At 63.4% G+C, this 99,579-nt stretch carries 103 protein-coding genes (1 of these 103 running past the window's edge); 80 read left to right on the top strand and 23 right to left on the bottom strand.

The features are described from left to right. Nucleotides 1–114: 114 nt before the first annotated feature. From B5G34_RS03625 to gltX, 4 genes are all read right to left on the bottom strand, one after another. Nucleotides 115–1,773 (bottom strand): dicarboxylate/amino acid:cation symporter, encoded by a 1,659-nt coding sequence (locus B5G34_RS03625; protein WP_087334309.1) that lies wholly within the window; start codon nt 1,771–1,773, stop codon nt 115–117. A 190-nt stretch (nt 1,774–1,963) separates the two neighbouring features. Continuing rightward, nucleotides 1,964–3,142, bottom strand: a complete 1,179-nt coding sequence (locus B5G34_RS03620) for an iron-containing alcohol dehydrogenase (RefSeq protein ID WP_087334307.1) — start codon at nt 3,140–3,142, stop codon at nt 1,964–1,966. Nucleotides 3,143–3,333: 191 nt separating this feature from the next. Continuing rightward, nucleotides 3,334–4,692 carry a PepSY1/2 domain-containing protein gene (locus B5G34_RS03615; protein WP_087334305.1) on the bottom strand — a complete coding sequence of 453 codons (1,359 nt, stop codon included), beginning with the start codon at nt 4,690–4,692 and terminating at the stop codon, nt 3,334–3,336. A gap of 57 nt (nt 4,693–4,749) precedes the next feature. Then, the gene (gltX, locus tag B5G34_RS03610) at nt 4,750–6,234 is read right to left on the bottom strand and encodes a glutamate--tRNA ligase (RefSeq protein WP_087334303.1); all 1,485 of its coding nucleotides are present in this window, start codon (nt 6,232–6,234) and stop codon (nt 4,750–4,752) included. A 177-nt stretch (nt 6,235–6,411) separates the two neighbouring features. On the opposite strand from gltX, the gene trpS reads away from it, so the two are divergent. Genes trpS through B5G34_RS03590 form a run of 4 tightly spaced genes read left to right on the top strand, consistent with a single transcriptional unit; the run spans nt 6,412 to nt 10,474 of the window. Next, a complete protein-coding gene (gene trpS / locus B5G34_RS03605; protein WP_087334301.1) occupies nt 6,412–7,413 on the top strand; it encodes a tryptophan--tRNA ligase in 1,002 nt (333 codons plus the stop codon). 21 nt (nt 7,414–7,434) lie between these two features. Next, on the top strand, nt 7,435–8,529 hold the full coding sequence (locus B5G34_RS03600; protein WP_087334298.1) for an MraY family glycosyltransferase: 1,095 nt from the start codon (nt 7,435–7,437) through the stop codon (nt 8,527–8,529). Next, entirely contained in the window at nt 8,526–9,674 is a 1,149-nt protein-coding gene (wecB, locus tag B5G34_RS03595) for a UDP-N-acetylglucosamine 2-epimerase (non-hydrolyzing) (RefSeq protein ID WP_087334297.1), read from the top strand. Before B5G34_RS03600 ends, wecB begins: the two co-directional genes overlap by 4 nt. A gap of 35 nt (nt 9,675–9,709) precedes the next feature. Then, entirely contained in the window at nt 9,710–10,474 is a 765-nt protein-coding gene (locus B5G34_RS03590) for a hypothetical protein (RefSeq protein ID WP_087334295.1), read from the top strand. On the opposite strand, the gene B5G34_RS03585 is transcribed toward B5G34_RS03590, so the two are convergent. Genes B5G34_RS03585 through B5G34_RS03575 form a run of 3 tightly spaced genes read right to left on the bottom strand, consistent with a single transcriptional unit; the run spans nt 10,471 to nt 11,440 of the window. Beyond that, nucleotides 10,471–10,746 carry a hypothetical protein gene (locus B5G34_RS03585; RefSeq protein ID WP_087334293.1) on the bottom strand — a complete coding sequence of 92 codons (276 nt, stop codon included), beginning with the start codon at nt 10,744–10,746 and terminating at the stop codon, nt 10,471–10,473. The two genes, B5G34_RS03590 and B5G34_RS03585, sit on opposite strands and share 4 nt — an antisense overlap. After that, nucleotides 10,739–11,155: a hypothetical protein gene (locus tag B5G34_RS03580; protein WP_087334291.1), complete on the bottom strand. Its 417-nt coding sequence runs from the start codon at nt 11,153–11,155 to the stop codon at nt 10,739–10,741. Before B5G34_RS03580 ends, B5G34_RS03585 begins: the two co-directional genes overlap by 8 nt. A gap of 21 nt (nt 11,156–11,176) precedes the next feature. Then, nucleotides 11,177–11,440 (bottom strand): hypothetical protein, encoded by a 264-nt coding sequence (locus tag B5G34_RS03575; protein WP_087334287.1) that lies wholly within the window; start codon nt 11,438–11,440, stop codon nt 11,177–11,179. 72 nt (nt 11,441–11,512) lie between these two features. Between B5G34_RS03575 and B5G34_RS03570 the strand changes: the two genes are divergently transcribed. Next, nucleotides 11,513–11,980 carry a YfcE family phosphodiesterase gene (locus B5G34_RS03570; RefSeq protein ID WP_087334284.1) on the top strand — a complete coding sequence of 156 codons (468 nt, stop codon included), beginning with the start codon at nt 11,513–11,515 and terminating at the stop codon, nt 11,978–11,980. A gap of 12 nt (nt 11,981–11,992) precedes the next feature. After that, a complete protein-coding gene (locus tag B5G34_RS03565; protein ID WP_242956787.1) occupies nt 11,993–12,784 on the top strand; it encodes a type III pantothenate kinase in 792 nt (263 codons plus the stop codon). A gap of 42 nt (nt 12,785–12,826) precedes the next feature. Here the strand turns inward: B5G34_RS03565 and B5G34_RS03560 are convergent, their stop codons facing one another. From B5G34_RS03560 to nth, 7 genes are all read right to left on the bottom strand, one after another. Beyond that, complete coding sequence (locus B5G34_RS03560; RefSeq protein WP_087334280.1) at nt 12,827–13,606, bottom strand: ABC transporter ATP-binding protein; 780 nt, start codon at nt 13,604–13,606, stop codon at nt 12,827–12,829. Beyond that, nucleotides 13,599–14,546 (bottom strand): ABC transporter permease, encoded by a 948-nt coding sequence (locus B5G34_RS03555; protein WP_087334278.1) that lies wholly within the window; start codon nt 14,544–14,546, stop codon nt 13,599–13,601. The genes B5G34_RS03560 and B5G34_RS03555 overlap by 8 nt, the downstream gene beginning before the upstream one ends. Nucleotides 14,547–14,668: 122 nt before the next feature. After that, a complete protein-coding gene (locus B5G34_RS03550) occupies nt 14,669–15,703 on the bottom strand; it encodes an ABC transporter substrate-binding protein (protein WP_087334276.1) in 1,035 nt (344 codons plus the stop codon). A 171-nt stretch (nt 15,704–15,874) separates the two neighbouring features. Further along, nucleotides 15,875–16,897 (bottom strand): rod shape-determining protein MreB, encoded by a 1,023-nt coding sequence (mreB, locus tag B5G34_RS03545; RefSeq protein ID WP_087334274.1) that lies wholly within the window; start codon nt 16,895–16,897, stop codon nt 15,875–15,877. Nucleotides 16,898–17,060: 163 nt separating this feature from the next. Further along, complete coding sequence (locus B5G34_RS03540) at nt 17,061–17,717, bottom strand: ComF family protein (protein ID WP_087334272.1); 657 nt, start codon at nt 17,715–17,717, stop codon at nt 17,061–17,063. Beyond that, entirely contained in the window at nt 17,714–17,890 is a 177-nt protein-coding gene (locus B5G34_RS18875) for a hypothetical protein (protein ID WP_204245898.1), read from the bottom strand. The genes B5G34_RS03540 and B5G34_RS18875 overlap by 4 nt, the downstream gene beginning before the upstream one ends. 142 nt (nt 17,891–18,032) lie before the next feature. After that, nucleotides 18,033–18,680, bottom strand: a complete 648-nt coding sequence (gene nth / locus B5G34_RS03535; protein ID WP_087334270.1) for an endonuclease III — start codon at nt 18,678–18,680, stop codon at nt 18,033–18,035. A 138-nt stretch (nt 18,681–18,818) separates the two neighbouring features. Here nth and glyA point away from each other — a divergent pair, with 138 nt between their 5' ends. The 68 genes from glyA (at nt 18,819) to B5G34_RS03205 (ending at nt 82,110) form a co-directional block, all read left to right on the top strand. Beyond that, on the top strand, nt 18,819–20,060 hold the full coding sequence (gene glyA / locus B5G34_RS03530) for a serine hydroxymethyltransferase (protein ID WP_087334268.1): 1,242 nt from the start codon (nt 18,819–18,821) through the stop codon (nt 20,058–20,060). Nucleotides 20,061–20,349: 289 nt separating this feature from the next. Continuing rightward, nucleotides 20,350–21,102, top strand: coding sequence for an S-layer homology domain-containing protein (locus B5G34_RS03525; RefSeq protein WP_087334266.1), 753 nt, complete (start codon nt 20,350–20,352; stop codon nt 21,100–21,102). An 81-nt stretch (nt 21,103–21,183) separates the two neighbouring features. Further along, nucleotides 21,184–22,455: a replication-associated recombination protein A gene (locus B5G34_RS03520; protein WP_087334264.1), complete on the top strand. Its 1,272-nt coding sequence runs from the start codon at nt 21,184–21,186 to the stop codon at nt 22,453–22,455. Between the two features lie 80 nt (nt 22,456–22,535). Next, entirely contained in the window at nt 22,536–23,519 is a 984-nt protein-coding gene (locus tag B5G34_RS03515) for a M23 family metallopeptidase (protein WP_087334375.1), read from the top strand. Further along, complete coding sequence (locus B5G34_RS03510) at nt 23,520–24,095, top strand: site-2 protease family protein (RefSeq protein ID WP_087334262.1); 576 nt, start codon at nt 23,520–23,522, stop codon at nt 24,093–24,095. It begins immediately after the preceding gene. Between the two features lie 136 nt (nt 24,096–24,231). Continuing rightward, nucleotides 24,232–24,573 carry a 50S ribosomal protein L19 gene (gene rplS, locus B5G34_RS03505; RefSeq protein ID WP_087187964.1) on the top strand — a complete coding sequence of 114 codons (342 nt, stop codon included), beginning with the start codon at nt 24,232–24,234 and terminating at the stop codon, nt 24,571–24,573. A gap of 151 nt (nt 24,574–24,724) precedes the next feature. After that, nucleotides 24,725–25,579 (top strand): ribosome biogenesis GTPase YlqF, encoded by an 855-nt coding sequence (gene ylqF, locus B5G34_RS03500; protein WP_087334260.1) that lies wholly within the window; start codon nt 24,725–24,727, stop codon nt 25,577–25,579. 14 nt (nt 25,580–25,593) lie between these two features. Further along, complete coding sequence (locus B5G34_RS03495; protein ID WP_087334258.1) at nt 25,594–26,211, top strand: ribonuclease HII; 618 nt, start codon at nt 25,594–25,596, stop codon at nt 26,209–26,211. Then, nucleotides 26,208–26,579, top strand: coding sequence for a YraN family protein (locus B5G34_RS03490; protein ID WP_087334256.1), 372 nt, complete (start codon nt 26,208–26,210; stop codon nt 26,577–26,579). The genes B5G34_RS03495 and B5G34_RS03490 overlap by 4 nt, the downstream gene beginning before the upstream one ends. A 15-nt stretch (nt 26,580–26,594) precedes the next feature. Then, entirely contained in the window at nt 26,595–27,539 is a 945-nt protein-coding gene (locus tag B5G34_RS03485) for a membrane dipeptidase (protein WP_242956785.1), read from the top strand. Next, the gene (gene thrC / locus B5G34_RS03480) at nt 27,527–29,014 is read left to right on the top strand and encodes a threonine synthase (protein ID WP_087334254.1); all 1,488 of its coding nucleotides are present in this window, start codon (nt 27,527–27,529) and stop codon (nt 29,012–29,014) included. The genes B5G34_RS03485 and thrC overlap by 13 nt, the downstream gene beginning before the upstream one ends. Then, entirely contained in the window at nt 29,015–29,695 is a 681-nt protein-coding gene (locus B5G34_RS03475; protein WP_087334252.1) for a metallophosphoesterase, read from the top strand. Between the two features lie 118 nt (nt 29,696–29,813). Continuing rightward, nucleotides 29,814–31,232 carry a trigger factor gene (tig, locus tag B5G34_RS03470; protein ID WP_087334251.1) on the top strand — a complete coding sequence of 473 codons (1,419 nt, stop codon included), beginning with the start codon at nt 29,814–29,816 and terminating at the stop codon, nt 31,230–31,232. Between the two features lie 122 nt (nt 31,233–31,354). Next, on the top strand, nt 31,355–31,936 hold the full coding sequence (locus B5G34_RS03465; RefSeq protein WP_087334249.1) for an ATP-dependent Clp protease proteolytic subunit: 582 nt from the start codon (nt 31,355–31,357) through the stop codon (nt 31,934–31,936). A gap of 73 nt (nt 31,937–32,009) precedes the next feature. After that, on the top strand, nt 32,010–33,323 hold the full coding sequence (gene clpX, locus B5G34_RS03460; RefSeq protein ID WP_087334247.1) for an ATP-dependent Clp protease ATP-binding subunit ClpX: 1,314 nt from the start codon (nt 32,010–32,012) through the stop codon (nt 33,321–33,323). 105 nt (nt 33,324–33,428) lie between these two features. Continuing rightward, nucleotides 33,429–35,831 carry an endopeptidase La gene (lon, locus tag B5G34_RS03455; protein WP_087334245.1) on the top strand — a complete coding sequence of 801 codons (2,403 nt, stop codon included), beginning with the start codon at nt 33,429–33,431 and terminating at the stop codon, nt 35,829–35,831. Between the two features lie 253 nt (nt 35,832–36,084). Beyond that, nucleotides 36,085–36,684, top strand: a complete 600-nt coding sequence (yihA, locus tag B5G34_RS03450) for a ribosome biogenesis GTP-binding protein YihA/YsxC (RefSeq protein ID WP_087334244.1) — start codon at nt 36,085–36,087, stop codon at nt 36,682–36,684. Further along, nucleotides 36,681–37,433, top strand: a complete 753-nt coding sequence (locus tag B5G34_RS03445; RefSeq protein ID WP_087334242.1) for a fumarylacetoacetate hydrolase family protein — start codon at nt 36,681–36,683, stop codon at nt 37,431–37,433. The genes yihA and B5G34_RS03445 overlap by 4 nt, the downstream gene beginning before the upstream one ends. Before the next feature lie 103 nt (nt 37,434–37,536). Then, entirely contained in the window at nt 37,537–38,232 is a 696-nt protein-coding gene (locus B5G34_RS03440; protein WP_162609411.1) for a tyrosine-protein phosphatase, read from the top strand. A 3-nt stretch (nt 38,233–38,235) separates the two neighbouring features. Beyond that, a complete protein-coding gene (locus B5G34_RS03435) occupies nt 38,236–38,946 on the top strand; it encodes a site-2 protease family protein (RefSeq protein WP_087334239.1) in 711 nt (236 codons plus the stop codon). A 1-nt stretch (nt 38,947) separates the two neighbouring features. Then, complete coding sequence (locus B5G34_RS03430) at nt 38,948–39,769, top strand: segregation/condensation protein A (protein ID WP_343286548.1); 822 nt, start codon at nt 38,948–38,950, stop codon at nt 39,767–39,769. Between the two features lie 4 nt (nt 39,770–39,773). Continuing rightward, a complete protein-coding gene (gene scpB / locus B5G34_RS03425) occupies nt 39,774–40,439 on the top strand; it encodes an SMC-Scp complex subunit ScpB (RefSeq protein WP_087334237.1) in 666 nt (221 codons plus the stop codon). After that, nucleotides 40,436–41,059, top strand: a complete 624-nt coding sequence (locus B5G34_RS03420; protein WP_087334235.1) for a DUF2953 domain-containing protein — start codon at nt 40,436–40,438, stop codon at nt 41,057–41,059. Before scpB ends, B5G34_RS03420 begins: the two co-directional genes overlap by 4 nt. 3 nt (nt 41,060–41,062) lie before the next feature. After that, on the top strand, nt 41,063–41,512 hold the full coding sequence (locus tag B5G34_RS03415; protein ID WP_087334232.1) for a spore germination protein GerW family protein: 450 nt from the start codon (nt 41,063–41,065) through the stop codon (nt 41,510–41,512). 26 nt (nt 41,513–41,538) lie between these two features. After that, nucleotides 41,539–42,615: a D-alanyl-D-alanine carboxypeptidase family protein gene (locus B5G34_RS03410; protein ID WP_087334230.1), complete on the top strand. Its 1,077-nt coding sequence runs from the start codon at nt 41,539–41,541 to the stop codon at nt 42,613–42,615. Between the two features lie 56 nt (nt 42,616–42,671). Next, a complete protein-coding gene (locus B5G34_RS03405) occupies nt 42,672–43,379 on the top strand; it encodes a pseudouridine synthase (RefSeq protein ID WP_087334228.1) in 708 nt (235 codons plus the stop codon). Nucleotides 43,380–43,606: 227 nt separating this feature from the next. Next, a complete protein-coding gene (locus B5G34_RS03400; RefSeq protein WP_087334226.1) occupies nt 43,607–44,476 on the top strand; it encodes a MurR/RpiR family transcriptional regulator in 870 nt (289 codons plus the stop codon). Further along, on the top strand, nt 44,473–45,726 hold the full coding sequence (locus tag B5G34_RS03395; RefSeq protein WP_087334224.1) for an NAD(P)/FAD-dependent oxidoreductase: 1,254 nt from the start codon (nt 44,473–44,475) through the stop codon (nt 45,724–45,726). The genes B5G34_RS03400 and B5G34_RS03395 overlap by 4 nt, the downstream gene beginning before the upstream one ends. A 1-nt stretch (nt 45,727) precedes the next feature. Beyond that, entirely contained in the window at nt 45,728–46,408 is a 681-nt protein-coding gene (cmk, locus tag B5G34_RS03390; RefSeq protein WP_087334222.1) for a (d)CMP kinase, read from the top strand. Beyond that, on the top strand, nt 46,405–47,001 hold the full coding sequence (locus tag B5G34_RS03385) for a lysophospholipid acyltransferase family protein (RefSeq protein ID WP_087334221.1): 597 nt from the start codon (nt 46,405–46,407) through the stop codon (nt 46,999–47,001). Before cmk ends, B5G34_RS03385 begins: the two co-directional genes overlap by 4 nt. Continuing rightward, nucleotides 46,998–48,941 (top strand): bifunctional 4-hydroxy-3-methylbut-2-enyl diphosphate reductase/30S ribosomal protein S1, encoded by a 1,944-nt coding sequence (locus B5G34_RS03380; protein WP_087334219.1) that lies wholly within the window; start codon nt 46,998–47,000, stop codon nt 48,939–48,941. Before B5G34_RS03385 ends, B5G34_RS03380 begins: the two co-directional genes overlap by 4 nt. A 185-nt stretch (nt 48,942–49,126) precedes the next feature. Continuing rightward, a complete protein-coding gene (locus B5G34_RS03375) occupies nt 49,127–49,603 on the top strand; it encodes a CarD family transcriptional regulator (RefSeq protein ID WP_087334217.1) in 477 nt (158 codons plus the stop codon). Nucleotides 49,604–49,778: 175 nt separating this feature from the next. Further along, nucleotides 49,779–50,510: a 2-C-methyl-D-erythritol 4-phosphate cytidylyltransferase gene (ispD, locus tag B5G34_RS03370; protein WP_087334215.1), complete on the top strand. Its 732-nt coding sequence runs from the start codon at nt 49,779–49,781 to the stop codon at nt 50,508–50,510. Then, nucleotides 50,507–50,980: a 2-C-methyl-D-erythritol 2,4-cyclodiphosphate synthase gene (gene ispF / locus B5G34_RS03365; protein WP_087334214.1), complete on the top strand. Its 474-nt coding sequence runs from the start codon at nt 50,507–50,509 to the stop codon at nt 50,978–50,980. The genes ispD and ispF overlap by 4 nt, the downstream gene beginning before the upstream one ends. 60 nt (nt 50,981–51,040) lie before the next feature. After that, nucleotides 51,041–51,295, top strand: coding sequence for a DUF3343 domain-containing protein (locus tag B5G34_RS03360; protein WP_087334212.1), 255 nt, complete (start codon nt 51,041–51,043; stop codon nt 51,293–51,295). Then, nucleotides 51,292–52,422 (top strand): aminotransferase class V-fold PLP-dependent enzyme, encoded by a 1,131-nt coding sequence (locus B5G34_RS03355; RefSeq protein WP_087334210.1) that lies wholly within the window; start codon nt 51,292–51,294, stop codon nt 52,420–52,422. The genes B5G34_RS03360 and B5G34_RS03355 overlap by 4 nt, the downstream gene beginning before the upstream one ends. A 219-nt stretch (nt 52,423–52,641) precedes the next feature. Further along, complete coding sequence (gene cdaA / locus B5G34_RS03350) at nt 52,642–53,526, top strand: diadenylate cyclase CdaA (RefSeq protein ID WP_087334208.1); 885 nt, start codon at nt 52,642–52,644, stop codon at nt 53,524–53,526. After that, complete coding sequence (locus B5G34_RS03345; protein WP_087334206.1) at nt 53,507–54,751, top strand: CdaR family protein; 1,245 nt, start codon at nt 53,507–53,509, stop codon at nt 54,749–54,751. Before cdaA ends, B5G34_RS03345 begins: the two co-directional genes overlap by 20 nt. A gap of 40 nt (nt 54,752–54,791) precedes the next feature. After that, nucleotides 54,792–55,220, top strand: a complete 429-nt coding sequence (locus B5G34_RS03340; protein ID WP_087334204.1) for a SoxR reducing system RseC family protein — start codon at nt 54,792–54,794, stop codon at nt 55,218–55,220. After that, nucleotides 55,220–56,089 carry a DUF5685 family protein gene (locus B5G34_RS03335; RefSeq protein WP_087334202.1) on the top strand — a complete coding sequence of 290 codons (870 nt, stop codon included), beginning with the start codon at nt 55,220–55,222 and terminating at the stop codon, nt 56,087–56,089. The genes B5G34_RS03340 and B5G34_RS03335 overlap by 1 nt, the downstream gene beginning before the upstream one ends. Further along, nucleotides 56,086–56,691, top strand: coding sequence for a J domain-containing protein (locus B5G34_RS03330; RefSeq protein WP_087334200.1), 606 nt, complete (start codon nt 56,086–56,088; stop codon nt 56,689–56,691). Before B5G34_RS03335 ends, B5G34_RS03330 begins: the two co-directional genes overlap by 4 nt. Before the next feature lie 3 nt (nt 56,692–56,694). Continuing rightward, complete coding sequence (locus B5G34_RS18675; protein ID WP_087334198.1) at nt 56,695–57,234, top strand: hypothetical protein; 540 nt, start codon at nt 56,695–56,697, stop codon at nt 57,232–57,234. 81 nt (nt 57,235–57,315) lie between these two features. Then, on the top strand, nt 57,316–58,194 hold the full coding sequence (locus B5G34_RS03320) for a YicC/YloC family endoribonuclease (RefSeq protein ID WP_087334196.1): 879 nt from the start codon (nt 57,316–57,318) through the stop codon (nt 58,192–58,194). Nucleotides 58,195–58,205: 11 nt separating this feature from the next. Further along, a complete protein-coding gene (locus B5G34_RS03315; RefSeq protein ID WP_087334194.1) occupies nt 58,206–58,478 on the top strand; it encodes a DUF370 domain-containing protein in 273 nt (90 codons plus the stop codon). Further along, entirely contained in the window at nt 58,478–59,086 is a 609-nt protein-coding gene (gene gmk, locus B5G34_RS03310; RefSeq protein ID WP_204245897.1) for a guanylate kinase, read from the top strand. Before B5G34_RS03315 ends, gmk begins: the two co-directional genes overlap by 1 nt. A 6-nt stretch (nt 59,087–59,092) precedes the next feature. After that, entirely contained in the window at nt 59,093–59,293 is a 201-nt protein-coding gene (gene rpoZ / locus B5G34_RS03305) for a DNA-directed RNA polymerase subunit omega (protein ID WP_087334190.1), read from the top strand. 87 nt (nt 59,294–59,380) lie between these two features. Next, on the top strand, nt 59,381–61,846 hold the full coding sequence (gene priA, locus B5G34_RS03300) for a primosomal protein N' (RefSeq protein WP_242956783.1): 2,466 nt from the start codon (nt 59,381–59,383) through the stop codon (nt 61,844–61,846). An 11-nt stretch (nt 61,847–61,857) separates the two neighbouring features. Continuing rightward, nucleotides 61,858–62,352, top strand: coding sequence for a peptide deformylase (gene def / locus B5G34_RS03295; RefSeq protein ID WP_087334186.1), 495 nt, complete (start codon nt 61,858–61,860; stop codon nt 62,350–62,352). Beyond that, nucleotides 62,349–63,299 (top strand): methionyl-tRNA formyltransferase, encoded by a 951-nt coding sequence (gene fmt / locus B5G34_RS03290; RefSeq protein ID WP_087334184.1) that lies wholly within the window; start codon nt 62,349–62,351, stop codon nt 63,297–63,299. Before def ends, fmt begins: the two co-directional genes overlap by 4 nt. Beyond that, nucleotides 63,296–64,543, top strand: a complete 1,248-nt coding sequence (locus tag B5G34_RS03285; protein WP_087334182.1) for a glycosyltransferase family 39 protein — start codon at nt 63,296–63,298, stop codon at nt 64,541–64,543. Before fmt ends, B5G34_RS03285 begins: the two co-directional genes overlap by 4 nt. Nucleotides 64,544–64,562: 19 nt before the next feature. After that, nucleotides 64,563–65,261, top strand: coding sequence for a zinc metallopeptidase (locus tag B5G34_RS03280; protein WP_087334180.1), 699 nt, complete (start codon nt 64,563–64,565; stop codon nt 65,259–65,261). 1 nt (nt 65,262) lies between these two features. After that, the gene (gene rsmB, locus B5G34_RS03275; protein WP_087334178.1) at nt 65,263–67,233 is read left to right on the top strand and encodes a 16S rRNA (cytosine(967)-C(5))-methyltransferase RsmB; all 1,971 of its coding nucleotides are present in this window, start codon (nt 65,263–65,265) and stop codon (nt 67,231–67,233) included. A gap of 1 nt (nt 67,234) precedes the next feature. Then, nucleotides 67,235–68,260, top strand: coding sequence for a 23S rRNA (adenine(2503)-C(2))-methyltransferase RlmN (gene rlmN / locus B5G34_RS03270; RefSeq protein ID WP_087334176.1), 1,026 nt, complete (start codon nt 67,235–67,237; stop codon nt 68,258–68,260). A 93-nt stretch (nt 68,261–68,353) separates the two neighbouring features. Beyond that, nucleotides 68,354–69,085 (top strand): Stp1/IreP family PP2C-type Ser/Thr phosphatase, encoded by a 732-nt coding sequence (locus tag B5G34_RS03265; protein ID WP_087334174.1) that lies wholly within the window; start codon nt 68,354–68,356, stop codon nt 69,083–69,085. Between the two features lie 17 nt (nt 69,086–69,102). Next, nucleotides 69,103–71,217 (top strand): Stk1 family PASTA domain-containing Ser/Thr kinase, encoded by a 2,115-nt coding sequence (gene pknB, locus B5G34_RS03260; RefSeq protein WP_087334172.1) that lies wholly within the window; start codon nt 69,103–69,105, stop codon nt 71,215–71,217. A 1-nt stretch (nt 71,218) separates the two neighbouring features. Next, the gene (gene rsgA, locus B5G34_RS03255) at nt 71,219–72,100 is read left to right on the top strand and encodes a ribosome small subunit-dependent GTPase A (RefSeq protein ID WP_087334170.1); all 882 of its coding nucleotides are present in this window, start codon (nt 71,219–71,221) and stop codon (nt 72,098–72,100) included. Further along, entirely contained in the window at nt 72,085–72,732 is a 648-nt protein-coding gene (locus B5G34_RS03250) for a thiamine diphosphokinase (protein ID WP_087334168.1), read from the top strand. Before rsgA ends, B5G34_RS03250 begins: the two co-directional genes overlap by 16 nt. A 119-nt stretch (nt 72,733–72,851) precedes the next feature. After that, nucleotides 72,852–73,016 carry a hypothetical protein gene (locus B5G34_RS18670; RefSeq protein ID WP_162609410.1) on the top strand — a complete coding sequence of 55 codons (165 nt, stop codon included), beginning with the start codon at nt 72,852–72,854 and terminating at the stop codon, nt 73,014–73,016. 3 nt (nt 73,017–73,019) lie between these two features. Beyond that, on the top strand, nt 73,020–73,109 hold the full coding sequence (spoVM, locus tag B5G34_RS18365) for a stage V sporulation protein SpoVM (protein ID WP_140397186.1): 90 nt from the start codon (nt 73,020–73,022) through the stop codon (nt 73,107–73,109). Between the two features lie 86 nt (nt 73,110–73,195). Next, nucleotides 73,196–74,722 carry an SPOCS domain-containing protein gene (locus B5G34_RS03245; protein WP_087334166.1) on the top strand — a complete coding sequence of 509 codons (1,527 nt, stop codon included), beginning with the start codon at nt 73,196–73,198 and terminating at the stop codon, nt 74,720–74,722. A gap of 113 nt (nt 74,723–74,835) precedes the next feature. Then, entirely contained in the window at nt 74,836–75,039 is a 204-nt protein-coding gene (locus tag B5G34_RS03240; RefSeq protein WP_087334164.1) for a 4Fe-4S binding protein, read from the top strand. Further along, the gene (locus B5G34_RS03235) at nt 75,036–75,656 is read left to right on the top strand and encodes a 4Fe-4S binding protein (protein ID WP_087334162.1); all 621 of its coding nucleotides are present in this window, start codon (nt 75,036–75,038) and stop codon (nt 75,654–75,656) included. The genes B5G34_RS03240 and B5G34_RS03235 overlap by 4 nt, the downstream gene beginning before the upstream one ends. A 4-nt stretch (nt 75,657–75,660) precedes the next feature. Continuing rightward, the gene (locus B5G34_RS03230; protein ID WP_242956781.1) at nt 75,661–75,957 is read left to right on the top strand and encodes a metalloregulator ArsR/SmtB family transcription factor; all 297 of its coding nucleotides are present in this window, start codon (nt 75,661–75,663) and stop codon (nt 75,955–75,957) included. A 188-nt stretch (nt 75,958–76,145) separates the two neighbouring features. Then, entirely contained in the window at nt 76,146–78,056 is a 1,911-nt protein-coding gene (locus B5G34_RS03225) for an acyl-CoA dehydrogenase family protein (RefSeq protein WP_087334160.1), read from the top strand. A 176-nt stretch (nt 78,057–78,232) separates the two neighbouring features. Next, nucleotides 78,233–79,444 (top strand): FprA family A-type flavoprotein, encoded by a 1,212-nt coding sequence (locus B5G34_RS03220; protein WP_087334158.1) that lies wholly within the window; start codon nt 78,233–78,235, stop codon nt 79,442–79,444. A 212-nt stretch (nt 79,445–79,656) separates the two neighbouring features. Further along, nucleotides 79,657–81,366, top strand: coding sequence for a C69 family dipeptidase (locus B5G34_RS03215; protein WP_087334156.1), 1,710 nt, complete (start codon nt 79,657–79,659; stop codon nt 81,364–81,366). 121 nt (nt 81,367–81,487) lie between these two features. Continuing rightward, complete coding sequence (locus B5G34_RS03210; RefSeq protein ID WP_140397185.1) at nt 81,488–81,853, top strand: hypothetical protein; 366 nt, start codon at nt 81,488–81,490, stop codon at nt 81,851–81,853. 44 nt (nt 81,854–81,897) lie between these two features. Further along, on the top strand, nt 81,898–82,110 hold the full coding sequence (locus B5G34_RS03205) for an S-layer homology domain-containing protein (protein WP_162609409.1): 213 nt from the start codon (nt 81,898–81,900) through the stop codon (nt 82,108–82,110). Between the two features lie 63 nt (nt 82,111–82,173). On the opposite strand, the gene spoIVA is transcribed toward B5G34_RS03205, so the two are convergent. From spoIVA to B5G34_RS03165, 9 genes are all read right to left on the bottom strand, one after another. Then, nucleotides 82,174–83,652, bottom strand: coding sequence for a stage IV sporulation protein A (gene spoIVA, locus B5G34_RS03200; protein ID WP_087334150.1), 1,479 nt, complete (start codon nt 83,650–83,652; stop codon nt 82,174–82,176). Nucleotides 83,653–83,755: 103 nt separating this feature from the next. Next, nucleotides 83,756–84,349 (bottom strand): S-layer homology domain-containing protein, encoded by a 594-nt coding sequence (locus B5G34_RS03195; RefSeq protein ID WP_140397184.1) that lies wholly within the window; start codon nt 84,347–84,349, stop codon nt 83,756–83,758. Further along, nucleotides 84,343–86,136 carry a hypothetical protein gene (locus tag B5G34_RS18870; RefSeq protein WP_204245896.1) on the bottom strand — a complete coding sequence of 598 codons (1,794 nt, stop codon included), beginning with the start codon at nt 86,134–86,136 and terminating at the stop codon, nt 84,343–84,345. Before B5G34_RS18870 ends, B5G34_RS03195 begins: the two co-directional genes overlap by 7 nt. Continuing rightward, nucleotides 86,136–86,609, bottom strand: coding sequence for a hypothetical protein (locus tag B5G34_RS03190; protein WP_087334146.1), 474 nt, complete (start codon nt 86,607–86,609; stop codon nt 86,136–86,138). The genes B5G34_RS18870 and B5G34_RS03190 overlap by 1 nt, the downstream gene beginning before the upstream one ends. A 98-nt stretch (nt 86,610–86,707) precedes the next feature. Further along, entirely contained in the window at nt 86,708–88,987 is a 2,280-nt protein-coding gene (locus tag B5G34_RS03185) for a molybdopterin cofactor-binding domain-containing protein (RefSeq protein ID WP_343286550.1), read from the bottom strand. A 2-nt stretch (nt 88,988–88,989) separates the two neighbouring features. Then, nucleotides 88,990–89,463 (bottom strand): 2Fe-2S iron-sulfur cluster-binding protein, encoded by a 474-nt coding sequence (locus tag B5G34_RS03180; RefSeq protein WP_087268644.1) that lies wholly within the window; start codon nt 89,461–89,463, stop codon nt 88,990–88,992. Continuing rightward, nucleotides 89,460–90,254: an FAD binding domain-containing protein gene (locus tag B5G34_RS03175; protein ID WP_242956779.1), complete on the bottom strand. Its 795-nt coding sequence runs from the start codon at nt 90,252–90,254 to the stop codon at nt 89,460–89,462. The genes B5G34_RS03180 and B5G34_RS03175 overlap by 4 nt, the downstream gene beginning before the upstream one ends. Nucleotides 90,255–90,617: 363 nt before the next feature. Continuing rightward, nucleotides 90,618–94,319: an S-layer homology domain-containing protein gene (locus B5G34_RS03170; RefSeq protein ID WP_087334142.1), complete on the bottom strand. Its 3,702-nt coding sequence runs from the start codon at nt 94,317–94,319 to the stop codon at nt 90,618–90,620. A 243-nt stretch (nt 94,320–94,562) separates the two neighbouring features. Next, nucleotides 94,563–95,177: a Crp/Fnr family transcriptional regulator gene (locus B5G34_RS03165; RefSeq protein WP_087334140.1), complete on the bottom strand. Its 615-nt coding sequence runs from the start codon at nt 95,175–95,177 to the stop codon at nt 94,563–94,565. A 139-nt stretch (nt 95,178–95,316) separates the two neighbouring features. Here B5G34_RS03165 and leuC point away from each other — a divergent pair, with 139 nt between their 5' ends. From leuC to B5G34_RS03135, 6 genes are all read left to right on the top strand, one after another. After that, entirely contained in the window at nt 95,317–96,576 is a 1,260-nt protein-coding gene (gene leuC / locus B5G34_RS03160) for a 3-isopropylmalate dehydratase large subunit (RefSeq protein WP_087334138.1), read from the top strand. A gap of 14 nt (nt 96,577–96,590) precedes the next feature. Then, nucleotides 96,591–97,076 carry a 3-isopropylmalate dehydratase small subunit gene (locus tag B5G34_RS03155; protein WP_087334136.1) on the top strand — a complete coding sequence of 162 codons (486 nt, stop codon included), beginning with the start codon at nt 96,591–96,593 and terminating at the stop codon, nt 97,074–97,076. Further along, nucleotides 97,073–98,149: a 3-isopropylmalate dehydrogenase gene (leuB, locus tag B5G34_RS03150; protein ID WP_087334135.1), complete on the top strand. Its 1,077-nt coding sequence runs from the start codon at nt 97,073–97,075 to the stop codon at nt 98,147–98,149. Before B5G34_RS03155 ends, leuB begins: the two co-directional genes overlap by 4 nt. 122 nt (nt 98,150–98,271) lie before the next feature. After that, nucleotides 98,272–98,802: a crossover junction endodeoxyribonuclease RuvC gene (gene ruvC / locus B5G34_RS03145; protein WP_087334133.1), complete on the top strand. Its 531-nt coding sequence runs from the start codon at nt 98,272–98,274 to the stop codon at nt 98,800–98,802. A gap of 12 nt (nt 98,803–98,814) precedes the next feature. Next, nucleotides 98,815–99,420, top strand: coding sequence for a Holliday junction branch migration protein RuvA (ruvA, locus tag B5G34_RS03140; protein ID WP_087334132.1), 606 nt, complete (start codon nt 98,815–98,817; stop codon nt 99,418–99,420). A 22-nt stretch (nt 99,421–99,442) separates the two neighbouring features. After that, nucleotides 99,443–99,579, top strand: the 5' end (the start) of a protein-coding gene (locus tag B5G34_RS03135) for a DUF6054 family protein (protein ID WP_087334130.1). 202 nt of this gene lie beyond the right edge of the window; only the first 137 of its 339 coding nucleotides appear in the window; it begins with the start codon at nt 99,443–99,445; the stop codon falls past the right edge of the window.

The raw sequence follows: 99,579 nt of genomic DNA, 5'->3' as shown, positions 1-99,579 counted from the left end.
GTCCTTACGCAGTTGGCAGATCGTATTACGCGTTGTACGCGTCCGCGAGGAACAAAGGGCTATGCCCGCATAGTGACAACCACCAGCTTCGCTGGTGGATGTGTTCATTATGATTTATACTACTTTTTTGTGATAGACGTCTAGATCCAGCAGATGTTCCAGCCGGGCCACCACCAGGGAGATGGCCACGTCGCCCGCCGTGTTGGAGGCGGCGCGGAACATACCCACGATGGAGTCGATGGCCATCATCAGGCCCGCCCCCTCTACCGGGACGCCGATCTGCACCAGCAGCACGGACAGGCACACCAGGCCTGCGCCAGGGACGCCGGGGGCGCCCACAGAGAGGACGAAGACCGAAAAGAACATGGCGGTCAGGTCGGAGCCGGTGAGATCCACGCCGTACAGACGGGCCAGGAACATGGCCGCCACCACCAGATAGACGCAGGTGCCGTCCATGTTGACGGTGGCTCCCAGGGGGATGGAGAAGGAGTACACCTTGGGAGAGATGCCCAGATCATTGCGGCAGATCTGCATGTTGTAGGGCATGGCGGCGTTGGAGGAGCCCAGGCTGAAGGTGGTCAGCATGCCGGGGGCATACTTTTTCAGAAAAATCAGGGGATTGAGCCGGGCCACCACCAGGATCAGCAGGGAGTAAACGGCCACCATGCCTACCATGCCCGCAAGGACAGTGAGGAGGAAGTAGATCAGGGAGATCAGGGTGTCCCCGCCGGTAAGCATCACCAGGGAACACACCGAGCAGAAGACCGCCAGGGGGATCACGCTGACGATGATGGTGGTCACCTTCAAAAAGAGGGTGTTGCAGCCCTCGAAGAACTCCTTCAGCGGCCGGGAGTAGTCGCCGATCATGCCCACGGCGATGCCGCACAGAATGGCGATGAAGATGATTTGCAGCATGTCGGCGTTTACAAAGGGCTGGACGATGTTGGAGGGCACGATATTGACGATGGTGTCAAGGATGGAGATGTTCACATCTTCCGCCCCAGCCACCACCTGACCGGCGGAGGTAAGGGCCTGGGCCCCCTCCTGGCCGGGCCGGAGAATCAGGAAAGCGGCTGTGCCCATGGCGATAGCCACCACCGTGGTAAACATATAAAAGCCCATGACCTTGCCGCCGGTCTTGCCGAAATCGGCCAGGTTGGAGAACTGGGAGACGCAGCTCAGGATGGAGAAGAAGACCACCGGGGCCACCACCATCTTCAGGGCGTTGAGGAACATGGTCTTGACCGGCGAGAGCAGATAGTCGTTCAGAGCCAGAGCCCCGGCCTCGGGCAGCACCTGACGCAGCAGCAGCCCCAGCAGGATGGAGGAGATCAGCGCCGCCACCGTCCAGTAGAGCAGCTGCTTCTCCGACTCCTTCACCGAGATGAGGACGATGTTGCACCTGTTGCGGTTCTTGTAGCGCAGCTTGTCCCGGAAGGCGTTGAGCAGCAGGTCCCGGATGGTGGCCTCGGCCTGGCTGTCGCCCTCGTCCATCTGCATGTCCATGCAGAAATCCACATCTTTTTCAAATTCAAATTCCGGGCCGGGCACGGACAGCTTCAGGGAGAGGCTGCCCATTCGGCTGACCACGGCCAGCTTGGCGGTGGCCTCAGGCGGGGCGTGCTGGAACAGCTTGACCATGGCCTCCTCCGCCATGAGAATGGCCCGGTTGGCCTCCTTGGAGCCGATGCGCTTGTTCTTCAGCGCCTGGGTGAGAAAGGAGATTCCCTCCGGGATGGCTTCATTCCTGGCAGGGATGCGGAGTATTTCCATATTGTATCCCTCTTTCTTCTTTTTGACAGCAATGCCGCCTTATCCTACCCCCTGAGGGTGAGGCTGTCAACCGCATGTGAGTATTTTGGGCATTGAACGGTAAAACTGGTGGGGGAACAATAAAAACCGGCATGTCACGGAAGTGACATGCCGATTTTTTAAGGGTCCCTCTATCAGGGTTCGGGGGAGCTTAGAAGTTGACCTCTTCACCGTAGTAGATGCAGGTGAAGAGCTTGGCCATGGTCTCGGGATCGATGGGACGGGGGTTGGAGCCGGTGCAGGCGTCGCCCACGGCATTCTCCGCGATGGCGGAGAGCTTCTCCTTGAACTCGTCCTCGATGATGCCGAAGTCCTTCAGGGTGTTGGGGATGCCCATGGCGTCGTTCATGGAGCGGATCTTGGACCGCAGGCCCTCGACGCACTCCTCCACGGTGCCGGTGATGCCCATGGTCTTCGCGATGTCGGCATAGCGCTCCGCCACGCCGGGCGCTTTCGCGTTGTAGGCGATGACGTAGGGCAGGTACATGGCGTTGGCCAGACCGTGGGTGATGTGGCCGGTGGAGAAGGCGGCGCCCGTCTTGTGGGCCATGGAGTGGACGATGCCCAGCAGAGCGTTGGAGAAGGCCATGCCGGCCAGGCACTGGCCGTAGTGCATCTCCTCGCGGCAGGACATATCGCCGTTGTAGGACTTGATGAGATCATTGTTCACGATGTCAATGGCCTTGAGAGCCAGAGGATCGGTAAACACAGTATGGAGGGTGGAAACATAGGCCTCGATGGCGTGGGTGAGGGCGTCCATGCCGGTGTGGGCCACCAGGCTGGGGGGCATGGTCTCGGCCAGGGCGGGATCAATGATGGCCACGTCGGGGGTGATGTTGAAGTCGGCCAGAGGATACTTGATGCCCTTCTGATAATCGGTGATGACGGAGAAGGCGGTGACCTCGGTGGCGGTGCCGGAGGTGGAGGGGATGGCGCAGAACTTGGCCTTCTGCCGCAGCTCGGGGAAGGAGAAGGGAGTGATCAGATCCTCAAAGGTGGTCTCGGGGTACTCATAGAAGGCCCACATGGCCTTGGCGGCGTCGATGGGGGAGCCGCCGCCCATGGAGATGATCCAGTCGGGCTGGAACTCACGCATCACCGCGGCGCCGTTCATGACGGTCTCCACAGAGGGATCGGGCTCCACGTTCTCGATGAGCTTGGTCTCGATGCCCGCCTCCTTCAGGTAGGCCACAGCCTTATCCACGAAGCCGAAGCGCTTCATGGAGCCGCCGCCCAGCACCAGCACAGCGCGGGTGCCCTTCAGGTTCTTCAGGTTTTCCAGGGCGTCGGGACCGTAATAAATATCTCTGGGCAGAGTAAAACGGGACATGATAAGTACCTCCGTATCATTCATAAATATTCAATCGTTAAATGTTTAACGATCTGACGGCCCCTATTATGGCATATTGTTAATTCTTTGTCAATCCTGAAAGAGAAAACTATGGATTCCAAACTTCACATTTTACCCGGCAGGCAGGACAATACTATGTAGGGCGCACAGATGTGCGCCTTGGGCAGTACTCAGAGCACCAGAGTGCCGGTTTCGTCCTCCACCAGCAGAAGAATATGCTGCTGCTTTCCGGTGAGGGCGTTGACGTAGATGAGCACATGGGTGCCGTTTTGGGCCTGGCATTTGAACTCGTGGCACAATACCTCGTCCTCGCCGCCGGTGGGGATGAGGGCCAGCTGATGGGAGAGAACGGTAAGGGAGTGGTCCACCAGAGCCTGGGCGGTCTGGGTGTCCACAGTGGGGGAGGGGAGGGACCGGCCTCCGTGGTGGGTCAGATAGCCCGCCGCCTCAAAGCCCACGATGTCCCCGGTGTCCAGGGCCACCGATACCTTGACCAGGTCGGGATAGCAGTAGACGCCGTCCTCCACCGGGGCGAAGTTCACCGACAGCACCCCGTCCTGCTCCATGAAGTAGCTGGGGGCCATGTTGGCATAGCCCTTCTCCGCCAGGAAGGCGGCGGCGATCTCACAGCCCTCCGCCCGGCTGAGCACCGCCTCCCCGGCGGTGCGGGAGGTGAAGAGCTCTAAAATCTGTCCCCCTTGACAGGTGACCTGGATATACATCTGGCCCCCGTCCACCAGGGCGGTAAAGCCGTAGGAGGGCAGGTTCCCCTCCGACTTGGCAGTGAGGGTGAATACCTCGGGCCGCAGGCCCAGGAAGGAAGCGGCCGCCTCCCGGGCCTGCTCCTCAGTGACCTGGGGCAGGCCCTCCAGCATTTTGGGAGTGCGGCCGTCCAGATGCTGGGAGAAGGGGCCGTCGTAGATCAGGGTGGGCACCTCGGGGAAGTCGGCTTCCACGCTCTGGAAGGCGGAGCCGCCCTCCACCTGTCCGCCGCCGTCCTCCGCCGCCAGCCGTTCCCGGGCCTCTGCCAGATCTTCCGGTCGGATGGCCCCGGCGGTCAGCTGGGCCTGGAGAGTCTCCAGGGTGAGAGACAATTCACCGGCGGCCTGGGAGAGCTGGGACAGGGTGTCCCGGTGGTCGTCGGTGCATACAAGCTCTGCCGTGGCGCCCTGGGCCAGGGCCATGGCGTAGTCACCCGCCCGGGCCAGGAAGGCGGCGGTCTGCTCCAACTCCACGTTGCCGTAGGGCAGCTCCCCCAGGGCGGCCTGGGCGGCCTGAGCCTTGGAGTAGGCCTGGGCGCACAATGAGGCGAACAGGGCGGGGGAGGTGGCGTGGCTCACCTTGGTGAGGGCCACCTCCAGCTCTCCGGCGGCGGTGGTCAGCTCCGCAAAGGCGTGAAGATAGCTGTTGTCCAGCAGACGGCGGTACTGTCTGGCCCGGGCATGGCCCTGGATGGCAAAGCCGGCGGTGACAGCGAAGGCCGCCGCCAGAAAGCTGGCGGTGAGCACCCGTATCTTCTGTTTTGACATAAAAAAACGCCCCCTTTTACCGCTAGTATGGGTAAAAGGGGGCATGCTATGTGACACTTATTTTGCCAGCTGAGCCATGCCCAGCTTGATACGGCGGAGGGTCTCCTCCTTGCCCAGAATGTGGCACAGCTCCACCGCGCCGCCGGGGGTGACCGCCTTGCCGGACAGGGCGGTGCGCACCGGCCACATGATGCGGCCGTTCTTCAGCTCCAGCTGCTGGGCCAGGCCGATGAGGGCGTCATGGATGGCGTCGTAGGTCCAGTCGGTCAGACCCTCCAGCACGGGCAGCACCTGCTCCAGGGCCTCCAGAGAGTTCTCCTCGTTGGTCTTCATCTTCTTGTGGCAGTACAGCTCGTTGGAGTACTCAGGCAACGCGTCGAAGAAGTCCACCTGGGGGGCGATGTCCAGCCAGGTGTCGCACCGGGGCTGCACCAGGGGGGCGATGAGTTTCAGGTCGATGCCCTCGGTCTTGACGGCCTCCTTCAGGTAGGGTTCGGCTCCCTCATAGAAGGCCTCGGGGGAGAGTGAGCGCAGGTAGTTGGCATTGAAGTACTTCAGCTTCTCAATGTCAAAGATGGCGGGGGACTTGGAGATGCCGCCGATGTCGAACACGTCGGCCAGCTCGGTGAGGGTAAAGAACTCCCGCTCCGCGTACTCGCCCTTGGGGGACCAGCCCAGCAGGGTGACATAATTCACCACCGCCTCGGACAGGTAGCCCATGGCGATCAGGTCCTCATAGGAGGGGTCGCCCTTGCGCTTGGACATCTTGTTGTGCTGGTCCCGCATGACGGGGGAGCAGTGGATGTAGGTGGGCACCTCCCAGCCGAAGCCCTCATACAGCAGGTTGTACTTGGGGGCGGAGGACAGGTACTCGGAGCCCCGGACCACGTGGGTGATCCCCATCAGGTGGTCGTCGATGACGTTGGCGAAGTTGTAGGTGGGCAGACCGTCCCGCTTCATGAGCACCTGGTCGTCCAGGGTCTTGTTCTCCACGGTGATGTCGCCGAACACGGCGTCGGAGAAGGTGGTGGTGCCCTCGTCGGGGATGCGCTGGCGGATGACATAGGGCTCGCCGGCGGCCACTCTGGCCTTGGCCTCCTCCAGACTCAAAAAGCGGCAGGGGTCGGCGGCCCGGTCAAAGTCGCCGGAGTCCTCCTCAGACTCGGTTTTTTCGCAGAAGCAGTAGTAGGCATGTCCTTTCTCCACCAGCAACTCGGCGAACTTGCCGTACAGGTCACGGCGCTGGGTCTGGATGTAGGGACCCACGGGGCCGCCCAGATCGGGACCCTCGTCCCAGGTCAGGCCGCACTTGCGCAGGGTGTTGTAGATGACCTCAGTGGCGCCCTCCACCAGGCGGCCCTGGTCGGTGTCCTCGATGCGCAGAATGAACTTGCCGCCGTTGTGGCGGGCAATGAGCCAGGTGTACAGGGCGGTGCGCAGGTTGCCCACGTGCATGTAGCCGGTGGGGGAGGGGGCAAAGCGGGTGCGTACCCCGTCGTGAGGAATGCGCGCCTCCAGCTCCTCAAACCAGTTCAGATCCATACAGATCCCTCCGTCAAACAAAATACCCGGTATCGGGTGTCAAATCGTAACCTTTATTTTACCGTTTCAGCCTTAGAATTGTCAATAGTGCGGCCCTCTTATTCTTGTCAACCGGCGGGAATTGTGGTATTATATCGTCAACTATACGGAAATCTCTTACAAGGGTGTGAACTTGTTATGGAAACCAATAAAAAAGTCATCTTCAGCGGCATCCAGCCCAGCGGCGCTCTCCATCTGGGCAACTATCTGGGTGCGCTGCGCAACTGGGTGGCCATGCAGGACGAGTACAACTGCGTCTACTGCGTGGTGGATGAGCATGCCATCACCGTCCGTCAGGACCCCGCCGCCCTCCGCCGCCAGACCATTGAGCTCTTTGCCCAGCTAGTGGCCTGCGGCATCGACCCGGAGAAGTCCATCCTCTTCATCCAGTCCCATGTGCCCGCCCATGCCGAGCTGGCCTGGGTGCTCAACTGCTACACCATGTTCGGCGAGCTGTCCCGCATGACCCAGTTCAAGGACAAGTCCGCCCGCCACGCCGACAACGTCAACGCCGGTCTGTTCACCTATCCCTCCCTGATGGCGGCGGATATCGTGCTCTACCAGGCCGACCTGGTGCCGGTGGGTGAGGACCAGAAGCAGCATGTGGAGCTCACCCGCAACATCGTGCAGCGCTTCAACGGCGTGTACGGCGACGTGTTCACCATGCCCGAGGCCTATATTCCCAAGGTGGGCGCCCGTGTCATGAGCCTGAACCAGCCGGAGAACAAGATGAGCAAATCCATCCCCGAGGGCTGCGTCTACCTGATGGACAGCCCTGATGAGATCATGCGCAAATTCAAGCGTGCCATCACCGACAGCGACACCGAGAACTGCGTCCGCTATGACCGGGCCAACAAGCCCGGCGTGGCCACCCTCATGGACATCTATGCCGCCGTCACCGGCAAGACCTATGAGCAGATCGAGGCGGAGTTTGAGGGCAAGGGCTACGGCGCCTTCAAGCCTACCGTGGGCGAGGCCGTGGTGGAGCTGCTGCGCCCCATCCGGGAGGAGACGGCCCGCCTGCTGAGCGACAAGGCCTATCTGGAGGGCCTCTACCGCGCCGGTGCCGAGAAGGCCCAGGCGGTGGCCCAGCGGACCCTGCGCAAGGTCCATAAAAAAGTGGGCTTCCTGCCTCGCTGATACAAAAGGAGCATCTTTCCTATGCCGATCAATTCCGAACTCCCCCTGATGGGGATCGTGGCGGCCGCGCTGGTGGTGGCCCTGCTGGTGGCCCTGGTGGCTACCCCTGTGGTCAAGAGCCTGGCCTTCAAAATGGGCGCGGTGGACGTGCCCAAGGACAACCGCCGCATGCACGACCATCCCATTCCCCGGATGGGCGGCCTTGCCATTTTCCTGGGCTTCCTGCTCAGCGTGCTTCTCTTCCTGGATCTGGATACCCAGATGCGGGGCATGCTGCTGGGAGCCACCATCATTGTGGTGCTGGGCATCTTTGACGATATTTACAGCCTGGGCGCCAAGCTGAAATTCCTCATCCAGATCGGAGCCGCCCTGGTGGCGGTATTTTCGGGCAACGTCATTGAGACCCTGTCCAACCCCAATGTCTTTTCCTCCGACCTGTACTGGGACTTGGGCTGGCTGTCCATCCCGGTGACCGTGCTGTGGATCGTGGCCATCACCAACGCCGTCAACCTCATCGACGGCCTGGACGGCCTGGCCTGCGGCGTGTCCACCATCAGCTCCATGACCCTGCTGGTCATTGCCCTGGTGGTGAGCGAGGGGGATGTGGCCATCCTCATGGCCGCCCTGGCCGGCGGCTGCATCGGCTTTCTGCCCTACAACATGAACCCGGCCAAGATCTTCATGGGGGACACGGGCTCCACCTTCCTGGGCTATATCCTGGCGGTGGTGTCGGTGCAGGGCCTGTTCAAGTTCTACACCATCATCTCCTTTGCGGTGCCCTTCCTCATGCTGGGTCTGCCCATCTTTGACACCGCCTTTGCCTTCATCCGCCGCATCGCCCACGGCCAGAGCCCCATGCACGCCGACCGCAGCCATGTGCACCATCGGCTCATCGACATGGGCTTCAACCAGAAGCAGGCGGTGGCGGTGCTCTATATCATCAGCGCCATCCTTGGCCTGTCCGCCGTGGTGCTTACCACCAGCGGCCCGGTGAAGGCCATGCTGCTGATGATGGCCCTGTGCTTCGCGGGGGCCATCGCCGGGCATATCTTCCTGAGCAACAACCGCAGGGAACAGGAAGAAGAACAGGAGAAGGGGCAGGAGGAAGAGAAATGAAACAGATCCGCGTTATGACCATTTTCGGCACCCGGCCGGAGGCCATCAAGATGGCCCCCCTGGTGCAGGAGCTTCAGAGCCGGCCCAACATTACCTCCATCTGCTGTGTTACCGCCCAGCACCGTCAGATGCTGGATTCGGTGCTGGATATCTTCGGACTCAAGCCGGAGTATGACCTGAACATCATGGAGCCCCGGCAGACCCTGTCCACCATTACCACCAAGTGCCTGCTGGGCATGGAGGGGGTGCTGGAGCAGGCCAAGCCCGACCTGGTGCTGGTCCACGGCGATACCTCCACCACCTTTGCCGGCGCCCTGGCCGCCTTCTATCATCAGATCAAGGTGGGCCATGTGGAGGCCGGCCTGCGGACCTGGGACAAGTACTCCCCCTTCCCGGAGGAGATGAACCGCAAGCTGGTGGGCGACATTGCCGACCTGCATTTCTGCCCCACCCGCTCCAACGTGGCCAATCTGGCCCGGGAGGATATCACCGACGGGGTGTTTATCACCGGCAATACCGTCATTGATGCTTTGAAGACAACGGTTGTAAAGGATTATCACTTTGCAACTGATCTGCTCAATAAGCTGGACTACGAACACAAAAAGATCATCCTGGTCACCTGCCACCGGCGGGAGAATTACGGCCAGCCCATGGCCAACATTATGACCGCCCTCCGCCGGGTGGCCGAGACCTTTGAGGACGTGGAGCTGGTGTACCCGGTCCACCTGTCTCCCGTGGTGCGGGAGGCGGCGGCCAAGTACCTGTCGGGCCACGACCGCATCCACCTCATCGATCCTCTGGACGTGGAGGAGATGCACAATCTCATGGCCCGGTCCTACCTGGTGATGACCGACTCCGGCGGTCTGCAGGAGGAGGCTCCCGCTCTGGGACGGCCCGTGCTTGTCCTGCGCCGGGAGACCGAGCGGCCTGAGGCCGTGGAGGCGGGTACCGTAAAGATCGCGGGTACCGAGGAGGAGACCATCTTCCAGATGGCCTCCCAGCTGCTCACCGACGAGCAGGCCTATCACGCCATGGCTCATGCGGTGAATCCCTACGGCGACGGCTTCGCCTGCCGCCGTATCGTGGATGCCATCGAATGGCAGTTCGGCCTGCGGGCGGACAAGCCGGACGAATTTGGGGCCTGAGCCTGTCTGAAAACCGAACATAAGGAGGGAAGGGCATGGAACGGCGCAATCGGAATATCCTTGTGGTGCTCATCGGTATCGTCATTGTGGTCGCCATGCTCTCCAGCTTCGGACTGGGGCTTTTTGCCCCTGATACCGCCAAGATCCAGCTGCCCACCCCCGGCGCCAGCCAGTCGCCGGAGCCGGCGGGGGATGAGGACTATGTGCGGGTGGAGATCACCCCGCAGACCGTCCAATATGTCATTGAACATACCCTTTCCCGGCCGGAGAGCTACGGCCGCACCGTCACCATTGAGGATTTCTGGGGGGACGGCCAGAGCGGCGTTACCCGGGCCACCGTGTGGGTAGACGGCGGCTGGACCCACACCACTGCCACCCAGCCCGGCGGCACCGTCCGCCACTCCATTGTGGGGGACGGCCGGTTCTGGCTGTGGTACGAGGGGAGCAGCAGGACGCTGACCGGCTCTGCGGATGAGGACTCCGCCGACCTGGAGGGACAGCGTATCCCCACCTATGAGGACGTCCTCAAGCTGAAGGAAAGCGACATCGCCGCCGCAAGCTACCAGGACAAGGAGGGGGTGGCCTGCATCTATGTGGAGACCGTCCCGGACAGCCAGGGCTATGTAGAGCGGTACTGGATCTCGGTGGACAGCGGCCTGCTGGCCTGCGCCGAGACCGCTCTGGAGGGCCAGCTGGTCTACCGAATGAGCGCCTTCACCGTGGAGCGTCCGGTGCCCTCCGGCGCCTCCTTTGAACTGCCCGACGGCACGGTACTCCACACCGTAGGGAGCGACGGCTAACTCAGGCCCAGCAGCAGTACCAGGGCCAGGGTGATGACCAACTCCATGTCGTCCCCCTCCAGAAAGAGGAAGAGCAGGATGAGCAGCAGCAGGACATCCCCGGTGTCCAGGCTGTCCAGCTTCAGATGTTTCAGCAGGTCGCCCAGCGGCCCGCTCTTGCCCTTGCCCCCCGCCTTCGGGGGGCGCTTCTCTTCCCGGGGCGGGGGAGAGGGGGCGTCCTCCTGGGGTATGCGGGTGTAGGAGGTGCCGTTGGGGATGTAGCGGTTATACATCGTCCTCCTCCTCTCCCCGGTCACGGAACATCTTCAGGGCCGTCCGGATCACCCGGGTGAGCCGGGCGATGCGGACGGCCTGATCCATTTTTTCCTGGCGCTCAGGCTTGAGAAAGGGCTTGAGGGCCGCCAGCAGGGCGGTCTTTTTGTCGTCCTGGGCGGAGTATTCCGACAGAAGCCCCATGCCCATCTGGAGCAGCTTGGGGTCCAGACCCGCCAGGGCGGACAGGGGAGAGGGCTCCTCCGTCTCAGGGGAAGCGGCGGTCTCCTCCTCCGCTTCCTCCCGGTCAGGGGACTCCTCCCGGTGCTCCTCCTGCTTGCCGGACAGCGACTGGGCCAGGGACATGATCTGCCCCATGGCCTGGGGATCGCCCAGGATCTGGTTGAGTTGTTCCTCCCACTGGGCCATGGGCCATCCCTCCTTGCTGAACTACTGGTTTTCCTTGGGCGCGGTCTGGCTGAGCCGCTCCACCAGCCTGGAGCCCTCCGGATTCTGCATCACCTGGCGTACCATGGCCAGCAGGTCCTTGGTGTCCCCCAGGGCGGCGGAGGCGGCGGCGCTCTTCAGCTTGCCGCCGGCATTCCGGTTGAGCAGCTCCATCAGCCGCTGGGCGTCCTCTGAGCGGATCACCTGCTCCAGTTTGGCCCGGTTGTGCTCCAGCAGGGCGGTGGGGTCGGCTTTCTTCTGATCCATACCATCAGCTCCATCCCTAATATATAGTGGCGTTCATTTCATTATATGTGCTGCCTCTGGAAAGGTGATGCTATGAAACTGCTGATTTTTTCCGATTCCCACGGCAATGTGGCCAATATGGAGGACGTGGTGCGGCTGGAGAGCCCCGACCGTATCCTCCACCTGGGGGATCTGGCCCGGGACGCAGAGGAACTGGCGAAAAAGTTCCCCCACATTCCGGTGACCTATGTGCCGGGCAACTGCGACGGGCGGCGGCCCGACCTGCCGGAGGAGCGGGTTTTCACTCTGGACGGCTGCAAGATCCTCATGACCCACGGCCACATCTACCATGTGAAGATGGGCATGGGCATGGCCATCCGGGCGGCCCGGGAGGCGGGCGCCCATCTGCTCTGCTTCGGCCACACCCATGAGGCCTTCTGTGAGTTTGAAAACGGGCTGTGGATCGTCAATCCCGGCTCGGTGGGTACCTTTGGGGCGCACACCTACGCGGTGGCCGTGCTGGAGGACGGCGGCGCGGTGTGCTACCTGAGTCATTTATAAGAAAGGGAAGGGATGGCTATGCTGCTTGCGGTGGACGTGGGCAACACCAATATGGTGTTCGGCATCTATGAAGGGGAGGAGCTGAAGGGCAGCTTCCGCACCATGACGGACGGGGACCGCACCTCGGACGAGCTGGGTCTGCTGGTGTGCCAGTACTTTCAGCGCTTCGGGCTGGAGCTGGACCAGATCGAGGACGTGGTCATCGGCTCGGTGGTGCCCCAGGTGATGCACACCCTGACCAACGCCATGAAAAAGTATGTGGGCAAGACCCCGCTGGTGCTGGACGACGGACTGGACCCCCGACTGCCCTATGTGCCCTGCGCCAGTGAGGAGCGGCTGGGCCCCGACCGGGCAGCGGCGGATATCGCCGCCATGGCCAAGTACGGCGCGCCTCTCATCGTGCTGGACTTCGGCACCGCCACCACTCTTGATGCGGTGAGCCGGGACGGGGTGTATCTGGGCGGCTGCATCACCGCCGGTGTGCGGGTATCCATTGACGGCCTGTTCCAGAAGACCGCCCTGCTGCCCCGGGTGGAGCTGGTGAAGCCGGGCACCGTACTCAGCACCACCGCCGTGGGCCAGATCCAGGCGGGGGCCGTCATGGGCTACATCGGGGCCATGGAGTACCTGATCCGCCAGGCCAAGGCGGAGATCGGGGAGCCAGACGTGAAGGTGATCGCCACCGGCGGTCTGGCCCGGATGGTGGCGGACAACACCGATCTTATCGACGTGGTGGACCCCCAGCTGGTGCTGGACGGCCTGCGCATCATCTATGAGCGGGAGAAGAAGGCCGGAAATGCGTAAAAAAACCGGGTACCTGTAAGGTACCCGGTTTTCTTTTTGTCGTTATTCACTGAGGAGCATCCGGTCGCTTTCCACGTTGAACTTGTCCAGCAGGTCACGGACGGTGAGGTTCTTCTTTTCCTCGCCCCGGATGTCCACCACCACCCGGCCGGCGTCCATCATAATGAGGCGGTTGCCGTACTGGATGGCGTTTTTCATGTTGTGGGTCACCATCAGGGTGGTCAGGTTGTCCCGGGCCACGATGCTCTCGGTGATCTGGAGCACCTTGTCGGCGGTCTTGGGGTCCAGGGCCGCAGTGTGCTCGTCCAGCAGCAGCAGGTCGGGCTTTTGCAGGGTGGCCATCAGCAGGGTGAGGGCCTGCCGCTGGCCGCCGGAGAGCAGGCCCACCTTGCTGGTCATGCGGTCCTCCAGACCCAGGCCCAGGATGGCCAGCTTCTCACGATACAGCTTGCGCTCCTCGTTGTTGATGCCGTAGCGCAGACCCCGGGTCTGTCCCCGGCGGTAGGCCAGGGCCAGATTCTCCTCGATGCCCATGGTGGCGGCGGTGCCCATCATGGGGTCCTGGAACACACGGCCCAGGTACTTGGCCCGCTTGTGCTCGGGCAGGTTGGTGATGTCCACGCCGTTGAGGGTGATGGTGCCGGCGTCCACAGGATACACACCGGCGATCAGGTTCAGGGTGGTGGACTTGCCGGCGCCGTTGCCGCCGATGACGGTGACGAAGTCGCCGTCCTCCAGCTTCAGGTCCAGGCCGTTGATGGCTACCTTCTCGTTGACGGTGCCCCGGTTAAAGGTCTTGTAGATCCCTTTCAGTTCAAGCATTGGGGTTGGCCTCCTTTCCGGCGGCGGCAGGAATCTTCATCTTGCCCCGGAAATATTTGCCCTTCCAGTAGGGAATGGCCAGGAAGATGGCCACCACCACGGCGGTGATGAGCTTCAGGTCGTTGGTGTTCAGACCGGCGGTCAGGACGATCTGGATGACCACATAGTAGATCACCGCGCCCAGGGCCACCGACAGCAGCTTCAGGGCGAAGTTGCGGAAGATGCGGCTGAAGAGCACCTCACCGATGATGACGGCGGCCAGGCCGATGACGATGGCGCCCCGGCCGGCGTTGACGTCGGCAAAGCCCTGGTACTGGCAGTAGAGGGCGCTGGCCAGCGCCACCAGACCGTTGGAAATCATCAGGCCCAGCACCTTGTTGAAGTTGACGTTGATGCCCTGGGCCCGGCTCATGTTGGGGTTGGCGCCGGTGGCACGGATGGAGCAGCCCAGAGAGGTGCCGAAGAACCAGTAGAGTACCGCAATGATGACGATGGTGAATACCGCCGCCACGAAGATGGGATTCTCCAGGGTCAGGCTGCGCACGTTGCGCAGGGAGACCAGCAGGTCGAAGTTATTCGGGTTGATGGCGGTGTTGGCCTTGCCGTCCATGATCCGCAGGTTGATGGAGTAGAGGGCCAGCTGGGTCAGGATACCGGCCAGGATGGCGGGGATGCCCATGAAGGTATGGAGCACGCCGGTGACCAGGCCCGCCAGCATACCGGCCAGGAAGGCGCACAGCATGGCTACCCACACGTTTACGCCGTTGGTCATCAGGATGATGCATACCGCGCCGCCGGTGGCCATGGTGCCGTCCACTGTCAGGTCGGCCAGGTCCAGTACTTTATAGGTAATGTACACGCCGATGGCCATCAGGCCCCAGATCAGCCCCTGCGCCACCGCGCCTGGCAGCGCGGAGAGCAGGCTTGTGAAAAATTCCACGTTTGATTCCTCCCGTACAGTTATCTGTGCTGCGTACACACGATGTATATGATACAGCAAAAAGCGGAAAAGGAAAAGCCTTTTCCGCTTTTTAGCTGAGTAGCCAGGAAGGGGACTCCGCCTTAGCTCTCGATGGCGGTGTAGCCGTCGGGAACGGTGATGCCCAGGGCCTCACAGTTGGCGGCGTTGTACATCTTGGTGAAGTTGGGAGCGGGCTGCACTTCCATCTCGCCGGGGTTGGCGCCGTTCACCAGGATCTCGTAGGCCATCTCACCGGTGACCTGGCCCAGTTCGTAGTAGTCGATGGACAGGGTGGCTACGCCGCAGCCGGCGCAGATGCCCTGCTCGCCGGCGATGACGGGCACCTTGGCGGGGAGGACCACGTTGGCAATGGCCTCGGTGCAGGAGGCGGCGGTGTTATCAGTGGGGATGTAGATCACGTCGCTGTTGGAGGCGGCGTTCTGAGCCACGGAAGCCACGTCATTGGAGTCGGTGAAGGCGTACTCGGTGCAGGTGTAGCCCATGTCCTCCAGGATCGGCTTGATGGTGTTGATCTGGTAGGCGGAGTTGGGCTCGGCGGAGCAGTAGAGCAGACCCACGGTGGTGGCGTCGGGGAAGAGCTCCTGGAGCATCTCAGCCTGACCGTCCAGAGGAGCCAGATCGGTGGTGCCGGAGATGTTGGTGCCGGTGGTACCGGTCCAGTCGCTGACGCCCAGAGCGGTGCCGTAGTCGGAAATGGAGGTGCCCAGGACGGGGATATCCACGGTGCCGGCCTGAGCCGCCTGGAGAGCGGCGGTGGCGTTGGCCATGATCAGATCCACGCCGGAGGACACGAAGCCGTTGACGATGGTGGTACAGTTGGCGGAATCGCCGGAGGCGTTTTGATACTCGATCTCAACAGAGCCGCCGTCGGCCTCGATCAGCTCCTTCAGTTTATCCTGGAAACCCTGGGTAGCGGCGTCCAGGGCCTCGTGCTGCGCCAGCTGGACAACGCCCACCTTGTAGCTGCCCGCGCTGCCGGAGCCGGTCTCACCGGAGCCGGAGGGGGAGGCGCCGCCGGAGGGGGTGTTGGCGTTGCCGCCGGAGGTGCCGCCGCAGGCGGTCAGGGACAGGGCCATAACGCCGGTGAGCAGGCCGGCAAGCATTCTCTTCTTCATCACATCAAACCTCTTTCCTGCGTAAGTCGGTGAGCGTTTTCCAAAAGCTCATCTTGCTTTTGCAGTTTAGCACTTAAAAGGCCAAAAGTCAAGTATGATATTTCTTTGTCAATCCGAAACAAAAAAAGGGGCGTGCCGCATTGTCAGCGGCACGCCCAATGAGGGTCATATTCAGTTCATCTGCTTGCGGCGGGACAGGTTGATGGTGCCGTCCTGCATGGAGTCCACGTCGTCCAGGCTCTTGCCGGTGCCGTAAGCCACACAGGAGATGGCGTCGTCGGCCACATGGGTCTCGATGCCGGTGTGGGACTCGATGAGCTTGTCGAAGCCCCAGACCAGGGAGCCGCCGCCGGTCATGACGATGCCGTTGGTGGAGATATCGGCCACCAGTTCGGGGGGAGTGCGCTCCAGCACGCCGTGGATGGCCTCCAGAATGCGGGTGGAGACCTCCTCAAAGGCCTCGATCATCTCGCTGGAGGACACGGAGAACACCCGGGGCAGGCCGGTCATCAGGCAGCGGCCCTTGATCTCCACGGTCTGCTCCTCGGGGCGGGGGAAGACGCAGCCGATCTGCATCTTCAGCTCCTCAGCGGTGCGCTCGCCGATGAGCACGTTGTGCTTGCGGCGGATATACTTGATGATGGCCTCGTCAAACTGGTCGCCGGCGATCTTGATGGAGGTGGACTCCACGATGCCGGACAGGGAGATGACGGCGATGTCGGTGGTGCCGCCGCCGATGTCCACGATCATGTGGCCGTCGGGCTTGGCGATGTCGATACCGGCGCCGATGGCGGCGGCCACGGGCTCCTCAATGAGGTACACACGGCGGGCGCCGGCCTGGATGCCGGCATCGATGACGGCGCGCTCCTCCACCTCGGTGATGCCGGAGGGGACGCAGATGACGATGCGGGGCTTGAAGAGCCGGAAGGAGGTCACCTTGCGGATGAACTCCTTGAGCATACGCTCGGTCATATCGTAGTCGGAGATGACGCCCTCCCGCAGGGGACGGATGGCAACGATGTTGCCGGGGGTACGGCCCAGCATCTGCTGCGCCTCGGTGCCCACCTTGAGCAGCTTGCCCGTATTCTTGTCAATGGCCACCACGGAGGGCTCCCGCAGCACCACGCCCTTACCCTTTACATAGACCAGGATAGAAGCTGTACCCAGGTCAATACCGATATCCTTACTGAACATACCTGCACCTCGAAGTTCTTTGATCTATCTTGTGAATGGAGTGGTTCTTCCAGAGTTCACATTTGCATGGAATCTATAATATTATACAGAAGTATGTCCGCTATTTCAACGTAAATTTCCGCTAATTTTCTGAAGATTACCAGTCGGCCCACGGTCAGACCGCCTATCTGGCCCGGGCGAGAGCGGCACACACGACATCCTCAGCCCCCATGGTACGCAGGACCCGGGCGCACTCCGACAGGGTGGAGCCGGTGGTCACCACGTCGTCGATGATGAGCACCCGTTTGCCCTCCACCAGGGAGGGGTCCACCGGGGAGTAGGCCCCCAGCACGTTGGCCCGGCGCTGGGCCTCTTCGGTAAGCCCCGACTGGGCCTCGGTGTTCCGGTCCTTCCGCAGGGTCTCCACCGCCACCTCTCCCAGCTCCAGGGCGGCGGCGCTGGCCAGCAGGAAGGCCTGGTCGTAGCCACGCTCCTTTTTTCGCTGGGGGGAGAGGGGGACCCAGGTGATGAGGTCGTACCGCCCTGCCAGATGGTCGTGGATGCACTGAGCCACCAGCCGGCCGTACAGCTTGTAGTAGCCCCGGCGGCCCTTGAATTTGTAGCGGCGGACCGAGTCCCGCACCTTGTCCTGGTAGCGCAGGGGGGCGGCGCACAGGCAGAAAAATTCCCCTGTCAGCTCCGCCTCGCCGTCGGTCAGCCAGGGCAGCTCCCGCTGACAGCGGGCACACAGCCCATCCTCGCCGGTGTCCAGCACCTTCCCGCAGAAGACGCACTTGGGCGGGAAGAGCAGGTCCAGCACAAAGCCCAGCGGCCCGTTCATTTTGATTCCTCCGCCGGAATCGGCCCGTGCTCCTTTTCAAATTCCCGGATGCAGCTTTGGATCAGATAGAGGATCTGCCCGCTCATGGAGCGGCCTTCATAGGCGGCAACATATTGGAGCTTGTCGTGAAGGATTTTATCGGTCCGTATGCTGAGGTGGTTGGTCTTTTCCATATGCTCTGCCTCCCTTCATCCGTGGTAAGCAAAGCATATCTTATGCACGAATAGTTAGTTAAATGTTAGTGCATTTTTACGGCATAAAATTTGAGAAAAATCCGCCCTCCCGGGCAGGGAGGGCGGAAGGTGCTGCGAGGGCTTACGCGCCGGTGCTCTTCTGGAAAAAGTCGCACCAGGGCCGCAGGGTACAGTTCTGGCAGTCGGGCCGCCGGGCCACGCACACCGCCCGGCCGTGGAGCACCATCCGGTGGCAGAAGTCGCTGGACTCCTCCGGAGGGAGCACCTTACGCAGCTGCATCTCGGTCTTCACCGGGTCCTTGGTACCGTCGGTGAGGCCCAGCAGGCCGGTGATGCGGATACAGTGGGTGTCGGCCACCACCACGCCGGGGGTCTTGTACACGTCGCCCAAAATCAGGTTGGCGGTCTTGCGGCCCACGCCGGGCAGCTTGAGCAGGTCCTCCATATTGTCGGGCACCACGCCGCCGTACACATCCACCAGCATCCGGGCGGCGGCCACGATGTCCCGGGCCTTGGCCCGGAAGAAGCCGGTGGAGTGGATGTAGGTCTCCACCTCGCTTACGTCGGCCTCCGCCAGGGACTCCAGGGTGGGGAAGCGGGCGTACAGGGCGGGCGTGACCATATTGACCCGCTCGTCGGTACACTGGGCGGCCAGACGGACGGCAAAGAGCAGCTCATAGGGCTTGGGATATTGCAGGGAACACAGGGCGTCGGGGTAGAGGCGCTTGAGCTCCTCCACGATGGCAATGACATCCTGATGGTCTTTCATAGGATCACCTCGTTAGACAATATAACACACAATGGGGCAAAAAACGAGTGGGTTTTTCTCATGGCGGCCATTGTAATTTTTCAGACCTTCCGGTATAATGAGTTAAATCGCTAAAAAATTGAAAGGTGGCGACAGACATTGGTCAAGGATATCATGGAGTTTCTCACCGCACAGGACCCGGAGGTGGGTCAGGCTGTTGAGGCGGAGTACGCCCGGCAGCAGCGCAACATCGAGCTCATCGCTTCGGAGAACTTTGTCAGTGAAGCGGTGCTGGCCGCGGCGGGCACGGTGCTTACCAATAAATACGCCGAGGGCTATCCCGGCAAGCGGTACTACGGCGGCTGCCAGTGTGTGGACGTGGTGGAGGAGATCGCCCGCAAGCGGGCCTGCCAGCTTTTCGGCGCCGATCACGCCAACGTGCAGCCACACTGCGGCGCCAATGCCAACTTTGCGGTCTATCAGGCCCTGTGTGAGCATGGGGACACCGTGCTGGGCATGGACCTTGCCAATGGCGGCCACCTGACCCACGGCTCTCCCGTCAACTTCTCCGGCAAGAACTACAACATGGTGGCCTACGGCGTCAATGAGCAGGGGTATATCGACTACGATCAGGTCCGGGATCTGGCCAAGAAGCATAAGCCCCGCATGATCCTGGCCGGCGCCTCCGCCTATCCCCGGATCATCGACTTCAAGACCTTTGCCGACATCGCCCACGAGGTGGGGGCTTACCTCTTTGTGGACATGGCCCACATCGCCGGTCTGGTGGCTGCCGGGCTCCATCCCAACCCGGTGCCCTACGCCGACGTGGTGTCCACCACCACCCACAAGACCCTCCGTGGTCCCCGCGGCGGCATGATCCTGTGCAAGGAGGAGCTGGCCAAGAAGATCGACTCCGCCATCTTCCCCGGCAGCCAGGGCGGCCCCCTGGAGCACATCATTGCTGCCAAGGCAGTGGCCCTGGGCGAGGCCCTCAAGCCCGAGTTCAAGACCTACCAGCAGCAGATCGTCAAAAATGCCGCCGCCCTGGCGGACGCCCTGCTGAAGGAGGGCTTTGATCTGGTGTCCGGCGGCACCGACAACCACCTGATGCTGGTGGACCTGCGGCCCGCCCACCTCACCGGCAAGGAGATGGAGCACCGCCTGGACGAGGTCAACATCACCGTCAACAAGAACGCCATCCCCAACGACCCCGAGAAGCCCTTCGTCACCTCCGGCATCCGGGTGGGCACCCCCGCCGCCACCAGCCGGGGCCTCCAGGAGGAGGACATGGCGGTCATTGCCCAGGTCATGTGGCAGACTGCCACCAACTTCGAGGGCAATCAGGACAAGCTGCGCGCCCAGGTGGCCCAGCTCACCGCCAAATATCCCCTGTACGAGTAATGCACCGGGCGTGCCGCAATTATGCGGTGCGCCCCAGCTTGTCGAAAAGACTTTTCGACAAGCTGGGGCACGTTTTGAACCTTTAAAAAGGTTCAAAACGTGTTTGACTGGACGCGAAAGACAACCCTGACGGTTTTCTTTCACACTATCTTTCCCTCCGAATCCTTCGGCAGGAAGTTTTTTGCAGCCTGCCGCCCAGTCTGCCTTGCTTGACGGACGGGGGCGGCCATGGTATGATGAATCAAAGCAGAAACGGAGAGGACTGAGGGATTTGAAGCGTTTTTTGGCAATGATACTGGCAATCTGTCTGATGGTGGGCGGCGTGTCGGGTGCGGCGGCGGTAGGCAGCCAGAGCAACGCCGACGGCGACGCGGTGATCCTGCCCGATGACGTTCCGTCCCCCTGGGCCTATGACGAGGTCAAGCAGGCCATCGTGCTGGGCATGGTGCCCCGCAGCCTTCAGACCCACTGGAGAAACCCGGTGACCCGCATCGAGTTTGCCCAGATGGTGGTCCATTTCCTGGCCTTCCAGTACGGCTACTCCAGCGACAGCTCCTTTGTCAGCCGGTTCTGCTCCGTCAGCACCGACCGCAACGGCAAGCCTTTCGGGGCGGCCCCCAGCTGGTGGAACACCTTCTGCGGCGCCTGGGGCAGCTTTTCTGATCTGGCTGTCCCTGAGGAGCGGGGCTACGGCAACACGGCCTATGCCCTGGGCATCATCAACGGCCGCAGCGATACCATCTTTGACCCGGACAGCCCCATTACCCGCCAGGAAGCGGCGGCCATGCTCATGCGCTGCTATCAGGTCTACGGCGGGACGTATACCGCCAGCACCACCTCCAAGCTCTCTGACATGAAGCTGGTGGCGGACTGGGCCAAGAAGGATGTGGCTTCGGTGGTGGAGCTGAAGGTAATGCAGGGTACCGGCGGAGCCTTTGATCCTCAGGGCACCTACACCCGGGAGCAGGCGGTGCTCACCCTGCTGCGGCTGTACGCCAACGCGCCGGTGAGCCGGGCCAATCAGAATGTAGCCGACCTGTGAGCCCTTTACGAACAATCGAACATGTGTTACAATGGAGCGGAAGAAATTCCGCTCCATTTTTTGCGACAGGGGGTTGATCCCATGACATACCGGCCTTTGGCGGACGAGATCCGGCCTCAGACTTTGGACGAGGTGGTGGGCCAGCAGCATATTTTAGGGCCCAACGGCCTGCTGCGGCGGATCATTGAGGGGGGTACCATCCCCAATCTGGTGTTTTACGGCCCTTCGGGCACCGGCAAGACCACCGTGGCCAACATCATCGCCAAGCGGACCAACCGGCCCCTCCACCGGCTCAACGCCACCACCGCCTCCATCTCCGACATCAAGGACATCATGGGTCAGATCGGCACCATGCTGGCCCCCGACGGGGTGCTGCTCTATCTGGACGAGATCCAGTACTTTAACAAGAAGCAGCAGCAGTCCCTGCTGGAGTTCATGGAGAACGGCAAGATCACCCTCATCGCCTCCACCACGGAGAATCCTTACTTCTATGTCTACAACGCGGTGCTCAGCCGCTCCAGCGTCTTTGAGTTCAAGCCTCTCACCGCCGCCGACGTGCTGCCCGCCGTGGAGCGGGGCATCCGCCTCATGGGGGAGCGGCTGGAAGGGGAGGTGGTGTGCGAGGCCGGCGTGAAGGAGCACATCGCCTCCGCCTGCGGAGGCGACGTGCGCAAGGCTATGAACGCCGTGGAGCTGCTCCTCAACTCCGCCAAGCGTGAGCAAGGGAAACTCCTTGTCAGCCTGGCCGACGCCCAGACGGTGGCCCAGCGCTCCGCCATGCGGTACGACCGGGAGGGGGACGACCACTACGACATCGCCTCCGCCCTGATGAAGTCCCTGCGGGGCTCCGACCCGGACGCCGCCTGTCACTATCTGGCCCGGCTGCTGGAGGCGGGGGACCTGATCACCGCCATCCGGCGGCTGCTGTGCTCGGCCAGCGAGGACGTGGGCATGGCCTATCCCCAGGCCGCCCTCATCGTCAAGGCCCTGGTGGACAACGCCCTCCAGCTGGGCCTGCCTGAGGCCCGGCTGCCCCTGGCCCAGGCGGCCATTCTGCTGGCCACCGCCCCCAAGTCCAACTCGGTGTACAAGGCCATTGCCGCCGCCCAGGCCGACGTCCGCAAGGGCAAGACAGGGGACTACCCCCGGCACCTCCAGAACGTCCACGCTGATTCGGCGGGGATGGAGCGGGACCAGGGGTATCTGTACCCTCACGATTTCCCCAACCACTGGGTGCGCCAGCAGTATCTGCCCGACGCCCTGGCGGGGACCCATTATTATCAGTACGGCGACAACAAGGTGGAACAGGCCGCCAAGCGGTACTGGGACGCTATTATGGGCCCGCAGGATTAAAAAGAACGGTTTGTCCGCATAAGCCGGCCCTCCCATGCATATAGATAGCCCACACTCATACAGAAGGGATGCGGGCCGGCATGGGAATGACGGAGCAGCGTAGCGCCCGGCGAAGCGCGGGCATCAACAGAGGAACACAGCGGCCTGGAAGGAAAAACGCCAAAACGGTGCTGGGGCCCCGGGAAAAGCGGCGGATCATTCAGCTTACGGTGTGTCTGGCCCTGTTTTTGGCAGTGTTTATCGGAAAGGGGGTCTTTCCGGAGCGGATCGCCGGTCTGCGGACCCAGGTTTTGACCCTGCTGCGGGGGGATACGGATTTTGAGGCGGTCTTTGCCGACCTGGGCCGGTCCATCTCCGACGGTAAGCCCATGGCAGAGACCCTGAACGGGCTGTGGACGGAGGTGTTCGGCGCCGGAGAGACGGGGGGAACGGCAGGGGAGAACGAGCTGTACACTGCTCAGGTCTCCTACCTCAGCGGCTTCCCCGGCCAGGGGAAGGCGGGGCTGCTGGGCTCCGCTCTGGAGGCTCTGGAAGTGCCGGAGACCACAACCGTTCCGGAGCCGGAGGTGACGCCGGAGCCCACCCCCACCCCGGAGCCGGAGGTGGAGCACGTGGACTATAACGGCCCCGCCCTGCCGGAAAACACCTCCATGGACAAGTACCGGCTGGACCTGGAGGAGACGGTAAGCCCGGTGATGGGGGTACTGACCTCCCCCTTCGGCTGGCGGGAGCACCCTGTGGACGGGGAGGAGAAGTTCCATAACGGGGTGGACCTGGCGGTGAACACCGGCACGGCGGTGGGCGCGTTTGCCGACGGCACCGTGGACTACATCGGGGACTCGCCGGAGTACGGTCTCTACCTCCAGCTCAGCCACGCCAACGGGGTGAAGAGCTTTTACGCCCATTGCAGCCAGCTTCTGGTCCACCAGGGCCAGGAAGTCAAGGCGGGGGAGACGGTGGCCCTGTCCGGGGATACCGGCAACACCACCGGGCCCCACCTGCACCTGGAGCTCAAGTACAACGGCGTGCGCATCAACCCCATCTATTATATTGAGACCAGCTGAATGAGATGGAGGCGTGGGGAGATCGCGGCGGGGGCCCTGCTGCTGTGGGCCCTGCTGTACTATCTGGACAGCAGCGGCATGGTACCTCAGGTGCTGGCGGCCTGTGCCCTTCACGAGCTGGGCCACTACGTCGCCATCCATCTGCTGGGCGGCCGGGTGTCCCGGCTGAACATCACCTGCGTGGGGGCCGAGATGGTCCTGTCCGCCCGGTTTCCCCTGGGCCCCGCCCGGGAGCTGGCCGCCGCCCTGGCCGGGCCGGCGGTCAATCTGCTGTGTGCCGGACTGTGTGCCGGGCTGGGGGAGAGGTGGTACTGCTTTGCCGGCATCCATCTGGCCCTGGGGCTCTTCAATCTGCTGCCGGTGGGACCGCTGGACGGGGGTCGGGCCCTGGGGTGCCTGCTGGAGCTGGCAGGACACGGAGACTGGGCGGAACCGGCGGTGAGGGTGCTCTCCGCCGGGCTGTCCATGGGGCTGGCAATGGGGGCTTTGCTGCTGTGGCGGGCGGGGGAGTACAACCTGACCCTGCCCCTGATGGCCCTGTGGCTGCTGGCCGCCCCCATTCGGAGGAAAAAATGAAAATTCTGCTTGCATTTCTCAACAGAGCATGATATACTATCTCGGACTCAATCAAAGGGCGGTCCTCTGCGGCTGCCGTCGGGAGAGACGGCGTAACAGGGCCGGAACGAACGCCTATTAACAGGAGGAAAATCAAATGGATCTTATGCAGGCTTTCAGCGCCAAGTATCAGAAGGCTGAGCCCCCCGTGGCCAACGTGGGCGACACCGTCCGTGTGCACGTGCACATCAAGGAAGGCAACCGTGAGCGTATCCAGGTCTTCGAGGGCACCGTCATCGCCAAGAAGCACGGCGGCATCGAGGAGACCATCACCGTTCGCCGCGTGTCCTACGGCGTCGGTGTGGAGAAGGTCTTCCCCATCCACGCTCCCGCTGTGGACAAGATCGAGATCGTCCGCAAGGGTAAGGTGCGCCGCGCCAAGCTGTATTACCTGCGCGACCGCGTGGGCAAGAGCGCCAAGGTCAAGGAGCGCATCTAAGCGTATTCATTTGTCCGAAAAAAGGAGAGAGGCAGTGTGCCTCTCTCCTTTTTTTATGCGGGTTGGCTCTTTTCAAACTACTATATCTTGTGTATAATGAAGGGTAAAATGCAGGCCCCTGCCATGGGGGCCGGATCGAGGAGGCGGGAGTATGAATATCCAATGGTATCCCGGCCATATGACAAAAACCCGGCGGCAGATCCAGGCGGATCTGAAGCTGGTAGACCTGGTAGCGGAGATCATTGACGCCCGCATCCCCATCTCCAGCCGCAACCCGGACATCGACGAGATCGTGGGGGATAAGCCCCGGCTGATCATCCTCAACCGGGCGGACCAGGCCGACCCCGCCATGAACAAGGTGTGGGGGGAGTGGTTCCGCCAGCGGGGCTGGTGGGTCATGGAGACCAACGCCCGGGACGGCAAGGGAGTCAATCAGTTCTCCGCTGCCATCAAGTCCGCCCTGAAGGACAAGATCGAGCAGTGGAAGGCCAAGGGCCTGGTGGGCCGCCCGGTGCGGGCCATGGTGGTGGGGGTGCCCAACGTGGGCAAGTCCACCTTTATCAACCAGGTGGCCAAGAAGAAGTCCGCCAAGGCGGGCAACAAGCCCGGCGTCACCCGGGGCAAGCAGTGGGTCAACGTGGACCCCGGCCTGGACCTGCTGGACACCCCCGGTATCCTGTGGCCCAAGTTTGAGGATGAGACCACCGGCATGCACCTGGCCTTTACCGGCGCAGTGAAGGACGAGATCATGGACCTGGAGACCCTGGCCTGCCACCTGATGGAGATTCTGGGGGCCCGCTATCCCCAGGCCATCACCGACCGTTACAAGGTGGAGCCTCAGGCCGGCCTGGCCGGCTGGGAGCTGCTGGAGGCCTGCGGCCGCAAGCGGGGCTTCCTCATCTCCGGCGGCGAGGTGGACACCGAGCGCATGGCCCGGGTGCTGCTGGAGGAGTATCGCAGCGGCAAGCTGGGTAACTTTACCTTGGAGACACCGGAAGAGGTGTAAAGGAGAATACCTGTATGGATCTGTGGGAGCTGGAGCGGGGCTGCTGGGCGGAGGGCTATAGCCTGGTGTGCGGCTGCGACGAGGCGGGGGCGGGGCCCCTGGCCGGTCCGGTGTACGCGGCAGCGGTGATCCTGCCCCGGGAGCTGGAGATTCCCGGCCTGAACGACTCCAAAAAGCTGACCCCCAAAAAGCGGAACGGGCTTTATGATATCATCATTGAACAGGCACAGGCCTGGAGCGTGGCCTGGGTGGACCATCAGGAGATCGACGATACCGATATCCTCAGCGCCCGGATGAACGCCATGCAGCGAGCCATTGACGGCCTGACAATCCAGCCCGACTTCGCCCTCATCGACGGCAACCGGGACCACGGCAAGCAGGGCGCCGTCACCACACCCCATGCAACGGTTGTAAAGGGAGACTCCCTGTCGGCTTCTATCGCCGCGGCCTCCATTTTGGCCAAGGTGAGCCGGGACCGGTACATGGAGGAGATGGCGGCGCAGTACCCCCAATATGCCTTTGAGAAGCACAAGGGCTATCCCACCAAGCTCCACTATGAGCGGCTGGACCAGTACGGTCCCTGTCCCATCCACCGGCTGACCTTTCTGAAAAAGCGGAGGAAGCAGGCGTGAGCGGGGGAGAGGCGAAGCTGCTGGGCCGGTGGGGAGAGGCCAAGGCGGCTGAGCTGCTGCGGCAGCGGGGCTACACCATCCTTGCTGCCGGCTACCACTGCCGGTTCGGTGAGATCGACCTGATTGCAAGAGATGACAAGTACTTATGCTTTATAGAAGTGAAGCTGAGGAAAAGCGATTCCTTCGCCCCCGGGCGGGCGGCGGTGGACCGCCGCAAGCAGCAGAAACTGCGCACCACGGCGGAGTTTTATCTGGCGGAGCACCCATGGGAGGGCCTTCAGCCCCGGTTCGATGTGGCGGAGCTGTACGCGCCCCAGGGGACGGCCACCCGGGAGCCGGAGTTTCACTACTGGGAAAACGCGTTTTAAAAGGAGGCGGGAGCATTGCCGGAGATCGACGTCTTTGATGGGCACTGCGATACGGTGCTCATGTGCCATTTGAAGGGAGGCGGCTTTGGCCGCAACGGCTACCATGTGGACCTGGAGCGGGCGGGGAAGTACCGGCGGTACGCCCAGTTCTTTGCCCTTTTCGGCCAGCCGGAGGACTTTCCGGGGCTGTCCTTTGAGGAGATCTTCCGGAAGGAGTACGCCCTCTTTGCCCGGGAGATGGAGCAAAACGCCGCCGTGATCACTCACTGCCGCACAGCGCAGGAGGCGGAGGACGCCTTTGCCGCCGGAAAGATGGCGGCCTTCCTGTCGGTGGAGGGGGCGGAGGTGCTGGACTGCTCCCTGGAGCGGCTGGAGGAGGCCCACGGCCTGGGGGTCCGGGCGGTGAATCCGGTGTGGAACCGGGCCAACGCCCTGGGCGGCACCAACGTGGAGGATATCGACAAGGGCCTGACGGCCCAGGGAAAGGACTTTGTCCGCAAGGCGGAGCAGTTGGGGGTACTGGTGGATGTGTCCCACCTGTCCGACCCGGGCTTCTGGGATGTGGCGGACACCTTGTCCGGTCCCTTTTTTGCCAGCCACTCCAACAGCAGAAGGGTCTTTTCTCATCCGCGGAACTTGACCGACGACCAATTTACTGCCATAATAGAGCACAACGGTGTGGCGGGGCTCAACCTGTTTACCGAATTTGTGGGCGGGAAGGCGGATCTGGACGCCGCCGCCGCCCATCTGGACCACTGGCTGGAGCTGGGGGGCGAGAGGAACATCGCCCTGGGAGGCGACCTGGACGGGTGCAGCCCTCTGGCCGGCGGCATGGCCGGGGTCCAGGACTATGAACGGCTTTACCACTTCCTGTTGGAGCGGGGCTATGGCCAGGCTCTGGTGCAGGATCTGTTCTTCAATAATCTGATGAGGGTAGTGAGCAAAGTATGTACTATGTAAGCACGAGAAACAAGCAGGACCGCTGCACCGCGGCCCAGGCCATTGCCCAGGGGCTGGCCTCTGACGGCGGCCTGATGACCCCTGAGGTCTTTCCCAAGCTGTCTCCCAACGGTCTGAACACCATGCGGGACATGTCCTATCAGCAGCGGGCCGTCTTTGTGATGAACTCCTATCTGGACGACTTCACCTCCTCCGAGCTGACCGCCTTCGCCGCCAAGGCCTACAGCAGCGCCAAGTTCGATGTGCCCGAGGTGGCTCCCGTCCGCCAGGTGGATGATAACACCTACTGCCTGGAGCTGTGGCACGGCCCCACCTGCGCCTTCAAGGACATGGCCCTGCAGATGCTGCCCCACCTGCTCACCGCCTCTCTGAAGAAGAATCAGGAGAGCAAGACGGTGTGCATCCTGGTGGCCACCTCCGGCGATACCGGTAAGGCTGCCCTGGAGGGCTTCCGGGACGTGGACCGCACCCGCATTCTGGTGTTCTATCCCAAGGACGGCGTGTCCGCCATCCAGGAACTGCAGATGAACACTCAGGACGGCGGCAACGTGGGCGTCTGCTCCGTGGTGGGCAACTTTGACGACGCCCAGACCGGGGTAAAGAAGCTCTTCTCCGACGAGGCCCTGCGGGAGCAGCTGGCTGAGCGGGGCTTCTTCCTGTCCTCCGCCAACTCCATCAACTGGGGCCGGGTACTGCCTCAGATCGTCTACTACATCTCTGCCTACTGCGACCTGCTGCGGGACGAGAAGATCCAGAAGGGGGACCCCATCAACGTCTGCGTCCCCACCGGCAACTTCGGCAACATCCTGGCGGCCTACTACGCCAAGGAGATGGGCGTGCCCATCAACAAGCTGATCTGCGCCTCCAACTCCAACAACGTGCTCACCGACTTCATCCGTACCGGTCAGTACGACCGCAACCGCACCTTCTACAACACCATGTCCCCCTCCATGGACATCCTGATCTCCTCCAACCTGGAGCGGATGCTCTTTGCCCTCAGTGAGCACGACGATGCCGAGGTGCGGGAGTACATGAACCAGCTGAACACCAGCGGCCTGTACAAGGTGAGCCCCGCCATCCAGACCAAGCTCAGCCGCATCTTTGCCGCCGGCTGCTGCGACGATGCACAGACCCAGAAGGTCATCGGCCAGATGTGGAAGGACCACAGCTACCTCATCGATCCTCACACCGCCGTGGCCTTTGACGTGCTGGACCAGTACCGGCAGGAGACCGGCGACAGCACCCCCGCCGTGGTGGTGTCCACCGCCAGCCCCTTCAAGTTCTGCGACAGCGTGCTGGGCGCCCTGGGCGTCACCGAGCTGGCGGAGGGGACCGCTATCCTGGACCAGCTGTCCGAGCTGACCGGCGTGCCGGTGCCCACGCCCCTGGCCGCCCTGAAGAACAAGAGCCCCCGGTTCAACCAGACGGTGGAGAAGGACCACATGGTGGACCAGGTGCTGGAGATGCTCAAGTAAATGGCCCTGTTTGTCATCGGCGATACCCACCTCTCCCTGGGCTCCAACAAGCCTATGGACGTGTTCGGCGGCGGCTGGGAGGGCTACGTGGACAAGCTGCGGGAAGGCTTTCGGGACGTAGGTCCCGAGGACACCGTGGTGCTGTGCGGCGATCTGTCCTGGGGGATGGGTCTGGAGGAGGCGGAGGCCGACTTCGCCTTTCTGGACGGCCTGCCCGGCGCCCGCAAGCTGATGCTCAAGGGCAACCACGACTACTGGTGGAACACCGCCTCCAAAATGAACCGCTTTTTCGCCGAGAAGGGTTTTTCCACCCTGCATATCCTCCACAACAACTGCTATGAATACGGGGAATACGCCCTGTGCGGCACCCGTGGGTGGTTTTACGAGGAGAAGGGGGATCAGAAGGTATTCAACCGGGAGCTGATCCGGCTGGAGACCTCCCTGAAGGCGGCGGGGGAGAAGAAGAAGCTGTGCTTTCTTCACTACCCGCCCCTCTACCAGGGGTACCGCTGTCCGGAGATCATTTCTCTGCTGGAGCGGTATGAGGTGGAGGCCTGTTACTACGGCCATCTCCACGGCGGAAGCCACCGTCTGGCGGTGGAGGGAAAGTACGGACCGGTGGCCTATCACCTGGTTGCGGCGGACTATGTAGGGTTCCGCCCCCAAAAAATCCTGGAATAATTGAAAAAAACTATGGCAATTTCCGTTCATATCTGATAATATATAGCGGATAACGCGAAAGCTGCCCCGTCCTGAACCGTGGTTCGGGCCCCGGGGCTGACAGGAGGAAGTTAACAAGATGAATGTCAAAAGCGTCGAGAAGCAGGAAAAGAGCGCCGTACAGCTGGTCATCGAGATCGGCGGCGAGGAGTTTGAGGCCGCGGTCCAGAAGGCTTATCTGAAGCAGCGCAGCAAGATCAACGTGCCCGGCTTCCGGAAGGGCAAGGCCCCCCGGAAGATCATCGAGGGTATGTTCGGCTCCGGCGTGTTCTATGAAGATGCCATCAACGAGCTCTACCCCAAGGCTTACGCCGAGGCCGTGGAGCAGGAGAAGCTGGACGTGGTGTCCTGGCCCAACGTGGAGGTCGTGGAGGCCGGCAAGGACGGCCTGACCTTCAAGGCCACCGTCACCGTCCGTCCCGAGGTGAAGCTGGGCGAGTACAAGGGCCTCACTGCCGAGAAGGAAGAGGTCAAGATCACCGACGAGGATATCGACAACGAGCTCAAGCCCTACATCAACCGTGCCACCCGCATGGTGACCGTGGAGCGTGAGGCTCAGAACGGCGATACCGTGGTCATCGACTTCGAGGGCTTCCTGGACGGCAAGCCCTTCGACGGCGGCAAGGCCGAGGGTCACAGCCTGGAGCTGGGCTCCGGTTCCTTCGTCCCCGGCTTCGAGGAGCAGCTGGTGGGCACCAAGGCCGGCGACGAGAAGGACCTGGACATCACCTTCCCCGAGGAGTATCATGAGGGCCTGGCCGGCAAGGCTGTGGTCTTCAAGGTGAAGGTCCACGAGGTCAAGGAGAAGCAGCTGCCCACCGTGGACGACGAGTTCGCCAAGGACGTGTCCGAGTTTGACACCCTGGAGGCCTTCAAGAAGGACCTGGCCGACAAGCTGACCCAGCGCCGCGAGGCCCAGGCCAAGCGCGCCTTCGAGGCCGCTGTCATGGAGCAGGTCATGGACAACATGGAGGTGGAGATCCCCGACGCCATGGTGGCCTATGAGACCGACCAGATGGTGGAGGACATGGCCCGCCGCGTGCAGGCTCAGGGCATCCCCTTCGACCAGTATCTGGCCATGACCGGCATGACCATGGACATCGTCCGTACCCAGGCTGCCGCTGCCGCCATGGAGCGGGTGCGCCGTGATCTGGCTCTGGGTGCCGTTGTGGCTGCCGAGAACATCGAGATCTCTGACGAGGATCTGGAGGCCGAGTACAAGCGCCTGGCCGACGAGTACCACATGGAGCTGGATCAGGTCAAGGCCGCCGCTCCCGCTGAGGACGTGAAGAAGGGCCTGGCCATCCAGAAGGCCGAGCAGGTCATCTATGACAGCGCCAAGGTGGGCAAGGCTCCCGCCAAGAAGAAGACCACCAAGAAGAAGGCCGAGGAGGCCGAGGGTGAGGCCGCCGAGGGCGAGGAGAAGCCCAAGAAGCGCCGTACCACCAAGAAGAAGACCGAGGAGGCCGCCGCTGAGGAGGCCAAGACCGAGGAATAAGACGCCGCAGGGCGGGCATACTTTGAGGTAGGCCTGCCCAAGGGCGGGGATGGTCTTGAGTGCCGGACCCCTGAGAGGGGAGGCCCGGCACTCTGACATCACAATAAAGGAGTTTCGCAATCATGAGCTTAGTACCCTATGTAGTGGAGCAAACCAATCGGGGCGAGCGGTCCTACGACATTTTCTCCCGTCTGCTTAACGACCGCATCATCTTCCTGGGCGAGGAGGTCAACGCTACCACCGCCAGTCTGGTGGTGGCCCAGCTGCTCTATCTGGAGGCCCAGGACCCGGATAAGGACATTCAGTTCTATATCAACAGCCCCGGCGGCTCTGTCACCGATGGTATGGCCATCTACGATACCATGCAGTACATCAAGTGTGATGTATCCACCATCTGCATTGGTATGGCGGCCAGCATGGGGGCCTTCCTGCTCTCCTCCGGCGCCAAGGGGAAGCGTCTGGCGCTGCCCAACGCGGAGATCATGATCCATCAGCCCTCCGCCGGCACCCAGGGCCAGATCACCGATATGGCCATCCACCTGAAGCGTTTGGAGATCATCAAGAAGCGCATGAACCAGATCCTGGCCGACAACACCGGCCGGAACGTGGAGGAGGTCACCGCCGCCTGTGAGCGGGACAACTTCATGTCCGCCGAGGAAGCCAAGAACTTCGGCCTGATCGACAAGGTTATCTATTCCCGGTAATCTGCGGGGGAGCGGGGAGGAAACGCCCCGCTCCCTTTCCGGCTTTTAATCCAGAATACTACGAGGTAACGATATGCCAAAAAATGACGAGCGCAAAAGCGTACGCTGTTCCTTTTGCGGCAAGCACCAGGACCAGGTGGCCCGTATCATTGCCGGTCCCGGCGCCTATATCTGCAACGAGTGCGTCCACCTGTGCATGAGCATTCTGGACGACAACTACGACCCGGAGGAGGCCCTGTCTCCCGACATCCCCGATGTGATCCCCACCCCCCGTGAGATCCGGGACGTGCTGGACCAGTATATCATCGGCCAGGAGGACGCCAAGGTGGCCCTGTCCGTGGCGGTGTACAACCACTATAAGCGCATCTACTTCGGCGGCGGGGATGACGTGGAGCTCCAGAAGAGCAACATCCTGCTCATGGGCCCCACCGGCTGCGGCAAGACCCTTTTTGCCCAGACCCTGGCCCGCATCCTGAAGGTGCCCTTCGCCATTGCCGACGCCACCACCCTCACCGAGGCGGGCTACGTAGGCGACGACGTGGAGAACATCCTGCTGCGTCTGGTTCAGGCCGCCGATTACGACATTGAGCTGGCTGAGCGGGGCATTATCTACGTGGACGAGATCGACAAGATCGCCCGCAAGAGCGAGAACACCTCCATCACCCGGGATGTGTCCGGCGAGGGCGTGCAGCAGGCTCTGCTGAAGATCCTGGAGGGTACCGTGGCCAATGTGCCCCCCCAGGGCGGCCGCAAGCATCCCCATCAGGAGTTCATCCAGATCAATACCAAGAACATCCTGTTCATCTGCGGCGGCGCCTTTGACGGCATGGAGAAGATCATCGAGCAGCGCCTGGACAAGAAGACCATCGGCTTCGGTGCCGAGATCCAGAGCAAGAAGGAGAAGGACACCGCCATCTTCAAGGAGGTCCAGCCCCACGACCTGCTGAAGTTCGGCATCATCCCCGAGCTGGTGGGCCGTCTGCCGGTGATCACCACCCTCAACGCCCTGGACAAGGACCAGCTGGTGCGTATCCTCACCGAGCCCAAGAACGCCCTGGTGAAGCAGTACCAGAAGCTGCTGGAGTACGATATGGTGGATCTCACCTTTGATACCGCCGCCCTGGAGGCAGCCGCCGATAAGGCCATTGAGCGGGGCATCGGCGCCCGCGGCCTGCGGGCGGTGCTGGAGGAGGTCATGACCCAGATCATGTACGATGTGCCCTCCGATCCCACCATCACCAAGGTGACTATCACCGCCGAGAGCGTCAGAGACCATGCCCATCCCGCCGTGGAGCACGACCCGGAGCGTACCAACCGGCCCCGGCTGGGCGGCGCCTCCCTTCATGCCGAGCACGGCGGAAAGGCGCCCAAGGGCAACGTGTCCTGACCCACAGCATAAGAGCATCACAGGAGACAGGAACCGGGAGACTGGGCAGGACCGGCCGCCCGCGGTCCTGTCTCCTCTTTCATATCCCGGAAAGGAGGGAATCCCATGCAACAAACCAATCTGCCCGCCGTCATGCCCGCCCTGGCGCTGCGGGGGCTGACCATTTTTCCCAATATGCTGCTCCACTTCGATGTGGCCCGGGAGGCCTCCATCAAGGCCCTGGATGAGTCCATGACCTCCGGCCAGCCCATTTTCCTGGTGGCCCAGCGTGACATGGCGGTGGAGGACCCCAAGGAGGAGGACCTCTACCGTGTGGGCACTGTCAGCACTGTGCGCCAGATCCTCCGCCTGCCCGGCGGCAACGTGCGGGTCATGGTGGAGGGCGTGTCCCGTGGACGGCTCCAGTGCCTGACCCAGACCGCCCCCTACTTTATCGCCCAGGTGGAGGAGATCCCCGAGGAGAAGCAGGTGCGCCGCTCCGCCCGCACCGAGGCGCTGATGCGCCAGACCTACGAGCTGTTTGAAAACTACATCGACCTGGCCCCCAAGATGACCCCCGACATCCTGTTGTCGGTGCTCTCCAGCGAGGAGCCGGGCTATATCGCCGACTACATTGCACAGAACCTGCCCATGCGCACCGGTGACAAGCAGGTCATCCTGGAGGAGCTGCGTCCCGTCCGCCGTCTGGAGAAGCTGTGCCAGAATCTCCGCCGGGAGGTATCCATCCTGGAGCTGGAGCACGAGATGCAGGACAAGGTACGGGAACAGCTCACCCGCAGCCAGCGGGACTATGTGCTGCGGGAGCAGCTGAAGGTTTTGCAGCAGGAGCTGGGGGAGGACGGCCAGGGCGACAGCGAGCTTGCCGAGTACCGGCAGCGTATCGCTCAGGCCAAGCTGCCCCAGGAGGTGGCAGACAAGCTGAACAAGGAGCTGGGCCGGCTGGAGAAGCAGCCCTTCGGCTCCGCCGAGGCCACCGTGCTGCGCAACTACCTGGACACCGTGCTGGAGCTGCCCTGGGGCAAGCATACCAGGGAGCGGGTCAACGTGGAGGCCGCCCGCAAGGTGCTGGACGGCGACCACTACGGCCTGGAGAAGGTGAAGGAGCGTATCCTGGAGTTCCTGGCTGTCAAGCAGCTGGCACCCCAGCTGAAGGGGCAGATCCTCTGCCTGGTGGGCCCCCCCGGCGTGGGCAAGACCTCCATTGCCACCAGCGTGGCTAAGGCCATCCACCGGAACATGGCCCGCATCTCCCTGGGCGGCGTCCATGACGAGGCCGAGATCCGGGGCCACCGCAAGACCTATGTGGGGGCCATGCCCGGCCGTATCATCGCAGCCATCAAGCAGGCAGACAGCTGCAATCCGCTGCTGCTGCTGGACGAGATCGACAAGCTGGGCAACGACCAGCGGGGCGACCCCGCCTCCGCGCTGCTGGAGGTGCTGGACGCCGAGCAGAACGCCACCTTCCGGGACCACTTCCTGGAGGTGCCCTTCGATCTGTCCGACGTGCTCTTTATTACCACTGCCAATACTCTGGACACCATTCCCCGGCCTCTGCTGGACCGGATGGAGGTCATCGAGCTGACCAGCTACACCGACGAGGAAAAGGTGGAGATCGCCAAGCGCCACCTGATCCCCAAGCAGCTCAAGCGCCACGGACTGACCCGCGCCAAGTTCAAGCTGTCCGACGACGGCCTCCGGGCCCTCATCCGGGGCTACACCCGGGAGTCCGGCGTGCGTATCCTGGAGCGGCAGATCGGCGCCCTGTGCCGGAAGGCGGCTATGCGTCTGGTGTCAGGAACTGTAAAGTCTGTCAGCATTACAGAAAAGAACCTGGAAGAGTTGCTGGGCATTCCCCGGTATCACCCCGATCGCATCCCCCAGACCGAGCAGGTGGGCGTGGTCAACGGCCTGGCCTGGACCAGCGTGGGAGGCGAGATCCTGGAGGTGGAGGTGGCCGTGGTGCCGGGCAGCGGCAAGATCGAGCTCACCGGCAATCTGGGTGACGTGATGAAGGAGTCCGCCCATGCGGCCCTGACCTATATCCGCAGCCGGGCCGCCCAGCTGGGCATCGAGGCCGACTTCCACAAGACGAAGGACATCCACATTCACTTCCCGGAGGGGGCGGTGCCCAAGGACGGCCCCTCCGCCGGTATCGCCATCACCACCGCCATGGTGTCCGCCCTCACCGGCATGCCGGTGCGCCGGGAGCTGGCGATGACAGGTGAAGTTACTTTACGGGGTAGAGTGCTCCCCATCGGCGGCCTGAAGGAGAAGACCATGGCCGCCTACCGCAACGGCATCCGCACTGTCATCGTGCCGGCCGACAACGTGAAGGACCTGGAGGAGATCGATCCCACCGTCAAGGAGGGGCTGCGGTTTGTCAGCGTGGAGCAGGTGGACCAGGTGCTGGCCGAGGCCCTGGACCTGAAGGTGTGCGACCCTGCGGACCAGATGGCCCAGCCCCATGCTCCGGCCCAGTCCGCCGACCGGCCCAACCTGCGCCAGTAAATTCTCACTATCATTTTGAGCCCAGAAGGAGCAAGGATTCTTCCGGCGCTGGAAAGCCTCGCAGAGTTCGCGTCCGCAGACGCGAAAAAGTGGGATCTGTTTTCAGCCGCGACATGTGCGTGGCTGAAAACACTTCTCAGGCTGCAAGTGTGGGTTTTGTCCGCTTTCAGCGGACAAAACCTGCATGCAGCAGACTGCAACCTACTCGAAAAAGTGCCTCCGGCCACTTTTTCGAATTTTTCGGGAGGTAATTATGCCCATCAATCTGCAAAAAGCGGAATTTGTCCGCTCCGCCGCCAAGGCGTCCGACTTTCCCCGGGACCGGCTGGCCCAGGTGGCCTTTGCCGGCCGCTCCAACGTGGGCAAATCGTCGGTGATCAACCGGCTCCTGAACCGGAAGAACTTTGCCCGGGTGGGCGCCGCCCCCGGCAAGACCACCCACATCAACTACTTCCTCATCGACTCCGCCTTCTATCTGGTGGACCTGCCGGGCTACGGCTACGCCAAGGTATCCATGGCGGAGAAGCAGCGGTGGGGGAGACTGATGGAGGAGTGGTTTGCCGACCCCTCTCTTATGACCCTGGGGCTGATGATCGTGGACTCCCGCCACAAGCCCACCGCCGACGACTGCACCATGGCCCAGTGGTTCAAAAACAGCGGCAGGCCCTTTGCCGTGGTGGCCAACAAGCTGGACAAGCTGCGCAAGAGTGATATCGAGCCCAACCTGGCCCGCATCCGGGAGACCCTGGAGTTGGACGAAAGTGTAAAGGTGATTCCCTTTTCAGCTGAGAAGGGGGATGGCAAGCAGGAACTGCTCAACCTGATCCTGGACCACGCGGAGGGACTGGCATGAAATATGTGAAGCTGCTGCGGGACGGCAAAGGTGTATGGGGTGTGCTCCAGGGGGACCTGGTGCGCACCCTGACCAAGCCTCCCTTTGAAGAGCTGTGCTACGACGGGGAGACCCTGCCCCTGGAGGCCTGCCGTCTGGTGGCTCCCTGTGAGGCCACCAAGATCGTGTGCGTGGGCAAGAACTACTACGACCACGCCGTGGAGATGGGGGAGGGGGTGCCCGAGCAGCCCATCCTCTTCCTGAAGGCTCCCAACACCCTCAACCACCCGGAGGGGACCGTCCACGCCCCCGCCTTTGTGGGACGGCTGGACTATGAGGGGGAGCTGGCCTTCGTCATCCGCCGCCGGGCAAAGGATGTAAAGGCAGAGAGCTTTGCAGACTATATCCTGGGCTACACCTGCCTTAACGACGTCACCGCCCGTGACGTGCAGAAGGGGGACGGTCAGTGGACCCGGGGCAAGAGTATGGACGGCTTTGCCCCTTTGGGCCCTGTGGTCACCGACGAGGTGGACCCCTCCGATCTGGCCATCGAGACCCGGCTCAACGGGGCGGTGGTACAGCAGGGGAACACCAGCCAGTTCATGACGGCGGTACCCCAGCTGCTGGAGTTTATCACCGCCTCCATGACCCTGGAGCCCGGCGACGTGGTGACCACCGGCACCCCGGCGGGCATCGGCCCCATGGCGCCCGGGGACATTGTGGAGGTCACCGTCCAGGGCATCGGCACCCTGCGGAACCATATTGTTTGAGCCCATACCGGACCGGCGGCCAGACCCGCCGGTCCGGCTTGTGTTTTTCGGGGAAATTTGATATAATCGGAATCAAATTATGGAAGAAAGGGAGGGAACCGGGATGGAGCGGCGGATCGTGCTGGGGAAGATGCTCAACCTGCGGGATCTGGGCGGCTATCCCACGGCGGAGGGAAGGACCACCCGGTGGGGCGTTCTGCTGCGGGGGGACAACCCCATGGGGCTGTCCGACGGCGACGCCGCCTGGCTGCTGGGGCACGGCTTCACCACCATTATCGACCTGCGCAGCCCGGCGGAGCAGGAATTTCTGCCGGATGAGCTGGCAAACCGGCCCGGTTTCTCCTACCATTTCATCCCCATGTCCGGCGGTGAGAAGCTGCCCAACGAGGAGAAGCTTATCGGCCTGGGCTATTTCCGCACTCTGGAGCGCAAGGAGATTGTGCGCGAGGTGCTGGAGACCATCGCTGCCGCCCCCGGGGGCGTGCTCTTCCACTGCATGGCGGGGAAGGACCGCACCGGCTGCATCGCCGCCCTGCTGCTCACCCTGGCGGGGGTGGACCGGCTGGATATTCTGGCCGACTATCAGGTGTCCGAGCTGTACATCCGCCCGGTGATCCGGTGGATGAGAGAGACCCGGGAAAACCTGCCCGCCTATGTGGGCTCCTCCAAGCCGGAATACCTGGAGGACTGCCTGGACCGGCTGGAGGCGGCCTACGGTTCCGTCACAGACTATCTGCGTGCCGTCGGACTCTCCGAGGACACGCTGAACAAGCTGAAAGACAAGCTGTTGGAGGAATAACCATTGGGTTCTTTGAGTGAATTTGCCCGGCATATGGACTGGTGGGGGCTGATCACCCTGCTCATCAGCGCCGTGGCCGCCCTGCTCTGCATCACGCTCCACGAGCTGTCCCACGGCCTGGTGGCCTACCGGCTGGGGGACCCCACCGCCAAAAACGCGGGGCGGCTCACCCTCAACCCCATCAAGCATCTGGACCTCATCGGTCTTTTGATGATGGTGGTGGCCAAGGTGGGCTGGGCCAAGCCGGTGCCCGTCAATATGCGCTACTTCAAGCACCCCAAGCAGGGGATGGCCCTCACCGCGCTGGCAGGTCCGGCGGCCAACTTCCTCACCGCTCTGGCGGCGGTGGGGCTGTCCTCGGTGATCTGGCACTTTGCCCCCCTGGGGGAAATGACTCTGCTCATCCTGTGCTTTCTGGCCAACATGGCTTTGCTGGGGGTGGGCATGGGCCTGTTCAACCTGATCCCCATTTCCCCCCTGGACGGGTCCAAGATCCTCTTCGCTCTGCTGCCCGACCGGGCCTACTATACCATCCTCAAGTACGAGCGGTATGTGATGGGCCTGCTCATCGTCCTGGTGCTGCTGGGGGCCTTTGACAAACCCCTGAGCTTTCTGATGATCCAGTGCCTGAGGGGGCTGTGCGCCCTCACCGGAATGCCCCTGGAATGGCTGCTCTACCTCCAGGACGTGTCCGCCATTCTGAACCTGTTTTGAGGTGAGTGCCATCGAAACGCCCATTTACCATCTGGAAAAAGTGGTTAAGAACCGGCAGGACATGGAGGACTTCAACGGCCCCCTGGACCTGATCCTCCATCTGCTGAGCAAGAACAAAATGGAGATCAAGGACATTCAGATCTCCCTGATTCTGGACCAATATCTCTCCTGGATGGACCAGCGGCGGCAGCTGGACCTGGAGGTGGCCAGCGAGTTCGTCACCATGGCGGCCCAGCTGGTCTACATCAAGACCCGCATGCTGCTGTCCATCCACGACGAGGAGGCTCTGTCCGAGCTGGAACAGCTGATGGCCTCTCTGGAGGAGCACCAGCGGCGGGAGGACTATGTCCGCATCAAGGCGGTAGTGCCCGCCCTGTCCGACCGGTACGCTGTGGGGCGGGACTACCTGACCAAGCCGCCGGAGGCTGTCCAGGCGGACAAGACCTATCGCTACGTCCATAAGCCGGAGGACCTGCTGAAGGCTATGAAGTCGGTGCTGGCCCGGACCGACAACCGGCTGCCGCCCCCTATGGCTGCCTTCGAGGGCATCGTGGGCCGGGAGCCCTACCCGGTGGCCGACAAGGCTGACGAGATCCTGGAACGGCTGGCCCGTTTCGGCGTCACCCGGTTTTCCGCCCTCTTCAAGGGCAACCGGAGCCGGTCGGAGATCGTGGCCACCTTTATCGCGGTGCTGGAGCTGTGCAAGGCCCGCCGGGTGCGTCTGGCGGGGACCGAGCAGGACTGCACCATCACCAGCACTGGGGAGGGCGGGGAGGAGCCGGTCTACTCCACCGATGTTTACCAGCCGGAGGAGGGGGAATAATCCAATGGAAGTGAAGGAAATCGAATCGGCCATCGAAGGCATCCTCTTTGCCGCAGGGGAACCGGTGGGGGTGGAGCGGCTGTGTCTGGCCCTGGATCTGGACCGGGGCACCGTGGACACGATGTGCAAGCGGATGGCCGACAACTACAGCTATGAGCGCCGGGGCATCCGGCTGGTGCGGCTGGAGAGCAGCTATCAGCTGTGCTCCGCCCCGGAATTTGCCCCCTATATCCGAAAGGCCTTTGAGACCCGCCGCCCCGCCCGGCTGAGCCAGCCGGCCCTGGAGGTGCTGGCCATCATCGCCTACCACCAGACCGCCACCCGGGCCTATGTGGACCAGGTGCGGGGGGTGGACAGCTCCTACACCATCGGTCTGCTGCTGGAGCGGGACCTGATCGAGGAGTGCGGCCGTCTGGCGGTGCCCGGCCGGCCCATTCAGTACCGCACCACCCAGACCTTCCTGCGTTCCTTCGGCCTGTCCAGCCTGGACGAGCTGCCCGAGCTGCCCAACATGCCGCCGGAGGACGGGCAGATCACCCTGGAGATGCAGGCGGCGGTGGAGCGGCTGAAGGCGGCGGAAGCGGGGGAGGACCTGGCGGAAGTCACCGAGGAAGAGATCGAAGCGGCGGCAAGAGAGCTGGCCAAGTCTGAGGAGGAGTCTGGGGCATGATCGTACTGCTGATCCTGGGGATCGTGGTGCTGGTACTGGCGCTGATCAGCCTGATCCGGGTTGGGGTGCGGGCGGAGTACGTCCAAAACCGCCTGTCCGTTCGGCTGCTGGCAGGGCCGGTGAAGATCACCCTCTATCCCAGGAAGGCCAAAAAGCCCCGGAAAGCCAAAGGGCACAAAGCACAGCCCGCCCCCAAGGAGGAGAAAAAGCTGCCCCCCCTGGAGGAGCTCATCCCCCTGGCCAAGCAGCTGCTGCCCATGGCGGCGGAGGCCGCCGGGCGGCTGAAGAATAAAATCCGTATCGATTTGTTTGATCTGGACATCACCGTGGCCTCCACCGATCCGGTGCGCACGGCGTTGAATTACGGCAAGCTCAACATGGCCATCGGTATGTTTTGGCCTTTGGTGGAGCAGAATTTTAAGGTGAAGGAGTGGCACATCCGCACGCGGATGGATTTCATCGCCCAGCATGCCACGGCGGAGCTCCACGCGGCGGCCACTTTGACCATCGGGCAGATCATCGTTCTGGGGGCCTGGGCGGCCGCCAGGGTGCTGCCCATCCTTTCCCAGCAGAAAAAGGGGAAGAAATCCCCCCAGGAAACACAGAAAGAGGCGGTTTAAGGTATGGAAAAGCAGCATCCCATTGGCGATCTGATGAGTGAAATCGTGGACAAGGTCCGGGAGATCGCGGATACCAATACCATTGTGGGCCAGGCCATTACGGCGGGTGGGGTGACCATCATCCCCATCTCCCGGCTCAGCGTGGGCGTGGGCTCCGGCGGCACCGAGTTCGGCAGCAAGCACAAGAAGCCGGAGGACAACAGCTGCTTCGGCGGCGGCGCCGGAGCCGGCGTCAACCTGATCCCGGTGGGCTTTCTGGTGGTCAAGGACGGCTCTGTGAAGCTGCTGCCCGTGGCGCCTCCCGCCGCCACCACCGTGGACCGGGTGGTGGAGATGGTGCCCGAGGCCATCGACAAGATCACCGACTTCATCGAGAAGCAGCAGGAGAAGAAGGCGGCGGAGAAGGCCGCCAAGCAGACCGAGGATAAACCGGGCTTCGGAGGCGTATACTAACGGCATCAACGTGAGGTGATGCTGTTTTGAAACGCTGGTGCGCTCTTTTGATCGTCCTGTCCCTGCTGGTCCTGCCCGTTTACGGGGCACAGCCCACCCTGTCCGCCTCCTGCGCCATTCTGATGGATCAAGAGAGCGGGCGGGTGCTCTATGAAAAGAACGCAAGGGAGCGGCGGAGCATTGCCAGCATCACCAAGCTCATGACCGCCCTGGTGGCGGTGGAGCTCCATCCGGACCTGTCCTCCACAGTGAGAGTGGAGAAGGAGTGGACGGGAGCGGAGGGCTCCTCCATGTACCTCAAGCCGGGGGAGGAGCTAAGTCTGGAGGCCCTGCTCTATGGGCTGCTGCTCTCTTCGGGCAACGACGCGGCCCTGGCCATCGCCGGGTATAGCGCCGGGGACGTGGATGCCTTCGTGGCGGAGATGAACAAAATGGCGGCCCAGCTGGGCATGAACGACACCCACTTCGCCAACCCCAACGGTCTGGACGATCCCCAGCACTACTCCACCGCCTATGACATGGCCCTTCTGGCCCGGGCGGTGCTGGAGCAGGAGGAGCTGCGGATCATCGCGTCCACCCGGTCTGTCTCTATCGCCGGGCGGAGCCTGACCAACCACAACAAGCTGCTGTGGCGGTATGAGGGGTGCACCGGCCTGAAGACGGGCTACACCGATGAGGCGGGGCGCACTCTGGTGTCCAGCGCCATGCGGGAGGGCCAGGAGCTCATTGCCGTCACCCTCAACGCCCCCAACGACTGGGCCGACCACGCCGCCCTCTTTGACTACGGCTTTGCCGCCTATCCCCGTACCCTGGTGGCTGCGGCGGGGGAGGGGACTCAGATCCCGGTGGCGGGCAGCCTGTGCCGGTTTGCACAGGTGAGCACCGTGTCCGACTTCTACTACCCGCTGGCGGCGGGAGAACAGATAACCCAAACGGTGGAGCTGCCCCAGCAGGTGAGCGCGCCGGTGCTGACCGGGTTCCCGGCGGGCCGGGTGACCTTTACGCTCAACGGAAACGAGATCGGCCAGCTGTCCCTGCTCTACGACACGGGAGTTGCCAACAACACGGCCCCCCTGCGGTGGTGGCAGCGGCTGTTTGGATGAATGCAAGAGGTCTGCCGCTCCGGCGGCAGACCTCAACTGCGGAAAGGAGACTGCCGGTGGAAGAACGGCTGCAAAAAATACTCTCCGCCCACGGCCTGTGCTCCCGCCGGACGGCGGAAACTTGGCTGGCGGCGGGCCGGGTAACGGTGAACGGCCGCCCCGCCGCGGTGGGGGACAAGGCCGACCCGGACAGGGACGACATCCGGGTGGACGGCAAGCCCATCAAGGGGCTCGACCGCCGTACTTATCTGCTGCTCAACAAGCCCCGGGGCTACGTCACCACCCTATCTGACGAGAAGGGCCGGAAAACGGTGGCCGACCTGGTGAAGGACTGCGGGGCCCGGGTGTGGCCGGTGGGCCGGCTGGACCTGGACTCGGAGGGCCTGCTCATCCTCACCGACGACGGGGAACTGACCCAGCGGCTTCTCCACCCCAGCCATGAGGTGGAGAAGGAGTACCTGGTGTGGGTGAAGGGGGACATCCCCACTGCCCTTCCGGTGCTGCGGGGTCCCATGGAGCTGGACGGCGTGCCCCTCAGCCCCGCCAGGGTGGAACGAGCGGGGGAGGGTATCCTGTCCGTCACCATCCACGAGGGGCGCAACCGGCAGGTGCGGCGCATGTGCGCCCAGGCCGGGCTGCAGGTCACCCGCCTGCGCCGGGTGCGGGAGGGAGCCCTCACCCTGGGAGAGCTGAAGCCGGGCCGCTGGCGGCGGCTGGGCCCCGAAGAGGTGGCCCTGCTGGAGCGGCTGCCCCGGGATCTGTAACGGAATTTTTGCAGGAGTTGATGGATTTCTTGCAAAAAAGGGATTGCTTTTCCCCCGGAAAACCGGTATGATATTGGTTACTGAATCTGCGGAGGCTCCGCGGCTGCGCGGAGCCCGCGTCCATCCGGTCTGTTCGCCGGGGCGCCGGCGGGCGGGCCGGGATTCTTTGCCAGTCAGGTTAACGGCGTTATGTCAACAAGAACCAAAGACGCCGGGAGGTACACATCATGCCGAAAGATATTCTCTCTACCATTCAGTCTGAAATGAATACCTTCTCCAAGGGGCAGAAGCTCATTGCCAACTTCATCCTGGAGTCCTACGACAAGGCCGCCTTCATGACGGCCAGCAAGCTGGGCAAGACGGTGAAGGTCAGCGAGTCCACGGTGGTGCGCTTTGCCGCCGAGCTGGGGTATGACGGCTATCCCGCCATGCAGAAGGCTTTGCAGGAGATGATCCGCAGCAAGCTCACCTCCATCCAGCGCATTGAGGTGACCAACGACCGCATCGGGGACCATGACATTCTGTCCATGGTGATGCAGTCCGACATTGAGAAGATCCGCCTTACCATGGAGGAGACCGACCAGGCTCAGTTCCAGCGGGCAGTGGACGCCATCGCGAAGGCCCGACACATCTATATTCTGGGCGTGCGCTCCGCTGCCGCCATTGCCAGCTTTATGGGGTTCTACTTCACCCTGATCTTCAACAATGTGACCATCATCCACACCACCTCGGCCAGTGAGGTCTTTGAGCAGCTGCTCCACGTGGGACCGGAGGATGTGGTTCTGGGCATCAGCTTCCCCCGGTATTCCCGCCGGACGGTGAAGGCCATGCAGTTTGCCCACGACCGGGGGGCGGAGGCCATCGCCATCACCGACTCGGCCACCTCGCCGCTGGCCCCGTACTCCACCATCACCCTGCTGGCCAAGAGCGACATGGCCTCCTTCGTGGACTCCCTGGTGGCCCCCCTCAGCCTGGTCAACGCCCTTATTGTGGCCATCGGCCGGAAGAAGAACGACGACCTCTCCCGCACCTTTGAGAGCCTGGAGCGGATCTGGGACGAGTATGAGGTCTATGAGAAGGTGGACGAAAACAGTTGAGTGAGATCATCGTCATCGGCGGCGGCGCTGCCGGCTGCATGGCGGCCCTGGCCGCCGCGGAGCAGGGGGCTTCTGTCACCCTGCTGGAGCGCAATCCCAAGCTGGGCCGCAAGCTGTACATCACCGGCAAGGGCCGGTGCAATGTGACCAACCACTGCGCGGTGCAGGAGCTGCTTCAGAATGTGCCCGGCAACAGCCGGTTCCTCACCAGCGCCGTGACCCGCTTTCCCACCGAGGAGACCGAGGCTTTCTTTGAAAAGCTGGGGGTCCCCCTGAAGGTGGAGCGGGGCAACCGGGTGTTTCCCCAGTCCGACAAGGCCGCCGACATCATCGACGCCCTGCTGCGCGCCCTCCGGAAGGCCAGGGTGGACATCGTTCAGGACCGGGCCATTGCCCTGGTTCTGGAGGAGGGGGTGCTCACCGGCGTGAAAGGGGAGAAGGGGACCTACCCCTGCAAGGCGGCGGTGGTGGCCACCGGCGGGGTGAGCTATCCTCTCACCGGGTCCACCGGCGACGGGTACCAGTTTGCCCGGGCCCTGGGCCACACCATCGTGGAGCCCCGTCCCTCCCTGGTGCCCCTGGAAGCGGAGGGGGACCTGTGCCAGCGGATGCAGGGGCTCAGCCTGCGCAATGTGGCCATCCAGGTGCGCAACAGCAAGAAGAAGACGGTGTACGCCGAGCAGGGGGAGATGCTCTTTACCCACTTCGGCCTCTCCGGGCCCCTCATCCTCTCGGCCTCCGCCCACATGCGGGACATGGGGAAGGAGCACTACTATATCCTGCTGGACCTGAAGCCCGCCCTGGATCAGGAGAAGCTGGACGCCCGGGTGCTGTGGGACCTGGGGGAGCAGCCCAACAAGGATTTCCGCCATGTGCTGGAGGGGCTGGTGCCCCGGCTCATGGTGCCGGTGGTGCTGGAGCTCACTGGTATTCCCGGCGAACTGAAGGCCAACTCGGTGACCAAGGGGCAGCGCCGCCGCCTGGTGGAGGTACTCAAGGGCATCCGCATCGATATTTCCGGGCCCCGGCCCATTGCCGAGGCCATCGTCACCGCCGGCGGCGTCAAGACCGGCGAGGTGGACCCCCATACCATGGCCTCCAAAAAGGCGCCGGGGGTCTTTTTTGCCGGTGAGGTCCTGGATGTGGACGCCTACACCGGCGGCTTTAATTTGCAGATCGCCTGGTCCACCGGCCGGGCGGCGGGACGGGGCGCGGCGGAATTCGTCCGTCCCTCCAAGGAGGCAGAGTGATATGACCAAGCACAGGAGCATTGCCATCGACGGCCCTTCCGGGGCGGGCAAATCCACCCTGGCCCGGGCCTTGGCAAAGGCGCTGGGCTATCTGTATGTGGACACCGGAGCCATCTACCGCACCGTGGGCCTGCAGGCCTGCCGCACCGGAGTGGACCCGGAGGACAGGGACGGGGTGATCGCCCTGCTGCCCAGCCTGGACATCAGCCTGGGCTACGGGGAGGATGGGGTGCAGCGGATGTTCCTCAATGGGGAGGACGTATCCCAGGCCATCCGTCAGCATGAGATCTCCCGCTACGCCTCCTGCGTGTCCGCCCTGCCTGAGGTGCGGGCCTTCCTGCTGGACCGTCAGCGGCAGCTGGCGGCGGAGCACGACGTGGTGATGGACGGCCGGGATATCGGCACCGTGGTGCTGCCCCAGGCTGACGTGAAGATCTTCCTCACCGCCGCCCCCGAGGCCCGGGCCCGCCGCCGCTGGCTGGAGCTGCAGCAGCGGGGGGAGGATACCGACTACGAAACCGTCCTGCGTGACGTGATCGACCGGGACGAGAAGGACACCAACCGGGCCACGGCCCCCCTGCGCCAGGCGGAGGACGCCGTGCTGGCCGACACCACCCAACTGGATCTGGAGCAAAGTCTGGACCTGCTGATTCACATCGCAAAGGAGCGACTGCAGGCATGAACATCATGTATATCCTGGCCTACATCTTTCTCTGGCCGGTCTTCCGTATTTTCAAACCCACCAAATGCATCCACAAGGAGCGCTTCCCGGAGGGAGGCGCTCTGCTGTGCGCCAACCACACCCGCATGAGCGACCCCCTCTTCGTGGCCTACGCCCTGGGTCTGAAGCATCAGATCCACGTCATGGCCAAGGAGGAGGTCATGCACTGGCCCATCATCGGCTGGATCCTGAAAAAGGGCGGCATTTTCGGCGTCAAGCGGGGCCAGGCTGACATCGGGGCCATCAAGACCGCCATGAAGTATCTGAAGGACGGGGAACTGCTGCTCATGTTCCCCGAGGGCACCCGCCATCAGGACGGCGACTTCGGCGACGCCAAGACCGGCGCCGCCATGCTGGCCACCCGCACCGGCGTGCCCATCGTGCCCATCTACATGCCGGCGGAGAAGCGCTGGTTCCGGTGGAACCAGGTGGTCATCGGGGAGCCCTACTACCCCAAGAGCGCCGCCAAGCGGGCCACCCCTGAGGAGTACAAGGCTATCGCCGAGGACCTGATGGAGCGCATCGAGGCTTTGAAGCCTCAGGCCGGCCGATGAGGGTGGAGCTTGCCAAATCCGCCGGATTCTGCTACGGCGTGCGCCGGGCGGTGGAGCTGGCGGAGCAGGCCGCCCAAAGCGGCAGGCCCTGCGCCATGCTGGGGCCCATCATCCACAACAGCAGTGTCATCGACTATCTGAAGGGGCTGGGCGTGGAGCTGATCCAGTCTCCCGACCAGGCCGGCGCCGGTACCGCCGTCATCATCCGCTCCCACGGGGAGGGACGGGCGGTCCATCAGGCGCTGGCGGAGCGGGGCTGCCCCGTCATTGACGCCACCTGCCCCAACGTCTCCCGCATCCACCGCATCGTGGAGCAGGCGGAGGGGGAGGGCAGGCAGGTGCTCATCATCGGCATGCCCGACCATCCGGAGGTGGCTGCCATCGCCGGCTGGTGCGCCCATCCCGTTGTGCTGGAAGGGGAAGAGGCCCTGGCGCGGTGGCTGGAGGAGGACCCCGGCCGGCGTGAGATCCCCATCACCATGGTGTCCCAAACCACCTCCACGCACTTCATCTGGACAAAGTGCGTAGAAAAAGCAAAAAAAGAGTGTACAAATTTAAAAATTTTTGATACAATATGTAATGCTACGTATAAACGGCAGTCTGAGGCTCAGGCGCTGGCCGCCAAAAGCGATGCTATGGTCGTCATCGGCGGGCGGGAAAGCTCCAACACCAGACGGCTGGCCGAGTTATGCAAGGCGCTCTGCCCCATGGTCGTTTGGATCGAACGGGCGGCAGAGTTGGAACCTTCCACCCTGTACCGGAAGGCTTCTATTGGAATCACTGCGGGCGCGTCCACGCCTGAGTGGATTATAAAGGAGGTCTATGACAAAATGAGCGACGAAAACATTGAGATCGAGGAATCCTTCGCTGAAATGCTGGAGAAATCGATCAAGACTTTAAATACAGGGGAGAAGGTCACGGGCGTTGTCACTGGCATTACGCCCACTGAGATCTATGTGGATCTTGGCACCAAGCACGCCGGTTACATACCGGTGTCCGAGCTGACCGATGACCCTACGGTCAAGGTCGAGGATCTGGTGAAAGTCGGCGATGAGATCGAAACCTACGTCATGCGCGTGAACGACCAGGAGGGTGTTGTGACCCTCTCCAAGAAGCGCCTTGACACCGTGAAGAGCTGGGAAGACGTGGAGCAGGCCAAGGAGGATCACACCACCGTCGAGGGCGTGGTCACCGAGGAGAACAAGGGCGGCGTCGTCGTGTCCATCAAGGGCGTGCGCGTCTTCGTGCCCGCCTCTCAGACCGGTCTGCCCCGTGAGACTCCCATGAGCCAGCTGGTCAAGCAGAAGGTGCGTCTGCGCATCACCGAGGTCAACCGCGCCCGCAAGCGCGTGGTGGGCTCCATCCGCGCCGTTGAGGCCGAGGAGCGCGCTGCCAAGGCCGCCGAGGTGTGGGCCAACATCGAGGAGGGCAAGCGCTACACCGGTACCGTGAAGAGCCTGACCTCTTACGGCGCCTTCGTGGACATCGGCGGCGTGGACGGCATGGTCCACATCTCCGAGCTGTCCTGGTCCCGCATCAAGCACCCCTCCGAGGTCGTCTCCGTGGGCGACACCGTTGAGGTGTATGTCATCTCCTTCGACCCCGAGAAGAAGAAGATCTCTCTGGGCATGAAGGACCGCTCCCAGAACCCCTGGGAGGTCTTCACCGGCAAGTATCAGGTGGGCGACGTGGCCAATGTCCGCGTGGTCAAGCTGATGACCTTCGGCGCCTTCGCCGAGATCGTGCCCGGTGTGGACGGTCTGATCCACATCTCCCAGATTGCCGATCACCGCATCGACAAGCCCGGCGACGTGCTGAGCGAGGGCCAGATGGTGGACGTGAAGATCATCGACATCGACTACGACCACAAGAAGGTCTCCCTGTCCATCCGCGCTCTGCTGGAGGGCGGCGACGAGGAGTCCGCTCCCGTGGAGGAGTAATTCCGAACCCAACCGGGGACGCTATCACTAGCGTCCCCGGTTTTTTGCTTATTTTGCCCGTTTTTTTACAGGAACGCAGGGGTTTTTACTTGCAAAGTACCACAATCAAGTCTATAATGAAATTGTATTAGATAAAACAGTGTAAGGAGTGTATAAGCCGGACAGATCTGCTTGGAGGTGGGATCGTGTTTCAGGTAGGGGACAAAATCGTTCACCCAATGCACGGTGCTGGTATCGTAGACAGCATTGTGCAGAAGAAAATCAACGGCGTCGTGCGGGAGTATTACATCCTCAAGCTGCCTGTGGGCGGCATGCTGGTCATGATCCCCACGGAAAACAGCGAGGAGATCGGTGTGCGCCCGGTGATCGACGGGGAGGAGGCGGACCGTGTCATTGCCGCCATACCCAGCATTGAGGTGGACATGACCCCCAACTGGAACCGCCGCTACCGGGAGAACATGCTGCGGCTGAAGAGCGGCGACCTGCTGGAGGTGGCCCGGGTGGTAAAGGGGCTGACCCTGCGGGACGAGGAGCGGGGCCTGTCCACCGGCGAGCGCAAGATGCTCCACTCCGCCAAACAGATCCTGATCTCGGAGATCGTACTCTCTCAAAACGCCAGCTATGAGGATGTGGAAGCGCGCATCAACACCGCCATGGCGTAATAGGAATACTACGGCGGGACCGTGCATGGTTGAGGTTTCGGAGGGAAAGATAGTGTGAAAGAAAACCGTCAGGGTTGTCTTTCGCGTTCAATCAAACAATTTTTGAAACCATTTAGGGTTTCAAAAATCTAAAAAGGGGCCGTCAGGCTCCTTTTTTGCAGAAGGAGGAAACCATATGGCAGGGCTCTTCTCCCGCCTTTTTCACCGGGGCCAGACCCCGTCCGTCCGCTGCGGCGCGGTGGTGCCGGCGGCGGGCAGCTCAACCCGCATGGGGCAGGACAAGGTGCTCCTCCCCCTGGACGGGGTACCGGTGATCCTGCGCACCCTCCAGGCTCTGGACGTCTGCCCCCTCATTGACGAGATCGTGGTGGTCACCCGGGAGGATTTGATCGTGCCCATCAGCGGGCTGTGCAAGGACGCCGCCCTGTCCAAGGTGCGCCGTGTGGTGCGTGGGGGCGACACCCGCACCCAGTCGGTGCTGGCGGGAGTGGAGGAGCTGAGCCGCTCCGTAGAGCTGGTGGCCATCCACGACGGCGCCCGGCCTCTGGTGACCCCTCAGGTGCTGGAGGAGGTCATCCGCCGGGCCGAGGGCTGCGGTGCCGCCGCCCCCGCCGTGCCCCTGAAGGATACAGTGAAGGTGGCCCATGACGGACTGGTGGAGTCCACCCCCGACCGGTCGGCCCTCTATGCCGTCCAGACCCCCCAGGTGTTCCAGCGGGACCTGATCGTGGCGGCATTGCGCAAGGCGCTGGAGGACGGAGCCCCCCTCACCGACGACTGCTCCGCCGTGGAGCGGCTGGGGGTGGCAGTGGCCCTGACGATGGGAGACTACTGTAATCTGAAGCTGACCACCCCCGAGGATGTGGCGGTGGCCGAGGCCCTGATGGCCTGGAGGAATGACACATGAGAATCGGACACGGATATGACGTACATAAGCTGACGGAGGGCCGGAAGCTGATCCTGGGCGGGGTGGACATTCCCTATGAGAAGGGACTGCTGGGCCACTCCGACGCCGACGTGCTCATCCACGCCATTATGGACGCCCTGCTGGGGGCGGCAGCTCTGGGGGACATCGGCAAGCTCTTTCCCGACAACGACCCCGCCTACGCCGGGGCGGACAGCCTGGTGCTGCTGGAGCGGGTGGGGGAGCGCATCGCCCGGGCCGGATACCGGGTGGGCAACATCGACGCCACCATTCTGGCCCAGCGGCCCAAGCTGGCCCCCCACATCCCCCAGATGCGGGCCAATCTGGCCCACCGGCTGGGGCTGGACGTGGATCAGGTCAGCGTGAAGGCCACCACCGAGGAGGGCCTGGGCTTTACCGGCGCCGGGGAGGGCATGGCCGCCCACGCGGTGTGCCTTCTGGAGTCCATTTAAACATATGGTTCACCCTTCGCTTCTCTCGCACATATGCTGGTGCGAGAGGAGCGTTTTTTTATGGTCTATTATCTCATCGTCTGCCGCTCCCTGACCTATGCCCAGCGGACGGCCGCCGCGCTGGAGCGGGCGGGGATCACGGCGCGGATCCTTCGATCCCCCAAACTCATCGACCGGGAGGGGTGCAGCCACTCCGTCAAGGTGGCCGAGCGCAATCTCACCGCCGCTCTGGTAGTACTCAACCGGGCGGGCCTCACACCCAAACGGATCTTCCTCCAGGCGGAGGACGGCGGCTACCGGGAGGTGGGGCTGTGATCTACCTGGACAGCGCCGCCACCACCCTGCAAAAGCCTCCCGCTGTGGCCCGGGCGGCGGCCTGGGCGGTGGGCCATCTGGCCAGCCCCGGCCGGGGGGGCCACATGCCCGCCCGGCGGGCGGCGGAGACCGCCTTTGCCTGCCGTCAGGCGGCGGCGGAGCTCTTCGGAGTGGAGAGCCCCGAGCAGGTGGTGTTCACCTCCAATGCCACCCACGGCCTGAACATTGCCATCCGCTCCCTGGTGAAGCCGGGGGAGAGGGTGCTCATCTCCCCCTGGGAGCACAACGCCGTCACCCGGCCCCTCCACGCCCTGGGGGCGGAGGTGCTGGTGGCCCGTTCGCCCCTGTTTGACCGCCAGGGACTGCTGGACGCCTTCGAGGCGGGGCTGGACGCCCGGCCGGCTGCGGTGGTGTGCACCCATGTCTCCAACGTGTTCGGCTTCGTGCTGCCCATGGAGGAGATCGCCGCCCTGTGCCGCCGCCGGGGGGTGCCCCTGATCGTGGACGCCTCCCAGTCCGCCGGCTGTCTGCCGGTGCGGCAGGATGTGCTGGGGGCGGCCTTTATCGCCATGCCCGGCCACAAGGGATTATACGGCCCTCAGGGCACCGGGCTGCTGCTGTGCGGCGGGAGAGAGGCCGTTCCGCTGCTCCAGGGAGGCACCGGCAGCGCCTCCGCCCTCCAGACCATGCCCGACTACCTGCCTGACCGGCTGGAGGCGGGCACCCACAACCTGCCCGGCATCGCCGGTCTGCTGGCAGGGCTGCGCTATGTGACTGGCCGCACGCCGGAGGCCATCGGCAAAAGGGAAGGGGCCCTCATCCGCCGGGCTGCCGGGGAGTTGGCCCGGCTGCCCCACGTCACGGTCTTTCGGGCCCGGGACCCGGCCTGCCAGAGCGGCGTGCTCTCCTTCCAGGTGGCGGGGATGGACTGCGAGGCAGTGGGGGAGGCCCTGAGCCGCCGGGGCATCGCCGTGCGGGCGGGGCTCCACTGTGCCCCTCTGGCCCATGAGAGCGCCGGAACCCTGGAGACAGGCACTGTCCGGGCCAGTGTATCCGATTTCAACACGCCCGCGGAGGTGGAGCGCTTTGTATGGGAAGTCTCCCGGCTGGCCCAATCGTCCCGTTAAGCGAAATGCCCTCCAGGGCCCTCGGCCCGGAGGGTTTTTTTCTGGTCAGGCTTCGTCGAATTCCGGGGGATCGGGAGTGGAATTCACAGAAAATTGATCTTGCTTGCCCTTGTCAATCGTAGGGGAATACAGTATAATAAATTGGTTAAAGTAGGTCGGACAACAAGATCCGGCCAGGTGGAATGACCGGCGCCGCCGGAGAGCGGGAGACGAGGGAGTATGGAAGGCATTTTATACCTTTTACAGCAGCTGAAAGCCATGGTGACCCCCATCGGGATCTCGGATATCATCGATATCCTGATCATGGCCTTTATCATTTACAAGCTCATCATGCTCATCCGCCGCACCAGCTCCGGGGCGGTGGCCAAGGGCGTACTGTTGTTTCTGGTGGCCCTGTGGATTTCCAGCTTTGGACTTAACACCGTTAATTTCCTGCTGGGCAAGCTGGTGGAATGGGGCGGCGTGGCCCTGGTGGTCATCTTCCAGCCGGAGATCCGCCGCTTCCTGGAGCAGATGGGCCGCACCAGCCTGGGGCAGGTGTTCACCCACGCCGAGGAGCGCAACGAGCTGGACAGCGCCATCACCCAGACCGTGGAGGCCTATACCGCTCTGTCCAAGTCCAAGACCGGCGCGCTGATGGTCTTTGAGCGGAAGAATATGCTGGAGGACGCCATCAAGACGGGCACCGCCCTGGACTGCTCGGTGAGTGCCGAGCTGCTGAAGAATATTTTCTGGAACAAGGCCCCTCTCCACGATGGCGCCGTCATCGTCCGGGGCGGGCGCATCGTGGGCGCAGGCTGCATGCTGCCCATGTCGGGCAACGTGAACCTGTCCCGGGAGCTGGGCATGCGCCACCGGGCGGGCATCGGCGCCAGCGAGCACACCGACGCGGTGGTTGCCATCGTCTCCGAGGAGACCGGCTCCATCTCGGTGGCGGTGGGCGGCACGCTCAAGCGGCACCTGGCCCCTGAGACCCTGGAGCGGCTGCTGCGCAACGAACTGCTGCCCGAGAAGGAACAGACCGAGACACCGGCCAGGTCCAAGCTGCTGAACCTGCTCCGGGGCGGAAAGGGGGAGAAGCAGAATGATGAAAAAACTCACTGACAGCCGGTGGTTTTATATTCTGGTCTCCATCCTGATGGCCTTTGTGCTGTGGGTGTATGTGGGCAAGGAGGCCAATCCTATCGCCACCGGTACCATCCGCAACGTGCAGGTGGTATTCAGCGGCCTGGACGTGCTGGAGGAACGGGGTCTGATGATCTCTGATGGAGCCAGCCAGACCGTCAGCCTCAACATCCAGGCCCGGCGGGAGGTGTTCAAGCGCCTGTCCCAGGGGGATGTGACCGTGACCGTCGACGTGTCCGGCATTACTGAGCCGGGGGAGCAGTCCATTCCCATCACCACCCGCATCATCAGCTATCCCCGGTCCATCACCTCCACCGACGCCATCGACCTGCGGTATACCAGTCCCGCCGCGGTGGACTTTACTGTCTCCCGCTGGGAGACCAAGGAGGTAGACGTGCTGGCCGTCTTTGAAGGCAGCGTGGCCGAGGGCTACCAGCGGGGCGAGATCACCGTCACGCCTCAGCGGATCAGCGTCAGCGGTCCCGAGGAGCTGGTGGAGCAGGTGGATCACGCCCAGGTCACCATTGCCCAGGAGGGCCTGACCGAGACCTACAGCGAGCAGTGCAGCTACAGCCTGGTGGATCTGGATGGCGGCGTGGTATCCAGCAGCAACCTGAAGACCGATCCGGAGAGCGTGCTGGTCACCCTGCCGGTGGAGGTGCTCAAGGAGGTGCCTCTCACCGTCAACCTCATCGACGGCGGCGGCGCCACGGCGGAGAACGCCAAGGTGACCATTGAGCCCGCCGACACCATTATGGTGTCGGGCAGCCAGTCCGATCTGGAGGGGCTGAAGGAGATCTCTCTGGGCGACATCGACCTGTCCGACGTCTACGGCACCAATACCTTCGTAAAGGAGATCGAACTCTCCCCCGAGCTGACCAACGTCAGCGGCATCACGGAGGTGACGGTGACCGTTACCATCCAGGGCCTTGCCACCCGTACCATGAAGGTAGACAACATCGAGATCATCAACACCCCGGGGGGCTATGAGGCGGAGGCCATCACCAAGTCGTGCAGCGTCCTTATCCGCGGCCCGGAGGAGGAGGTCAACAAGGTGACTGAGTCCCAGCTGCGCATCGTGGCCGACCTGTCCAACACCGACCCGTCCACCGGCAGCCGCACTGTCCCCGTCAAGGTCTATCTGGACGGCAGCAGCAAAGTGGGCGTGGTGGGAGACTACTCCATCTCGGTGTCCCTGTCCTAGGGAAACAATACCTGATCGATTCCAATACAAAGGTGATTCCATGATACAGACAGCAAAAGTGACCAAAGTATTTCCAGACGGCCGGGCGGAGGTGGCGGTGAAACGCCAGTCCGCCTGCGGCCACGACTGTTCCAAGTGCGGCGGCGGTTGCAGTGAGCTGATGGTCAGCTCCACCGTGGCCGTCATGGCCGCCAACCCGGTGCGGGCCATGCCCGGGGACATGGTGCGGGTGGAGTCCTCCACCGGCGGCATTTTGAAGGCCGCCGTGGTGGTCTACCTGGTGCCCTTCCTCCTCTTCTTCCTGGGCTACTTCATCTGTGCGGCCCTGGGAATGAGCGGCGGCGTCAGCGCCGCGGCAGGCGGCGTAGGCTTTGCCGTAGGGGTGCTGCTGGCGGTGCTGCTGGACCGGCAGGTGCGCCGCAGCCGCTCCATCACCTTCTGCATCACCGCCATTAACCCCGCCGACTGATGTTCGGCTATGTGCGCCCCTGGCGGGACGAACTGAAGGTACGCCAGAACCGGGACTACGAGGCCCTCTATTGCGGAGTGTGTCACGCCCTGGGCAGACGCCACGGCTTTGTGGCCCGGATGTTCCTCAACTACGACTTTACCTTTCTGGCCATGCTGCTGGACGGCAGCAAGCCGGAGCCCGCGGCCAGGCGCTGTCCCGCCCGGCTGTGGTGCCGGAAGAAGAACTGCGTCCTCTCCGCCGGGGTGGACGCGGCAGCCGACGCCGGTACCATCCTCAGCTACTGGAAGCTGCGGGACACGGTGGCGGACAGTTCCTTTTTCAGGGGTCTGCCCGCCCGGCTGCTCTCCCTGCTGCTCCGCCGGGGCTACCGGAAGGCGGCGGCTGCCCGGCCTGAGTTTGACGCTCAGGTGCGCCAATGCCTGGAGGAGCTGACCGCTCTTGAGGCAGAGAAATGCCCCTCCATGGACCGGACGGCGGACACCTTCGCCCGGCTGCTGGCCGGAGCGGCGCCCCCCTCGGGGGACAGCGCCCGGGACCGGGCCATGGAGCAGCTGCTCTACCACGTGGGCCGGTGGATCTATCTGGTGGACGCCTGGGACGACCTGGAGGAGGACCAGCGCACCGGGGCCTATAATCCCATTCTCGCTCGCTTTGACGGCAGGGCGGAGGAGGGGAGGGAGACCCTGCGCACCACCCTGCGCCACTCCCTGAACCTGGCCAGCTCCGCCATGATGCTGCTGGAGCTGGGCCACTGGCAGGAGACGGTGGAGAATATCCTCTGGCTGGGTCTGCCCGCCGTGGAGGAACTGGTTTTTACCGGCCAATGGAAGGCCGCCAATCATACAGACAGGAGAAAACGTACATGAGCGATCCTTACAGCGTACTGGGAGTCAAACCGGACGCCAGCGACGACGAGATCAAGCGGGCCTACCGGGATCTGGCCCGGAAATATCATCCGGACAACTATCAGAACAATCCTCTGGCCGATCTGGCGGAGGAGAAGATGAAGGAGATCAACCAGGCCTACGACGCCATCACCAAGATGCGCAGCGGAGGCGGCGGCCGTCAGGGGAGCTACCAGAGCGGCGGCTACCAGGGTGGCTATCAGCAGCAGTACGGTGCCCAGGGGGGCTCCGCCCTCTACAACCAGATCCGCCAGGCCATCAACGTGGGGGATCTGAGCCGGGCCGAGCAGCTGCTGCGCACCGCCTCCAATCAGGACGCCGAGTGGCACTTCCTCACCGGCTCTCTGGCCTACCGGAAAGGCTGGCTGGATGAGGCCACCCAGCATATCCAGATGGCCTGCAACATGGACCCCTCCAACGCGGAGTACCGGCAGGCCCTGCTGATGATGCGCCAGGGCGGCCAGGCCTACCGGCCCTACGGCTACGGCGGCGGCCCCGACGCCTGCGATCTGTGTACCGCCTGCATGTGCCTCAACTGCCTGTGCGGCGGCTGCGGGAACTGAGCCGTGGCCGGGCGCACTTCCTACCGCGGCGGCGCGGGTCGGACGGCCCTGGTGGGCTTGCTCACCGGTCTGTCCCTGATCTGTCTCTATCTGGCCTTTCTGGCTCCCAGCGGCAAGCTGGGGGTGGTGGCTCTGGCCGGGATCTTCCCGGCGGGGGCGGTGGTGTCCGCCGGCCTGGGGGCGGGCTTCTTCTGCTACGCCGCCACCGGCATCCTGGGTCTGCTGCTCATCCCCGCCAAGAGCGCGGCCCTGCTCTACCTCATCTTCTTCGGCCTGTGGCCCATGCTCAAGAGCCTGCTGGAGCGGCTGCCCAGCCGGGTGCTGGAGTGGATAGGCAAGCTGGCGGTGTGCAACGCCGCCCTGGCGGTGCTGTGGTTCGGCCTGAAAGCTCTCTTTCTGCCCTTCCTGCCCGCCGCCCTGGGTCAGACCTGGATGGTCTTCCTGGCAGGCAATGTGGGCTTTGTGATCTACGATGTGGGCTTTTCCAAGCTCATCGCCTTCTACGCCGCCCGGGTGGACAGGGTCTTGCGGAAGAATCGGTAGTTTGGTATACTATATAAGATATGAAGCGTTCCTTCCGCCTCCGGGGCGGAAGACACTATACGCGAACAGGGGGAACCCCACTTGGTCAAGAGTATGACCGGCTACGGCCGGGGAGAGGCCAACGTCAACGGCCGATCCATTACGGTGGAGCTGCGCTCGGTGAACAACCGCTATCTGGACTGTACCGTCAAGCTGCCCCGCATCTATGTCTTTGCCGAGGACGCGGTGAAAAGCCGGGTCCAGAGCCGTATTTCCCGGGGCAAGGTGGACGTGTTTGTCACCATCGGCCCCTCCCAGAACGGGGACGTGACCATCTCGGTGAACAAGCCGGTGGCTGACGGTTATTTTGCCGCTCTGAAGGACCTGCGGGACACCTACGGTCTGCGGGACGATATCTCCGTGTCCCTGCTGTCCCGGTTCCAGGACGTGTTCCTGGTGGAGAAGACCCAGGAGGACCTGGAGGCCCTGGCCGCCGACATCTGCTCGGTGCTGGACCTGGCCCTGGACGACTTCGACGCCATGCGCGCCCGGGAAGGGGAGAAGCTGTGCCAGGACGTCCGGTCCCGGGCGGCCACCATTGAGGGCCTGGTGTCCAAGGTGGAGGAGCGCTCTCCCGGCATTGTGGCCGATTATCGGGCCAAGCTGCTGGCCCGGATGAACGAAGTGCTCCAGAACACTCAGATCGACGAGAGCCGCATCCTTACCGAGGCGGCCATCTACGCCGACAAGGTGGCGGTTGACGAGGAGACCGTCCGCCTGCGCAGCCATCTGTCCCAGCTGGAGCACATGCTCAGCCAGGGCGGAGCCATGGGCCGCAAGCTGGACTTCCTGATCCAGGAGTTCAACCGGGAGGCCAACACCATCGGCTCCAAGTGCAGCGACATCGAGACCGCCGGCTATGTGGTGGAGATCAAGGCCGAGATCGAGAAGATCCGGGAGCAGATCCAGAACATCGAGTAAGGAGCGGTCGGATGAAACTGATCAATATCGGCTTTGGCAATATGGTATCCGCAGGGCGGCTCATCGCCATCGTCAGTCCCGAATCCGCCCCCATCAAGCGCATGGTGCAGGAGGCCCGTGACAAGGGCACCCTCATCGACGCCACCTATGGCCGGCGCACCCGGGCGGTGCTCATCATGGACAGCGACCACATCGTGCTCTCCGCCCTCCAGACGGAGACGGTGGCCGGCCGACTGGCCGGAAAGGAGACCGCGGAAGCCGCAGAGGAGGAAGAGACGCCTTGATGGGAAGAAAGAAAGAACGGGGCACGCTGATCGTGCTCTCCGGTCCGTCCGGTGTTGGAAAGAGTACGGTGATCGCCGAACTGCTCAGCGAGCGCAAGGACATCCACTTTTCCGTGTCCTTCACCACCCGGCAGCCCCGGGTGGGCGAGGAGCACGGGGTCAACTACAACTTCGTCTCCCGGGACGAATTTGAGCGGATGATCGCCAACGACGAGCTGTTGGAATACGCAGAATATGTCCATAATTATTACGGTACCTCCCTGCGGGTGATCCAGGAACAGCTGGACGCCGGCATCGATGTGCTGCTGGATATCGAGGTGCAGGGCGCCGCCAAGGTGCGGGCCAAGTGCCCCGACGCGGTGTGCATCTTCATCGTGCCCCCCTCCTTTGAGGAGCTCTCCCGCCGCCTTCACCGCCGGGCCACCGACAGTGAAGAGGTGATCCAGGGCCGGCTCCAGAAGGCCCGGGAGGAGTACCGTGAGATCCAATATTACGACTATCTGGTGGTCAACGACAAGGTGTCCGACGCGGCGGGCGAGATCATCGCCATCCTCACCGCCGAGGGCTGCCGCACCAAAAACCGCATGAATCTGGTAGAAGGAGTCTGATACGCTATGATGCTCGAACCCCCTATGAATAAACTGCTGCAGCAGGTCCCCAGCCGCTATATGCTGGTCAACGTGGTGGCCCAGCGGGCCCGTCAGGTGGCCACCGAGGCGGAGGACGCCGGCATCTCTCTGGATGATAAGCCCGTCACCATCGCCATCCGTGAGGTGGCCGAGGGCAAGGTGGACCTTCACGAAGAAGAGGCCTAACATGAGAGGAATGAGAGGCAAGCGACAGACTTTCCGGCCTGTCGCTTGCCTCGGGCTGTCCTTAGGGCAAGTAGGGAGGAGATGGACATGGTAGCGAAAATCGCCCTGAAGGCCGCCACCTACGCCATCGACAAGCCCTACGATTACGCCGTGCCCACCGAGCTGGTTCCCCAGCTGGCCCCCGGTATGCGGGTCATTGTGCCCTTCGGCGCCGGCAACCGCCACACCGAAGGCATCGTGCTGGCCCTGGAGGAGGGCGGAGGGGGAGAGGTCCCCCTGAAGCCGGTGCTCACCCTGCTGGACGAGTCCCCGGTGCTGGACGGAGAGGCCATCCGGCTGGCCCTGTGGATGCGGGAGCGGTGGTTCTGCACCGTGTACGACGCCGCCCGGGCCATGCTGCCGGCGGGGCTCTATTACGCGCTCCAGGACCAGTGGAAGGTGGCCGACGGGGTGGACCGGGAGGCGGCCTATGAGGCCGCCGGAAAGTCGGACCACGCCCGCCGCATAGTGGAGCTGCTCTTCGCGGGCGGCGGCTGCGCCGATGTGACCACCATCCGGGAGGCTTTTGGCACCAAAGACCCCAACCCCGCCCTCAAGCTGCTGCGGGACAAGGGGATCATCACCCTGGAGACCAGTGCCTCCCGTGGGGTGGGGGACAAGACCGAGCAGGTGGCCACCCTGGCCGTCCCCGCCCAGGAGGCCCTGGACCAGGCCGCCGCCAAGCGAAAGACCGCACCCCTGCGCTACGCGGTGGTAGAGCTGCTGTGCTCCATCGGGTCGGCCTCCACCAAGGAGCTGTGCTATTTTACCGGAGCGAGCCCGTCCACCCTCCGCTCCCTGGCCAAAAGCGGGATCATCACCCTGGAAAAGCGGGAGGTCTACCGCCGGATCACCGTGGAGGGGGTGGAACCGGCCCAGGAGCCGGTCCTCAATGAAGAGCAGCAGGCCGCCCTTGACGGCCTCAACGCCCTGGCTGCGGAAAATAAGCCCGCCGCCGCTCTGCTGTACGGCGTCACCGGCAGCGGCAAGACCCAGGTATATCTGAAGCTGATCTACGAAACCCTGCGGCGGGGGAATACCGCCCTGGTGCTGGTGCCCGAGATCTCTCTGACCCCCCAGCTCATGCGGCTGTTCACCTCCCACTTCGGGGAGCAGGTGGCCGTGCTCCACTCCTCCCTGAGAGCAGGGGAGCGGTACGACGAGTGGAAGCGCATCCGGGCGGGGGAGGCCCGGGTGGTGGTAGGTACCCGCTCCGCCGTCTTTGCCCCCCTGAAGGACCTGGGCCTCATCGTGCTGGATGAGGAGCAGGAGGGGACCTATCAGTCGGAAAACGTGCCCAAATACCACGCCCGGGACGTGGCAAAATTCCGCTGCGTCCAGCATAAGGCCCTGCTGCTGCTGGCCTCGGCCACTCCGTCGGTGGAGACCATGTACCAGGCCCGGAGGGGGGCCTACCACCTCTTTCCCATGACCCAGCGGTATAACCAGCGGCCCCTGCCGCCGGTGGACATCGTGGACATGAAGGGGGAGCTGCGGGAGGGCAACGGCACCGACCTCAGCGGCGTGCTCACCCGTGCCCTGGAGGACACCGCCAGCCGGGGGGAGCAGGCCATTCTGCTCCTCAACCGCCGGGGCGCCAGCCGGATGGTGACCTGTGGGGAGTGCGGCGAGGTGCCCACCTGCCCCCGGTGCTCCGTCCATCTCACCTACCACTCGGCTAACGGGCGGCTCATGTGCCACTACTGCGGCCACTCCCAGCCCCTGCCTCCTGCCTGCCCCTCCTGCGGGGGAGCGCTGAACTTTATCGGCGCGGGCACCCAGAAGGTGGAGGAGGAGCTGGCCCAGGCCCTGCCCGGCCGGGAGGTGCTGCGGATGGACGCCGACTCCATCTCAGCCACCCACAGCCATGAGAAGCTGTTTGCCCGGTTTGAACAGGAGAACATTCCGGTGCTGCTGGGCACCCAGATGGTGGCCAAGGGCCTGGACTTTCCCAACGTGACCCTGGTGGGGGTGATCTCCGCCGACCAGTCCCTGTACGTGGACGACTACCGGGCGGGTGAGCGCACCTTCTCGCTGCTCACTCAGGTGGTGGGACGAGCGGGCCGTGGAGAGAAGGGGGGACGGGCCATCATTCAGACTTTTACCCCCGACAACGACGTGATCCGCTGCGCCGCCCGCCAGGACTACGACGCCTTTTACCAGCAGGAGATCGCCCTGCGGCGGCTGCGGGGCTGCCCGCCCTTCCGGGACCTGTTTGTGCTCACCGCCTCCGGCAAGCTGGAGGCGGCGGTGCTGCGGACCTGCATGCGCCTGCGGCGCACCCTGGAGGGCTGGTTACGCTTGCCCGCCTATCAGGATCTGGAGGTCCAGCTGCTGGGTCCCGCCCCGGCCTCTATCGCCAAAATCAACGAGCGCTACCGCTACCGGCTGACCATGGCCTGTGCCAACACCAGGCCGGTACGTGAACTGATCGCCGCCCTGCTGCGGGCGGCCCAGACCGATAAAGAAAACCGAGGGGTGTCGGTGACCGCCGACGTGAACCCTCTGGATTAGGAGGAAATATTATGGCTCTGCGTACCATTCTCACCGACGGCGACCCCGCCCTGCACAAGGCCTGCCGCCCTGTGACCCAGTTTGACCAAAAGCTCCACGATCTGCTGGACGATCTGAAGGAGACCCTGGCCCACGCCAACGGCGCCGGACTGGCTGCCCCCCAGGTGGGCATCCTCCGCCGGGCGGTTATTGTGGTGGACGCCAACGACCAGATGCTGGAGCTGGTCAACCCGGAGATCATTGAGCGGGAGGGAGAGCAGGAGGGCTTTGAGGGCTGCCTGTCCGTTCCCGGCCGCTGGGGCGTGGTGAAGCGCCCCCTGAAGGCCAAGGTGCGGGCCCAGGACCGCAACGGCAACTTCTTTGAGGTGGAGGGGGAGAACATCGTGGCCCGCTGCTTCTGCCACGAGATCGACCACCTGGACGGCCACCTGTTCACTGAGCTGGCGGGCCGCCTGTACACCAACGAGGAGCTGGACGAGCTGATGGCGGAGGAGGACGAGGCATGAGGATCCTCTTTATGGGCACCCCCGACTTCGCGGTGCCCTCCCTGGAGGCCCTGATCCAGGCGGGCCATGAAATCTGCGGGGTATTCACCCAGCCCGACAAGCCCAAGAACCGGGGCATGAAGCTCCAGGCGCCCCCGGTGAAGGAGTGTGCCCTGGCCCACGACATCCCGGTGCATCAGCCCACCAAGCTGCGGGACGGCACCGCCCTGGCCCTGATCCAGGAGCTGGCCCCCGAACTCATCGTAGTGGCCGCCTACGGCCGCATCCTGCCTGACGATATTCTGGCCGCACCGCCCAAGGGGTGTATCAACGTCCACTCGTCCCTGCTGCCCAACTACCGTGGGGCCGCCCCCATCAACTGGGCGGTACTCAACGGGGACAAGGAGACCGGCGTCACCATCATGCACATGGCCCACGACCTGGACGCGGGAGACATCATCTCCCAGGCCGCCACCCCCATCGACCCCAACGAGACGGTGGTGACCCTCCACGACCGGCTGGCCGTGCTGGGCGCCCAGCTGCTGGTGGAGACGGTGGCACAGATCGCCGCCGGTACCGCTACCCGCACCCCCCAGGACCATGAGAAAGCCACCCTGGCCCCCATGCTGGGCCGGGAGCTGTCCCCCATGGACTTTGGCCGCACCGCCCGTCAGCTCCACGACCAGGTCCGGGGTCTGATCCCCTGGCCCGCCGCCGTGGCCACCCTGGGAGACAAGCGGTGTAAAGTATTTAAAACTGTCGTTTCTGAGGAGCACACCGACGCCGCCCCCGGCACCGTTCTGGCCGCCGGGAAGGAGGGGCTGGTTGTAGCCTGCGGGGAAGGCACTGTGCTGCGGCTGGAGGAGATCCAGCCCGACGGCGGCAAGCGCATGAAGGCTGCCGACTACCTGCGGGGCCATCCCATTGCGGCGGGTACCGTGCTGTCCCTGCCGGAGCAGGGGAAATGAAGCTGATCTGGACCCTGGCGGTCACCGGCGTGGTGGCCGCCCTGGGTCTGTACCTGGTGCTGCGGTGGCTGGCCACCGCCGGCCTGCCGGTGCCCCTGGCCGCCAAAGTACCTGTGTCAAAAGGTGATATCCCTGACCGCACAGAATGTATAAAGGTATTTACCGTTACATTTATATTCCGCATTGCGGTCTTTCTGCTGGTGGGGCTGATCGCCTGTTTCATTCTCTATCCCGGTTCCGGCCCTGATTCCTTTCTGTGGATCTGGAAGAGGTGGGACGGCCTGCACTACGTCAATCTGGCGGAGCTGGGCTATTCCGGCTATGTGGAGGACGGGAAAAATCTGTTTCTCGTGTTTTTCCCGCTGTATCCCTGGCTGATGCGGGTGATTTCCCTCATCACGGGCAATACTATGGCGGCGGGGCTGCTGATCTCCTTTGTCTGCTACTCGGCTGGCTGTGTTTTCCTTTACAAACTGGCCGCCCTGGAGCTGGGCAGGGGAGCGGCCCGGCGGACGGTACTCTTTCTGTCGGTCTACCCCTATGCCTTCTTTTTCGGCGGCATCATGACCGAAAGCCTGTTCCTGCTCACCACCGCCGGAGGGCTGTGGGCCATCCGCCGCCACCGCTGGTGGCAGGCGGGGGTATGGGGCCTGCTGGCCGCCATGACCCGGATGCACGGCATTCTGCTCATCGGGGCCGCCGGTGCGGAGTTAATAGAGCACATGGGCCGCTTTGACTGGAAGACCATCGCCCGCAAATTACCTGCCCTGCTGCTGCCCGCCGTGGGTACCCTGGTCTATCTGGCCCTCAACTGGTCCGTGACCGGCAACCCATTTGCCTTTACAGTCATGCAGCAGCACTGGAGCCAGGGCTTTTGTCCCATTGCCGACACCCTGTGGTATGTGCTGAACAACGCATTGAGCTATCCCACGGTCATGGTGCGGTATCAGATCTGGATTCCCACCATTCTGCTCTTCGGAGCCTTTTTCGCCCTGCTGGTGTGGGCCCGGAACAGGTTCCGCAGCATGTACACCCTGTACGGCTTTGTGTACCTGGTGCTCAACTTCTCCCTGTCCTGGCTGCTCAGTGCGGGCCGCTACCTGTCCTGTGCTCTGCCGTTCTTTCTGTTCGCCGCCGCCCTCACCGAGGGCCGGCCCAAACTGACGGCGGGGCTGACCGCCGTCATGGGGGCGGGCTTCCTGGTCAATCTGACCTGGTTCCTCACCGGCGGACAAATCATGTGATCCCATCTGGAGGCTGATGATGTACTTTTTCAACTACTTTGACCCCTACTACTGGATGATCCTGGTGCCTGCCTTCCTCATCGCCCTGCTGGCCCAGCTCAACGTGTCCTCCACCTTCAACCGCTACTCCCGGGTGGCCTGCCGCCGGGGCCTCACCGGGGCCCAGGCCGCCGAAGAGGTGCTCCGGGCCCACGGGGTGTACGGCGTGCGCATTGAGCGGGTGGCGGGCAAGCTCAGCGACCACTATGATCCCCGCAGCAATGTGATCCGGCTGTCGGATGCGGTGTATGGCTCCAACAGCATCGCCGCGGTGGGGGTGGCCGCCCATGAGGCGGGCCACGCCGTCCAGTATGCCCAGGAGTACGGGCCCATCAAGATCCGGGGGGCCATCATCCCGGTGTGCAATTTCAGCTCCCAGATCTCCATTCTGCTCATCGTGCTGGGCTTTGCCCTCTACTCCCGGCCCCTGTTTGCTGTGGGCGTGGTGCTCTTCGCCGTGGCCACCGTGTTCCAGATCGTCACCCTGCCCGTGGAGTTTGATGCCTCCCGCCGGGCCATTCGGTCCCTGGATTCCACCCATCTGCTGGACGACCAGGAGCTGAGGGGTGCCAAGAAGGTGCTGGGTGCCGCCGCCATGACCTACGTGGCCGCCCTGCTGGTGTCCATCGCTCAGCTGCTGCGGTTTGTGCTGGCCTTCAACAGCCGTCGGAGGGATTGATATGACTGCCAGAGAAGTGGCCCTCCGGGCCCTGGTGGCCTGTGAAAAGCAGGGCGCCTGGTCGGACGGCTTTTTGAAAAAGACTCTGAAAACTGCCGGACTGGACAGCCGGGACGCCGCCCTGGCCACCCGGCTGTGCTTCGGCGTGCTCCAGAACCAGCTGCTGCTGGACCACTACCTGGGCAAGCTGTCCACGGTGCGCCTGGAAAAGATGGAACCTGCCGTCCGCAATTCCTTGCGGCTTGGTGCCTATCAAGTGTTATTCCTTGACAGAGTGCCCGACCATGCCGCCGTCAGCGAGGCGGTGGATCTGGCCCGGAAGGGCTCCAAGAATCCAAGGTCTGCCGGTCTGGTCAACGGCGTGCTCCGCGCCCTGGCCCGACAGAAGGACAGTCTGGAGCCTCCCACCGACCCGGCGGTGCGGTACAGCCATCCCCAGTGGCTGGCCGACCTGTTTACCCGCCGGCTGGGCAGGGAGGAGGCCATCGCCCTCATGGCGGCCAACAACGGGGAGCCCCCTACCTGCGCCCAGGTGAATACCATCAGGGCCACGGTGGAGGAGGTGACCGATTCCCTCCGGGCGGAGGGGGTGGAGGTCCAGCCCCATCCCTGGCTGCCCAACTGCCTGCTGCTGACCCACACCGGCAGTCTGGAGGAGCTGACTGCCTTCCGGGATGGTCTCTTTTACATCCAGGACGCCGCCGCCAAGCTGGCGGTGCTGGCCGCCGACCCCAGAGAGGGCATGGACGTGCTGGACGCCTGCGCCGCCCCCGGCGGCAAGTCCTTTGCCGCCGCCATTGCCATGTGGGGGGAGGGGAAGGTGGTCTCCTGCGACATCCACCCACATAAGATGGACCTGATCCGGGCAGGGGCCCAGCGGCTGGGCCTGGACTGCATTACCGCCGAAGTCTTGGACGGCAGGGAATGTAAAGAGGAGTTCCTTGACGGATTTGACCTGGTGCTGGCCGACGTACCCTGCTCCGGGCTGGGCATCATCCGCAAAAAACCGGATATCCGCTACAAGGACCCCAAGCCCCTGGAGGGGCTGCCCCGGGTCCAGAAGGCCATTCTGGACAACGTGTGCCGCTACGTCCGGCCGGGCGGGGTGCTGCTCTACGCCACCTGCACCCTGTTGGAGCGGGAGAATGAGGACGTAGTCCGGGCGTTTTTAGACAAGCATAAAGACTTTACATTAGAGGGCTTCCAAGTGCCCGGCGACTTCGAGGGGGCCAGGGAGGGCATGGTGACCTGCTGGCCCCACCGCCACGGCACCGACGGCTTCTTCTTTGCCAAGCTGCGTCGGATGCGGGGTGTGTACGAGGTCCGGCCCAACGGGGGCATCGGCCCCTTCACCCTGGGCATGCCCCAGGCAGAAGCGGAGGAGGCCCTGAGCAAGCTCAATGAGGAAGAAGGCCCTGCCGTAGAGGTGTGGCGCCGCTTCGGCGGGTACGGGGATCCCGTGACCTTCCAGCTGGAGTATGAGGACGGGAAGCTGAGCCGTATCGGTCTGGACCGGAGCCATGATCTCAAGGTCCTGTACCACGGACTGGATCTGACGGGCACCCACGCTGAGGATCTGATCCCGGCTCTGGCCAAAGAGGCCGATTATGTGTGCGACTGTGAGGACCATGAGCTGGCCTGTACCTATGAATTTCACGCCCTGGGCCTGGAGCTGTGGCGGGAGAGCGCCTACCACCCCAAGCTGCTGGCGGTTCCGGAATTTCAGGAGCTGATCGGGGAACTGCCGGAAAATCTTCCGTACGAGCAGGACCAGGGCTGGTGCTTTGCCCAGGTGTGGGTCCAGAGCGGTTCCTTCCGGGCCCAGTATCCCCTGGAGCCGGGACCGGCCCCCTACGGCCGCCCCGCCAAGCCCACGCCCCCGGACCAGGCGCCCACGGAGGAAGAGCAGATCGCGTTCCTCCATAGAAAATACGGACTGATACCGCCGGAAAAGCCCGGCGGGGGAGCATGATATGACTGACATCAAATCCATGGATCTGGCGGAGATGACCGCCTATTTCAAAGAGCTGGGGGAGCCCGCCTTCCGGGCAAAGCAGGTCTTTCAGTGGCTCCATCGGGGGGCCCGCTCCTTTGATGAGATGACCAACCTGTCCAAGGCTTTGCGGGAGAAGCTGAAGGAGAGCTGCATCCTGTGCCCGCCGGAGGTGGAGCGCAAGCAGGTGTCCGCCCTGGACGGCACCATCAAATACTTATGGCGGCTTTCCGACGGAAACTGCATCGAAACTGTTTTGATGCGCTACCATCATGGCAATACTGTATGCATCTCCTCTCAGGTGGGCTGCCGCATGGGGTGCGCCTTCTGCGCCTCCACTCTGGGGGGCAAGGTAAGAGACCTGACACCCGCTGAAATGCTGGACCAGGTGCTCTTTACCCAGATCGACTCCGGCCACACCATCAGCAACATCGTGCTTATGGGCATCGGGGAGCCTCTGGACAATTTTGACACGGTGCTGCGCTTCCTGTCCCTGGTCAACAGCCCTGACGGGCTCAACATCGGCATGAGGCACATCTCCCTGTCCACCTGCGGCCTGGTCGAAAAAATTGACAAACTGGCCGAGTATCAGTTACAATTAACCCTATCGGTATCCCTCCACGCCCCCGACGATGAGACCCGCAGCAGGCTCATGCCGGTGAACCGGAGCGTGGGGGTGGAGAAGCTCTTTGACACCTGCCGCCGGTATTTTGAGAAGACCGGGCGGCGGATCTCCTACGAGTACGCCATGGTGGACGGGGTGAACGACTCCGACTGGCAGGCCGACCTGCTGGCCAGTCACCTGAAGGGCACCCCCGGCCATGTGAATCTCATCCCCCTGAACCATGTGGCGGAGAGTCCGCTGAAGCCCAGCCGCCGGGTGGCCCAGTTCCAGAAGCGGCTGGAGTCCCACGGCATCACCGCCACGGTGCGGCGCAAGCTGGGGGGAGATATCGACGCCTCCTGCGGGCAGCTGCGCAGGAAGGCCATGCTGCAGACTGATTGACGCTGCTGGGGCGCGCCGGACGCGCCCGTTCCATTGTTTTGCCGGAGGCCTTGGCAGCGGGGCCGGCCGGCCGGAAAAGAGGCTGATTCAACTATGATCAATGCTTGGGGCATCACCGACAAAGGTGTGGTCCGAACCCAGAATCAGGATGGTTATTACGTAGACGTACCCTCGGAGCACCTGGCCGTCGGCGTTGTGTGCGACGGCATGGGAGGGGCCAAGGCGGGCAACATCGCCAGCCTGATCGCGGTGGAGACCTTTGTGGACACCCTCCAGAATGCCCAGGGCGACCCGGACACGCCGCCGCCGGCGGTGCTGGCCCGGGCGGCGGAGGAGGCCAACAGCGCGGTATACCGCAGGGCCTGTTCCGATCCCGACTGCTTCGGCATGGGCACCACCATGGTGGCCGTCCTCATCGTGGAAAACACCGCCTACCTGCTGAACATCGGCGACAGCCGGGCCTACCATATCAACGAGGAGGGCATCACCCGGCTCACCCGGGACCACTCGGTGGTGGAGGACATGGTGGCCCGGGGGGACATCACCCCGGAGGAGGCCCGCACCCACCCCCGGAAGAACCTGATCACCCGGGCCCTGGGCGCGGAGGAACGCATCCGGGCCGACCTGTACGAAAAGGAGCTCACCGGCGGGGACTACCTGCTGCTGTGCTCCGACGGACTGAGCAACATCCTCTCCGACCAGGAGCTGCTCTACGAGGTCATCCACGGGGGAGAGCCCGCCGACTGCTGTCAGCGGCTGCTCAACATCACCATCTCAAGAGGCGCGCCCGACAACGTGACGGCGGTCCTCTTCCAGATCCTTTGAAAAGGGGGTAATGAACTATGGATCAGTACATAGGGAAATTACTCGACAACCGATATGAAATCCTGGAGCGCATCGGCATCGGCGGCATGGCCGTGGTGTACAAGGGCCGTGACCACCGGCTCAACCGTCTGGTGGCCATTAAGATCCTGAAGGAGGAACTGGCCACCGACGCCGAGTTCCGCCGCCGCTTCCACGACGAGTCCCAGGCCGTTGCCATGCTGTCTCACCCCAATATCATGGCGGTGTACGACGTGTCCCACACCCCGGAGCTGGACTATATCGTGATGGAGCTGCTGGACGGCATCACCCTCAAGCAGTATATGCAGAAGAAGGGGGGCAAGCTGGCCTGGCGGGAGGCCCTCCACTTCATCACCCAGATCATGAAGGCCCTGTCCCACGCCCACAGCCGGGGCATCATCCACCGGGACATCAAGCCCCACAACGTGATGGTGCTGCGGGACGGCTCCCTGAAGGTGGCCGACTTCGGCATCGCCCGGCTCACCTCCTCCGCTCAGGCCACCCTGACCCAGGAGGCCCTGGGCTCGGTCCACTATATCTCTCCCGAGCAGGCCAGAGGCAGCCACATCGACGCCCGCAGCGACATCTACTCCGCCGGTGTGGTGCTCTATGAGATGATCACCGGACGGCTGCCCTACGAGGGAGATTCCCCGGTGGCGGTGGCCATCCAGCACATCAACTCCATCCCCCTGTCTCCCAGGGAGATCGACCCCGAGATCCCCGAGGCCCTGGAGGCCATCACCATGAAGGCCATGGCCTCCGACGTCAACCAGCGGTATATCTCCGCCGACGCCATGCTGGCCGACCTGGAGGAGTTCCGCAAAAATCCCTCCATCAACTTTGACTACACCCCGGCGGACCTGCTGGTCACCGAGGGGGATGAGCCCACCCAGGTACTGGGTGCCAACACCCCCAGCAACGTGCGCGCCCAGCCCGTCCACGCCGACCGCTACGAGGAGGAGGAGACCTGGACCCGGTCCCGTCCCGTCCGGCGGGAGGAGAACCCCCGGCCCAAGAACCGCAGCCGCCGGTACGACGACGAGGACGACTATGATGAGGTGCGGGGTGGGGGCAGCCGTCTGCCCATCTACCTGGCCATTGCCGCCGTGGCTCTCTTCCTGGTGGGCATGGGCGTGTTCCTGTGGATCTCCTTCTTTGGAGGCATCACCGGCAACAGCGGGGAGTTCAACGTGCCCCGGCTGTACGGCATGACCGTGGAGGACGCCAAGCAGAACGCCGACGTGATCAAGGGCAACTTCCAGATCGTAGTGGGCGGCACCACAGCCAGCGACCTGCCTGAGGGCCAGATCGTTTCTCAGGACCCGGAGAGCGGCCGCAACGCCCAGTCCGGCGCCATCATCACCGTCACCCTCAGTGACGGCAGCGGCGCAGACGACGAGGAGACCGGCAGAATGCCCGACCTGGTGAATAAGGATCAGCGCATCGCCATCGCCACCCTGAAGGAGCTGGGCTACAGTGAGGAGGAGGGCAACCTGGAGATCCGCGAGGAGGCTTCCGAGGATGTGACCAAGGAGTACGTCATCTCCACCGATCCCGTGGCCCACACCGACCTGGAGGGTGTGGACAAAATTATCCTGGTGGTAAGCTCCGGCCCGGAGTCTGACCCCGTAACTGTGATTAACTTCATCAATATGGAGGCCCAGCAGGCCAAGGAGGCTGCCGAGGGCATGGGCCTGGTGGTGTCCTCCATGGAGGAAGTGTACGACGCGTCTGTGCCGGCGGGCTATGTCTGCTGGCAGAGCATTGAAAACAAGACCCAGGTGGAGAAGGGCCAGACCATTTCCTTCCGGGTGAGCAAGGGCCCCGAGCCCTCCACCGAGCCCTCTACCGACCCCACCCCGAACCAGCCCGATTCCTCCACCGAGCCTACCCCCGGCGGTCAGGTCAACGCCATCAGCTACACCATTCAGCTGCCCCGGGACCGTGAGACGGTGCAGGTGACAGTGCAGGTAGCCGGTCAGACCCAGTACGACAAGACCTTGGATACCGCCCAGCAGCTGGTGGTAGTCACCCTGAAGGGCAGCGGAACCCAGGAGGTCACCGTCTACTTCGACGGCCAGCTGGATCATTCCGTGTCCAAGGATTTCGGCTGATATGGAAGGGATCATTCTGAAAGCCCTCAGCGGCTTCTACTATGTGGACGACGGCTCCGGCAGGCTGACCGCCTGCCGGGGCCGGGGCAAATTCCGCCACCAGAAGGTGAGCCCCCTGGTGGGGGACCGGGTGGAATTTACCCCCCTGGAGGGGGAGAGCGGTATCCTGGATGCCATTCTGCCCCGGAAAAATGAGTTTCAGCGGCCCGCGGTGGCCAACATCGACCAGCTGGTGGTGGTGGCCTCCGGGGCCATTCCCGTCACCGACCCCTTCCTTATCGACCGGGTGGTGTCCATCGCCGAGGGTAGGGACTGCGAGAGCATCATCGTCCTCAACAAGTGCGACCTGGATGGGGCGGACAGCCTGTACGACACCTACACCAAGGCGGGCTTCACCACCCTGCGGGTGAGCGCCGAGACCGGGGAGGGCATTGCAGAGCTTGCTGCTGCAATCGCCGGAAAGGTTTCTGCCTTTACAGGAAATTCCGGCGTGGGCAAGTCCTCCATCCTCAACGCCCTCCAGCCCGACTTCCACATCCGGGTTGGGGAGGTGTCCGACAAGCTGGGCCGTGGCCGTCACACCACCCGCCATGTGGAGCTGTTCCGGCTGGACAGCGGGGCCATTGTGGCCGACACCCCCGGCTTCTCCTCCTTTGATACTGAGGAGATGGAGCTGCGGCGGCCGGAGGAGCTGCAATACACCTTCCGGGAATTCGCCCCCTATCTGGACCAGTGCCGGTTCACGGGGTGTGCCCATGTAAAGGAAAAAGGCTGTGCAGTGCTTGCGGCGGTAAAGGCGGGGGAGATCCCGGCCAGCCGTCACGCCAGCTATGTGCGGCTGTACCAGCAGGCAAAGGAAGTGCCGGAATGGCAGAGAAAATAACCAAACAGGCCCTCATTGTCGGCGCAGCTCCCTGCGCCGACCTGGCTTTTCTGGGGGAGTATCTGGGGGAGAAGGACTGGACGGTGATCTGCGCCGACGGCGGGGTGAACGCCGCCCTGGCTGCCGGGCTGAAACCGGACTATCTGATCGGCGACTGGGACTCCGGCGGACGTCCCGCCGGGGACGTACCCTGCGCCACCCTGCCGGTGGAGAAGGACTTTACCGATCTCCAGGCGGCGGCCCACTGGGCCCTGGAGCGGGGGTGCCGGGAGCTGCTGCTGTGCGGCTGCACCGGCGGGCGGCTGGACCACACCGCCTCCAACCTGGTGCTGCTGGAGTGGATCGCCCGGCGGGGCGGCAATGCCGTCATGGCCGACAGCGACAACGAGGTGCGTTTTCTGGAGAACGACACCCTTACGCTGGAAGATGCGCCCCACTACCACTATCTGTCCGTGGTGCCACTGGACAAGACTGTAAAGGGCGTTACCTTGCGGGGGGTCAAGTATCCTCTGGAGGGAGCAGAGCTTACCCGGGGAGATACCCTGACCGTCAGCAACGAGCCTGCCGCCCCGGTGATGGAGCTCACCGTGGGGGAAGGCGCGGCCCTGGTGATCCGCAGTCAGCGGGAATAACGGAACAAGACCCGAAAGGGGCGGCAAAAGCCGCCCCTTTTTTGCTGCCCGCCGCCCAAGAACACAACCGCCGCCCTGCGCGTATACTGGGACAGAACCAGTGAAGGGAGGCGGCTATTTTGACGCTGGAGGGCAAAAAGGCGCTGGCCGCAGCGGCGCTGTGCGGCGCGGGGGCGGTGCTGCTGCTCCGCCCGGGCACCCTGGCGGTCTTTGTGGCCGGGGCCTGGCTGGGCCGCCGGGGCTTTGGCTGGCTCAAACGATATTGGCTTGACAGGGAGGCATAAGGTATGAAGATCGTGGTAGTGAAGTCCCCCAAAGCCCTCAGCGGCCTGCTGAGGCTGGTGTTCGGCATCAAAAAAACCGCGCCTGAGGGCTGAAAGCGGTCATAGGGTGGGCTCCTTGTACATATATTGCCCTAGCAGCAATCAGTCTGGGCAATGGCCCGTACAAGGAGTGGAACGCTATGGAACTGGAATTGGAACGGACGGCGCTGGACGGGTTCACCGCGGTGCTGGATACCGCCGTGGCCCAGGAAGAGACCATGGAGAGCATCGTGCCCGACGCCTGCCCCGATCTGCTGGGCGTCTGCGATACCGAGGGGGTGGTCTGCCTCCACCGCAAGGAGGCCATGGAGGGCCGGGTGGAGCTGTCCGGCACCATCCACGCCATGCTGCTGTGCCAGCCTGAGGGCGAGGTGGGCCTGCGGCGGCTGGAGGTGGATCTGCCCTTTACCTGTACCGCCGACGCAGCAGGCATCACCCCCGGCTGCAAGGTGGTGGCCGAGCCCCGGCTGCGTGGGGCGGACGCCCGGCTGGTCAATCCCCGGAAGGTGCTGGTGCGGGCCGATCTGGCGGTGGACGTCCAGGTCTTCGCCCCGGTGGCCGACTGGGCCTGCGCCTCGGTGCTGGAGCCGGAGCAGGCAGGGGTGGAGCAGCTCAGCGAGCCCTGTCAGACCTGTGTCACCGTATGTGTACAGGAAAAGCCCTTTCCATTCAGCGACGAGCTCACCCTTCCGGGCAGCCGCCCCGAGGCCGAGGCCCTGCTGAAGTGGCGGGTGGCGCTGGAGTGCGGGGAGGCCAAGGTCATTGGCAGCAAGCTGATCTTCAAGGGCTCCGCCCGGCTCCAGGTGCTCTACCGCTGTGCCGACGGGGGCCTGAGCACCGGGGAGTTTGAGCTGCCCATCTCCCAGCTGATGGAGGTGAGCGGCGCCGGGGAGGAGGCCATGTGCCAGGTGGGGCTGGTCCTCACCGACCTGAGCTGTGAGCTGGACGACGGGGACGGCCGCACCATCAGCGTGTCCATGGGTCTGCTGGCCCAGGCGGTGGTGCGGGAGGAGCGGAGCATGACCCTCCTCACCGACGTGTATTCCACTCTCTACGACCTGAATACTCAGGTCCGCCAGCTGGCCCTCAGCCGGGTGGCCGACCGGGGAGAGCGGGAGGTGGCCGTCCGGGAGCTGCTGGAGACCGGCGTGGCGGCCCAGGACGTGCTGGACGCCTATGTGACCATGGGGGAGGCGGCCCAGAACCGGGAGGGGGAGCGGGTCTCCCTTACCACCCAGGTCAACGTACATCTGCTCTGCCGCACCGAGGACGGGGAGACCACGTCGGTCACCCGCACCCTGCCGGTATCCTGCCCGGTGGAGCTGCCCGAGGGGGCCCGTTGCTCCTGCCGGTGTGCCTGCACCGCGCCGGTGTACGCCGCCCCCACCGCCGGCGGGGTGGAGGTCCGGTTCCCGGTACGCTTTGGCTGGCTGGCCCTGACGGGAAGCAAGGCCGCCGCCGTCAGCGCCGTCACCTTTGACGAGAATGCCCCCATCGACCACACCGGCCAGCCCTCCATCGTGCTGCGGATGGTCACCGGCGGGGAGCGGCTGTGGGATATCGCCAAGGCCTACGGCACCACCGGCCGGGACGTAATGCAGGCCAACGCCCTGGAGGAGGAGGAACTGCCCGACGGCCAGCTGCTGCTCATTCCCAGAAAACGATAAGCAGGGAGGACCTGCCGCAGATTGCGGCAGGTCCTCTTTTTCCCCTTGCATTTGTCTCGCTTATCTGTTATATTAGTAATTGCTTAAATACTTAACTAATAGGAGGACAATGTATGGCGTCCAAGCGTTATGCCGCCGTGGGGGAGCACTGTGTGGCCTGCGGCTGCTGTGTGAAGGTATGCCCCCTGTCGGCCATCTCGGTGTGGCGGGGTGTGGTTGCCCGGGTGGACCGGGAGAAGTGTGTGGGCTGCGGCAAGTGCGCCAGGGAGTGCCCGGCAGGCACCATTGAGCTCATGGACCGGGAGGTGGAGGCATGAAAGGGAAGAAGCACTGGTACGACTACCTGTGGATCGTCACCCCCATCTATCTGGGGCTGGGGTTCTTCAACATCCTCTTTGCCTGGCTGGGCATGATCTTCTTCTGTCTGCCCCTGCTCATCGCCATTTTCGGGGGCAGCAAGCTCTACTGCAACCGCTACTGTGACCGGGGGCAGTTTTTGTCTCTGCTGGGCGGGCGGCTGAAGCTGTCCCGCAACAGGCCAACCCCCCGGTGGATGCGCTCCAAGGTCTTCCGCTACGGCTTCCTCATCTTTTTCTTCATCATGTTCTTCCAGATGCTCTTCACTACCTATCTGGTGGGGGCGGGAGCCCGGGATATCGGGGAGTTCGTCAAGCTGTTCTGGACCTTCCAGGTGCCCTGGCACTGGGCCTATCACGGCACCCTCTTTGCCCCCTGGGTGGCCCAGTTCGCCTTCGGGTTCTACTCCATCATGCTCACCTCCACCCTCATCGGCCTCATCGTCATGGTACTCTTCAAGCCCCGGACCTGGTGCGTGTTCTGCCCCATGGGCACTATGACCCAGCTGATCTGCACCCTGCGGGCGGGGAAGGCCCCGGCGGAGGGCTGCGCCTCCTGCTCTGGCTGCCGGAGGTGAGAACATGGACGAACAACTGCGGGAAAAGGCCAAAACCATTGCTGAACTGATGGCCCAGATGGCCAACGAAAACCGTCTGCTCATCCTGTGCGCCCTGCTGGACGGGCCCAGGACGGTGGGGGAGCTGGGGGAGAGCGTGCCCAACATCACCGGCCCCGCCCTGTCCCAGCACCTGCACAAACTGAAGGACGGGGGACTGGTCCAGGCGGAAAAGCACGGTCAGTTCGTCACCTATTCCATCAAAGACAGCCGCATTCAGGCCCTGATGGAGGTCCTCAAAGCACAATATTGTACCCAGTAAACAGACAGCGCGTCCCAGTTGGTGTGGGACGCGCTGTCTGTTTTTCTAATTCCTGGTTTTCACATGGGAAATATTTTGTTAAAACTTCATAATTCCTATTGACATACTGTACTTCATTGTGTTAGCATTACCTTATCAAGTAATGATACTCATTATTGATTTAAAATACAGACAAGGAGGACGACACCATGCTGTTCAAGACCACGGAGCAACACGAGGCCCTGCGGGCCAAGATCCGGGCATTTGCGGAAGCGGAGGTCAAGCCCCAGGCCTTCCTGATGGACAAGGAAAACCTGTTCCCTGACGAGGCCATCAAGAAGCTGGGGGAGATGGGGCTGATGGGCATTCCCTATCCCAAGGAGTACGGCGGCGCCGGGCTGGACGCCTTAAGCTACGCCATCGCGGTGGAAGAGCTGTCCCGGGTGGACGGCGGCACCGGCGTCATCCTGTCGGCCCATGTGTCCCTGGGCTCCTGGCCCATTTTCGCCTACGGCACTGAGGAGCAGAAGCAGAAGTATCTGGTACCTCTGGCAAAGGGCGAGAAGATCGGCGCCTTCGGCCTCACCGAGCCCAACGCCGGTTCCGACGCCGGCGGCACCGAGACCACCGCTGTGGACAAGGGGGACCACTGGCTCCTCAACGGCGGCAAGATCTTCATTACCAACGCCCCCAAGGCGGACACCTACGTGGTCTTTGCGGTGACCACCCCCGACATCGGCACCCGGGGCATTTCCGCCTTCATCGTGGAGAAGGGCTGGGAGGGCTTCACCTTCGGCGACCACTACGACAAAATGGGCATCCGTTCCTCCTCCACCGCCGAACTCATCTTCAACGACGTGAAGGTGCCCAAGGAGAACCTGCTGGGCAAGGAGGGCCAGGGCTTCAAGATCGCCATGTCCACCCTGGACGGCGGACGGATCGGCATCGCGGCTCAGGCTCTGGGTATCGCCCAGGGGGCCTATGAGGCCGCCGTGGACTACGCCAAGGAGCGGGTCCAGTTCGGCAAGCCCATTGGCTTCAACCAGTCCATCGGCTTCAAGCTGGCCGACATGGCCACCAAGCTCCGCTGCGCCCGGCTGCTGGTCTACTCCGCCGCCGACCTGAAGGAGCATCACGAGCCCTACGGCACCGAGTCGGCCATGGCCAAGATGTACGCCTCCGACATCGCTCTGGAGGTCACCAACGACGCGGTGCAGATCTTCGGCGGCACCGGCTTCCTCAAGGGCATGGACGTGGAGCGGATGTACCGGGATGCCAAAATCACCACCATCTACGAGGGCACCAACGAGATCCAGCGGGTGGTCATCTCCTCCGCTATCATGGGCAAGCCCCCCAAGAGTGAAGGCGGCTCCTCCAGCCGGCCCAAGAAGCCCGCCCCCGTCACCGGCGTGCGCAAGCGCATCCTGCTGAAGGAGGGCTCCGCCGCCGATCAGGTCAACGCTCTGGTGGAGCACCTGAAGAAGGACGGCCACGACTTTACTGTAGGCATCCCCCTGGATACCCCCATCAGCCAGGCCGAGCGGGTGGTGTCCGCCGGTCAGGGCATCGGGGACAAGAAAAACATGAAGCTCATTGAGAATTTGGCCCGCGCGGCCGGCGCTGCCGTCGGCTCCTCCCGCCCGGTGGCCGAGACCCTGAAGTATGTGCCCCTGGACCGGTATGTGGGCATGTCCGGCCAGAAGTTCAAGGGCAACCTGTACATCGCCTGCGGCATCTCGGGCGCCATTCAGCACCTGAAGGGTATCAAGGATGCCTCCACCATCGTGGCCATCAACAAGAACGGCAATGCCCCCATCTTCAAGAACTGCGACTACGGCATCGTGGGGGACGTGAACGAGATCCTGCCCCTGCTGGCCGCCGCCCTGGACACCGGGGAGAAGCAGCCCGCGCCTCCCATGGTGAAGATGAAGCGCCCCGCACCTCCCAAGCCCGAGCCCATCGGCAAGCGGTATGTCTGCGGCGGCTGCGGCTACGAGTACGTCCCCGAGCTGGGCGATCCCGACGCCGAGGTGGCTCCCGGCACCCTGTTTGAAAACCTGCCTGAAGAGTGGGTGTGCCCCGAGTGCGCCGAGGGCAAGGATATGTTCATTGAGGCCTGAGTGCGCAGGCGTGCGCAGCAGGGCCACAGTGAGCCGCGCAGACGAAAAAACAGGCGACGCCCGGCGGGCGGAGCGGCATTTTTCGCGGAGCGGGGAACAGTGGGCCGTAGCGGAGCCGCCGGAGCATGACAACATCGTGCGCGGAGACGCGCAACCATATAGAAGGAGGGAATACCATGTATTGTGTCCGCAATGTGACGGAAGATCTGTACTGGGTGGGCGCCAACGACCACCGGCTCCACCTGTTTGAAAACATCCACCCCATCCCCCGGGGCGTCAGCTACAACGCCTACCTGCTGCTGGACGAAAAGACCGTCCTCTTTGATACTGTGGACTGGTCGGCCTGCCGCCAGCTGCTGGAAAATGTGGAGCACCTGCTGGGGGAGAGGCCCCTGGACTACCTGGTCATCAACCACATGGAACCCGACCACGGGGCCTCCATCGAGGAGATCCTGCTGCGCTGGCCCCAGGTGAAGGTGATCTCCACCGAGAAATCCTTCCTCTTCATGCGCCAGTTCGGCTTCCAGATCGACGGCCATGAGCTCATCGAGGTGAAGGAGGGGGACGGCTTCTCCTTCGGCAAGCACAACGTTACCTTCGTGGCCGCCCCCATGGTCCACTGGCCGGAGGCCATGGTCACCTTTGACACCACCAACGGCGCACTTTTCTCCGCCGACGCCTTCGGCTCCTTCGGTGCCCTGGACGGCAAGCTGTTCGCCGACGAGGTCAACTTTGACCGGGACTGGATCGACGATGCCCGCCGGTACCTCACCAACATTGTGGGCAAGTACGGCCCCCACATCCAGCTGCTGCTGAAGAAGGCGGGGGGCATCCTGGATCAGATCAAGTACATCTGCCCCCTCCACGGTCCCGTATGGCGGAAGGATCTGGGCTACTTCATTGACAAGTATGACAAGTGGAGCCGCTACGAGCCGGAGGAGAAGGGCGTCATGATCGCCTACGCCTCCATGTACGGCAACACCGAGGCCGCCGCCCAGGCGCTGGCCGCCAAGCTGTGCGAGAAGGGGATCACCAACGTCCATGTGTACGACGTGTCCAATACCCATGTGTCCTACCTGGTCAGCGAGTCCTTCCGGCTGAGCCACATCGTGCTGGCCAGCGTCACCTACAACCTGGGTATTTATCCCGTGATGCACGACTACCTCATGCACCTGAAGGGCCTCAACCTCCAGAACCGCACCTTTGCCCTCATCGAAAACGGCTCCTGGGCCCCCAAGTCCGGCGATCTGATGCAAAAGTTCGTGGATGAGGAGCTGAAGAATATGACCGTCCTCAATGACCGGCTGTCCATCGCCTCCGCCCTCCACGCCGACAAGGCCGCCGAGCTGGAGTCCCTGGCCGACGCCATTGTGGAATCCATGGCCTGAGCACTGAACGCGGGCGCTCCGACTTTTTTTGTCGGAGCGCCCGGTTTTTTGCTACTAACTGGAGAATCTTACAATTAACTGCGTTGACAAAGCGTCTATTTTGTGCAACTATTTGTTTAGTGCCGGAAACATCCGGAATCTGTCGGAGAGAAGGGAGGCAGTTTTTCGCGGACCCCGTACCACAATCACAAAATAAGGAGATGTGTACGACTATGAAGAAGTCCTTTCGCATCCTGTCCGCAGCGCTGGCGGGCACTCTGCTGCTGAGCACCAGCGCGCTGGCCTGTACCGGCGTCTATGTGGGCAAGGATGTCAGCGATCAGGGGACCTATATCATCGCCCGCAGCGAGGATCAGGGCCAGGGCGACTACAACAAGATGTTCATGGTACAGCCCCGGGTGGAGAACGTGCCCGGCCGCTACATCGAGGACACCGCCACCGGCTTCAAGATCCCGCTGCCCGATACCACCTATAAGTACACCTATGTGCCTGACTACACCCGGGGGGAAGACGGCATGTACCCCGGCTCCTGCACCAATGAGTACGGCGTGAGCATTTCCGCCACCGTGTCCACCTCCACCTGCGAGGCCTGGGAAAAGGCCGATCCCTTCGTGGAACCCGGCCTGCGTGAGGCAATCCTGGCCGCCGCCGTGGCTGCCGTGTCCACCAGCGCCCGGGAGGCCGTGGACGTGCTGCTGGGCTATGTGGACCAGTACGGCTCCGAGGAGGGCAACACCGTCATGATCACCGACCAGACTGAGGCCTGGATCGTGGAGATCTACGGCGGCCATCAGTACTGCGCCATGAAGATGCCCGACGATCAGGTGGCGGTCTTCGGCAACCAGAACATGATCGGTCTGGTGGACCCCAAGGCCACCCCTGAGGACGGCTACATCTACTCCGACGGTCTGTTTGAGCTCATCGACCAGCTGGGGCTGGCGGTGAAGGAGGGGGAGCTCTACCACCTGGCCAAGAGCGTCACCAACAACACCCGCGAGGACTACAACAACATGCGCAACTGGATGGGCATGAAGATCCTGGCGCCCTCCCAGGCGGGCGAGTACGATACCGACACCTTCTATCCGCTGTTCTATACACCCGATGAGAAGGTGAGCGTCCTCACCGTCATGGACATCTACCGCAGCCGCTACGAGGGCACCCCTCTGGACGTGACCCTGCCCGGCCAGGAGGAGAACCGGGTCATCGGCACCGAGCGGTCCTCCCAGATCCACATTCTCCAGACCTTCCCCGACTGGCCCGCCTACTGCTCCTCCATTGACTGGCTGGCCCTGGGCAACGCTGAGCACTCGGTGTTCATTCCCTTCTTCTCCGGCATCACCGACACCGCCGATGCCTACAAGGTGGACGGGGACACCTACGATCCCGCCGGCGCCTTCTGGATGTTCAAGCGCATCTGCACCATCGCCGAGCAGAACCGCACCCTGTACGGCCAGAGCGTAAAGGACTTCTGGAAGCTGCAGGAGACCCTGATGTATGAGACCATGCTGGAGGAGGCCCCCAACATGCTGGCCAAGTACCAGGAGAGCCGGGCCGCCGGTGACGCCTATGTGACCCAGCTGGGTATCGACATGGCCGAGCATGAGATGAAGCTGTCCGACAACCTGTATGCCAAGCTGCTCACCACCATGATGCACAATACCGGCCTGGCTGCCGGAAAGACTCCCACCACCTTCCTGGCCGACGTGCCCCTGCGGGAAGTGGCCGAGAGCAAGGGCTACACCGTCACCTGGAACGCCGCCGACGGCTCCACCACCATCACCAAGGGCACCGCATCCTACACCTTCACCCCCGAGAGCTACATCTGCAAGGTGGCCGGCGGGGAGGACGTGGAGCTGACCCACTACTGCTACGTCAGGGACGGCCTGACCTACATCCCCATGGATTTTGCCAATCAGCTGTAACCTGTCATTCAGGATATCTGTAAAAGTACCCGCTCCATTCAAATGGGGCGGGTACTTTTCTGCAATCTTGTGGGAACGGCCCTTGCTTTTCCATGTGCGATCGGTATATTCTACCGGCGTTATGAGTACAACCGGTGAGATACTGTATCCCTTTACCGATAATGTCTGGGATATTGTGCGGACGGATGAGACGGTTACAGCAGATCAGTGGACGAACACGGTGATCGTTGAAACAATGGACGGCAACCCCGGAACCGGCGGAACACCAGGCTCAGAGAAGCAGGGTCTGTTTGATTTTAATATGAAGACCCTGCTGCCGATCCAATATTCCCATATTGAATATTTGAAAGATGGATATTATCTGCTTAGCAATTATGGTGGGGAACAGGGTACCCGGTACGGGATCTATCACTACGGAGAGCGTGTCACGATTCCTGTCGAGTATTCTACTCTGATGCAGCCAACTGGGCCGTGGAGCAGGGCCTGACGGACACATTTCATCCCGATACGCCCGCTACCCGCGCTGATACAGTGACTTACCTCTGGAAGCTGGCCGGGAAGCCCAGCGCAAATGACACCGTGACCTTCACCGATGTAGCCCCAGGCACGGAGTATGCGGACGCCGTGGCCTGGGCGGTGGAGCAAGGAATCACCAGCGGCACCAGCGCCACCACCTTCAGCCCCGATACCACCTGCACACGCGGTCAGATCGTGACCTTCCTGTACCGGAATTTTGCGGAATAAGTAAAGTCCACCGCCCTGCGACCTGGCAGGACGGTGGACTTTTCTGCTTAAGTGGGAAGCGGACTACAGAATGATGCAGATGAGCCCGCCGGAGCCCTCGTTGATGATGCGCTGGAGGGTCTCCTGCAGCTTGGAGCGGGCGTCCTCCGGCATCCGCTTGAGCTTGCCGTTCAGGTCCTCACTCACCAGCTCGTGGAAGGACTTGCCGAAAATGTTGGACTGCCAGATGGCCTTGGTGTCCCCCTCGAACTCCTGGAGCAGGAAGTTGACCATCTCCTCGCTCTGCTTTTCGTTGCCTACAATGGGGGAGACCTCGGTCTCAATGTCCGCCCGGATCATATGGATGGAGGGGGCGGAGGCCTTCAGGCGCACCCCGTACCGGCCGCCCTGGCGGACGATCTCCGGCTCCTCCAGCACCAGCTCGTCGGTGCCGGGCACCACGATGCCGTAGCCGGTGGCCTTGACCTCCTCCAGAGCCCCCGCCACCTTGTCGTATTCGGCCTTGACCCTGGACAGGCGGCTCAAAAGCTCCAGCAGGTCCCCGTCGTCGTGGATGGTAAAGCCCGACTGCTGGGACAGGGTGTCATAGAAGAGGCTGCGGGGGAGCTCCAGGTCGGCGGCAGCCAGGCCGGTACCCAGGTTCATGGAGGTGATCCGGGCCCCGCTTACCGTGTCGCAGGCCCCCATGGCCTCCACGGCCCCCTCCACGTCCCGGATGCGGCGCATATCCCTGGCGCTCTCCCGGATGGCGGCGTACAGGCCGTTTTTGATGGGGTGGTCCCATGGCAGGGCGTCCACCCAGGGGGGGAGGAAGAGGTCCAGCTCCTTCACCGGGAACTCGTACAAAACCCCCTTGATGATGCCGGTCACCGCCTCCTCCTCCAGCTCCAGGCAGTTGACGCACACGCAGGTCACGTCGTACCGGCTGGCGATATCCGCCCGGATGGCCTGGGCCCGGTCGGACCGGGGCTGGGCGGAGTTGAGCACCACCAGGAAGGGCTTGCCTAATTCTTTCAGCTCGGTGATGACCCGCTCCTCCGCCTCCAGGTAGTCCTCCCGGGGGATGTCAGTGATGGTGCCGTCGGTGGTGACCACGATACCGATGGTAGAGTGCTCGGCGATGACCTTCCGGGTGCCGATCTCGGCGGCCTCGGTCATGGGGATGGGCTGGGGGAACCAGGGGGTGGTCACCATCCGGGGGTTGTCGTCCTCCAGGGAGCCCACCGCCCCGGGCACCAGGTAGCCCACGCAGTCGATGAGCCGCACCTTGAAGGAGGCGCCGCTGTCCATGGTGACCTCCACCGCCTCCTCGGGGACGAATTTGGGTTCGGCGGTCATGATGGTGCGGCCCGAGCCGCTCTGGGGCAGCTCATCCTTGGCCCGCTCCCGGCGGTAGATGTTCTCGATGCCCGGGATGACCATGGTCTCCATGAACCGTTTGATGAACGTGGATTTTCCAGTCCGCACCGGCCCCACCACGCCGATATAGATATCCCCCTCGGTCCGCAGGGCGATATCCTCATAGAGCTTGCGTTGTTCCACTGGCAATTCCTCCTTCGGCCATGTTAAGCCGGCGTTTTCTCTACATAGGTATGGGGATAAGCCGTGGAATATGCATGGTGGGGCCAAGGGGGGCCGGGGAAGCTCACACCCGGTCGGTCAGTCCGGCCAGGCGGCACAGGATGGCCGCCGTCTCCGCCCGGCTGATGCCGGTGGAGCCGTTGAAGCGGTGGGCGCCGTCTCCCTCCACGATGCCCGCCCGGTACCAGCGGTACACCACGGGGCCGTAGGGGTCGGAGAGGCGCAGATCGGGGATGAAGCCGTCGGCCACCGTCTTGATGGCTTCCTTCTCGCTGTCGGGCACCGCCCGGTCCAGCAGATCCACCACCTGATAGCGGGTGGCGGTGACGGTCATGGTGCTCAGTGGCACCTCTGCGGCGGTAAAGAGGCCGTTATTGATGCAGTAATCATAGGCCCCCTGATACCAGGGACTGCCGCCCTGGGGAAGGGTCTTGCCATTGCGCTCGGCGTGGAGCCGGGCAGCCAGGGTGACCACCTCCGCCGTGCTGAGGGTGGCGTTGGGGCTGAAGCGGCTGCCGCCGGTGCCGTTCATCAGGCCGGCCTGGGCAGCCTTGCCCGCATACTGGGCGTACCAGGCGGAGTCGGGTACATCGGAGAAGGTGGTGGGCTGGGGCTCCGGCTGTTCGGAGCCGGTCTGGAAGAAGCGCTCTGTCAGCACCAGGGTCTTTCCCCCATCGGAGGGTGGGGGGCCACCAGCTGGCCGGAGGACTTCACCAGGTCGCTGGCAATGACCATGCCGCTGCCGGTGCGGACGGGGGAGAGGGTGAAGTTCTCCCAGTTTTCAGGGGTGGCGCCCCAGGTATAACAGCTGCCGTCCTTGGTGACCGCCATGCCCAGGCTGGCGGAGATCACGTCCTTGTCAAAAATCTTTACCGGCTTGACCTGGGCCTTGCAGCCGCTGTCGGAGTCAATGGTGTCATAGCCGCCGCCGTTGCCTACATGGCCTTCGTCATTGTAGCCCCAGCTCCACAGGCCGCCGTTGGCGTCGATGGCCCAGCCGTTTTCGTCTTCCATGCCCACAGAGATCATGCCGTCCAGGATCTTGGTGGGCTTCTGGGGCTGGCCGGTGAGGGTGGAGACGATCTTGTCCGTGCCGGAATAGCCGTCGGCGCCCCAGGCCCAGACACTGCCGTCGGTCTTCAGGGCTGCCGCCCGGTGGTTGCCGCTGCTCACCTGGGCCACATGGTCCATCACCCAGTGGATGCCGTAGTCGTCGCTGTCCAGCATCTCCTTGCCGCTGCCGTCCTCACCGACGTTAGGGCTGCCCAGGAAGTACAGGGAGCCGTCGGTCTTCAGGGCCAAGGCCCCAAAGCGGCCGCCGCTGACCGACTGGACCCGATCCATCAGCTTCTGGGGGGTGGTCACAAAGGCCTCCGGATCGTCGGTAAACCCCAGATAGCCCAGATAGCCCCAGCCCCAGAGGGTGTTGTCCTCTTTGACAGCCAGGATGGCGGAGTAGTAGCCGTCGGTGGAGTCCACCTGACGCACGTTCTGAAGCAGAGCGGTGGGCGTGGTGACCTGCCCGGAGGACTGTCCGTTGATGTAGCGGGCCTCACCCACGCCCCACAGGGTACCGCTGCTGTCGATGGCTGCGGTATAACTATCCTGCTGGGTAAAGCGGCCGGACAGCTGATCGGCCTGCTGCACCGCCTCCCGGATGGTGGGAGCGGTCCGGGGGTCGGCAGGTGCATCACCGGAGGGGTTGGGAGTAGGAGTGGGGGTAGGAGTCGGAGTCGGCGTAGGGGTAGGAGTCGGAGTCGGCGTCGGCGTGGGCTCAGGCTGGGCCTGACCCGGGGTGTGGGCGGTGACGCCGCTGCCGTCCAATACATAGAAGGTGGGGGCGGAGTTGTTGGTGACATACCACACCACGCCGCCCCGGTAGGGGATGGGCTGGCAGTCCGACAGGGGTGCGGTGGCGGTCAGAGGCTGGCTGGGCACCCCGTCGGCGGTGTAGGGGATGTAGTTGAGGGTATCGCTTACGGTGCCGCCGCTCTTGCTGTTCCACAGCACATAGCCGCCCTCCAGCCCGGTGGGGGCCACCAGGGGGGTGGTGCTGCCCGCGGAGCCGTTCAGCTTGTACTGCCTGCCCTTGCCGGTGGCCTTGTCCATGTACTGGAAGTAGATGGAGCGCTCTCCGCCGCCGCCCACGCCGTCATAGTTGTAGGCCATCACATATCCGTCCGAGGTCTCCGCCAGACCGCCCACCGAGCCGCCGGTGGTGTTGGCGCCGATGGCTCCGGCAAAGGTGATCAGGTCCAGATTCCAGCACCAGTTGGAGTACCGGGACCCGGAGAATTTGCCGGTGGAGGCGTTGGAGTAGTAGCCGGTGAGCACGGCGCTTCTGGGGTAGGCGTCGCCGTGGTCCAGGGCAATGATCTTGCCGTCCTCGTCCACCAGAATGAACTGGTTGAAGGAGTGGCTGACGTAGCCGTAGGAGATGTTCATCACGTCGTAGTAGGAGTCGGTGATGGACAGGGGATGGTGGTGTTGGCCCCCTTCAGGCTGGCAGCGCCCAGCCGGTTCCAGTCCTTGTCATACTTGACCACCCGGATGACCTCGGTGGAACTGCTCTCGGTGGGGTTGGTCTGGCCGAAGATGAGGAAATTATAGTTGGCTCCGGCGTAGAAGCCGCCCCAGATGGGCAGCTCCGGCTCCAGGGTCCGGCTGGAGAGCAGGGCAAAGTCCCCGCTGTAGTCCTCAATGACCACCTTGCCGCCGGTGTATTCCACCCGGGTGAGTCCGCCGGCGTTTTCGTACAGGTAGGAGGTCACCGGCTTGCTCCAGGTGGCATAGTCCTCCTTGTGGATGTTGCGGCTCTCCGTCGGTGCGGCGGCTGCTGCCGGGGTGGGGAACAGGGCCAGCAGCAGCGCCCCGGTACAGACCAGAGCGGCCATGGATTGCAGCAGCTTACGTTTCATCAGATTACCTCGTAACAAAAAAGGAGCCTGCCGGTTACCCAACAGACTCCTTTTCTTGCGCTAAACCGGCAAAACAGGGACGGATATGAGGTTTTCGATCAGATTTCCCGGCCCATGAGGATCTTCTCGGCGGTGATGGGCAGGGAGCGCACCCGCACGCCGGTGGCGTTGTACACCGCCTGGGCGATGGCGGGGGAGGGGGTATTGATGACCACCTCGCCGATGGATTTGGCGCCGAAGGGACCGTTGGGCTCGTAGCTTTCCTCGAAGTCCACCCGGATCTCGGGCACATCGGTGCGGCAGGGGATCTTATAGGTCATAAAGGTGGAGTTGACCATCTGGCCCTTGGGGTCGTAGTTGATGTCCTCCAGCAGGGCCATGCCGATGCCCTGGGCGATGCCGCCCTCGGCCTGGACCCGGGCCAGGTTCTTGTTGACCACGGTACCGCAGTCCACCACGCCCACATAGTCCACGACGCGGGTTTCGCCGGTCTCCAGGTCCACTTCCACCTCGGCAAAGCCCGCCATGAAGGGCGGGGGAGAGGTGGGGCTGCAATGGCTGGCGGTGGCGGTGAGCCACTGGGTGCCCTCGCCCACCACCAGATCCTGGGCCAGCTTGTCCAGGGTGACGGCGTTCTCCGGGTTGGTGCGGTCGTACACCCTGTCCCCGTCAAACTCCGCCCGCTCGGGGTGGATGTTCAGGCGGCGGGCGCCCTCAGCGGCGATCTTCTCGCCCAGCTCGGTGCAGGCCTTCACCACAGCCGCGCCGGTGACGTAGGTGGTGCTGGAGGCGTAGGAACCGGTGTCGAAGGGGGAGTGGTCGGTGTCCACCCCGTCCACGGTGATGCGCTCCATGGGGCAGTTGAGGATCTCGGCGGCCATCTGGGCCAGAATGGTGTCACAGCCGGTGCCCATGTCGGTGGCACCGATCATCAGGGTATAATAGCCGTCGTCGTTGAGCTTGATGGTCACCGACGCGGTGTCGATGGCGGAGATGCCGGAGCCCTGCATGGTCACCGCCATGCCCACGCCCCGGACACGGTGGTCGTCCACCTTGACGCAGGGGTATTTTCCCTTCCAGCCGATCATCTCCATGCCCCGCTCAATGCACTGGGGCAGCTTGCAGCTGGTGAGGGGCTCGTTGTAGTAGGCGGCCATGTTCTCTCCCACATGGGGCAGGTTCATGAGCCGCAGCTGGGCCGGGTCCATGTTCAGCTTCTCGGCCAGCTCATTGATGGCCGACTCCATGGCAAAGCAGCCCTGGGTGGCGCCGTAGCCCCGGAAGGCGCCGGCGGCCATGGTGTTGGTATACACCACGTCCCAGGAGAAGCGGAAGGCGGCCTGCCGGGCATAGAGGGGGATGCTCTTGTGGCCCACCAGCCCGATGGTGGTGGAGGCGTGCTCGCCGTAGGCGCCGGCGTTGGACAGAGCGTGCATGTCCACCGCCTTGATGGTGCCGTCCTTCATGGCGCCCACCTTCACGTGGACCCGCATCTGGTGGCGGCTGTTGGAGGCCTGGAAGGACTCCTTCCGGGTGTAGACGATCTTGGCGGGCTTGCCGGTGCGCAGGGTGACCAGGGCGGGGAAGAGCTCGCTGACCAGGGTCTGCTTGGCACCGAAGCCGCCGCCGATGCGGGGCTTCACCACCCGCACCATGTTCTTGGGCAGGCCCAGGGCCCGGGCGATGGTGCGGCGGCAGTGGAAGGGCACCTGGGTGGAGGTGACCACGTTGAGCCGCCGGTTGTAGTCCAGATAGGTGTAGGTGCGGAAGGTCTCCATCATGGCCTGGGCGTTGGCCTTGGTGTAGTAGGTACGGTCCACCACCACGTCGCAGGCGGCCAGGGCGGCCTCCACGTCGCCGTCAGAATCGCAGCCGCTGGACACCAGGTTGCGCTTTTGGTCGCCGCCGATGTCGAAGTGGTGGAAGTAGTCCTCCTCCGGATGGACTACGATGGGGTTGTCCAGGGCGGTCTCAAAGTCCAGCACCGGCTCCAGAATGTCGTACTTCACCTGGATCATCCGCATGGCACGGGCCACGCAGTCCTTGTCCCGGCCGGCCACGATGGCCACCGGGTCACCCACATAGCGGACGGTGCGCTCCAGGATATAGCGGTCATAGGGGGAGGGCTCCGGATAGGACTGGCCGGCCAGGGTATAGCGGATCTGGGGCACGTCCTCCCAGGTCAGGATGCAGGAGATGCCGGGCACACGGCTGGCGGCGTCCTTGCGGATGGACTTGATGCGGGCGTGGGCGTGGGGGCTGCGGAGCACCTGCACCACCAGGCAGTCCCGGGGCACCATGTCCTCGGTGTACACGCCCTTGCCGCCGGTGAGGGCGGCGCCGTCCAGCTTGGGGATGGCCTGATTGACGTATTTCAGATTCATGCCTGACCCTCCTTCTCCCAGGGCTTGTCGTGGAGCCAGGCCCGCAGGGCCCGGGTCTGACCGGCATAGCCGGAGCAGCGGCACAGGTTGCCCGCCAGATAGTTGGAGATCTCCTCCTCGGTGGGGTCGGTGAGCTCCCGGCGCATGGCCAGCACCGCCATGATGAAGCCGGGGCTGCAATAGCCGCACTGCTCGGCGCCCTGGGCGGTCATGTACCGGCCGAAGGAGGCGGCCTCGTCCTTCACGCCCTCCAGGGTGGTGACGTGGAGGCCGTCGGCCCGGGCGGCGGGGTAGGAGCAGGACAGCACCGGCTTGCCCTCCACCCACACGGTACACAGGCCGCAGTTGCTGGTGTCGCAGCCCCGCTTCACGCTGACGTAGCCGTACTTGCGCAGAAACTCCAGCAGCATCATATCGTTGGGGATGTGCTTGTTGTACAGCATCCCGTTGACGGTGATCTTGACTTTCATCCCTTGTTCTCCTCCATGCACTGCTCTGCCGCCCGGCGCACCAGCACGGCAGCCAGCTTCTTCCGGTAGTCCGCCCCGGCCCGCAGGTCGGTGCCGTAGGTCAGCTCGTCGGCGGCCGCCTGTCCGGCGGCAGCGGCCCCCTTGCCCTCGTTGAGGCAGGCGGCGGCGGTCTCACAGCGCACCGCCCGGGCGGGACGGGCTCCCACCGACACGGTCCACTGGCCGCCCAGGCAGCTCACCGCCGCCGCCAGGGTGGGGAAGTCGGTGGTGGAGCGGCGGACGCTCTGGTAGGCGGCCCGGCGGCCGTCGTCCCGCACCCGCACCTTCAGCAGAATGTCGTCAAAGGCGATGGGGGAGGCCATGAACTCCGCCAGGGGCTGCTCACCGCCCCGGTAGAGCACCACGGAGGCGTCCAGGGCCAGCAGGGCGCAGGTCAGGTCGGAGAAGCCGAACCGGGAAAAGACAGAGCCCCCCACGGTGGCGCAGTTACGGAAGGGCACCCCCACGATGTGGGACACGCATTCTCCCAGAATGCCGTCAAAGCGGGACGTGACGGCGGGGTGGGTCTCCAGCTGATGGAGGGTGACCGAGGCCCCCAGCTCCAAAAAGCCGTCCTTGACCTCGATCTGGTCCAGGCCCAGCCGGGACAGGTCGATGGCGCGGCTGATGCGGCGGCCCAGTTTCAGCCAGCAGCAGCCGCCCAGAATGGCGCTGTTCCGGGCGTCCCGCTGGAGCAGCTCGTCAGCTTCCTCCAAAGTCTCGGGAAACACGTAGCTTTTGATGGTGAACAAATCCAATTCCTCCCCATAAATCGGGTTTTCTCTCATTTGCAGAACTCATTATACTGGCTGAAATGCAGGATGTACAGTCCAAAGAAAGAATTTTGTAGGAAAAAGAAAATCTGAGAGAGGATTTCCATGGAAAATGGCCGCCCAATGGGCGGCCATTTTCAGCTTGTTAAAAAAGCCTCGCAGAGTTCGCGCCCGCAGGCGCGAATAAAGTCAAATCCGTTTTCAGCCGCGACATGTGCGTGGCTGAAAACACGTCTCAGGCTGCAAGTGTGGGTTTTGTTCGCCTTTGGCGGACAAAATCTGCATGCGGCAGACTGCATCCCACTCGAAAAAGTGGCCGCGCCACTTTTTCGACACTCTCAATCAGGTGTCCAGGAAGCGCTGGAGGATGACAGCGGCCTCGGCACGGCTGGCCTGGCCGGTGGGATCCAGCAGGTTGCCCGTCTTGCCGGTGATGAGCTGCTCACCCACCGCCCAGCTCAGGCCATCCGCCGCCCAGGCGGAGACGGAGGCACCGTCGGCGAAGCCGGCGAGATTGCCGGAGGCGGAGGTGTCCAGCTTGGCATACTGGGCGTAGCGATACAGAATGGTGGCAAACTGCTCACGGGTGATGCTGTCGTTGGGACCGAAGCGGCCGTCGCCGTAGCCGCCCACGATGCCGTTGGCGGAGGCCCAGGCCACCCCGTCGGAGAACCACTGACCGGCGGGCACGTCGGTAAAGGAAGCGCCGGTGGGCACGTCCTCACCGCTGAGGCGGAAGAGGATGGTGACCAGCATACCCCGGGAGAGGGGCATGGTGGGGGAGAAGGTGGAGCTGCCGGTGCCGGACATGAGACCCTTGCCGCTGACAAAGGCCACGCCCTCCGCCGCCCAGTGGTCGGCGGGCACGTCGGTGAAGCTGGTCTGGGGCTGCTGGCTCTGGCTGCCCAGGTCCTCGGCGGTGAGGGGCTGGTCAGAGAGCATCTTGGCATAAATGGTGTTGGTCACATAGCGGTAGTCGTCCTGCTGATGGGCACGGTTGTTCACGGAGTTGGCAAAGATGGTCAGATCCATGCCGTTGCGCTCCAGAGAAATGGCCTCCACAAAGTTGTCGATGGGGGTGCCGTCCTCATTGAGGCAGCAGCCGGCGATGAAGCTGTCCTTTGCTGCGGCCTGGATGAGCACCTGAGCGCCGTCGGGCACCTGGGTGAGCACGCCGCAGTTATAGGTGTACGTCACATAGTCCTGATCGGCCACATAGCTGGCGGTGGTCAGGCTGTCGGTGGGATAGGTGACGGTGTGGAGTGCCTCCATACCCAGGGTGTTATACTTGAGATCGGTCACCAGGTTCTCAGAGATGTACTTCAGGGGGCTGGAGCCGGTGGCGATGTAGGGCGTGCCGCCCTTGACGGCGGCCACGGCGGCGGCGCCGGCCTCGCCCTGGTTGAGGGCCACGTTGCCCACGATCACGTCGGCCTTGGCGGGATCGTCGGTGATGGTGAAGCCCAGCTGGTCGGCAAAGGCCATCACATCATAGTTGGAGGTGCCGTTGCTGTAGACGTTGCGGTAGTTGATGAAGCCGTAGCCCTTGCTGAACCACTTGGAGAAGTAGCCCTCGGTGACGGCGTTGCCGGAGAAGGGAGCGTAGCGGCCGGCCAGGAAGACGGTGGGCTTCTCGATGGCGCTGGCCTGAGGCATCTGGCTCACCCGGGCGGCGGAGAGGATGTACTTGCCCGCCACGGAGGTATAGTCGGCGTAGGACAGAACGAAGTCGCCCTTGTTGTCGCCGTCAGTGATCATGCCCACGGTCTTGCCGCTGTCCAGCAGGGCGTTGACCGCACGGACGGCCTCGTTGCCGCTGTTGGACAGGATGACGATGTCACCGGAGGTGCCGGTGAGCTGGGAGGCGCCGGACACGGTGGTGACAGCGGTCAGCTTGCCGTCAAAGGCGCCGGGCTTGGCAATGGCGGTGCAGTCAAAGCCGCGCATAGCGGGGAAGTTGGACACCGACTCGGAGTAGAGCTCGGGGAAGCCGGAGTTGGAGGCGTCGGCGCCCTGCCACAGCACGGCGTTGGCATAGTTGCGCTTGGCCTGGGCCATATCCACCACCAGGGAGCCGGCCTTGTAGGTGACTCCGTCCACATAGACGTCAGCCGTCAGCTTGGACAGCCGCACGCCGTTGCGCAGCAGGAACTCGCCCATCTCGTAGGCGTCGGCCACATCCCGCTGGGAGGCGGAATCCACGGGGATGACATAGTACTCGGGGAAGTAGTTGTTGTTCTGGGCGTAGGGCACCCGCCAGGTGTCCTCATCCAGCTTGTTGTTGTTCACGTCCACATACCACTTCTCCATCTTGTCCCGATGGTCCTCGTTCTCCACGCCCCGGCGGAAGAACTCCAGCTGGTTGCGGTAGATGTCGTCCTTGTTGTCCATGACGTAGTCGATCAGGCCGTAGATACCGTACTCGAACAGGTCGGTGGAAGCCTGGTTGTTGTAGGGGGTCTCAATGGTGTAGCCCAGAGCGCCGCAGTTGAGCATGGCGTAGCTGGGGCCGTAGTTGGTGCACAGATCGTCCCAGGCGGACCAGTGCATGGTGGAGGGATCATAGTCGTCACGCAGGGGGGTGTAGTAGGACCAGAACAGGGTGTCCGGGTGGTCCTCACGGGTGGCGGACATGGTGCCCAGAGCGGCGGTGCCGAAGGCCTCGGCGCCCAGAGCGAAGTTCTTCACCAGCAGATCGTACTCCAGGTTGGGCTCATGGGGAGGGGTACAGGGCTCCACCAGGAACTCGTCCATGTAGCCGTGGAGCTCGGCGAAGACCACGGGGTTCCAGTCGTTGATGACCTGCACCAGGTTGGTGGTCTCGTTCTGGGTCTGGTTGGAGGCGTCACGGTTCAGGTCGAAGCCGTTGTCGTTGCGCCGGGCGTTGTAGGTGCGCCCGTCGGGGTTCTCGTTGGGGCAGATGACAAAGATGATGTCGTCCAGAATGTCGTCCACCTTCAGCGTGATGTCCTCGCTGATGGTGTACAGCTCGCTGGCATCGTTGACACCGGTGTTGTTGCGGATCTTGCCGTCGGCGTCGGCGGTGAACTTCTGGGAGCCCAGGCCGGAGATGCCCAGATCCACCACGTCCTTGGCAAACATGGAGGAGATGTCCACGTCAGAATCCAGGAACCCGGTGAGGGTGTTGTAGCTGATGGTCTCCTGGGTGGCCAGGGCCCGCAGCAGATTGAGCTGGGCGTCCACGCCGGGGTCCTCGTCGGGGTGGACGTTATTCAGGAAGAAGGGGACCCGATAGGCACCCAGAGTGCCGTTGTCCAGCTTGAGCATCAGGGAGGCCGGGTCGGTCTCCGCGATGGCGTTCATCTGCTGAAAAGCGTCCACCGAGGCCTTGCTGTCGGACAGAGTGACATAATACTGGTCACGGCCGCCCTCGCTCTGGCCGAAGGTGGTGACGTTGAGGTAGCGGCCGGGCAGGGCGTCGGCCATGATGTCCCGGATCTCCTCGTCGATGTCGTCATAGCGGGTATAGGTGTCGTAGGCGTTCACCGTCATGACGGCGGAGGCCAGGGTGGTGTCCCCGCTGCGGACGGAGAAGGTGTAGTCGCCAATGAAGCTGGGCCACACGTTGCGCCCGCTGGTGGAGGCGCCGTTGATGCCGATGAAGGAATCAGCGGTGAAGGGCAGGGTGACGATGACCTTGCCGCCCTCCTGGCGGGCGGTGACCTCACCCAGGGTAAACAGGGCCTTGCCTCCCTCGCCGCCGTTCCAGACCTGCCACAGGTCCAGACGGTCGCCGGTATAGTAGTAGGGGTAGATGTCGGTATCCTGGAAGGCCTTGTCCCGGGTCAGGTACCATTTCAGGTCCTTGGCCCACTGGGCGGGATCGGCGCCCCCCAGCTGGGAGGAATCCACCGTCAGGGTGGCGGCAAAGGCCTGGTCACGGTCCACCAGGGCCAGGGTCTGGTCGGAGAGGGTCAGGGTGGCCGGCTCCGCGGCGGAAGAAAGAACGCTCATAGAGAGCAGCATGCTCAGGGCCAAAAGCAGGGAAAGAACACGGGCACGGGAACGGGTCCTTGTGGTCATGATCGATGCCTCCTTATTTTCCTTGTACAAATGGGGATTGCGCAAGGGGTCCTTGCGGGCCAAGAATGCCCGCTGCGTGAGATGCTTACTGCTGCATGGGCGCCTCCTCCTCTTTCCTTAAACTCAGGAGCGGAACCAAGTTTCCTTAAACGTATCTTAACCTAGGACAAGAGCTTCGTCAAGATATCAAAACAACTTTTGTGATTGTGGTTTTAAATAGTCAATATGCACAGATTCAAGCCCTCAGCCGTTGGTCAAAAATTCCTCCAGGCCCTGCCGGTTGGTCAGGTGCAGGCTCTTGTAGCCGGTCTTGATCCAGCCCTTTTTGTCGAACTCACCCAGCACCCGGCTCACCGTCACCCGGCTCACCCCCACCGAGGCGCCGATCTCCTCATGGGTGCAGCGCACCGTGTCCTCCGGCCAGGGCAGGATGGACAGCAGGTGGCGGGCGATGCGCTTGTCCGCCTGGAGGAAGTCCCCATCCACATGGCCGGAGAGCATTCGCACCCGGCGGGCCAGGTCCTCCAGCATGGCAATGGCCAGATCGGGATGGGCGGCAAAGACCTGGGTCAGGTGTTGCCGGTCCACCGCCACCAGATGGCAGCGGGTCACCGCCATGGCGGAGGACACCCGGGGCTGGCCGTCGAAGAAGGCCGCCTCGCCCATCAGCTCGCCGGCGTGGGGGAGGGTGAGGATGCGCTCTTCCCCCTCGGGGGAGGAGATGAAGCACTTGGCGGTGCCCGATACAATGTAATAAAAGCAATCCGCCCGGGTGTCCTGGAGATAGATCAGCTCCCCGGGCTCCTTGCACAGGACGGGCTGGCCGTCGGCCAGAGGGGTCCAGATGTTGCGCAGCATGGCGGCTGCCTCCTTTCAAACGGTTGGCTGTGGGGCGGGGGAGTTCCGTCCCTGTGTTTAGATTGTAGCATGGTTTACATTCTTGTGGCAAGGGGGTATGGTATCCTCATACCAACAAGAAATAAGGAGGCGCCCTCGTATGGGAATGACCATGACCCAAAAGATCCTGGCCCGCCACGCCGGACTGGACCAGGTGGTACCCGGCCAGCTGGTGGAGGCCAAGCTGGACCTGGTGCTGGGCAACGACATCACCGCGCCCGTCGCCATCACCGAGTTCCGCAAGGCGGGACTGACCCAGGTATTTGATAAAGACAAGATCGCCCTGGTACTGGACCACTCCACCCCCTGCAAGGACATCAAGTCCGCCCAGCTGTGCGCCCAGGCCCGGGAGTTTGCCAAGGAATACAACATCACCCACTTCTACGACGTGGGCTGCATGGGCGTGGAGCACGCCCTGCTGCCGGAAAAGGGCCTCACCGCCCCCGGCGAGTGCATGATCGGCGCCGACTCCCACACCTGTACTTACGGCGCCGTGGGCATGTTCTCCACCGGCGTGGGCTCCACCGACATGGCCGCCGGCATGGCCACCGGCCTTGCCTGGTTCAAGGTGCCCGCCGCCATCAAGGTCACCCTGACCGGCAAGCTCCAGCCCTATGTGTCCGGCAAGGACGTGATCCTCCACCTGATCGGCCAGATCGGCGTGGACGGCGCTCTGTACAAGTCCCTGGAGTTTGCCGGGGAAGGGGTAGGGGAGCTGTCCATGGACGACCGCTTCACCATCGCCAACATGGCCATCGAGGCGGGCGCCAAGAACGGCATCTTCCCGGTGGACGACAAGACCCGTGCCTATCTTCAGGGCCGGGTGACCCGGGATTGGGAGGCCGCGGAGGCCGATCCCGACGCGGTGTACGACCAGGAGATCGTCATTGACCTCAATACCCTCCAGCCCACGGTGGCCCTGCCCCATCTGCCCTCCAACACCCGCACCATCGGCCAGGTAGAGGGCACCCACATCGACCAGGTGGTCATCGGCTCCTGCACCAACGGCCGTCTGGACGACCTGCGGCAGGCCGCGGCGGTGCTCAAGGGCCGCAAGGTGGCCGAGGGCGTGCGCTGCATCGTCATCCCCGCCACCCAGCAGATCACCCTGGACGCCATGGCCGAGGGCCTGATCCAGATCTTCATCGAGGCCGGCTGCGCCGTGTCCACCCCCACCTGCGGCCCCTGCCTGGGCGGCCACATGGGCGTGCTCTCCGACAACGAGCGGGCCATCTCCACCACCAACCGCAACTTCGTGGGCCGCATGGGCCCCGTGTCCTCCGAGATCATTCTGGCCAACCCCGCCGTGGCCGCCGCCTCCGCGGTGGCAGGCTGCGTGGCCGATCCCCGGAAGCTGTAAGGAGGTTTTCAGGCATGAAAGTATATAAGTACGGCGACAACGTGGATACCGACGTGATCATTCCCGCCCGGTACCTCAACGCCCCCGACGAGAAATCCCTGGCCTCCCACTGCATGGAGGACATTGACGCCAACTTCGCCTCCACCGTGGAGGAGGGAGACATCATCGTGGCCGGTGCCAACTTCGGCTGCGGCTCCTCCCGGGAGCATGCGCCCCTGTCCATCAAGGCCTGCGGCGTGAAGTGCGTCATCGCCCCCTCCTTCGCCCGCATCTTCTACCGCAACGCCATCAACATCGGCCTGCCCATCATGGAGAGCGCCGAGGCTGCCGCCGCCATCCAGGCGGGGGACACGGTGAGCGTGGACTTCGCCGCCGGCACCATTACCGACGAGACCCAGGGCAAGACCTGGCAGGCCGCCCCCTTCCCGGCCTTCGTGGACAACATCATCCAGGCCGGCGGCCTGCTCAACTCCCTGAAAGCGCGAGGTGTGGCCAAATGAATTATAAAATCGCTTTGATCCGGGGCGACGGCATCGGCCCCGAGGTGGTAAACGAGGCCGTCAAGGTGCTGGAGGCCGTGGGCAAAAAGTTCGGTCACAGCTTCACCTATGAGGACGTGCTGCTGGGCGGCTGCGCCACCGACGCGGTGGGGAAGAGCTACCCCGACGGCACCGCCGAGAAGTGCAAGGCCTGCGACGCCGTCCTGCTGGGCGCCGTGGGCGGCCCCAAGTGGGGGAGCGACAAGCCCGCCGAGCAGCGGCCTGAGACCGCTCTGCTGGCCATCCGCAAGGACCTGGGCCTGTACGCCAACCTGCGCCCCGCCGCTCTGCGGCCCGCCATGGCCGACGCCTGCCCTCTGAAGAAGGAGACCGCCGAGAAGGGCATCGACCTGATGATGGTCCGTGAGCTCACCGGCGGCATCTACTTCGGCCAGCGGGAGAAGTACCAGACCGAGGACCGGGGCATGGAAGCCGCCGACCGGATGGCCTACTCCGAAAAGGAGATCGAGCGCATCGGCCGCCGCGCCTTCGAGCTGGCCCGGCTGCGCCGGAAGAAGGTGTCCTCCGTGGACAAGGCCAACGTGCTGGAGACCTCCCGGCTGTGGCGGAGCGTCATGCACCGGCTGGCGGAGGAGTACGCCGACGTGGAGTACGAGGACGTGCTGGTAGACAACTGCGCCATGCAGCTGGTGCGGGACCCCGGCCAGTTTGACGTGGTGGTCACCGAGAATATGTTCGGCGACATCCTGTCCGACGAGGCAAGCATGGTCACCGGCTCCATCGGCCTGCTGCCCTCCGCCTCCATCGGCGACACCGCACCCGGCCTGTACGAGCCCATCCACGGCTCCGCCCCCGACATCGCCGGCCAGGACAAGGCCAACCCCATCGCCACCATCCTGTCGGTGGCTATGATGTTCCGCTACTCCTTCCACCTGGCCGCCGAGGCCGACGCGGTGGAGGCCGCCGTGGACGCTGTGCTGGCCGAGGGCTGGCGCACCGCCGACATCGCCGAGCCGGGCGTCACCCCCATCGGCACCAAGCAGATGGGCGACCTCATCTGCGCCAAAATCTGAGTCTGAACAGAGGAGACGGCTGTGCCGTCTCCTCTTTCTGCTTCCCCCATTTCCTCCTTGCGCCCTATCCGCCGCCGTGATACAATATTCTCTGTATAGCATACAGAAAGGGAAGGCACACCATGCTGATTTTAGGGATCGACCCCGGCTTTGCCATCGTTGGTTTCGGCCTGGTGGAGGCGGCGGGGGGCAGGGCCCGGATGGTCCAGTGCGGCGCCATCACCACCCCGGCAGGGGAGAGCCTGCCCGCCCGGCTCCTCCAGATCTCCAACGACATGGACCAGCTGCTGGAGCAGTTCCAGCCCGACGCCATGGCCATCGAGGAGCTCTTCTTCAACAACAACATCACCACCGGCATCGGCGTGGCCCAGGCCCGTGGGGTGCTGCTGCTGGCGGCGGAGCGCCATGGGGTGCCCATCTACGAATACACCCCCAGCCAGGTGAAGCAGGCGGTGGTGGGCTACGGCAAGGCGGAAAAACGGCAGGTCATGGACATGACAAAGCGGCTTTTGAACCTGAAGGCCGTGCCCAAGCCGGACGACGCCGCCGACGCGGTGGCCATCGCCCTGTGCCACGCCCGCTCGTTCACCTCCCGGCTCCAGAGCCCCGACGCCAACCGGCCGGGCAGCGGCCGGTATGACGCACGTCGTTAGGAGTTTACCATTATGTTTTATTATGTCAAAGGAACCGTGGCCCACACCGCCCCCTATCTGGCGGTCATCGACTGCGGCGGGGTGGGCTACGCCTGCCGCACCACCAACAACACCCTGGCCCGCCTAAAAAAGGGGGAGAGTGCCAAGCTGTTCACCCACCTGAACGTCCGGGAGGACGCCATGGAGCTCTACGGCTTTGCCACCGAGAACGAGCTCAACTGCTTTCAGCTTCTGATCTCAGTGTCCGGCGTAGGCCCCAAGGCGGCTCTGTCCATCCTGTCCTCCGCCACCCCCGAGTCCCTGGCCATGAGCATCATCACCGGGGACGAGAAGGCCCTCACCGTGGCCCAGGGCATCGGCAAAAAGATCGCCCAGCGCATCATTCTGGAATTAAAGGATAAGCTGGCCAAGGGCCAGATCAGCCCGGGAGGCGAGCGCTACGGCGGCACCGGCGTCACCGTCATCCCGGAGAACAAGTCCTCCGAGGCCGCCGCCGCCCTGGCGGTGCTGGGCTACTCCCAGACCGAGATCGGCATGGCCCTCAAGGGGATCGACGTGGATACCCTCAGCCTGGAGGACATCATCAAGCAGGCCCTGAAGAAAATGGTAAAGGGGTAATTCCCCGAAGGGAGGAACCATCATGGCCAAACTGGAACGGCATCTCACCGGCAATTTCAATTCATTGCTGAACTATCTCCACAACGGTATTTTGAACGGCAGCGCCTCCGCCAGCTGGGAGGACGGCAGCGAGTACGACGGCGCGGGCTTCCGGTGCGC

It is taken from the genome of Flavonifractor sp. An82, assembly GCF_002159265.1.
Taxonomy (GTDB): Bacteria; Bacillota; Clostridia; order Oscillospirales; family Oscillospiraceae; genus Flavonifractor.
Note: the sequence above shows the minus strand (reverse complement) of the source record. Positions and strands in the feature narration are given on the sequence as shown.

Coding starts and splice junctions, on each gene's coding strand:
- B5G34_RS03625 (WP_087334309.1), bottom strand. CDS start 1,773: ATGGAAATACTCCGCATCCCTGCCAGGAATGAAGCCATCCCGGAGGGA.
- B5G34_RS03620 (WP_087334307.1), bottom strand. CDS start 3,142: ATGTCCCGTTTTACTCTGCCCAGAGATATTTATTACGGTCCCGACGCC.
- B5G34_RS03615 (WP_087334305.1), bottom strand. CDS start 4,692: ATGTCAAAACAGAAGATACGGGTGCTCACCGCCAGCTTTCTGGCGGCG.
- gltX (WP_087334303.1), bottom strand. CDS start 6,234: ATGGATCTGAACTGGTTTGAGGAGCTGGAGGCGCGCATTCCTCACGAC.
- trpS (WP_087334301.1), top strand. CDS start 6,412: ATGGAAACCAATAAAAAAGTCATCTTCAGCGGCATCCAGCCCAGCGGC.
- B5G34_RS03600 (WP_087334298.1), top strand. CDS start 7,435: ATGCCGATCAATTCCGAACTCCCCCTGATGGGGATCGTGGCGGCCGCG.
- wecB (WP_087334297.1), top strand. CDS start 8,526: ATGAAACAGATCCGCGTTATGACCATTTTCGGCACCCGGCCGGAGGCC.
- B5G34_RS03590 (WP_087334295.1), top strand. CDS start 9,710: ATGGAACGGCGCAATCGGAATATCCTTGTGGTGCTCATCGGTATCGTC.
- B5G34_RS03585 (WP_087334293.1), bottom strand. CDS start 10,746: ATGTATAACCGCTACATCCCCAACGGCACCTCCTACACCCGCATACCC.
- B5G34_RS03580 (WP_087334291.1), bottom strand. CDS start 11,155: ATGGCCCAGTGGGAGGAACAACTCAACCAGATCCTGGGCGATCCCCAG.
- B5G34_RS03575 (WP_087334287.1), bottom strand. CDS start 11,440: ATGGATCAGAAGAAAGCCGACCCCACCGCCCTGCTGGAGCACAACCGG.
- B5G34_RS03570 (WP_087334284.1), top strand. CDS start 11,513: ATGAAACTGCTGATTTTTTCCGATTCCCACGGCAATGTGGCCAATATG.
- B5G34_RS03565 (WP_242956787.1), top strand. CDS start 11,993: ATGGCTATGCTGCTTGCGGTGGACGTGGGCAACACCAATATGGTGTTC.
- B5G34_RS03560 (WP_087334280.1), bottom strand. CDS start 13,606: ATGCTTGAACTGAAAGGGATCTACAAGACCTTTAACCGGGGCACCGTC.
- B5G34_RS03550 (WP_087334276.1), bottom strand. CDS start 15,703: ATGAAGAAGAGAATGCTTGCCGGCCTGCTCACCGGCGTTATGGCCCTG.
- mreB (WP_087334274.1), bottom strand. CDS start 16,897: ATGTTCAGTAAGGATATCGGTATTGACCTGGGTACAGCTTCTATCCTG.
- B5G34_RS03540 (WP_087334272.1), bottom strand. CDS start 17,717: ATGAACGGGCCGCTGGGCTTTGTGCTGGACCTGCTCTTCCCGCCCAAG.
- B5G34_RS18875 (WP_204245898.1), bottom strand. CDS start 17,890: ATGGAAAAGACCAACCACCTCAGCATACGGACCGATAAAATCCTTCAC.
- nth (WP_087334270.1), bottom strand. CDS start 18,680: ATGAAAGACCATCAGGATGTCATTGCCATCGTGGAGGAGCTCAAGCGC.
- B5G34_RS03525 (WP_087334266.1), top strand. CDS start 20,350: ATGATACTGGCAATCTGTCTGATGGTGGGCGGCGTGTCGGGTGCGGCG.
- B5G34_RS03520 (WP_087334264.1), top strand. CDS start 21,184: ATGACATACCGGCCTTTGGCGGACGAGATCCGGCCTCAGACTTTGGAC.
- B5G34_RS03515 (WP_087334375.1), top strand. CDS start 22,536: ATGGGAATGACGGAGCAGCGTAGCGCCCGGCGAAGCGCGGGCATCAAC.
- B5G34_RS03510 (WP_087334262.1), top strand. CDS start 23,520: ATGAGATGGAGGCGTGGGGAGATCGCGGCGGGGGCCCTGCTGCTGTGG.
- rplS (WP_087187964.1), top strand. CDS start 24,232: ATGGATCTTATGCAGGCTTTCAGCGCCAAGTATCAGAAGGCTGAGCCC.
- ylqF (WP_087334260.1), top strand. CDS start 24,725: ATGAATATCCAATGGTATCCCGGCCATATGACAAAAACCCGGCGGCAG.
- B5G34_RS03495 (WP_087334258.1), top strand. CDS start 25,594: ATGGATCTGTGGGAGCTGGAGCGGGGCTGCTGGGCGGAGGGCTATAGC.
- thrC (WP_087334254.1), top strand. CDS start 27,527: ATGTACTATGTAAGCACGAGAAACAAGCAGGACCGCTGCACCGCGGCC.
- B5G34_RS03475 (WP_087334252.1), top strand. CDS start 29,015: ATGGCCCTGTTTGTCATCGGCGATACCCACCTCTCCCTGGGCTCCAAC.
- tig (WP_087334251.1), top strand. CDS start 29,814: ATGAATGTCAAAAGCGTCGAGAAGCAGGAAAAGAGCGCCGTACAGCTG.
- B5G34_RS03465 (WP_087334249.1), top strand. CDS start 31,355: ATGAGCTTAGTACCCTATGTAGTGGAGCAAACCAATCGGGGCGAGCGG.
- clpX (WP_087334247.1), top strand. CDS start 32,010: ATGCCAAAAAATGACGAGCGCAAAAGCGTACGCTGTTCCTTTTGCGGC.
- lon (WP_087334245.1), top strand. CDS start 33,429: ATGCAACAAACCAATCTGCCCGCCGTCATGCCCGCCCTGGCGCTGCGG.
- yihA (WP_087334244.1), top strand. CDS start 36,085: ATGCCCATCAATCTGCAAAAAGCGGAATTTGTCCGCTCCGCCGCCAAG.
- B5G34_RS03445 (WP_087334242.1), top strand. CDS start 36,681: ATGAAATATGTGAAGCTGCTGCGGGACGGCAAAGGTGTATGGGGTGTG.
- B5G34_RS03440 (WP_162609411.1), top strand. CDS start 37,537: ATGGAGCGGCGGATCGTGCTGGGGAAGATGCTCAACCTGCGGGATCTG.
- scpB (WP_087334237.1), top strand. CDS start 39,774: ATGGAAGTGAAGGAAATCGAATCGGCCATCGAAGGCATCCTCTTTGCC.
- B5G34_RS03420 (WP_087334235.1), top strand. CDS start 40,436: ATGATCGTACTGCTGATCCTGGGGATCGTGGTGCTGGTACTGGCGCTG.
- B5G34_RS03415 (WP_087334232.1), top strand. CDS start 41,063: ATGGAAAAGCAGCATCCCATTGGCGATCTGATGAGTGAAATCGTGGAC.
- B5G34_RS03400 (WP_087334226.1), top strand. CDS start 43,607: ATGCCGAAAGATATTCTCTCTACCATTCAGTCTGAAATGAATACCTTC.
- cmk (WP_087334222.1), top strand. CDS start 45,728: ATGACCAAGCACAGGAGCATTGCCATCGACGGCCCTTCCGGGGCGGGC.
- B5G34_RS03385 (WP_087334221.1), top strand. CDS start 46,405: ATGAACATCATGTATATCCTGGCCTACATCTTTCTCTGGCCGGTCTTC.
- B5G34_RS03380 (WP_087334219.1), top strand. CDS start 46,998: ATGAGGGTGGAGCTTGCCAAATCCGCCGGATTCTGCTACGGCGTGCGC.
- ispD (WP_087334215.1), top strand. CDS start 49,779: ATGGCAGGGCTCTTCTCCCGCCTTTTTCACCGGGGCCAGACCCCGTCC.
- ispF (WP_087334214.1), top strand. CDS start 50,507: ATGAGAATCGGACACGGATATGACGTACATAAGCTGACGGAGGGCCGG.
- B5G34_RS03360 (WP_087334212.1), top strand. CDS start 51,041: ATGGTCTATTATCTCATCGTCTGCCGCTCCCTGACCTATGCCCAGCGG.
- cdaA (WP_087334208.1), top strand. CDS start 52,642: ATGGAAGGCATTTTATACCTTTTACAGCAGCTGAAAGCCATGGTGACC.
- B5G34_RS03345 (WP_087334206.1), top strand. CDS start 53,507: ATGATGAAAAAACTCACTGACAGCCGGTGGTTTTATATTCTGGTCTCC.
- B5G34_RS03340 (WP_087334204.1), top strand. CDS start 54,792: ATGATACAGACAGCAAAAGTGACCAAAGTATTTCCAGACGGCCGGGCG.
- B5G34_RS03335 (WP_087334202.1), top strand. CDS start 55,220: ATGTTCGGCTATGTGCGCCCCTGGCGGGACGAACTGAAGGTACGCCAG.
- B5G34_RS03330 (WP_087334200.1), top strand. CDS start 56,086: ATGAGCGATCCTTACAGCGTACTGGGAGTCAAACCGGACGCCAGCGAC.
- B5G34_RS03315 (WP_087334194.1), top strand. CDS start 58,206: ATGAAACTGATCAATATCGGCTTTGGCAATATGGTATCCGCAGGGCGG.
- gmk (WP_204245897.1), top strand. CDS start 58,478: ATGGGAAGAAAGAAAGAACGGGGCACGCTGATCGTGCTCTCCGGTCCG.
- rpoZ (WP_087334190.1), top strand. CDS start 59,093: ATGATGCTCGAACCCCCTATGAATAAACTGCTGCAGCAGGTCCCCAGC.
- priA (WP_242956783.1), top strand. CDS start 59,381: ATGGTAGCGAAAATCGCCCTGAAGGCCGCCACCTACGCCATCGACAAG.
- def (WP_087334186.1), top strand. CDS start 61,858: ATGGCTCTGCGTACCATTCTCACCGACGGCGACCCCGCCCTGCACAAG.
- fmt (WP_087334184.1), top strand. CDS start 62,349: ATGAGGATCCTCTTTATGGGCACCCCCGACTTCGCGGTGCCCTCCCTG.
- B5G34_RS03285 (WP_087334182.1), top strand. CDS start 63,296: ATGAAGCTGATCTGGACCCTGGCGGTCACCGGCGTGGTGGCCGCCCTG.
- B5G34_RS03280 (WP_087334180.1), top strand. CDS start 64,563: ATGTACTTTTTCAACTACTTTGACCCCTACTACTGGATGATCCTGGTG.
- rsmB (WP_087334178.1), top strand. CDS start 65,263: ATGACTGCCAGAGAAGTGGCCCTCCGGGCCCTGGTGGCCTGTGAAAAG.
- rlmN (WP_087334176.1), top strand. CDS start 67,235: ATGACTGACATCAAATCCATGGATCTGGCGGAGATGACCGCCTATTTC.
- B5G34_RS03265 (WP_087334174.1), top strand. CDS start 68,354: ATGATCAATGCTTGGGGCATCACCGACAAAGGTGTGGTCCGAACCCAG.
- pknB (WP_087334172.1), top strand. CDS start 69,103: ATGGATCAGTACATAGGGAAATTACTCGACAACCGATATGAAATCCTG.
- rsgA (WP_087334170.1), top strand. CDS start 71,219: ATGGAAGGGATCATTCTGAAAGCCCTCAGCGGCTTCTACTATGTGGAC.
- B5G34_RS03250 (WP_087334168.1), top strand. CDS start 72,085: ATGGCAGAGAAAATAACCAAACAGGCCCTCATTGTCGGCGCAGCTCCC.
- spoVM (WP_140397186.1), top strand. CDS start 73,020: ATGAAGATCGTGGTAGTGAAGTCCCCCAAAGCCCTCAGCGGCCTGCTG.
- B5G34_RS03245 (WP_087334166.1), top strand. CDS start 73,196: ATGGAACTGGAATTGGAACGGACGGCGCTGGACGGGTTCACCGCGGTG.
- B5G34_RS03240 (WP_087334164.1), top strand. CDS start 74,836: ATGGCGTCCAAGCGTTATGCCGCCGTGGGGGAGCACTGTGTGGCCTGC.
- B5G34_RS03235 (WP_087334162.1), top strand. CDS start 75,036: ATGAAAGGGAAGAAGCACTGGTACGACTACCTGTGGATCGTCACCCCC.
- B5G34_RS03230 (WP_242956781.1), top strand. CDS start 75,661: ATGGACGAACAACTGCGGGAAAAGGCCAAAACCATTGCTGAACTGATG.
- B5G34_RS03225 (WP_087334160.1), top strand. CDS start 76,146: ATGCTGTTCAAGACCACGGAGCAACACGAGGCCCTGCGGGCCAAGATC.
- B5G34_RS03220 (WP_087334158.1), top strand. CDS start 78,233: ATGTATTGTGTCCGCAATGTGACGGAAGATCTGTACTGGGTGGGCGCC.
- B5G34_RS03215 (WP_087334156.1), top strand. CDS start 79,657: ATGAAGAAGTCCTTTCGCATCCTGTCCGCAGCGCTGGCGGGCACTCTG.
- B5G34_RS03210 (WP_140397185.1), top strand. CDS start 81,488: ATGAGTACAACCGGTGAGATACTGTATCCCTTTACCGATAATGTCTGG.
- B5G34_RS18870 (WP_204245896.1), bottom strand. CDS start 86,136: ATGAACATCTCCTACGGCTACGTCAGCCACTCCTTCAACCAGTTCATT.
- B5G34_RS03190 (WP_087334146.1), bottom strand. CDS start 86,609: ATGAAACGTAAGCTGCTGCAATCCATGGCCGCTCTGGTCTGTACCGGG.
- B5G34_RS03180 (WP_087268644.1), bottom strand. CDS start 89,463: ATGAAAGTCAAGATCACCGTCAACGGGATGCTGTACAACAAGCACATC.
- B5G34_RS03170 (WP_087334142.1), bottom strand. CDS start 94,319: ATGACCACAAGGACCCGTTCCCGTGCCCGTGTTCTTTCCCTGCTTTTG.
- B5G34_RS03165 (WP_087334140.1), bottom strand. CDS start 95,177: ATGCTGCGCAACATCTGGACCCCTCTGGCCGACGGCCAGCCCGTCCTG.
- leuC (WP_087334138.1), top strand. CDS start 95,317: ATGGGAATGACCATGACCCAAAAGATCCTGGCCCGCCACGCCGGACTG.
- B5G34_RS03155 (WP_087334136.1), top strand. CDS start 96,591: ATGAAAGTATATAAGTACGGCGACAACGTGGATACCGACGTGATCATT.
- leuB (WP_087334135.1), top strand. CDS start 97,073: ATGAATTATAAAATCGCTTTGATCCGGGGCGACGGCATCGGCCCCGAG.
- ruvC (WP_087334133.1), top strand. CDS start 98,272: ATGCTGATTTTAGGGATCGACCCCGGCTTTGCCATCGTTGGTTTCGGC.
- ruvA (WP_087334132.1), top strand. CDS start 98,815: ATGTTTTATTATGTCAAAGGAACCGTGGCCCACACCGCCCCCTATCTG.